Genomic DNA, 115,343 nt, shown 5'->3' with positions numbered 1-115,343 from the left:
CACAAACCACCTCAAGACACACAAGAACGACCACCACTCAAGAAGAGGTCTTCTCAAGATGGTTGGTCACAGACGTAACCTTCTCGGATATCTCAAGAAGAAGGACATCGAGAGATACCGTGCTATCGTTGAGAAGCTCGGTCTCCGTAAGTAATTACAAATGTAAAAGAAGGCAGTGGGGTTCTATGCCCTTCTGCCTTTACGTCTATCAGAGTGCAGGGATTAGAAGTCAGAGGTAAGGGCTATGAAGCTGATATATCGTGCTTTTACCTCTAACTTCTAAAGGCTCTCCTCTGATAAATATTATAAAATTGGAGGCATATTAAAGATGTTTGAAAACTACAGAACCTTTGAAACAACCTATGCAGGCAGACCTCTCGTTGTTGAGACAGGAAAGACCTGCGGACTTGCCAACGGTTCATGCTGGGTAAGATACGGCGAAACTGTTGTAATGGCAAACGTAACTGCAAGTGCAAAGCCAAGAGAGGGCGTTGACTTCTTCCCTCTTTCTGTTGACTATGAGGAAAGACTCTACTCAGTAGGCAGGATCCCAGGCTCTTTCACAAAGCGCGAGGGCAAGCCTTCTGAAAAGGCTATCCTTACTTCACGCTGCGTTGACAGACCTATCCGTCCTCTGTTCCCTAAGGACATGAGAAACGACGTTTCTGTTGTTATGACTGTACTTGCTGTAGAGCCTGACAACTCACCTGAAATTGCAGGTATGATAGCTACTTCTATCGCTATCTCTATTTCCGATATCCCATGGAACGGTCCTATCGCAGGCATCAACGTTGGTCTTGTTGACGGCGAGATCGTTCTCAATCCTACTCTTGAGCAGAGAGCTAAGACAGACCTTACTCTTACAGTTGCAGGTACTGCTGAAAAGATCGTTATGATTGAGGCAGGCGCTAACGAAGTTCCCGAGGACACAATGCTTGAAGCTATCCTCAAGGGACACGAAGAGATCAAGAAAATGGTAGCTTTCATCAGCGATATCCGTGCTCAGATCGGTAAGCCAAAGTTCACATTCGAGTCAATGGAAGTTGACCACGATATGTTCGACGCTATCGAAGCATTTGCTTCTGACCGCGTTAAGTTCGCTCTCGATACAAACGACAAGAATGTACGTGACGAGAGACTTGCACCTATCATTGACGATATCCATGCTAACTTCGACGAAAAGTACCCTGAGCAGATCGCTATGATCGACGAGTGCATCTACAAGCTCCAGAAGAAGATCGTTCGTGCATGGCTCTATGAGGGCAAGCGTGTTGACGGACGTGGTATAGACGAGATACGTCCTCTGGCAGCAGAGGTAGGCGTTCTTCCGAGAGTACACGGTTCTGGTCTCTTCACAAGAGGTCAGACACAGGTTCTCACTATCGCTACACTCGGTCCTGTAAGCGACGCTCAGAAGATAGATGGTCTTGACGAGGAAGACTCAAAGAGATATATGCACCAGTACAACTTCCCAAGCTACTCTGTTGGTGAGACAAAGCCAAGCAGAGGTCCGGGACGCCGCGAGATCGGTCACGGTGCTCTTGCTGAAAGAGCTCTTGCTCCTGTTATCCCTCCTGTTGAGGAATTCCCATATGCACTGAGACTGGTTTCAGAGGTTCTTTCCTCTAACGGTTCTACATCACAGGGCTCTATCTGCGGTTCTACACTTGCTCTTATGGACGCAGGCGTACCGATAAAGGCTCCTGTTGCAGGTATCTCCTGCGGACTTATCACAAAGCCTGACAGCGATGAATTCATGACAATGGTCGATATCCAGGGCCTTGAGGACTTCTTCGGCGATATGGATTTCAAGGTTGGCGGTACTCACAAGGGTATCACAGCTATCCAGGTCGATATCAAGGTTGACGGTCTTACACCTGCTATCATCAAGGAAGCATTTGAAAAGACAAGAAAGGCTCGTATCTATATCCTTGATGAGATCATGCTCAAGGCTATCCCTGAGAGCAGACCTACTGTCAATAAGTACGCTCCTAAGATGCTCCAGACTAAGATTCCAGTTGATAAGATCCGTGAGGTAATCGGTCAGGGGGGCAAGGTTATCCAGAAGATCTCCGCTGACTGCGATGTTAAGATCGACATCAGCGACGACGGTAACGTATTCATCAGCGGCGTTGACGGAGATAACGCAAACAAGGCTCTCCAGATAATCAATACAATCGCTAACGATCCTGAGGTAGGCGCTATCTACAAGGGCAAGGTAGTAAGAATTATGGACTTCGGCGCATTCGTTGAGATTGCTCCAGGTAAAGACGGACTTGTTCATATCTCCAAGCTCGACAAGCAGAGAGTTGAAAAGGTAGAGGATGTTGTTTCTATCGGTGACGAGATCGTTGTTAAGGTAACAGAGATCGACCGTCAGGGCAGAATCAATCTCTCACGCAAGGACGCTCTTGCTGATATTGAAGCTAAGAAGAATAACTAAGATTTATAAAGCTCCATGCGACAGCACATGGAGCTTTTTTATAGAAAAAATCAAGGCGGTCAATATGACCGCCTTTGTTGTATCAGTGAAAATTGTGACTCTGTTTGAGCACCATATCTTTTACTTTCATAAGTGAAGTTGTGGTGCTTCTTTCATTTTCTGAAAGCTTCATGGTGATAAACTTGATAGTTTCCTCATAATCAGGTATCATTATATGCTCCAGTGCATTAACGCGGCGTCGAGTCTTTTCTATCTCGTCAGCCATGAGCTGACAAGCCTTCTCAACCTCGGCAAGTCTTATCATCTTTGGAAAGACACTGCTGAGAGCGCTTACCGCACCGTCAAGGTCGATAGACGTGAACGCCATACCGTATGAGTAGATATCATTGGTATCGCCTGAGCGATACTTTGGCTTGAACTCTGGAATATAAACGCTCATTACGTTTTTCTCGGAAACTTCAAGCTCGACTTCCTGCTTCGGGAGCATAAGGGCTGTTTCAAGCACCTCTCTCTGCATTACAGAACCTGCTACCGCCATATAACGGTTAGCCTCGGATATAGCCGCCTCTACTTCTGTTCTTAGCTGACGGTTTTCCTTAATGAGTATCATGAACTGACGCATGAGCTCGTCACGCTTATCCTTAAGAAGCTTGTGTCCTCTTCGCGCAGAGGAAAGCTTCTTTTTCAGCTTGCTAAGCTCCATACGGGTGGGATTAACATTTAATCTTGCCAATCAGCTCACCTCATTTCTGAGTATCATAGTACTTGACCAGATATTCCTCTCTGATTCGGCGCAGCTCGCTTCTCGGGAGCATTTTCAGAAGCTCCCAGCCAATTGAAAGTGTATCCTCGATGCTTCTGTTGTTTTCAAAGCCCTGAGATACATATTTCTTCTCGAATTCGTCTGCAAATCTTGCATAAATAAGGTCTGTAGGAGTAAGAGCTGCCTCACCAAGTACGACCATGAGCTCCTTAGCGTCCTTGCCTCGTGCATAGGCAGAGAAGAGCTGGTTCATAGTATCAGAGTGATCGGCACGAGTCTTACCCTCGCCGATACCCTTATCTTTAAGACGTGAAAGTGACGGAAGAACGTCTACAGGCGGATTGATTCCCTTTCTGTAGAGCTCACGGGAAAGAATTATCTGTCCCTCCGTGATATATCCTGTAAGGTCGGGGATAGGGTGTGTTTTATCGTCCTCGGGCATGGTAAGGATAGGAATCATTGTGATACTTCCCTCTTTGCCCTCCTGACGGCCTGCACGCTCATAAATAGTAGCAAGGTCAGTGTACATATATCCCGGATAACCACGTCGTCCCGGTACTTCCTTACGTGCGGCAGATACCTCACGAAGAGCGTCTGCATAGTTGGTAATATCAGTAAGGATAACAAGTACGTGCATACCTTTTTCAAATGCAAGGTATTCAGCAGCAGTAAGTGCCATTTTAGGAGTTGCAAGACGCTCGATAGCCGAGTCATTAGCAAGGTTTATGAAAAGAACAGTTCTGTCCAGTGCACCTGTGCTCTTGAAGCTCTGTACAAAGTACTCAGACTCCTCAAATGTAATACCCATAGCCGCGAAAACAACGGCAAACTGCTCGTCTTTTCCACGAACCTTAGCCTGTCTTGCTATCTGTGCAGCAAGCTGTGCATGGGGAAGTCCGCTTGCCGAGAAAATAGGCAGCTTCTGACCTCTTACAAGGGTGTTGAGTCCGTCTATAGCGGATACGCCTGTCTGTATGAACTCCTGCGGATACTTTCTTGCAACAGGATTCATAGGAAGACCGTTTACATCAAGACGCATTTCAGGTATAAGCTCGGGACCGTCATCAATAGGTCTGCCGAGACCGTCAAAAACTCGTCCCAGCATATCCTCGGATACGCCAAGCTCCATCTGGTGACCTGTGAATACTACGCTGCTGTCCTGTAAATTGATACCTGCGGCATTCTCAAAGAGCTGAACAAGAGCATTCGAGCCGTCTATCTCAAGAACGCGGCAGCGCCTTTTCTCGCCGTTTTTAAGTCTTATCTCTGCAAGCTCGCCGTAAGTTACATTCTCAACGTCCTTGACAAGAAGCAGAGGACCTGCCGCTTCTTCAATTGTTCTGTATTCTCTTGGCATTAGTCTTCCTCCTTGTCAAGCAGCTCGTTGAGCTCTGAGGATATCTCCACACTGAGCTTGTCAAATTCTGCGTCTGTTTTATCTTCTTCAATATACTTGAAACGACCTATCTTTTCTCTTACCTCAAGGTTAGCAACTGCTTCTACATCAGCGCCCTTGGCAAGAACATCAGCAGCCTCGTCATTGAAGTTAAGAATAAGCTTCATCATATAAAGCTGCTTTTTAAGGCTGGTATAGGTATCTACCTCATGGAAAGCCAGCTGGTGCAGGAAGTCCTCACGGATAGAACGGGCAGTCTCCATTTTCAGTCTGTCATTAGGCGAAAGAGCGTCCATACCGATGAGCTTTACGATCTCCTTGAGCTCGGCTTCTTCATGGAGTATTTCCATAAATCTTGCACGTGACTTCATCCAGTCCTTGGATACGTTATTGTTATACCAGTCTGCAAGCGAATCAGCATACAGCGAATAGCTGGTCAGCCAGTTTATCGCAGGGAAATGTCTCTGGTAAGCAAGATTTGAATCAAGTCCCCAGAATACCTTTACGATACGAAGCGTTGCCTGTGATACAGGCTCTGAGATATCACCGCCGGGAGGCGATACCGCACCGATTACTGAAAGTGCGCCTTCCCTGCCCTCTGTACCTGTTGAGATAACACGTCCTGCACGCTCATAGAACTGAGCAAGACGGCTTCCGAGGTAAGCAGGATAGCCCTCATCACCTGGCATTTCTTCAAGACGTCCTGACATCTCACGGAGAGCCTCTGCCCAACGTGATGTAGAATCAGCCATAAGAGCTACAGAATAGCCCATATCACGATAATACTCTGCGATAGTGATACCTGTATATACCGAAGCCTCACGGGCTGCAACAGGCATATCCGAGGTATTAGCGATAAGAACTGTACGCTCCATAAGGGATTTTCCTGTATTCGGATCAATAAGCTCAGGGAACTCGTTGAGAACGTCTGTCATCTCGTTTCCGCGCTCACCGCAGCCGATATAGACGATGATGTCAGCCTCTGCCCACTTTGCAAGCTGATGCTGTGTAACTGTTTTACCGCTTCCGAAAGGTCCCGGGATAGCAGCAACTCCGCCCTTTGCTATTGGGAATAGGCAGTCAATTACACGCTGTCCTGTTACAAGCGGCATATTAGGTGAAAGCTTCTTCTGATAAGGTCTGCCCTGACGAACAGGCCATTTCTGTATCAGTGAGAGCTCCTTTTCTCCCTTGGCTGTTTCAATGATACATACAGTATCATCAGCGTGGAATTCACCCTCTGATATTTTCTTGACAGTACCCTTCACGCCGTTTGGCACCATTATTTTATGGAGAACTATATCTGTTTCAGGAACTGTTCCTATAATATCTCCGCCTACGACCTTGTCTCCGACTTTAACTGAGGGAGTAAACTTCCATACGGTCTCTCTTTTAAGTGAAGGGACTTCAACACCTCTTGCAAGGTTGTTTCCGCAGACCTTTCTTATAGCGTCAAGAGGACGCTGGATACCGTCGAAGATACTTCCGATAAGACCCGGACCGAGCTCAACGCTCATAGGCTCGCCTGTAGATTCTACAGCTTCGCCTGTACCAAGTCCTGATGTTTCTTCGTAAACCTGTATTGAAGCACGGTCACCGTGCATTTCGATTATCTCACCGATAAGACGCTTCTCGCTGACGCGGACAACGTCAAACATATTGGCATCTCTCATGCCCTCGGCAACTACAAGCGGTCCTGATATTTTAACTACTGTACCTTTGCTGTTCATTTCTGCTTATCCGCCTCTTTCCTAATTTAATATATCGGAACCAACAGCCTTTTCAACCGCTTCGTGCAGTGCTCTTACACCTTCACCTGTGTTGCCCTCTATGGCAGGTATAAGAACAATGGACGGAAGCTTGCTGCTCCGATATTTGTTTATTGTATCTCTCACAAGCGCAGCCGCAGGCTCGGTTATATATATAACAGCGAACTCATTGGCTGCAAGTCTTGAAATAAGCTTGGTTATCTTTTCAGGCTCAGTCTCACGGAATACAGAAAGCCCAAGAGCCGCAAATCCCGACACGCTTGCGCTGTCGCCTATAACTGCTGCTTTATACATATAGCTTTCTCATCCTTTCCGTGATAGTTTCCTTGTCTGCGCCGAATTCTTTACATACTGAGAGAATGCGAAGATTCTTTATCTCGGCTTCTTTAGCAATAAAATATGCCGCAAGAGGCTCCGAGCCGAATGCCTGCATACGTGCAGTCTCTGCAAGCTCCATGATAACGTCATCGCACCACTTTTCGTACTGCGCCGCAGAGTCTTTCAGAAGTGCCGCTGCGTCACTGTAAGCTGTACCCTCAAGATAACTGAAAAGTGATTCTATGCCGCCAAGCGCAGCTCTTATAAGCTGCTCCTTGTCAAGCTCGCTGCTGCCGCATATGGCGCTTTCCATGAATTGAGCACTTTTGCCGAGAATACTGCATCTGTAAGCAGTCTTGATATCAGCGCATACGGTAAGAAGCTCAGTGTATCTCTGCATAAAGCTGCTGTCGCATTCCTCCGCACTTTTCTGCATAGCCTTAAGTGCAGCCATATCTATAAGCGAATCCGAAAGCTGACCGTCAAGAGTCTGTGTGATGAGCTCATATGCCTCTTCAGCTGTGCTCTGCATATAATTAGGGAGTTCATCATACTCCTTTGAATTTATGGCTTCAACAAGCGTTGAAAGCTCCACGTTTGAAGGTTCGATATAATACTGTTTAGGCTCTCTGTTGGAGATTATAGCTTTCAGCACAGCTTTCAGATTATGAAAATCATTTCTGTATAGCAGTATGGGAAGTTCTTTGCAATCGGGAGCATATGCCCTGAGCATTGCCCATACGTCGGAAAGACTTTCACTGCTGCTTGAACCGCTTCTTGACTGTATAATAGATGATATCTCAGCTTTATTCCTTGAATTTATAAGCTGGTCTATATCGGTTCTGGTAAGCAGTGAATTTTCCATTGCTCTGACAGTGCCCACGGCGTTTGCATATTTTGTATCGTTCATGATATCACCTACCGAAAAGCGCTCTCGCAGCCGTATCTCTTATCTCGTCCTTTTCTGATTCGATAATTGCACGGAAACTGCAATTTTCCGAAATAAGTCCATAGCTTAGTATGAAACCGTCCTCGATATCGGCAGCTTCTTTTGAAAGAGTTATACTTCCGCCTTTTTTATTGATACTCTCGTTAAGCTTGCTTTCAAAATCTGCAGGAACTCTTGCAAGATCCTTGCTGCATAGAGACAGCACTCCTTTTTCAGGCTGGCTGTGACGCTCTGCAAGCTTTATGATAAGCTGAAAATACTCATTATCAGGCAATGCCTTCAACTTAGCAACAGTCTTTTCAATAGCTTCATCAATAAGTCCTACCTTACAGGCAAGAATGCGTCGCTTCATTTCTGCGTCAGCGGAATTGCAGGCATTTTCGTAATCCTTTTCAGTCTGTTCCTTTGACCTGTGCATAAAATCTTCGTAGGCTGTCTGAGCTTTTTTATCGCCCTCAGCCTTTATTGCAGCTGCTTTGCTTTTGGCAGCTTTCAAGATAAGCTCTTCTCCCTGCTGCTGCTGAGTTTCGATGAGGTTAAGAATCTCGTCAAGTCCTGACATATTCCCACCTCCGTCATACTGTGATGTTCAATATCATAAGAACTGATATAAGAAGTGCAAGGATAGCGTATGTCTCTACCATAGCAGCCATGATGATAGCCTTACCGTTGTGGTCTGGCTTCTTAGCTGTGATACTTACACCGGCAGCTGCTGTTCTGCCCTGCATGATACCTGAGATAAGACCAACTACTGCGATAGGAAGTGAAGCTGCAAGGAAACCGAGTCCCTGCTGAACTGTGAGCTCAGCAGCGCCGCCACCGAGAACGCCTGTACGAAGAAGAATGAACATAGCTGCGATGAGTCCGTAAAGTCCCTGTGTACCAGGAAGGAGCTCAAGAACCAGCACCTTACTGAACTTTGAAGGATCAACGGAAACTACTCCCGAAGCAGCCTCACCCACAAGGCTTACGCCCTTTGCAGAACCGATACCTGCTAAAAGTGCTGCAAGAGCAGCTCCTATAATTGCTAATACTAAACCGTTAGTCATTTGAATTTTCCTCCTTGAATTTTATATACTTGGTATTTACAGTGAGCGGTGCAAATTCTCTTCCGCCGCCTGTGTAGAATTTACTGAAAAGCTCAACGAACTGTAGTCTGTCCGTATGAACATACGCACCCAGCAGATTTATCGCAAGGTTTGCTATATGTCCGACAACGAATACGATTATCAGGAGTATGAGCTTGAACACCTTATTTTCGGGCATTGTACCGATAAGATTGATAACGCTGGCGATACTTCCTGTTGCAAGTCCGAGAGCAAGAAGTCTCGAATAAGACAGTATATCTCCGAAGTAGCCTGTGGCTGTATTATACAGTGCATACAGTCCGCCGAAAAACTTGCCGAATATGGACTTTGATGTTCTACCTGCCGTCAGAACAAGTATTATAACGCCTGTAATAAGCATATATATACCTGTTTTGCTGAGCACATCAGGCACTTGTATGAACATTCCCGCACCTAATGGAGCAACTCCGAGAACTATCAGATATATAGGCAGTGCGTCAAATATTGCGTCAAGCTTTTTGCCGCTGTCCCATGTCATCTTGAATGCCACGGCAACGCCGAGGAACAGATGAAGTATTCCCAGTCCGAATGAGACCAGAAGAAGCTTTACAGGATCGGTAAGCGGCTCGAACCAAAGTGCAAGACTGCCTATCTCCTTATCAAAGAAGTTCCTTGCAACTACCTGTGCAATATCTCCGAACCAGCTTCCGAAGAGCGCTCCCCAGAACACTGTGGAGATACCGCAGTTTCGGAACATTGTCAGAGTTTTCTTCATGCTTGTTTCAAGCTTGAACTTCTTCAAGGCTATGGTGGTTCCGATTATCATGAGGATTCCGTAGCCTGCGTCGGATAACATCATTCCAAAGAACAGGTAATAGAAGAACGACATTACAGGCGTAGGATCGACATCGCCCTTGCCCGGCATTGCATACATCTTCGTGATCCCCTCTACAGGTGCGGAGAACTTACTGTTTTCAAGCAAAACAGGAACATCGTCCTCGTCCGTAGGATCGGTAAACGTTATTGCCGCTGTGTATTTTGCTTCGATCTCCTTTTTCAGGGATTCCGCATATTTTTCAGGTATATAGCCTGTAAGTACGAATGTGCTCTCTGTGAAGCCAAGACCACTGAGGGCGTCGTACTTCTCCTTACGCATTTGCAGATAATCAATAACAAACCGAAGCTGTTTTCGATTCTCCGTAAGCTTTTCTATGGAGCTCTTCGCGTCCTCTATCTTCTTTTCAAGCTTTTCTGCTTCTTCTTTATAAGAAGCTATCAACTCGTTTGGAGTCTTGCTTTCAGGCTCGGAGACCGTCGCAAAGGCAAGCTTTCGCAGCTTATCCCCTGCTTCTTCATAGGAATCCTTGCTGCATAGGATAAACAGGTTAGTCTGTTCCTTTGAACCGCTGACAACTTCAACGCTGCAATTATCAGGCAGCTGCTGTTCAAGCTCCTCCGCCGTTATCTGATACGGCAAAGTACCGATATACGCCGATGTTGAAGCTGTTCCCTTAAAGTTCAGCGGAACGTCAAGGGGCGTCCACCTTTCAAGCATATCGCACTTTATCTCAAGCTGAGAAATACTCGCGTTGGATTCTGTAATGATACGCTGATTTTTAATAATTTCATTCGCAGCGGACATCACTTTTTCCATTTGCATGGCTTCTTTTCCGAATTCATGCTTTTCGACCTCAGTCTTGCCGCTGAACATATCGGCTAATCCCACCTTTTCGGGGAAATAGCTGTCGATTATCTCCAGCGCCTGAACCGCGGTGTTTCGGAACTTATCGAATTCTCCCACAACAGCTGTCACATTGGTGTTTTCAAGCTCTTCATCATCATTCTTGGATATCTCTACAACACCTCGCCGCTGAAGCAGCTCGATGATCTTCTTACTGTCCGTGAGCATAGCAATAAGCTCGATTTTTTTCATTCTGAGCTTCGCCATATTTTACATCACACTCCTTTTCAAGAGCAAAATCAAAAGAATCTGCTGATTATCTCATCAACAGCTAACGCCATATTTTTTTCAGCCTTTTGCTTTATACTATCAATGTTTTTTTCGCATTCGCTCTCGGCATTCTTTTCATAAGTCTTGAACTTTTCATCGAAATCAGCCTTTAGCTTTGCGACCTCTAAATGTGCTTCGCTGAGCCTTTTCTGAATAGCAAGCGAAGAACTTCCCGAGGCAGCGTCAATTATCTCGTCACGCTTTTTACGTGCCTCCGCATTTTTCTTATCGGAGAGCGCTTCGGCTTCAAGAATTTTTTTTACAGCTTCTGACGCCATTGTCATACCTCCCTAAAATGACTATTGGTCATTTAATATTAAGATTATAACACCTATTTTTATTGCAGTCAATAGATAAATTATGAATAAATTTATAAATAAACGCAAAGGGAGCTTATCCTACAGACAGCTCCCTTAGATGTTTTTCATGGTACAGTTAATATTATACACCAATTCAATTAAAATGTCAATGCATATTAATAAATTTGTGTATTTTTTAAACACCAAATATTTCATATTCGCCTGCTTTAAGTGTAATTGACCGATAATCTCCTTTTTCAAGTGTATTATCGACATTATCAATGTACGCTTTCAGAATAGCGCGGCTCATATTGGTTATATCAGGTCTTTCCACAGCCTCCTGCGGAGTAAGCAGCAGTACTTCACTGTTTTCATAGCCGTCGGAGTGCGGTTCACCTGAGATATATTTAAGCTTGAATACGATTATCCACTGCTCGGTACGAAACTGAACGGCAAATACCGACTCAGCTTCAGCATTTACGCCTGTTTCCTCAAAGAATTCCCGCTTGACTGCCGAAGTTGGCAGCTCGCCCTCCTTGACATAGCCTCCGGGGATAAGTATACGCTCCTTTGCTGGACCATATGTATGCCTTACAAAAAGTATCTTCCCGTCTATGTCAAGTATACCGCATACTGCGTAAAAACGATTACTCATCTTCTTTTTTTACAACGGTGATGCCGAGAACTTCAAGGCTCTCATCGTCAACAGATGACGGACATTCAGACATAAGCTCGCTTGCGTTCTGAACCTTCGGGAATGCAGTTACATCACGGAGACTATCAGCCTTGCACATTATCATAGCAAGACGGTCAAGTCCGATACCCATACCACCGTGAGGCGGTGCACCGTAACGGTATGCGTCAACGAGGAATCCGAACTTAGCCTGTATCTCCTCGTCAGTCATGCCAAGAGCCTCAAACATCTTCTGCTGGAGCTCATAATCGGTAATACGCATAGAGCCGCTTGAAAGCTCAGTGCCGTTAAGCACAAGGTCCCAAGCCTTTGCACGTACATTAGCAGGATCGGTGTCAAGGTATTCAAGGCACTCCTCCATAGGCATTGTGAATGGGTGATGTGCAGCGACCCATGTATTGTTCTCGTCGTCATGCTCAAAGAACGGCATTTCTGTGATCCAGAGGAAGTTGTACTGATCCTCAGGGATAACTTCCAGTCTCTTGCCGCAGATAAGTCTTATAGCGCCGAGAGTAGCAAGAACAGTCTTGGTCTTATCAGCGCAGATAAGCACAAGGTCACCCTCATGTGCATCTACTGCTGCACATATCTTTTCAAGGTCGCCCTCAGCGAGGAACTTCTTGAATGAGCAGTTAGGTTCGTCAGCCCAGCGGATATAAGCAAGTCCCTTAGCGCCGATACCCTTTGCGTGCTCAACAAGCTTGTCGATCTCCTTACGTGTATATGTAGCCGCGCCATTCTTAACATTGATAGCGCGTACAGAGCCGCCCTCTTCTATAGCGTTCTTGAAAACTACGAAGTCTATATCCTTGACTGTATCGGTGATATCCTGAATCTCAAAACCGAAACGTGTATCAGGCTTATCAGAGCCGTAGCGGTTCATAGCGTCAGCAAAGGTAAGTCTTGGAAGCGGAGTCGGTACGTCAACACCGATAACTTCCTTGAATACGCGCTGGATAAAGCCCTCAACACACTCCTGAATATCATCAGCGTCAACAAATGACATCTCAAGGTCTATCTGTGTGAACTCAGGCTGTCTGTCTGCACGGAGATCCTCATCGCGGAAGCAACGTGCAAGCTGGATATATCTGTCATATCCTGATACCATAAGAAGCTGCTTATATATCTGAGGAGACTGCGGCAGAGCATAGAACTTGCCCTGATGTACTCTTGACGGAATAAGATAGTCTCTTGCTCCCTCAGGAGTAGACTTCATCATCATAGGAGTCTCTATTTCAAGGAATCCATTCTCATAGAAATACTCTCTTGTTACCTTAGCGATCTCATGACGCATGATGATATTCTGCTGGAGCGGTGCGCGTCTTAGGTCAAGATAACGGTATTTAAGACGGAGCTCGTCGTTTACCTTTGTCTCGTTAACTATCTCGAAAGGCGGTGTCTGAGCCTTTGCAAGTATTCTAAGGTCAGTAACGAATATCTCGACATTACCTGTCTTGAGCTTGTCATTTTTGCTCTCACGCTCACGAACTTCGCCCTTAGCCATGAGAACATATTCACTCTTGCAGCTCGCTGCCTTATCAAAGAGCTCACGGTCAGTTTCGTCGTTGAAAAGAAGCTGAACAACACCTGTTCTGTCTCTTAATACGATGAAGATAACTCCGCCCTTGTCTCTTATTCTGTCAACAAATCCGCCTACAACGACTTCCTTGCCTGCTTCGGTAACTTCTCCGCAGTAGTGAGTACGCTTAAGACCTTTCATACTGTCTGCCATTTTACTTATCCTCCCCTGTAAATGCGAACATTGGACCGCCCTCAGCGTCCATTACGTCGAGGACTTTATTGAAGTATTCATTTTCAAAATTTGATGTAAATTTATCGTTAATAAGAATCTCTGTCTCCTTGCCGCTTTCCATTTCCTTAAGCTTAGCCTTGCCGTCTGCGAGCTCGTTGTCGCCAAGAACAACGGTATAAACAGCGCCTATCTTATTAGCGTACTTCATCTGAGCCTTTATGCCCCTGCCCATGAGGTCGTACTCTGCGCAGTAGCCGTACTCACGAAGTCCTCTTGTGAGCTCCATTGCCTTTTCAAGGGCAGCGTCACCCATTGTTGCGAAATAGATGTCGCACTTTTTAGAAGAAAGATAATCGCAATTCTGCTTATCCATAACAAGGAGAAGGCGTTCGATACCCATGCCAAAACCAAGCGCAGGTGTATGCTGACCGCCGAGCTGCTCGATAAGTCCGTCGTATCTTCCGCCGCCGCATACTGTTCCCTGTGCGCCAATTTCAGTTGTAATGAACTCAAAAACTGTTTTTGTGTAGTAATCAAGTCCGCGAACTATCTTTGGATCTACAGTATAGGCAATGCCTGCATTATCGAGGTATTTCTTCAGCTTTGCAAAATGTTCGCTGCACTCTTCGCAGAGATAATCAAGTATAACAGGTGCATCCTTGGCGATCTCGCGATCCTCCGGACTTTTACAATCAAGAAGGCGCATCGGATTCTTGGCAAGTCTTTCCTTACAGGTGTCACAGAGCTCGTCCTTGTGAGGCTCGAAAAACGCCTTGAGAGCTTCATGATATTTAGCACGGCAGGTCGGACAGCCGATAGAATTGATGTGAAGCTCAATATTTTTCAGACCAAGTCTGTCGAGAATATTCTTGGCAAGGCAAATTACCTCTGCGTCTGCTGTAGGAGCAGGGCTTCCTGCCATTTCAAGTCCAAACTGATGGAATTCACGAAGTCTTCCCGCCTGTGGTCTTTCGTGACGGAAACAAGATATGATATAGAATATTTTCTGGGGCAGAGCCTCATTGAGAAGTCCGTTTTGCAGCATTGCACGGATAGCGCCTGCTGTACCCTCGGGACGGAGAGTAAATTCTGTCTCCTTAGCCTTTACTGTATACATTTCTTTCTGAACTACGTCTGTAGTTTCGCCTACAGAGCGCAGAAAAAGGTCTGTATTCTCAAAGGTAGGAAACCTTAATTCCGAAAAACCAAAGCTCTCTGCGGTATCTCTTGTGATCTTCTCAACAGTATGCCATTTATAGACATCCTTCGGAAGAACATCTTCGGTGCCGTTTGGGCGTTTGATATTAATTGCCATAGATTTCAAGCCTTTCCTGTTTGTTTTTACATGAAAATTGTCCCTTTAAAAGGGACAATTAAAGATTTAGATGCTGGGGTTACCGACCTCACGCCAATCAAGATCGCCTCTTTCAAGAGCGAGTATCAGCGCTTCTGCGGTAGCGATATTTGTAGCAACAGGTACGTTATGAACGTCACAGAGTCTGAGAAGATTCATACCGTGAACATCTGCTGCCTTGGGGTTGATAGGATCACGGAAGAAAAGGAGGACATCGACTTCATTACATGAGAGAAGTGCGAGTATCTGCTCTGCTCCGCCCTGACCGCTGAGATATCTCTTGATAGGAAGTCCTGTTGCTTCGCTTACCTGCTTGCCTGTTGTATTTGTAGCGATAAGAGTATGCTTGGATAATATTCCGCAGTAAGCGCTGCAGAACTGCACCATAAGCTCTTTTTTTGCATCATGTGCTATAATTGCTATCTTCATATTTCTGCCCTTTCCCCGCAAAGCGGAATGATTTTTTCATGTTTATACAGTTTTTACTGTAAGCGGAACAAACTCTCCGCCAAGTCTCTTTGAGATAGCATCGAAAGCCTTGAGGGCTTCGCTGTCTGTCGGGATAGGATTTCCCTTTCCTGTTGCAACTGTCATTTTGAAGTCATCAGGGATAACACCGATAAGCTGTACACCTACCTTATCGATTATCTCGTCAAGGTTGGAGATGAGCTCGCTGCCGATGATCTTCTTGCTTATCTTGTTGATGATAAGTCTCTGGCTTTTATTGCCTCTGTTGTAGAACTCGTCTGACATGAGGCTGGCGTCTCTGATACATACAGGATCAGGAGTTGAGATAACGAGTATAAGGTTAGCCTGTTCAACGATATCAAATACATGAGAATTGATACCTGCACCTGTATCGATGATGATATACTCGAAATACTTCTTTACAGAACGGCAGATATCAACGATCTGTTCTGCGTTTACCGCTGTAAGAGTTTTCGGAGCGCACAGGATATTGAGATTTGAAGCCATAGGAATCTGTGCAACAGCGTCGAGAGCACTTTTCTTGCCGCTGAGGACATCGCCGAGATCATATTTGATATTCTCTTCAACACCGAAGATGATATCAAGACATCTCAGACCGAAGTCGAGCTCAATGATAAGAGTCCTGTGTCCCTGCTTTGCAAGAGTATAACCTATACCTGCACATACGGTAGACTTTCCTGTACCGCCTTTTCCTGAAGTAACAGCAATTATTTTAGACATTTTTGTTCCTTTCCGATATCCGCAAGCCAGAGCAGTTTTGCTGCATAAACGGCACGGAAGTCTTATAATTACTTTATAATAATAATCCTACTTTACATTATAACACATAATTAGCTAAATGTCAAAGCACTTTTTCAAATAAAGGATAAAATTGTGCAAAAGCGCTTTTTTTTATGCACCGAATTGTACAACTCTTACAAAGCGCTATCAAGGCTATCCATTATCTTATTGACTGTTTTTTCAATGCTGCAGCCGTTTTCATCTATGATGATATCGGCATATTTCTCATAAAGCGGGGCTCTTTCGCGATAAAGCGAACTTAAAGACTGCCCTTCCCTGATGACAACGCCTCGGTTCTTGATATTATGCAGGCGATATTTCAGCTTATTATAGTCAAGCTTAAGATATATCACAATACCATTGCGTGAAAGATTCTTCATGGCTTCGTCACCGTAAATAACACTGCCGCCTGTAGAAATAACCGAATTTACGGTATCAAGCTTGCTTAAAATACGGTTTTCGGTCTCAATAAAACCGTCTATCCCCTTTTTGGCAATTATATTTTTGAGAAGCTTTCCTTCACTTTTTTGTATCACAAGATCGGTATCAACGAAGCTGTAACCCAGCAATTTCGCCAGAATAACGCCCACTGTGCTTTTTCCTACAGCTGGCATACCGATCAGAATAATATTCTTACCATTCATATGATGACCTCGAAATTTGATTACTATTACATTTTAACTCATTTTGTGCAAAATGTCAATAGACAATTGAACCATATATTGCGATATTTTATTTTTTACACTAAATATTGACAAAACAGAGGCTATATGATAACATATTTTCAAAAGGAGGGGACTATGGGCAACAATCCATTTAAATATTCAAACGATAACAAGCGGTATAATACATTAAATTATTACAACAAGCAGAATTTTGGAAAGAAAATTTACAAAGCCGTAATTGACCTTGGGCTGACCTGTCCTAATATCGACGGTTCAAAGGGTACAGGCGGCTGTATATTCTGCGACGGCGGAAGCGGCTACTTCACTCACGGAGAGGTTGACACAGAAGCTCAGCTCAGACTTGAAAAAAACAGGATATGCTCAAAATACGGAGAAAGTGCTGAGTTTATCGCTTATTTTCAGGCAAATACAAACACATATTCACCTGTTGAGCTTCTCCGCAAGGCTTATTATACTGCACTTGAATTTCCAAATGTGTTCGGTATCTCAATAGGAACTCGGGCAGACTGCCTTCCTGATGATATCATGGTGCTTCTTAAAGAATTAAACAGCAAAACTCATCTAACTGTCGAGCTTGGTATGCAAAGCTGTCATGAAAATACCATTTCTCTCATAAATCGTTGCTGTTCCCACGAGGAGTTCAAAAAGGGCTATTACAAGCTAAAAAATACAGGTATCCGTACCTGTCTGCACGTTATAAACGGACTTCCATATGAAAGCAAAGACGATATGCTTGAAACAGCAAAGGAACTCGCGTTGCTTCGTCCCGATGCCGTAAAGCTTCAAATGCTCCACGTTATAAAAGGCACAAAACTGGCTGATATGTACTCAAATGGAGAATTCAAGCTTCTTGAACGTGACGAGTATATTGATATCATAGCTCATCAGCTTGAGCTTCTTCCTCCCGAAACTGTTATAGAACGCATCACAGGCGACGGAGACAAAAGCAAACTCATTGCACCAATGTGGAGTGCTGATAAAATCGCCGTTCTTGGAGGAATTGACAAGTGTCTTGCCGAGCTTGACACATGGCAGGGCAAACTATATTCAGAAACATAAAAACGGACAAGAATAATTCTTGCCCGTTTTCTTTTTATATATCGTTTCTGATTATGTCATCAAGAGTTTCTCTCTTGACAACAACTCTTGATTTGCCCTCGTTTATGAATACTACCGCAGGCTTCTGGAGCCTGTTATAGTTTGACGACATAGAGTAATTATAAGCACCTGTAGCGCACACAGCAATGATATCGCCTGATTCTGCGTGCTGAAGTGGCATATTCTCGCCGATAAGATCTCCGCTCTCGCAGCATTTACCTGCGATAGTTACCTTTTCTGTGCGTTCTTCATTCGCTTTGTTTGCAACTACAGCGTCATACTCAGAACCGTAAAGGATATATCTCGGATTATCAGCCATTCCGCCGTCTACTGAGATATATGTTCTGATGTTGGGTATCACCTTACGCGCGCCCACTGTGTAAAGAGTTATACCGGCAGGCGCTGCAATAGAACGTCCCGGCTCGATAAACATCTTCGGGAGCTCAATGCCAAGTCTTGCGCACTCGTTCTTGACAACAGAGGATACTCTTTCGAGGTATACTTCAAAAGGCGCAGGATCGTGTTCGTTAAGGTATTTTATACCAAAACCGCCGCCAAGGTTGAGCCCCTCGACAACAAAGCCCAGCTTCGCCTTTATCTCGGCGATAAAGCCAAGCATTACCTTTGCTGCTTCTTCAAAAGGCGCAATATCAAATATCTGAGAACCGATATGGCAGTGTAAGCCTGCAAGATGTACGTTTTTACAGCTTACAGCCTCTTTAACCGCTTCAAAAGCTTCACCTGTTTCAAGGGCAAAGCCGAATTTACTGTCTATCTGTCCTGTCTTTACGAAATCGTGAGTATGAGCGTCGATACCTGGCTTGATCCTGAACATTATGCTCGGCTTTACGTTCATTTCGCCTGCGATAGCTTCAAGTCTGTGAAGCTCGCTGATATTGTCAACGATTATGTGTCCGACCTTATATTCCAGAGCATATCTGAGCTCTTCATCTGTCTTGTTATTGCCGTGAAAACCGACTTTTTCCATCGGGAAGCCTGCCTTATAAGCTGTGTACAGCTCGCCTATGGAAACAGCGTCGAGTCCGTCGCCCTCACTGGCAACCACCCTGCACATCTCCATGCAGGAAAAAGCCTTGCTTGCGTAGTGAACTTCGCCTTTTCCGTCATAATACTTGTTCATACTGTCATGGAATCGGCGCAGGCTGTTTCTTATGACCTGTTCGTCCATGACATATAGCGGAGTGCCGTATTCTTTTGCAAGCTCCACCGTATCAACGCCGCCGATAGCCAGATGCCCAGCGCTGTTGACGCTTAAATTTTCGGATACAAACATTTTTAACAATCCTTTCGGGTATAATTTATTCGTCAGCGACGTCATTGTCGTCTGCGATATCCTCAACTATCTGTCTGAGCTCCTCAATGCCCTCAAATGTCTGTGATGAAAACGGAATTGAGTGGATATCCTCAAAGCACGGTATCTCGTCCTTGAAAGCCTCCATGCGCTTTGCACGTTCTGTCTTGTTCAGCTTATCAGCCTTTGTCAGCACAAGTACAAAAGGCATTTCCGTATCTATAAGATAATTTATCATATGAACATCATCTTTTGTTGGAGCATGACGCATATCAACAAGCATGAATACAAGCCTGATATCTCTGTCAGAGCCGAGATATCCTTCGATAAGTCCTGCCCAGCGGTCTTTTTCGGACTTTGACACCTTAGCATAGCCGTACCCCGGCAGATCGACAAAATAAAGGTTTTCAAGTCCGTAAAAATTGATAGTAGCAGTTTTTCCCGGAACTGAGCTGACTCTCGCAAGATTCTTTCTGTTGAAAAGCTTATTGATAAGAGTGGATTTGCCAACATTTGAGTGCCCTGCAAATGCTATCTCTATCCTTTCGGGAGCAGGTATCTGCGAGAACTTACCATATGCAGCGGTAAATTCCGCTTTGTTGTAATTTAGCTTCACGCTGTTCCCTCCTGTTTACTTTATCAGTGCTGTATCAAGAACATCTTTCAGATTCTCTGCGTATACGAATTCAATTGCGTCCTTTACCACCTGATCTACTTCTTCAAGGTCAGGCTTGTTTGCCACAGGGATAATAACTGTCTTTATGCCAGCCTTATAAGCCGCCATTGTCTTTTCGCGGAGTCCGCCTATGGGCAGAACCTTTCCGTGAAGAGTCACCTCACCTGTCATTGCAACGTCTGAACGAACCTTTAAGCCTGAAAGAGCAGATACAAGCGCGGTAGTCATGGTCACGCCTGCCGACGGGCCGTCCTTGGGGACTGCGCCCTCGGGAGCGTGGATATGCAAATCGTTATCCTTATAAAAATCAGGATCTATCTTGTATTTGTCGGCAATGCTGCGCACATAGCTTACAGCAATTCTGGAGCTTTCCTTCATTACCTCACCGAGTGAGCCTGTTACCTCGATTTTGCCTGTTCCCTTCATTACAAGAACTTCAATTGGCATAAGCACACCGCCGACAGATGTCCATGCGAGACCGTTTACAACACCTACCTGATCCTTCTGTGATGACAGGTCACTGAGGTACTTTCTGATACCAAGGTAGCTATTGATATCCTTAGCCTTTATGCTAACACGCTTTGCCTCGTCAGCAGCTATCTTCTTGGCAGCCTTTCTGCAAAGTGAAGCAATGCTTCTTTCAAGTGAACGAACGCCCGCCTCCTTAGTATAATACTGGATAAGCTCATTGATAGCGTCATCGGTAATTCTCAGCTGTGAAGCCTTCAATCCGTGCTCCTTGAGCTGCTTTGGCACAAGGTGTTCCTTTGCAATATGGAATTTCTCCTCAGCTGTATAGCTCGGGAGCTCTATGACCTCCATACGGTCAAGAAGAGGCGCAGGTATAGCGCTTACGTTATTTGCTGTAGTAATGAATACTGCCTTGCTAAGGTCAAAAGGCACTTCTATAAAGTGATCGCGGAACGCATAGTTCTGCTCTGCGTCAAGAACTTCAAGCATCGCAGAGGACGGATCGCCCTTTATATCACTGCAAAGCTTATCGATCTCATCAAAGAGTATCAGCGGATTTGCAGAGCCTGCCTGTGTAAGTGCAGTGATGACACGTCCCGGCATTGCGCCGACATAGGTCTTTCTGTGACCGCGGATATCAGCTTCATCTCTTACGCCGCCAAGTGAAACTCTTGCATACTTTCGTCCCATAGCCTTTGCTATGGACTTAGCAATAGACGTCTTACCGATACCGGGAGGGCCTGCAAGACAGATAATCTGTCCCTTTATCTCGGGATTGAGCATATGAACAGCAAGGAATTCGAGTATTCTTTCCTTGACCTTCTTGAGACCGTAATGATCCTTTTCGAGGACTGCCTCTGCCTTATCCATTGAGAGCTTAGCCTTTGTGTACTTGCCCCATGGAAGATCAAGCACTGTATCAAGATAATTCTTGATAACAAAGGCTTCCTGTGATGAAGGCGGGAGCTTTGTAAGCTTATCGGCTTCTTTCAAAAGCTTTTCCCTGCTCTTTTCATCTATCTTGAGCTCCATTATATCATTGATGTAGCCGAAAGCCTCTTCGCCCTCATCCTCGCCCAGCTGCTCCTGAATAACACGGAGCTGCTCACGCAGATAGAACTCTCGCTGTCCCTTATCTATGCTGTTTTTTGTCTGCTCATTGATAAGGTTTTCAAGTTCAAGTATCTCTACTTCGGAAGTAAGACAGGCAAAAAGTACTGACAGCTTGTTTATAACATTTGTCTCTTCAAGAAGAGTCTGCTTGTCTCTGTAGTTGAGGTTGCAGTTGAAGGTGACGGTTTCAAAGAGTTTCAGAGGAGAATCCTGTGTCATTATAGACGTAAGAAGCTCCTTTGGCATTTTCGGAAAGAAAGAAGCGTATCTCTCAAAAACGTCCTTGACTGAACGCATAAGCGCCTCAGCCTCTACCTCATCGAACTTTGCACGGGAATATGTAGGCGTGCGCTTTACCTCAGCCTTAAGAACTTCTCCGTCGTCGATAAGACGGACAAGATTTGCCTTGTATACGCCCTCCACAAGCACTTTCATGATATTGTCAGGAAGCTTGAGGACCTGCTTTATCTCTGCAACCACTCCCACCTTGTAAAGGTCGGATGCCTTGGGGTTGTCTATATAAGCCTCATGCTGAGTTACAAGAAAAAGCTTGCCTCCCTCTTTAAGAGAATGCTCTATAGCGGAGATAGACTTCGCTCTTGAAACATCAAAGTGCATTACCATTTTCGGAAACGCAACAAGACCTCTCATCGCAACTGTGTAAAGAATGTTGCTCTCTTCAATATTTTTATCACTTTTAATGGTCTGTTCCATAAAATCACCGCATTTCTGTTGGTATCATATTAATCCTTTCAGCCAAAAATATAGGCTTAGATTTATTATACTATAAAAACGAAACAATTTCAACCCCTCACGGGAAAACATCAACATATTTTATCATCTCATGCAAAACAAAATTAAATCACAATCCTACCAAAATTAAAAATAGATACCAACAATTCTTTATCAACAATAATTAAAGCAGGAAAATAGTTCTTTTGTACGAAAACTTGCGGTAATTTGGTGCGTTACACCAAAAATTGCGAAATTCACAAAATATCCTTTACTTTTTGTTGATTCTATGGTATCATTTACACAAAGGTATAAATAATAGTATACTTATATTTCATTAAACAAAAAGTAAAGCTGCTTTTCAAAAAAATACTTTACTTTTGCGTAATAATGTGTTACAATGTAAAGTATAAAACTGTTTAATTATGCCTTTATGGCAGATTGGAGAATTGTAATGATCGAAAAAATCAAATCAGAAAGTATGGATCTGCTCTTTGAAGCCATCCTTACACTTGAATCCGTCGACGACTGCTATAAGTTTTTTGATGATCTCTGTACAAGCATCGAGCTGAAATCCTTTGCTCAGCGTCTCCACGTTGCAAAGCTCCTCGACGAGCACAGAGTCTACAACAGTATCGTTACCGAGACAGGAGCAAGCACTGCTACAATCAGCAGAGTAAACCGTTCCCTCAAAGACGGAAACGACGGCTATAATATTGTTTTTGACAGACTCAAGGGGAAGAATCTGCTCAAATAAATGTCTTTACTGAGCTATGACGATAAAAAGCTCAGACAATAATCATTCTTGAAAGGAAGATCTTAAATGAAGAGGGCGAAGATATTCAAGAAATCCTTAGCCTGCCTGTCTGCTGCCGCAACTCTCTTATCAAGCGGTATCGCGACAAGCGCAAACGCCGCGGTCATCACCGAGGGCAAAGAAAACAATTACCACAACTACGCTGAAGCACTGCAGCTCGCACTTTGTTTCTACGACGCAAACAAGTGCGGCGACAAGGTAGCAGATGACGGTTACTACTCATGGCGTGCTAACTGTCACGTTATCGACGGTGAGATCCCGCTCAAGCCAATGAATCCTATGCCGACTGTCGGAAAGGGTAAGACCGACGATCAGCTCAAGGAGGATCAGGGACTTGGTCAGGGCGACGAAGGCAAGGCGAAGCCAAATCTCGGCGACGACGATCCGGATCTTTATGTAGGCGTAAATATGTCCGAAAAGTTTATAGAAGCAAACAAGAAGTACCTTGATCCCGACGGAAACGGTACTGTTGACCTCACAGGCGGCTGGCACGACGCAGGTGACCACGTAAAGTTCGGTCTCCCAGGCAGCTATTCAGCTTCTACTGTAGGCTGGGGTTATTATGAGTTCCGCGATTCCTATAAGGACCTCGGTCTTGACAAGCACGTTGAGGACGAGCTCCGCTGGATCAATGATTACTTCATGAAGGCTACATTCCTTGACGGCGACGGAAAAGTAGTTGCATATTGCTATCAGGTCGGTGAAGGTAACAACGACCATAACTACTGGTGTCCTCCTGAGCTCCAGCAGGACAACACAATGGTTGCTTCTTCATCATGTGCAGTTAAGCGTCCTGCTTACTTCGCTACAACAGAGATGCCGGCTTCAGACCAGTGTGCAGGCGCTTCCGCTTCACTGGCTATCAACTACCTAAACTTCAAGGATACCGATCCCGATTACGCTGACGAGTGTCTCAAGTACGCCAAGGCTCTCTACGATTTCGCTGTAGAGACTCATATCGAGGAATGGAAGCCAGGTATGGTTCCAAGCAACTCAAGCCTTGGTTACGACGGCGGCTTCTATACATCAAGCTACGACTACGATGAGCTTGCATGGGCTGCTGTATGGCTCTACTACTGTACTGAAAACTATGATTACATAGATGATATTATCTCAGTTGATACTACTAAGCCAATTTCTGACAGTGGTTCATATGATGAACAGGCTCAGACAGGTCAGCAGCCTTCTTACGCTTACACAGGCTATATGAAGCGTATCATTACTGATACAGGCAACTGCTGGCAGAATATCTGGGTTCACTGCTGGGATACTGTTTGGGGCGGCGTATTCGCAAAGCTTGCTCCTATTACAAATACTGCACGTGACTGGTACATCTTCCGTTACAACCTTGAGTTCTGGTCAGGCTGCTCAAAGACAACTGACTGCTCTGCATGGGGCTATGAGCCGGTTCACGGTCATAAGTATTTCGGCAGAGACGATTATCTCTGGAATATGCCTATGACTTGCGATAAGATCCCTGAACTTCCTGACAGCGAAACAAGCGGCGACTTCATCGCTAAGTCTCCTAACGGCTGGGCAGTTGTTTCAGGCTACGGTTCAGCTCGTTACAATACAGCTGCAGGACTCTGTGCTTGCGTATACGCAAAGACCACAGGCGACGAGACATTCCTCCCATGGGCAAAGGCTCAGATGGAATACATCCTCGGTAAGAACCCAATGGGATACTCTTACGAAGTAGGTTATGAATCCAACTTTGCAAGCCACCCACACCACCGTTCATCACACTGCTCAGCTACACAGAGCATGGACGATCCTATCGTTCAGGTACATACCCTCTGGGGTGCTCTCGTAGGCGGTCCTGACCTCAAGGACGTTCACGTTGACGAGACAAAGGACTACATCTACAACGAAGTTACCGACGACTATAACGCAGGCTTCTGCGGCGACCTTGCAGGTCTTTACCACTACTACGGTGCAAAGGGCAAGGTTGACGAAAAAGAAAACTACGTCATCAAGGACTTTGATATGTCAAGCAACGCTATCGGCTACGATCAGGTAGACGAGAACGGCGATCCGCTTCCTGTTGGATACTTCGTATCAGGCGGTAAGGCTCAGGAAAAGAAAGACGGTATCCAGCTCAAGCTTGTTCTCCACAACAGAACAATCAATCCTCCAAGATTTGAGTGCGATGTAAAGGCAAGATACTACTTCAATATTCAGGAGCTCATCGATCAGGGCTACGGAATCGATTATATCACTGCTCGTATCGACTACGATCAGGAGGCAGGTTATACAAACAACAAGTCTCACGCTGTACTTTCCGATCCTGTCAAGTACGACGACAAGGGTACTTACTACGTTGATGTAACATGGAAGGATTGTAAGTTCTACGGCAGCCGTGTATATCAGTTCGCTCTTACAACAAAGATGGATCCTGAAACAAATATCTATCCTGAGTGGGATTCTTCAAACGACTACAGCTACCCTGACCTCGTAAGCTTCGAGGACGAGAACGCTGCTTCTGCTATCACAGATAAGGTAACACTCTACGCTGATGACAAGCTTATCTGGGGTACAGAGCCAGACGGCACAACAGCAGGCGGCAGCGAGTACGTTGTTGACAAGGATACAACAACTACTACCACAAAGAAGTCTGATTCTTCAAAGACAACAACTACAACAAAGACTGAGGCTTCTAAGACCGACGACACACCAACCAACGTTTCATACGGTGACGCTAACTGCGACGGTAAGGTCGATATGTCAGATGTTGTACTTATAATGCAGGCACTTTCAAACCCAAACAAGTATGGTCTTAAGGGTACCGATAAGAACCACCTTACAGCAGAGGGCCAGAGCAATGCAGACTGTGATCTTTCATCAGCGGGTATGTCTACAGGCGATGCACTGGCTATCCAGAAGTATTTACTTAAAAAGGTTACTTCACTTCCAATTAAGAAGTAATCATCAGTAACTAAAACGGAGAACTTTAAAAGTTCTCCGTTTTTATTTTTATAATACGTAATAAAAAATACAGCCGTTCGCAAGAACGGCTGTACCAATATCCCCCGAAAGGAACGGATAAGCATTTATTAAGCTGACGCAGCAGCCTTTTCCATTGTTTCCTTCTTGAGCTCCTTGCTGTTGAAGGCTTCCGGAGTTGTGAACGTAGGTACCATATCGTGAAGAGCATCTACCGCAACCTTCTCGTTGTTTTCGAGAGCAGCATTTCTCAGCGCATTAAGTCGGAAAGCAAAGTTTCTTTCGTCGATCTCTATCTGTTTACCGATAAATATGAGTTTGTTTGATGTTTTCTGTAAGCCTTCCTCATTCATGAGGAGTTCTTCCTTTATCTTTTCACCGGGGCGAAGTCCTGTGAACTTTATCTCCACATCTTTATACGGCTCCTTGCCATACATACGGATAAGATTCTCTGCAAGAGTTACTATCTTGACGGGCTTTCCCATGTCAAGAACAAATATCTCTCCGCCGTTTGCTATGGCAGCTGCCTCCATAACAAGATTTACAGCCTCAGGAATAGTCATAAAATAACGTATAATATCAGGGTGTGTGACCGTAACAGGTTTCCCCTGCTCTATCTGTCTCTTAAAAAGAGGGATTACAGAACCGTTTGAGCCGAGAACATTTCCGAAACGTGTTGTTACAAACTCTGTTCTGCCTTCATGCTGCTGTGCAAGATACTGAACTATCATCTCGCAGCAGCGCTTTGAAGCTCCCATTACGTTTGTGGGGTTAACTGCCTTGTCGGTTGATATCATTACAAACTTTTCGACGTTATGATACTGTGCCAGAGTCGCAACATTAAATGTACCGATGATGTTGTTCTTGATAGCTTCCATTGGAGATACCTCCATAAGAGGTACGTGCTTATGGGCAGCTGCATGGAATACAACATCGGGCTTGTAAGTATCGAATATCTGATTCATGCGGAAATAATCCCTTACAGAAGCGATCAGAGTTACCAGCGATAATTCATCGCCGTATTCCATTTTAAGCTCCTGCTCAATATCGTAGGCGTTATTCTCGTAAATATCAACAATAATAACTCTCTCGGGATTATACTTGGCTATCTGTCGAACAAGCTCGGAACCTATACTTCCGCCGCCGCCTGTTACCATGCAGACCTTTCCACCGATGAAATCACGGATATCCTTGTTATCAAACTTGATAGGCTCGCGTCCGAGAAGATCTTCGACCTTGATATCGCGTATCTGATTGATAATAGTCTTGTTTTCGCTGTCAAATACAAGATTACCGATAAAGGGCACTATCTTTACGGGTATCTTCGTATCTGAGCATATATCAAGGATACGCTTTCGCTCATCTTCAAGGCACGAAGGGATAGCAAAGAGTATCTGCTCAATTTTCTTCTCTCTGATAAATCTATGTATCTCAGCTGTAGTTCCGACTACCTGAACTCCACCTATCTCAGTGCCTACCTTGTCCCTGTTGTCATCAATAATACATACAGGATCAAAGAGAGTCACCTGCTTGTCTCCTGTATAAGGAGAATTCTGAGCATTGTGAATCTCCTTAAGGATAGTTCTACAGGCTTGTCCGCCGCCTATTACCATAGTACGCTTGCCCTTGAATGGCTCAGCCTTTACAAGGTTGATAAACGTGCATTTGAACATATACCTGAAAAGACATATGCCAAAAGTAAGTATCATAAGATGAAGCATCGTATACAAAGGATAAAGCGTTCTGCTGATTATATACACTATAGAAGCTGAAGCAAAGATACCAACTATAGCTCCGTATACACAGGTCAGATAGTCTTTTCTGTTGAAATAGCGCCATAGCTTACTGTATGCCCCTGTTATCAGCAAACTTCCGATACAGCATATGGAACTGACGGCGATTGAAACAATAATACTTGATTCATCAAGTGCTTTCCCCGCAAATGAAAGAATAAAATTTGCGATAAGCGCCGCCATTGAGATGATAAACGCATCTGCAAAAGCAAGAATAACTTTTCGGCATTTAAAATTCCTGCACATTTCCTTCATAACAATAATCCCTCCGATTCAGCCGCTATGCGACATTTTTAGCCTGATCAGATATAACGATTAAAAGCTAAAAATAATACTAAAAGTTAAAATCAACCTTTAAAAATATTTATAAATATATATAACCTCAACTATGTTAATATGATTTTATTATAATAACTGTTTTCCGAAAAATCAATACTAAATATGAAATCAATAAAAAAGTTCATTGAAATTCGTCAATATTGCCAAAGGAGCCACATAATTTAAGCTTCTCATGCAAAAATATGACTTATCGCCGATTTATCGCCTGTAGAACTCCAAAGTGTATTAACTCTTTGTATATCCTTTTTAATGCTATTTTTCGGCAATATGATCGGTCAGACTTTCGATCTCGCATATCCTGCATATACTTCCGCATGAACAAAGAAGCTCTCTAATCTCTTTTTTCAAAGTCTCTTCAAATTTACCGCCTGCCAAAATTGCAGTCTTAATAAAGCTTAAATCCTTACTGTCAAAACCGCTGCTCTCCGCCATAACCTTGTACATTCTGCTGTCGCCTGCAATTACATTCGGACAGTATCTTATGATAGCCTTGTCGATGTCATTATTATTGAAATTAGGCAGTATGACAGCTGTTCCGCCAACTGAAAAAACAGAATGGATACAGGTGCCTATGCCGAATCCCTGAGATATGGGCACAACTGCAAGAACTCTGTCCGCCTTATCTATATTGCCGCATTCCTCAAGGCAATACAATGCAAAATCATTGAAGTTCTTATTGCTTACTGAAATGCTCTGCGAATCATCTCTCTCACTTATAAAAGCTGCCGCCGTTTCACCTGAGCTGTGAACAACTATGTATCTGTCGGTAGGCGAAGCCTTGGAAATAAAACCGTTCCAGTCCAAAAAAGGACTTTTTCGCTTCTTTTTACCGAAATTCTTGATAATGTGACCTGTTTTCATCACAAGTGGCATTTCGTCGCTGACAGACGCAGTTACAACAAGCTTTATATCAAGGGCATCAACTATGTTTTCAAGCTTAGAGGAAATGCTTTCCAGTGCAAAGATATACCTGCTGCCGCTTTTCACGAGCCCGTCTTTTATATCCATTTCATCGCAGTATGGATCTATCATATCGGCAGCTGCGCCAAGCTTGTTTACCGCATACAAAAGATACACTGCCTGCGGCACATTAGGCAGACAGACTGATACTACGTCTCCCCTGTTTACACCTATAGCAACAAGTGCACAAGCGCACCTGTTTACCTCACGTACCAGTTCACGGTAAGATATCTCCCTGCCAAAATAATCAACAGCACAAAGACTGCCGTATTCTTTGGCGCTTCTTTTAAGATTATCATATACCGATCTCTCGGGAATGATAAGTTGTTTCTTCATTTATATTACTCCATTCCAAACTTTTAAATCAGCTATAATTATATCATCTTTATTATGCTGTTTCAAGCAAAAATAAGCATATCCATATTTTACCACATTTAAAATACTATTTCATAGTGACATTTGTCACTTTTTTAGTGACAAATGTCACTCAAGAAGTGACAGATGACACCTTACATTTCACTAAAAAACGTGTTATCATATAATCACAGCAAAACCAACACAGACATAAAGAAAGGATGATGATTATGTTAAATAATCCTATTATCACCATGCTTATACTGGTTACGCCGATCATTATTCCGCTTGTTATAATCGGAATAGTAAAAGCGTGCAGCAACAAAAAAACAGATCAGAACCCACCTTATATTTATACTATGCAGAACGGCTACTACAGCTGTCCTCAGCCACCATATCCGAACTGTCCTCCGCCTCCGCAGGCATATCAGAATCGACCGGCAGCTCAGCCTCCAAAGGCTGCAAAGAAGCACGACATGACTGTATCAAATATACTCTTCCTTATCGGAACAGCATTCGTAGTCCTTTCAGGTCTTGCATTCGGCGTTGCTAAGTGGGTACACACTTCTCACGAAGGCAGAGTTGCTATCATAATGGCAGCTTCAGCGGTATCATTCTTACTCAGCGCAGTTGTAGGCAAATTCCTCAAGCTCAACGGAACATCAACTTCATTTTACGTTCTCGGCTCAGGCTTTATAGCTACAGCATTCCTGACAGCAGGCTATTATAAACTCATGGGCGAATGGCTCTCATTCGGCGGCGGCGGAATGTATGCGCTTCTCGCTATAGCAACAGGAATATCAGCGGTAATGATGTTTATCGGCGACAAGATATTCAGTAAGCTTCCGCTTATTTACACAGCTCTTTCAGCAACAGCTCTTACAGCGCTTTTCGCAGTATTACAGATAAGCAGCGACCTTATGGTAACAGCTCCCGTGTTCCTTGCACTTCAGGTGCTTATCACAGCAGCTGTCTATGGTGCAGAAATATTCAAGGGTAAGAAAAACGAACTCGCTATAAAGATAATCGGCTCGTGCGCAGCATTTATCTATGGTTGTTTCCCTGTTATCTACGTTTTCCAGTCACTTCGCCGCTCGACTTTCATAAGCTACATCATTCTTGCAGCTATGATAGCTCAGCTTCTCTTCTATGCAAAGAAAACAAAGGAAGACGTTCTTACTTCCATAAGCACTATGGTAACTGTTCTTCTTGCATACATGACATCACTTAATATAGCTCAGGTATCAGAGGCAAGATACGGAATAATTTCATTCTGTGCATTCGCAATAGCTATTTACCTTGCACATTGCTTCGTTCCTTTCCTTAAGAACGCTTTTACAGAATCCATCAGCCTTTTAACAGCAGTTATAAGCGCATTTGTATGCATATACTCAGCAAAGCCGGAAGGTTTCATACCTGAAATGCTTTTCGCAGCAGCAGTTTCAGCTATAATTGCAGCATATATCTTCCATAAAAATGAAATTATCCAGTCTATCGCAGGCTTTACAGCTCCTGTGATACCTGCATTCATCACAGGAATGACTGCATATTACGTATCAAACGCATATGGATTTGATGAAAACACAGCATACTCAGCAGCATGGAGCATATTTGCAGCAGTTCTTATCGCAGCAGCTGTCTTTATAGCATATCTCCCCAAATTCGCATTCAACTTCCACGCAAAGCACCCACGCAGCAACGATGTAGTTCTCTACGTAAACATGGTCGTATCAGGACTTTTACTCATAGTTGTTCCGACAGCAAGAGAACTTATGTTACTTCCTGCGCTAATGTGCTTCATTCACTTCGCAGTATCAAACAAGCTCCGCTGCAACGTTACAGCCCTTCTTTCATCAGCAGCACTTCTCAGCTGTGTATATGCTATACTTGACGAAGGCACACAGGGCAAGCTCGCAACAACTATCGTATTTATGATAGTATTCTGTATCTACATGGCTATTTCCAAGCTCATTTACAACAACGGTATCATCGTAAAGTCAAATGACAGACTTATCTTTGATCCAATGCTTCTCTCAGGCTGGATAGCAATAATTATGATGTATCAGGATACTTCAAGGAACTCTGTATTCTTCTTCCTTATAGCAATAGCAGTCTACTGTGCTTCATTCATAAAGAAAAACACTGCAAAGGAAGCAGCTTCTATACTCCTTACAGTAACAGCTTCACTCACAGCTCTGGCACTTATGTTCAGACCGTTTCTCGTTCCAGAGTCAAAGGAGATCTCATGGAAGATATCCATAGGCATCGTTGCACTGGTAGGACTTGCCTGCCGCTTTATCTGGCGTCAGTTCCCAAGTGTATCAAAGTGCGCTTCAAACAGCATATACCTCACAGCATTCATTGCCCTCCTTGTTGACGCACTCTACTTTGATACAGCAGTAAATACTATCTTCGTAATGTCAGTAATGCTCTTCGTGCTCATAGTATCAATAATGGCAAGATCAAAGACATGGTTCATAGCTTCAGCAGCTTCGCTCTTCACTATCACAGTTTACGCAACAAGAGAGTATCTCATGGCACTTAACTGGTGGATATACCTCTTCTTAGCAGGTATCACACTTATAGCTCTTGCAGCAGGCAATGAATACTGCAAGAAGAATAATCAGACTATAAAGTCCTCAGTCGCTAAGAGATTCAGCGGCTGGACATGGTAAATCCAGCAATGCTCCGCTTAATTGCGGAGCATTTTTATATTTTTACAAAAAAAGGTTGCCGAAAAACTATTAATGTGTTATAATTATTATATATATTATCACTGTAAATGGAGGTGCATTACAACGCCAACCATAACTTCAGCCGTACTCCTTGCGATCGGTCTTTGCGGAATGCTGGGCTCGATAACATGGATACTAAGACGCGGCAATAAAAACAGACTGACTCATTTATTTCTTTTCTGTCAGTCATCTATCGTACTTTGGCTGATATCTGAGCTCCTGATACTTTTTTCGTATACGAAACAGCAGTACTGGATAAGCTACACTATCGGCAATATAGGTATCAGCTGCTTCGGACCTCTGTGGCTGTGGCTGTCGCAGGAATACACCTACAACGGTCAGAAGAAAATGAAGCTTCTCTGGATTCTGCCGCTGATAACCATATCATCTATATGCGTTGTGTGCACAAATCCCATACATCATCTGTACTACTCGGATTTTGTTGACCATAGATTTACATACGGACCGCTTTTCTACGTATATCAGATAATATACTACATCTGCATAATCGCAGGCATTACCATAATATGCCTTAAGCATACCCGAAATTCCGTTCAGATAACCAAGCAGTCGATACTGCTGATACTTTCTGCGGCGATACCGCTTGGAATCAATACCCTGTCGCTTACAGGCATATTCACCTCAAAGGCAACGCTTACTCCGCTGTTCTTCGGCTTATCGAGCCTGCTCATAATAATCGCCCTCGGACGATACGGGCTTCTTAATATCAACAACATCGCTATCCGCGATACTATCAATAACATTAACAGCGGCGTTATCATTTTCGATAACAGCGGCATCATAACCTACAAAAATAAATACGCTGATACTCTGCCGTTCCTCAAAGGCACAACAAGCATAGAAAGCTTTCTGAGTGCTGTTTCAGAGGTCAGCGGCAGTCCTGCGCCTGCAGATTTCACATCTCTGGAATTAAAATGTGACAAGGAATATTACAGTCTCAAACAGACATACTGCGATAACCAAAACGGCAATAAGGTCGCAAGCGTAGTTACCATAAGCAATGTTACGGAATACCATGAGCTTGCCGCGGCTGAAAAAAAGCTCAGTCTTGAACAGGAACGAACCCGAATCGCACAGGAAATGCATGATTCAGCAGGTCACACCTTTACTATGATAAGCTCTCTTGCAAGACTGCTTAAATTTGAAGCTGATAAGGAAACTCCCGATACATCGAAAATGGTGGAAAACATACAGGAGATCGACGGACTTTCAAGAAGCGGCGTAACTCAGCTTCGCTGTACTATCAATAACCTCCGTGACGACGAGTTCATGACCTCGGTCACAAAGGCTGTTCAGACAGTAATTACTGCTGTAAGAGGAGTTGAGATAGAGCTCTGTGTTCAGGGCGAGGAAGATGAACGCTACAGCTTCTGTATAAGAGATATGTACGACAACTGCCGTGAAACCGTCACTAACTCACTGCGCTATTCTGAAGCTTCTAAGATAGATATAATCCTGAAATTTCTCAATGAGCGTATTGAAATGTATATTTTTGACAACGGCAAAGGCTGTGAGACTATTTCCGAGCATAACGGACTCCGCGGTATCCGCGAAAGAACGGAAAAACTCGGTGGAACTGTTAAATTCAGCTCAATACCGGGCGAAGGCTTCAATACTGTTATAAAAATACCATTAGAAGAGGTGCAGATATGATAAACGTTATTTTAGCAGACGACGTTAAGATACTCCGAGCAGGATTAAAGGCAGTCCTCGTAAGCGACGAGGACATAAATGTTGTAGCCGAGGCTTCCGACGGCAAAGAGGCATATGAGATGTGCGTACGCTATAAGCCCGATGTAGTGCTTATGGACATGAGAATGCCTGATTATGACGGCGGATACGGTACAAGAAAGATAAAGGATACTCTCCCAGACATCAAAGTACTCGTACTCACGACCTTTGACGATAAGGAGACAGTGGAAAAAGCTATCTCCAGTGGAGCAGACGGCTATATCCTCAAGGAAATGGACAACGACAAGATAATAAATTCTATAAAAGCAGTTGCAGGCGGTATCAATGTATTCTGCAATAATATTTTCCGTTCTATCAAAAAAGACGTTCTTTTACAGCAGGACGGAAAGAATTTCGACCTCAGCGAGCGCGATGTTAACATTCTGAGACTCATCTGCGACGGACTCGACAACAAGGAAATCGCCTCACAGCTTTTCCTTGCTGAAGGTACTGTAAGAAACAGCGTATCCAAGCTCCTTGAAAAGCTTAATGTAAAGGACCGTACTCAGCTTGCGGTATTTGCAATAAAAAATAACCTTATATAATATTTAAAACGGAAGTTCATACTTCCGTTTTATTTTTTCTATTGCTTTATAGCCGCAAAAGTGGTATAATATAGCTTGATACACAGACTAAAGCATATAAAGGAGCGTTATATGAGTAAACTAAGAAAACAGCATATGGCGATCGAATGGCATGATATCGTAAATACCGAAAGCGATATACCTGCAAAAAATGCTTCATTGCAGGAAAAAGCTTCTCTTGTCGGAAGAGTTGGCTTGATGATGCTTTCTGTTGGTACAGCCGCATGGCGCGTAAGAGCTTCAATGAACAAGATATCACGCGCTCTTGGGATAACCTGCAACGCCGATATAGGTCTGCTGTCTATTGAATATACCTGTATAAGCGGCAGTGAGACCTATACAAACGCTATTTCCATAAATACAACGGGCGTAAACACTGATAAGCTCAATGAGCTGGAGCATTTTGCCGACGGCTTTGCAGATAGAGCCGAGAAATACTCCGTTCAGCAGTTCCACATGATACTTGATAAATTTCAGGATATGAAAGGCAACTATAAAGCCCTGTCTCTCGGACTTGCTTCGGCACTTGCCTGCTGCGCATTCACTTTTCTCCTCGGAGGCGGTATTATCGAGATGATATGCGCTTTTTTCGGTGCGGGAATCGGTAATTTCGTAAGAAAAAAGCTCCTCGAAAGGCATATCACTCTCTTTGCAAATGTTGCAGCAGGAGTTGCCTCGGCTTGCTGTACATACGTCATATTCATTAAGCTTGCTGAGCTTCTAATGGGAGTTTCGGCAATACATCAGGCAGGATACATCTGCTCAATGCTCTTTGTTATCCCGGGATTTCCACTGATAACAGGCGGTATGGACCTTGCCAAGCTCGACCTGCGGTCAGGTCTCGAACGTATCACCTACGCCCTGCTTATCATAATAGTTGCTACACTTACAGGCTGGCTATGTGCGACGCTGTTTCACTTCTATCCGCAGGACTTTGAGGCTTATGAGCTTGATCCCCTGCTCCGCACGGTATTTATTATGATAACAAGCTTCTGCGGAGTATACGGCTTCTCACTCATGTTCAACAGTACAAAAAAAATGGCTGCTACAGCAGGGCTGATCGGAATGTGTGCAAACACTCTCAGATTGGAACTGATAGATCTTGCAGGAGTCCACGTTGGACTTGCCGCATTTATCGGAGCATTATCAGCAGGACTCCTTGCTTCTGCTATACACCACTGGATAGGCTATCCGAGAATAACTCTCACCGTACCGTCTATAGTCATAATGGTTCCGGGAATGTTCATGTATAAGGGTGTTTATTATATCGTCATAAACGACATAACGACAGGCGAAATGTGGCTCACGAAGGCTGTACTGATAGTTACGGCACTTCCACTCGGTCTTATCTTCGCAAGGATACTTACTGACAAAAATTTCCGCAAAAGCAGCTAAACGAAAAGCTCTCCGAAAGGAGAGCTTTTTCTGTTACAGATTTTCGTTTTTCAGTGCGTCTATGGGATTATCTTTCTTTATCTTGCACATTGAATACATCATTGTTGCAAAAACTACAAGGAACACGCTGAGTACTGCAATACCTACAGCTCCCCACGGCATTGTAAAGTAAGTATCTATTCCCCTTCTTATGGAACAATAGATAAGATATGTAACTATTGCCGATACAGGAAGTCCGTAAAGAAGCGCCTTTGTGCCGTAAAGGATACACTCAAAATTGAGCATTTTCTTCATGCCTTTTGCTGTCATGCCTACAGATTTGAGCATTGCAAATTCTCTTCTCCTGAGATTGATGTTAGTGGTAATGGTGTTGAAAACATTTGCAGCTGCTATCAGTGAGATAAGTACGATAAATCCGTATGCAAATACCTTTACAATAACGATAATGCTTCTGCTTGTTTCAGCGAACTCTGCATAATTGTACAGGTCGCCAACGTATTTGTCATTTTCCTTAAACATTTTTTCGAGAGCCTTGTAGCCGCCGAAAACATCATCAGAATTAATGGAATAGTCAACTCCGTTTGCGCCCTCTTCGTCTTCACCGAGAATGCTGTTCATCGAGCTGTACGGATATATTACAGCAGAGCCGTAATAATTAGGGAAGAAAGGAGTATCGTCAATGACCTTTCCTACTTTAAGCGTAACATCTCTTGAACAATCCGCTGCATTCCACTCTTTTTTATCAAGTCCGTCCTGAGAGCTGTATACTACCTTGCCGTCAATATGAGTTTCCGTATAATAGTAGCCTTTGAAGCTCTTGTGTGCTGTGAACTCCATTTCAAAGCTGTCGGTATTGAACAGCTTTTTGCGTACCATTCTGCCTGTTTCTGTATCAAGGTCAAAGGAATCATCAAAAGCTATTCCAAGCGGTGCGTCCTTATCCATGAATTCACTTTCTGAAAGGCTGTATTTTTTCAGAACATCCCTGAAAGTCTCGTCATCAACAAAACAGGCGCTCACATTTATTATTTTGAAGCCGTCTTTTTTCTTCATGTCGTATGCTTCTTCCATAAGTGAGCTGTTTTCTGAAGAAAGCATTTCCTTATTCAGATAGTTTTCATTTATGTATGCAGTTTGAAAGCTGTTTGTATAATAGCTTGCACCTGTAATATGTTCGGTGTTTTTTATATCTCTCAGAAGCTCGTCAACATCTACATTGCTGTCTTTATCAGGTCTCTCGTAAAGAGTATACATATAATCCATGTTGAATGTATCGTATGCATCGCCTACCGATGACACAAGATAAGATGTGAATGCATAAGCCGAAATAAAGAGAACTATACTCATAAAAAGACTGATTATAGTTGCACGGTACTTCTTTTTGCTTCGCTTGAAGTATTTATGTGCAAGCATTCCCGAAAGTCCGAATACCTTGAAAATGATTTTCGGAGTTTTTATGTGCTTTGTCTGCTTTATGTCGGAATTCTGACGGATAGCTTCAACTGCGGTTATCCTTGTTGCTCTGACAGATGGTATCCAGGCAGATATCCTTATAGTCACAAAAGCGATAATACAAGCAGCAATCAGCGCTGTGGGAGATACGCATACACGCATAGGCTCGCTGAATTTTTCTCCAGAAAAAATAGCAAATTTACTGCCGATAGCAAGGAATGTTACCCACATACCAAGGATTCCCAAGCCAATACCCAAGGGAATACCAATGAAGCTGAGTGTCATTGCTTCAAAGCGCACCATTTTGCGGAGCTGCTTCTTTGTAGCACCGATCGATGAAAGAAGTCCGAACTGCTTTGTTCTCTCGGAAACGGATATAGAAAATGCGTTATATATAAGCATTATCGAGCCGAACATGATAAGTACGATAACTACTGCCATAAGACCGTATATCATGCCGTAAAAGCTGGCGTACTTTGAAACGCCTCTGAACATGAGAAGGTCACTGTGAGCTCCGCTGGTAATGCCGTTATCATCAAAGCCGCATTTCTTCATAAAGTCATAGATGTCATCCATATGCTTCATGCGATAGAAAACTGTATAATAAGTATCCTTGGTATATTTATCGGGAACAGTCAATGCTGTATATCCCGGAGCAAAAGTATCCTCAAAATCAGGTCGGGAATAAAATCCGACAACTGTATACTCCCGTGTCTCTCTTATATTGAGCTTTTCGGCATTGATAGTTTTTCCGTCATCACCGTCAACAGCGATATACGGTGTATCCTGTCTGAAAATCTGGCTGTTGATAAGATCAATATTATCATTGATAAGGCTCTGTATATCAATATTCTGTCTGAGAGAATAGTCCATTTTATCGGTATCCAATTTGAGAAGCTCGTCTGTATCTGCAACTCTGTCGCCAATCTCAAGCTTTAAAACATCGCCCTCGTTATAATGTACCTCGCCGTTGTCTGCAAGATGATCGGGGAGCATTATTTCACCGCTGTTCCGGGGCATACGTCCCGATATTACGTGGATAGGAGCTATTCCCTGCTCGTCCTCATGAAATCCTGATATATAGAGGTACGGCTTGTAGCTGTTTGTGCTTCCGATATCGGCATAGCCTATATAGCTGAGTACCGCCTTGTCCTTTACCTCGTCTGCCTCATCTATCTTCTTAAAGCTGTTATTGTCGATATTTTTCTCTATGCCGTGCCATTTGCCCTCGGTATACTCGAAATAACTGATAGCATACTGCCTTACAGACGCAAATGAAGTAGTGACTGCGCAGATAAGAGCGGTAGAGAGCACAATTCCGATTATGGTAACAAATGTCCTCGTGCGGTTCTTTTTCAGCGATTGAAGTGTTACTTTATTGAAGATATTCATTTGCGTATCACCTCGTCACGGGTTATAATTCCGTCCTCTATAGCAAGTATACGGTCTGCCTGCAATGCGATATTCTCATCATGGGTAATGATAATGAGAGTCTGATTGTATTTCTGATTCGATAGCTTTAACAGGTCGACTATCTCCTGACTGTTCTTGCTGTCGAGATTTCCTGTAGGCTCGTCTGCAAGTACTACCGCAGGAGCATTCATCAGTGCTCTGCCGATAGAAACTCTCTGCTGCTGACCTCCTGAAAGCTGATTCGGAAGATGATTCTCTCTGCCTTTGAGCTTAAGCGTTGCGATAAGCTCGTTAAGTCTGTCATCGTTTACCTGCTGACCGTCCATAAGTACGGGAAGCGTAATATTCTCTGTGACATTGAGAACAGGTATAAGATTGTAGAACTGATATATAAGTCCGACCTGTCTGCGGCGGAATACAGCAAGCTGTTCGTCATTCTGCGCATAGACGTCCTTGCCGTCCATGAACACCTTGCCAGATGTAGGCTTGTCAACTCCGCCGAGTATATGAAGCAGAGTGGACTTTCCCGAGCCCGAAGGACCGATTATTGCAATAAACTCGCCCTTTTCAACCGAAAAGCTCACATTGTCAAGTGCGTGAACTTCATTTTCGCCGCTGCCGTATACCTTGCATAAATTTTCAACTCTGAGTATCTCCATGGTAAGTGCTCCTTTTCTTGGTTTATGTACATATTCTATCATGTCAATATGACTGTATGGTGACTTTAAAATAACAAAAATGTCACATAAAACAAGGACGCACGTTGTGCGCCCTAACTACTTCATATTATACGGTAGATTCATAGAATCTCATGGTAAACATAGCTCCGCCGTCGGGAGCATTTTCAGCCTTCAAAGTTCCATTCTGCTCTGTGACTATCATTCTTGCAAGAGCAAGTCCGATACCGAAGCCGCCCTTGTCCTCGGAAGTCCTGCCCTTATAGAATCGCTCGAATATATGAGGCAGATCCTCAGCCGAAATGCCGCTGCCGCTGTCGGAAATGACTATCTCGGAGTAAAGAGGATTTCTCTTGCCGCAGACCTTGATAGTGCCGCTGTCAGGAGTATGCTCCATGCAGTTTTTTACGATGTTGCCGATAGCCTCACAGCTCCATGCCACATCACAGCTAAGCTCGCCCTCGGCTTCGATAACAAGCTCCTGACCGCGGAGCTCAATGGGCACGCGGACAGGCATACAGGCTTTGTCAAGAAGCTCCTGCATACTTATATCCTCGCTGTGAAACCTGATAGTTCCCGCGTCAAGCTTTGACATCTTCAGCAGCGCAGTAATAAGCCAGTCGATACGCGAAAGAAGTCCGTAGAGCTTATGTACGAGCTGCTCGCGCTTTTCGTATGTAAGGTCGGGCTCAGATAACATGGAGACAAGTATATTTATTGATGTGAGCGGAGTTCTTATCTGGTGCGATATATCCGCAAGAAGGTCGGCAAGGCTGACTTTTTCCTCCATAAGCCTGCTCTGCTGCTCACGCAGACGGACCGTCATCTTGTAGACCTCGCTTTGCAGAAGTCCTATATCTCCCTCGGAGTAATTCTCAAACTGTATATCCTCTTCTCCGTGAAGTATCCTGTCAATGTCAGCCGAAAGCTTTGAAATGCGCTTGTAGCGAATATAGATACAGTTCATGTGTATGACTGTGAATACTGTGCAAACGAAAAGAGCCGGCAAAGCAAGCTTTCTGTCGTAAAGATACGCTCCCACAATGGTTATCAATGACAAAACCGTATATATAGTGAAAGAAGACAGTATCTCTGAATTTCTAAGCAGATTTCTCATAAGTCCACCCTGTATCCAAGACCTCTTACAGTCTTTATTATTGTCGGATTTGCAGGATCGTCCTCTATTTTCTCACGGAGGCGCTTGATGTAAACTGTAAGTGTATTGTCGTTGACAAATTCACCTGCAATGTCCCATATGGACTCTAAAAGCTTAGTTCTTGTCATAACAGCTCCCCTGTTATTGATGAAAACCAGCAGAAGTCTGTATTCCAGAGCTGACAGGAACAGGTCCCTGCCGTTTTTGCTGGCTGTTCCCTTTACAGTGTCAACAAGCACATCTCCAAGCTGAGTTACAGAACCTGTACTGCCTGTAAGGCGCAGTACGTTCTTGATACGTGAAACAAGCTCACGGGGACGGAAAGGCTTTGCTATATAGTCATCAGCACCAAGGTCAAAGCCTGTTACCGTACTGAATTCGTCTCCCGAAGCAGTAAGGAAAATAACAGGGATACAGGTGTTAGCCTTTATAGCCGAACAGACTGCAAATCCGTTGCCTTCTGCAAGGGATACATCGAGCAGCACAAGGTCAAAGCTCTCATTCTCAACCATTTCCAGTGCTTTTGTCTGTCCGTTGGCATTTTTGACGCTGAATCCCTCTCCTGTGAGAAATTCGGTGAGATTAGCGATTATTTCTTTATCATCTTCTACAAGTAATATCCTATTCAAGGCGATACAGCTCCGTTCCGAATAATTGTCCATTATATAATAACATATCTGCACAAAAAAATCAACGAAAAAATAAAAGCAGCTATAAAAGCTGCTTTTATCTGAATTATTATTTGTGTTCATGCCTCAGCTGAATTCATTACAGGTGAAACATTTGCCTGCGTCGTACCATCAGCAGGAGATACATAGATTACCGAACCGTTTACTGCTTCGTCCTCATTATCAATTACAGGCTCTGTGCCGCAGCCGCTCATTGAGACAAGGATCCCGCATAATGTAAGAATAAGAAATAGCTTTTTCATTACCGATTCCCCCTCTCCTTGTTGCTTTTATTGTAAAATAGAAACCTTAAATGAATCTTAAATTCAAGTTGATTTTTTGTGAACAGAAATATTAACGATAACGATCCCCAAGGCTACAAGCATCAGTGACGCACACACAATGAGAGGTCCTGCGGCGCTTCTCTCCGAAAGAAGCAGGAAAGAAAGAATAACTCCGAATACAGGGTTCATGAAGCCGAAAACCGATATTGTTGAGACAGGGTTATGCTTCAGAAGCGTTCCCCATATGGAAAAGGCAGCTGCCGACACAAATGCAAGATAGAGCAGCATAAGTACTCCCTCTTTATTTATGACTGTTATCCTGCCGCCGCATATCAAGCCGACAGCTGTCATTACAATACCGCCGAATATGAACTGCCAGCCGCTGAGCATTACAGGATCATGCTTTGATGAGTAACGCTTTATCAGAGCTGCCGAAAAAGCATAGGAAAGTGCCGACAAAAACACAAAGCCCTCGCCTGTAAGCCGAAATCCGCCGCTCATACCGCTGAGATTTATGAGAACAACTCCCGAAAAGCCGACGATACAGCCAAAGATCTTACGGAATGTGAGCTTTTCCGTTCTGAATATAAGTGCCGCCACAAGTATGGACAGGAACACGTTCGACGCTGTTATTACCGAGCTCTTCATGCCTGTGCTTCGGGCAAGTCCGATATAAAAGAATGTATATTGCAGTATGGTCTGAAACAGGGAAAGCTTCATGACCTTCGGTACTTCATCGGCATGAGGGATAAGTAGCTTCCGAGCTATAATACTGCCTATCAGAAGTGCCAGAATACCGGCACCCGTAAATCTCAGCCCTGCATAAAGCATCTGGGAGTATGTATCCTCAGCACCGATACCTGAAAATCCGTAGCCTAACTTTATGCACGGGAAAGCACTGCCCCACAGCAGACAGCACAGCAAGGTCAGCGGCAAAACCACTGTTTTCTTTGTCAATACAGAACCGTCTTTCATAAAAAGCTCCTTAAAACATAATACGTGAATTATTATAGCACAGTTTAGTGCTCTTTCCAATAGTAATATCAAAAATCAGAGCTTTTTACAAAGCAGCTAAGTCTCATGATAATAAATATGTAAAACAGGCTTCTCCGCCTTATTTCAGCATTATTTTTGATATTGAGAACACTTTTGTACACCGCAGATTTATTGACAAATCTGCCAAAAAAGTCTATAATATTATCAACAAATTTCTATCGGAGGATATTAAAATGAAAATCAAAAAGTTTATGGCGGCAGCCCTCTCTGCCTGCCTTATGCTCCCTGCCATGACAGGTCTCTCAACTGCTGCAGGCGGCACTCGTGTCTCTGTCCACGATCCATCTATCGTCAAGGACAAAAGCACTTACTATGTTTTCGGTTCTCATATCGAAGCTGCCAAATCCAACGACCTCCAGAACTGGAAACGCTTCTCAAATGGCTATGCCACTACAAATAATGTGGAGTTCGGCAATCTCTCACAGAATCTGAAAAAAGCCTTTGACTGGGCAGGTGAAAACCTTGAGGACTGCGTCGGCGGCTTTGCAGTATGGGCTCCCGATGTTGTTTGGGACGCCGATTATATAAACAAAGACGGCAGCAAGGGCGCCTACCTCATGTACTTCTGTACATCGTCTACATATATACGCTCGGTAATTGCTTATGCTGCTTCAAAGAATATCGAAGGCCCCTACACTTTTGTAGATACCCTCATCTACTCAGGCTTCACCAACAACGACAGCTATGCTACAAGCAATACAAAGAACGTCAACCGCAAATACACTTCTACAAATGTTGACGAGCTTATTGCTCAGGGACAGGTCACATTCAATAACAACTGGTTCAATAAGAATAACTTCAATAACCAGCTCTTCCCTAATGCAATTGATCCGACTATATATTACGATACCAACGGCAAGATGTATATGTGCTACGGTTCGTGGTCGGGCGGTATCTTTACTCTGGAAATTGATCCTAAGACAGGTCAGTGTATCCACCCGAAAACAGGTCAGACCGCTGACGGAAGAATGGTGGACAGCTATTTTGGTACAAAGATATCAGGCGGTTACGGCAAATCAGGTGAAGGTCCGTTCATTGAGTACAATGCAGAAACAGGCTACTATTATCTGTGGGTGACATTCGGCGGACTTACCTCCACAGGCGGCTATAATATGCGCGTTTTCCGTTCCACATCACCTTTGGGACCGTTCACGGATCCAGCAGGCAGACAGGCTGTACTTCCCACTAATCCCAATCTTGACTCAACAGGTCTGAAAGTCATGGGCAATTACAAATTCAGCTCACTTAGCAAGGCTTATATGGCTTGCGGACACAACTCCGTGCTGAAAGATGATGACGGAAAGTGGTATCTGGTTTATCATACGCGATTTGATGACGGAGCTGAATTCCATGAGGTTCGTGTTCATTCAATGTACTTCAACGAGCAGGGCTGGCCTGTTGTTGCGCCATACGAATACGCAGGAGATGTTATCTCCGAAACAGGCTACAATGATGAGGATATCGTCGGTGATTATGAGTTCATCAATCACGGCAGCTCAACTGACGGAAAAATAATCAATTACAGCAGTATAAAGCTCAACGCTGACGGAACTATCAGCGGCTCTGTTACCGGTAAATGGTCTCAGGCGCAGGATAACTCCGCAGCTGTGATAACTATCGGAAATCAGAGCTACTCAGGTTATTTCCTTGCTGCCAAAGACGAAAACGGCAAAAAGGTAATGTCATTTACAGCTGTTGGCAGCAACAACCAGACAATATGGGGCGTTCAGACCAAGCAGTTCAGCGGCACAGAGCGCTCGGAACTTGTTGATTTTACCGACAAAAACTCACAGCTCATAAATAAGGCTGATACAGTAAGCGGCAGCGGCGCTGCGGTAAAGCTCAGCGGTACAGAGCTTCTCAGTGGTGTTCCCTACTATATCATAAACCAGAACAGCGGCATGGCGATAGACCTGCCCAACGGAAAGCTTGATGAGGGCACTAATATACAGCAGTGGGAGCGCAATGGCAGCTGGGCACAACAATGGCGTATCATAGCTGTTGACAAGGACTACTGCAAGATAGTTTCTGTGGGTGACGAATCCATGTGTATTGCAGTGGCTCAGAGCTCCGCAGACGACGGCGTAAATATAGAGCTCCAGAATTACACAGGCAAGGACAATCAGCTATTCAAAATAAAGAAATGCGGCTCTGATTACGGAATCGTGTCGAAATGCTCCAACGATACAGGCGGACTTGACGTTTATGAATGGTCAAAGGAAAACGGCGGCAATGTAAATCAGTGGAATTACTGGGAGGGAGGCTGCCAGCTGTGGAGCCTTTCCCCTGTTCACCCTCAGGTCACTGACGGTAATTACATGATACGCAGCATTGACAGCGGACAGTTCGTATTCGATATGAAGGGTAATGTTGTGCAGTTCGACGCAAACGGAAAATCCGTTCAGCCTGACAGTACAGGAAAAATGCCGTTTACCCTAAACGATCAGATATGGAGCTTCACAAAGCTCAGCGACGGCAGCTATACTATCAAGAATCAAAAGGGACAGGCACTTGCCGTAAACAGCTCAAACAAACTCGTCGTTGAAGCAGCTTCGGAAACTGATAATCAGAAGTTCAAAGTCATCTGCAATAAGGACGGCAGCTACTCACTGCTTCAAAACGATGTCTGCATTGAGATAGACAAGAACAGCTCAACGGAAGATGCAGGCTTTAATATAAACAGCTTCACAGGAGCAAATACTCAGAAATTCGTTCTTGAGCCTGCTATTCCCGAAGAAATTGTTCTCCCCGTAAAGGGCGATGTGAATGACGACGGTGTTATGAATACCGCAGATCTGGTAATGCTCCAGAAGTATATAATTGGAGCAGGCAAGCTGACAAACAGCTCCAATGCCGACATTAATGAGGACGGCAATATTGATGTATTCGATGTTGTGGGACTCAGAAAACTTCTTATAAAACAATAATATGCAAAAAGAGCAGTCCATCCGGACTGCTCTTGATTTTTAGTCTATAACTATAGGTTCTGACCAGTAGTTCTGATTGTAGATATCAGAGAAACGATAGAGAATATGGCATGAGCCTTTTCCTACGCTTGTGTTGCTTATGGTCAGATTATCGGTAACAGTTACCTGATCTCCGATCATGTAGCTGTCCTGATAATTCATATCATAGTCGTAGTAGTCGCAGATAAAGTCAAGCTTGTCTCCTGCCTTTATCTCGGTGAGATTCTTGGCAACCGCCTCTGTCTCTCCGCCGACATAGTCAGTTGAAGCACCAACGACAGTTCCGTTATCATCATTTACAAACTGAATGATAAGGTTTACTCTTTCACCGTTGAGAAGTGCAGGAACATAGCCTGTTATTATAAGGTCATTTCCGCTCTGCACTGTATCTGTGTGGTAGTAAGCAACTACATTGCCATTGATAGAAAGCCAGTTCTTTTCTGTATCAGCAACAAGCTTTCCGTCGTCATCAAAAGTGAAGATATTGTCAAGTCCAAGGTCTATGTAGCCTGTTCCGTCATCATAGAACATATTAAGGTCAAGACCGTGTACCAGCTCCCACTGAGAATCAGAAAGCGACATAGTATACTTGCCGTTCTTTTCTTCCCATGTAAGCTTTGTTGCGTCGAAATAGTTGTTAGCAAGATACTCGGCTGTATCATTTACATCGGTATCCTTCATGAACTCTGTATTGCTGTCGTCAAGACCTGCAATACTTCTTCCGCCGCCGCCAAGGAAGCTTGAAAGAAGTGAACCTATCATATCTGAGCTGCCTGATGAGCCTGAAGAACCGCCCATACCAAAGAGTGCATCAAGTGGTGAACCTGTGCCGCCTGCTGCTATCTGTCCACCTGTCTCTACCTTAGCAAACTGTCTTATGCAGCGAGCGTACTCGGAATCCATGCCTATCTTGTCGTATGTCTTGCAAGCCTTGTCAACATATGATGAACGCTGATACGGGAAATAAATCGATACACCGAATGCATTTGTCATATTTGAAGAGGTCTTGTTGTACTTTACAGCATTCTTAAGTGAAGAAGCAAGTGCCTTACCCTCGGCAGTTCCTACGTTCTCTGCAAGATTAACAAGGTCTACCTGATCTATACGTGTACCCTGAGCAAACTCGCGTGTGGAGTATCTTGCATTGGAGATCTCCTTATACTCATTCTTTTCGATCTTGCTGCTTATGGACTTGGCAAAGGCAGAAAGATCCTTAGGTACTGTATTTGAGAACTCTGCAAGGTCAATAACAGAAAGTGTAGTCTTCTGTCCTCTGCACTTCTTGCCGCACTCGGATACGAAATCGTCAACGATGTTCTTGCCGATGTCAAGTGTGGGCATTGAAGTATTGCTGCCAAGCTTTGTGAGCCAGTTTGTATAATACCAGCCGATACCGGGCTCTGTTTCCTCAGAAGCTATAAGGTAGTCTGCGTGGTCGTTGAGCATAAGTGCTGTCTCGGCTGTAGCCATGAGGCAAGCGTCAAAGCCTACGAAATCAAACTGAACGCCGCCGCTCTTAAGTGCCTGAGCTACTCCTTCAAGCGTCATAGAGCCGCTGTTCTTGTTCTTTTCGTCATAGCCGTAGCCTGTAACTGATCCGCCGCCGTGATCCCAGAGGATAAGCTCGTTTCTGTTAGCGGGGAAATTCTTTGCACAAAACTGAATGAATGAAGCAAGATTGTTAGGATCGGTCATAGCCTTGCTGCCTGCGTCCTCAACTATCCTGCCGATCTGACCGTTCTTTATCTGGTATATCTGGTTTACCTTATTGCTGATACCGTTTATCTTCCAGCTTGAGCAGCCGCCTGTAAATACGATAACATTTACATTATCACCGTATGAAGCAGCTCTCATCTCCTCCATATCGGAAGAAGCCATGCCGTGCTTTGATTCGAGGTCAGTACCGCACATATAGACCATTATGGTCACAACGTCCTGATTGTTGCCCTTTATAACGGTTCTCTTCTCACGGGAGCCTGCTGCAACTGATGTATCAACGCTGCTGTCGCTTGTAGCGCTGCCTGTCGCGGTATCTTCAGTGCTGAAGCCAAAGCCTGACGGTACTGAACCGATGTCAAGTCCACCGCCTCCGTTTCCGCCGCCTGTAAGTGAACCGAGAAGATCGCCTGCACCGCCGCTGCCGCTCATAAGCTTGAATATAATAAAACCGATTATAATAAGTGTAATGAGACCGCCGCCGCCAGCCGCAGCTCTTTTGGCTCCGCCGCCACCGCCTGTACTGCCGCCTGAATAGCTGCCCGAACCGACAGGACCTGTGCCGAGACCATCGCCTCGTCTATGTGCTCCATTGCCGCCAGAGGTAACGTTCTTACGTCTGCCCTGCGGTCTGTTCTGATTAGGATCCATAATAACCTCCGTAAAAACTCATTATGTGGCTAAATATGCCTACATTAGTATATTTTACACTCTTTCACATAGATTGTCAAGTTAAAAACGGTTACAAATCAATTTTCTCTTAAAAATATCTGTATATCAAGCCGTGCAATTGTAAAAAGATAAAAATAATTATGCTGTTTTTATTTTTACTTGACATTACTCCCCATTTGTAGTATAATATTTATGCTGTCGAGGTGTGGCTCAGTTTGGTAGAGTACTACGTTCGGGACGTAGGGGCCGCAGGTTCAAATCCTGTCACCTCGACCATTAAGCGCGGTATATCACATTATGTGATATACCGTTTATATGCCGCTGTGGTGGAATTGGCAGACACAAGGGACTTAAAATCCCTCGGTAGCAATATCGTACCGGTTCAAGTCCGGTCAGCGGCACTTGCGCCTCGCTTTTCAGCGAGGCGTTATTTTTTACTCCTTTTAAGGACGGTGATACTGTGATAAAGGTTTACAAAATGCAGCTTGACGGCAATATTGATATTACTTGCAATATCTCATGCATTCCTTTCGATATGATGTACTATAAAGAATATCAGAGGATATACAACGATTGTTTCCGCAAAATGAGAACTGCACTTGATATAAAGCCGTACGACTTCCTGAGCGATATATCTCAGATAGCTGATAAGTGCAGCGATATCAGTCTGCTTATAAAAGACGGCAAGCTCATAGGTTCTGTCGCCTGTTACGGAAATGAGATCGACGATCTGATCGTTGCTCCCGAGTATCAGCACAAAGGCTTCGGCAGACAACTGCTGCTTTGGGCGATACATTCGATAAGAAATAAAAATAGCAAGCCTATAACTCTTCACGTAGCCGAGTATAATCACAACGCTGCCAAATTGTATAAAAGCGTTGGTTTTTCTGTCATTGAAACGGAAATTATCAGTTAATCCTAATATGTTAGCAAATCAAAACATTATTTATTCATTTTTTATTAAAAATTTGGAGATTGCCTATTGACAATGTTATTATAATATAGTATAATAAAACTCGGTTATTCACTTTATTCATTTAAAGCTTTACAAGGTTATGACGTAAAATCTTTAAAGCGTAAGAAAGGTCGCGATATCAATGGGCTCACAAGCCGCAACATTCGTCATACTCGCTATCTATGTAGCGATAATGGTAAGTATCGGAATCTATATGTCAAGACGTACCAAGTCCTCTGAGGACTTCATGCTTGGCGGAAGAAGCGTCGGTTCATGGCTGACTGCTTTCTCATATGGTACTACATATTTCTCAGCAGTTGTATTCATCGGATATGCAGGTCAGTTTGGCTGGCTGTACGGTGCTTCAGCAACATGGGTAGGTATAGGAAACGCTATTATCGGAAGCCTTATCCCATTCTTCCTCATAGGCAAGAGAACACGTCTTATGACAAATCATCTTGGCGCTAAGACAATGCCTGAGTACTTCGAGCACAGATTTGACTCAAAGGGACTCAAGACAGCTTCTGCTCTTATCGTATTTATTTTCCTTATACCATATACAGCTTCTGTATACAACGGACTTTCCCGTCTTTTCGGCATGGTATTTGACCTCGGAGAAAACGGCGGTACTATCATAATCATCGCAATGGCTGTTCTTTCAGCTATCTACGTTACACTCGGCGGCTACAAGGCTACAGCTCTCAACGACTTCTTCCAGGGAATCATCATGCTCATCGGTATCGGTACAGTTGTTGCTCTTACCGTTCAGAAGAAGGACGGTCTCTCAGCAGCACTTGACGCTCTCAATACTATTTCCGACAGCAAGACCGAGACAGGAACACTGGGCTCGCTCTTCGGACCTGATCCTATAAACCTCCTCGGAGTTGTTATCCTTACATCACTTGGTACATGGGGACTTCCTCAGATGGTACAGAAATTCTACGCTATCAAGGACGAACAGGCTATCAAGAAGGGTGCGATCATTTCCACATTCTTCGCTATCGTAGTTGCAGGCGGCTCATACTTCATGGGCGGATTCGTAAGACTCTACTGCACACTTGACAGTGCAGACGGCTCAGGCAGAGCATTCATCGAAACTGTTAACGGCAAGCCTGTTTACGATACAATGGTTCCTGCTCTTATTCATCAGGCACTTCCTAATCTCCTTATCGGTCTGGTAGTTGTTCTGGTTCTTTCAGCTTCGCTGTCAACTCTCTCATCACTTGTTCTCACATCGAGCTCAACTCTTACAAACGACCTCATCAAGCCACGTATCAAGAACTTTGATGACAAGCATCAGGTAATGTTCATGAGAATATTCATCGCAGTATTCCTCGTAGTTTCAGTATTCATCGCCTGCCATAAGAACGCTTCTATCTCAACTCTCATGTCTTACTCATGGGGAGCACTTTCAGGCGCGTTCCTCGGACCATTCCTCTATGGTCTGTTCATGAAGAAGGCTTCAAAGGCTGCTGTTGCAGCAAGCCTGATAACAGGTGTAGGTATCAGCGTAACGCATATGCTTTTATTCAGCTTTAACATTGAAGCTTTCAGCGGTATCAAGCAGGCTGTTATCGACCTCAACTGCCCGCTTCAGCTTCTCTCACCTATCAACGCAGGTGCATTTGCAATGATAATCTCGCTTATTATCGTTCCGATAGTAAGTTCATTCACAAAGGCTCCCGACAAGAAGGTAGTAGACAACGCATTCAGCAGTTTATCTGCAAAGTAAAAACTAAGGAGCGCTCAAAGCGCTCCTTTTTCATTCTGTTTATATAAAAAACGCAGCTGATAATAATCAGCTGCGTTTGATATTATACGATAAAATCGTTAAGAGTCTTGCTCTTATCAGCATTTGATGTACTCTGATAAGCATAGTAGCTGAGAACATTTGAAGCGTCAACTGCATTTATCTTGCCGTTGCCGTCAACATCAGCCGCAGCCTCTGCCTCTGCTGAAAGGCCTGTAGGCTTGCTTGTTGCAACGTTTGCATAAGCTGAAAGTATCTCAGAAGCGTCAACTGCATTTATCTTGCCGTCGTTGTTTACATCGCCGAGAAGTCTGTCGGAAACGTTTACACGAAGCTCCTTGCAGTTAAGCTTGTACTTTTCGCTGTCAGGAACGTACTCAGGATTATCGCCTGTACGGTATGTTACATAAGTAAAATCCTGATTCTTGTTATAAATAATTATATCATAGCTGCCTGCAGCTGACTTGTCTACAGCAGCCTCAAATGTAGCCAGCGGATATGAATCGCTCTTCTCACCGGCAAGCTGTAATGGCTTTAATTTACCGTCTGTAGGCACATTAGCGTCACAGTAAAGAGCTGATAATACCTTGACTCCGTCTGACTTTGTCTTTTCGGAAGTAATCGTATCGTTAGTATAGCTCTTATATGGCTTTGTCTGAGGATCCTTTACATTCTGAAGAGTAAGTCCCTGCTTTTCACAAGCCCATTTTACACATACCCAGCCGGCACCTGCATTTTTATCGCTAAGATATACCTCAGCAGGAATAACTGCGCCGTTAGCGTCAGCAGCCTTCTTGTTTACGTATAAATTACCGCTTGAAAGCACCTCTACGCCCTTTGTCTCTTTTGTCTTGAAGTAGACTGTCGGAGCTGAACTGTCAGCAGCATTAGCGCTGAACGAAGCAGCCATACCTACAGTAAGAGCTAATGCAGAAATAATTGATACAACCTTTTTCATATAAAATACTCCTTTCACAGCAGCTCAGCCATGCGCAGAACTATTTCCGCAACACGCTTAGCAGCTATTTTTTCAAATTCGTCAAATGACATTGCTCCCTCGTCGTCTGCATTATCAGATATACAGCGCACACTAACAAACGGAAGCTCATTGAGATAACAGCAGTGTCCAACTGCGGCACTCTCCATATCAACGGCATATGGATCAAACTTTTCCTGAATAGCCTTTTTCACCTCATTGCTTGAGATGAATGCCTCTCCTGAAACGATACGTCCTCTGAAGGACTTCACCTCAAACTCGCCGCAAACCTTCTCTGCTATATCCATAAGCCCGCCATCAGCCTTGAATATTCCGCAGTAGGGCGGATAGTCCTTTAAGAAGTGAAGATCGAGATCGTGAGGAAGCACCTCTGTGGAAATAACAATGTCACAGACCTTTACTGCACTGTTCATTCCGCCTGCGATACCAGTATTTATCACACAGTCAGGGTGAAAATTATCGATCATAACCTGTGTACAAACTGCTGCATTTACCTTTGCGATACCGCAGCAGGCATTGATAACAGTTTTGCCGTTTCTATCATTGATGTAAAAATCAAAGCCCGAGATACGCTTTACCTCGCCCTTGCCGAGAATAGCTCTTATATCAGCCAGCTCAGAAGGCATTGCTCCGATGATAGCGATAGTATTCATAAAATCACTCCATTAAAAATATTACATAGTCATTATATCATATAAATGTTAATAAATCAAGTATAAATAATTGTTATTATTGTTCGCTGCAATAAACATTTATTATATGTATCTTCAGGCGATAATAAATTACCATAAAAAAACAGACCATACCATAATAAACAAATGGCATGGTCTATCTTTTTTTGCGGAATTTCGGCATTATCCTCTTTTTATAAAGATTATGCATGAAGTCAAGGTCTATATCGTACACAAGGAATATCAGATTGGTAATACCAAGCAGTATGTAAGCTCCGTATTTTCCGAAATCGTTGAATTCCTCCAGCATATCTTCAATTCCTAATATATATACCGTCACATAGAAATAGCCTATAATGCAGACGTTGCAGATAAAAAGCTTTATAAGCAGTCTTATAATGCGAAGCGGTATCTTCTGTATATAGAACCTCAATATGGGATAGTGTCCGAACAGCATTATAAATATTAACGCCGCTTCCTTGTCAAAGGTTATAAAAAGCGACAGCAGGCTGACTGCGATATACGTCAGAAAAGCCCATGCTGTGTTTACCTCCACAGCTATTATCATGAGCAGTATGCCTGCTATCCCGGGAAGCAGCAGATAAAGCGCAGGAAGAACTCCCGCAAGGAACATTGTAACGAGACAAAGTGCGGAAACTATGCCTCCCAGCGCTACTCTGTAGCTGATATCTCTCATTATTTAAGAGCCTTTTCCTTTCCGTCAGATGTCTTTTTGGCACTCTGGATATTGTATACTATCGCAGACAGCATCTTTTGCGGAACAAATCTCTGAGCAACAGTTCCAAGCTTTACAAAAAGCCCCGGAACTGCAAAAAGCTTGCCGCTGAACGCCTTATCCAGTGCAAATTCCGCTGCATAATCAGGAGTTATCGGCTTTACTGAAAAGCTTACGCCTGCACGGTTATTGAAATTAGTATCAACAGGTCCCGGGCAGAGCACTGTTATCTTTACATTTGAATGGTCTCTGCGGAGCTCCTCCCAGATAGCGACCGAGAGCTTCAAAACGTAGTTCTTAGAGCCGTAATACGCCGCCATAAGAGGTCCTGCCATAAAGCCTGCGGCAGAAGCAACATTGAGTATGGTTCCGTGGTCTTTTTTCTTGAAATCGCGCAGAAAAAGCTTAGTCAGGATATGAAGCGCCGTGATATTTACGTTTATCATATTTACTTCGTCATCAAGGTCTGTATCCTCGAACTTGCCGAAAAGTCCGTATCCTGCGTTATTTATGAGCATATCCACATCTTTGCCTTTACAAAACTCATAAACCTTGAAAACGTCCTCTTTTTTTGCAAGGTCGGCAGCGATTATCTCGATATTTCCGCCGAGAGATTCCTGTAATTCCTTAAGCCTTTTCTCATTTCTACCCGTCAGGATAAGCGACCAGCCTCTTTTGGCAAGCTTAGCCGCAAAGCTCTGTCCGATACCTGATGTAGCGCCTGTTATCAATGCTTTCATAACTTTCATTTCCTTTCGATGATCTTTTCAAGAGTTTTTCTGTCGCCTAAATTTTCAATGCCGAATAAAAACAATGTCTGTCCATAATCGTTGATGTTGAGATGATCCGAAATGCTGCCTTTCATATCTTTCGGAGAAACAACAGCTATCTCGCTGTAATGCTGAACAAGGAACGGTATGAAGCAGTCTGCATAGCTGTCCTTGATGACAAGAAGCTTCTTATCCGTGTTTGCAGAGGTATATATCCTCATAAAAGGGACTGACTCGCCAAGATACATCGAGTACATATCGTTTGAAGCAAGTCTGCTTCTGTCATAGAGTCTTCCCTCGAATTTACTCCCGTCGTCACGAGTACAAACACAGGTCAGCACCTCCGCGCCCTCGGGATATTCATATATGTCGATGATATCCGCCTCGGGCTTTTTTGAGATAGTCCTGTTATAAAGATTCCCTCTGAACTCATCGGTAACGTGCTCTACTGCGTATTTATCATAGGATATAGGCTGAAAACCAAGCTTCTTAACTACCGTTTTATATACACAGTATGCCCCGTAGCTCGTCCATTTAGTATCATTGCGATAATAAATATAGTTATCCTTGAGCATTTTCAGAATATTATAAGCGTCTATCTTCCTTATATCAGTGTCAAGAAAATCATAAAATGCAGATATCTGCTGGCTGTCGGAGCGATTATCGATATATACAGGGAGAGTATCACCATATATTCCTGAAGAAGTGGGTATAGCTGCAAAATACACAGTTCCGTCGTAATTCTCCGCATACCTGCTGAAAATATCAGCATTTACGGATATAGGAACTCTGTGTGAGGCGTCAACGTCAAGAAGCCTTTCGTTTCCCACATAAACGCCGTTGACTATGCTCTCGGAAAGCTCTGTCTGCATAGCAGTTTTCGCTGAAAGCCACTGGCTTCGTCCCGCAAAATGATCTGTCATATACGTACCGAGTTCTTTTGAAGTGTCACCGTTATAAAGCTTTTCAGCCGTTATCTTCGGAAGCTTTGCCAGTCTCCTGTTTTCGGTATAAGAGACCTCCGACTTATTCCCGAAAACTGTAGCCGCGCCGAAAAAAGTAATGAACGCAAGAGTAACAGCAGCTGTTATCTTATTCGCTATCTTAGGCATATTCTCCCCCCTTACAGTTTCATGATAAGCATTTCAGAGCTGCCGCTGTAGGACAGAAGTGCCGTGCAGATAATAAGTGCAGCAAGCACCACCAGCGTCGAAACAGCATTGATAACAGCCTTTACCTTCTTTTTGCCCGAACGAGTCATAAGATTTCGGAAAAGGTCCGAGGCGGCATATATAGCCGCAAGCAGCATGACTATATATGACTTAAGCAGATAAAATGCCTGTGAATCAGCTATTACTCCGTTTCCGCTAAGCATTGCAAGCAGATATCTTCCCGAATATGAGGGATTGCTGCCTGCAAGGAAAACAGAGCAGATAATTATAACAAAGGCGGTATAAATAATACCCGTGATATTCATTATCTTTCTCTTGGCAATACGGCGCTCAATAATAACGGCTGTTCCTATGAGCAAGCCCCATAAAGCGCCGTTTACGCTGAATGTGTACCAAATACCAAACAGAGTCCAGCCGAATATGAAGATAAGCTCCTTTATCCACCTTTGTCCGCAAACGCCGTATAACGGCTTGGTGACGTATCTTCTCAGCCACTGTATCACCTGAGACTGCCACCTTGCCGCAAAATACTTTATCTTTGTGCTGACAAGAGGATAGTTGAAGCTCTGAGGCATACGATAGCCGAAGCAGTAGGCTATACCTGTGCCCATATCAGCAAAGCCTGAAAGATTAAAATAAAGACACAGCACAAAGCCTGTTATTCCAAGCCATGCGGTAACAGCCGAAAGCTCCTTTACATTCTGGCTCTGAACAGCTGTATAGAGCATATACAGATCATCGGCAACAATGACCTTTTTCGCAAGACCTTTCACAAAAAGAGTCATTCCTATGCCGATATTTGCAGGTGTTTCCCTGCGGTTGTCAAGTATTCTCCTGAAAACTCCGTACCGCAGAAGAGGTCCCATGATAAGCCTTGGAAAGAACATAAAATACAGCGAAAAGCGAACTATGTTCTTTTCAGCTTTTATCCTGCCTTTGTAAATGTCAATGAGAGTGCCTACTGCCGCAAGGCTGAAAAATGATATTCCAACAGGAAAAAAGCCCTCGGGAGCTTTGATCAGCCTGTACAGCCAATCAAAATATTCAGTGCGGAACACTATCAGAGCTGCAAGGTCGATTATAATACCGACCGTAAGCGGTACCGCCGCTGCCTTTTCATTTTTTCTCAGGCGGCTGATAAGATGTGAAAAGCCATAATTCAGCGCAGTAAATGCAAGTATGAATATCAGGAAGTACAGGCTTATCATACCGCAAAAGACTATGCTCAGAAAAAGCAGCGTCAGCTCACGAAGCTTCTTCGGCGTTATATAAAAAAGCAGTACAGAAACGGGCAGAAACCCGTATATGAACAGCAAGCTGCTATATACCATTATTTTCTCCCTTCAATTCACTCATTACCTGCGCAAGCTCTGCGCTGTCCATCATGGTGCAAAGAACTTCAATGAGCGCACCTGCTGAAAGCTGTCTCGGCAGTCCCAGATGAAGCTGTAATTTCTCGCGGAGTTCGCGGCTGTTCTCACCGCCGCTGAGTCCGAGCTCATATAATGTAAGCTTAGTTATATCAGAACGTTTTCCGCTTTTTGAAGCCGTGATACCGGACTTTTCAAAAGCTGCAAGAAGAGTCTGTACGTCGATGCCCTCAACGCCGAGCTTTCCCTCGGCTGAGGGCTTTACTTTGCGTTTTTCCTTGCCGAAAACATCGGGGATATAGACATTGGTTATCTTTCCGCCGCCTACAGCGCCCTTTATATAGCCGCGTATGCGCCTGCCTGCCGCATCGGAGTCCGTAAGAATGATTATTCCCGTTTTTTTAGCGTAGTAACGGATAAGTTCAAGCTTCTCGGTATCCTTGAATATGCCGAAGCCGTTAGTGATTATGATAACAGCGTCAACAATGGAGGAAAGCTTTATCTTGTCATATTTACCTTCAACGATTATAGCTTCATCTATTTTTATCATTATCTCACCCGTTAATTCTTAGTCATCAGCATTTTTGTAACGGTCTGCTCAAGTATGGTCTTTTCGTCTCCGCCGCCTGAATTCAGCGTTATATTAGTGTCACGAAGTATCTTTATGCACTCCCTGAGCCTGCGTATACTCATACGTGAGCTGTCGCGGAACGCATTTTTCACCTTGAACTCCCAGACATAAGCGAAATCCTCTTTAACGTCCATGACCTGCTTTCCGCGCTGTCTCGCGCAGGCGGCGCGGTACATATCTATAAACGAACCCGTAATATTGGCAAGGACAGCTACCCTGTTTTCCTTATCCTGCATGAGCTCGTCAAGAGCCTCGAATGCAGACCTTTTGTTGAAAGCCGCAACAGCGTCGGCAAGCTTGAAAAAGGTAACGTTGCTCTGTCTGTGAACGAGATTTTGCAGTACCTCAGAGGTTATCTCGCCGCTGCCAACATAGGAGCAGAGCTTGTCTATCTCATTTTTGATAGTAAGAGTGTCCGACTGACACATTTCCGCAAGCTCACGGGCTCTGTCAAGGGAGATAAGAGCTCCTCGGGCAGAAACACTTGCTGCTATCTCCTTTGCAAGCTCATTCTCTGACTTTATGGGACACTCAACAAGCTCTCCAACCTTTGCAGCAAGGTCGGAAAGCTTCTTGTTTTTGTCCTTAATGATACTTTTTCCTGTTTTGTAATCGGTTTTTACCGATATCTCAAAGCCTGTGACATTGAATATAACAACAGTCTGCTCAGGTATATCCTTAAGTACTTCTACAAGCTTTTTATTTAGGTCCTCGGCTCGGAGTCCTGCCATATTTTCACGTGGCTTCTCGCAGTTATAGTCGTTTATGAGGATACAGTTGTATTCAGACATCATGGGCATCATCTGTATCATGTCATAAAGCTCCGAAGTATCAAGATAACGCCCGTCAAGCTTATTAAGAGCAAAATCCTCATTGTCACCCACGGCAGCCTTGATTATCTGCTTAGTGAGCTTTTCAACTTCGGGAATGTTCTTTCCGAAGATATAATACAGATTTTTCAGATCGCCTTTTTTAAGCTCCGCCTTTACAGTTTTAGGATCAGTCTGTGGCATTACAGCCTCCTTATATTACAGCCGCCAGAATCTGACAGCACTATCTCAAAATTATTTCCGTCTGCAAGATATATCACAGAATCATTGCTTCTATCGGCATTTTCAGGAACATTTCCGTACATAACAGTAATACTGTCATTCGATATCTCGCCGCCTTTAGCAGAAGTAATGACTGCCTTTTTATCGCCGCTTCTTACAGTCACTGTACCGCCGCTGTACTCAGCAGAAAAGCTGCCCTCATCAATAACGACGCTGTTATCACCAAAATAAGTGATGCCGAAGTCTTCTGAACTTACATCACCGCCAGAAGCAAGCCATTTTCCTGTATCAACGAATTCCAGCTCATACAGATAGCTCGCATAGGAGGACTGGACTTTATTGGTAAGAACAGTGTTCTGCACAGAGCTTATCCCGTTTCGTGCAAGGTACTTCCTCACATATCGAGCAGACTTGTAATGTCCGCTGAGGTCGATGATATCGGTGCTTCCGCCGCCGCATACAACTACAGCCGCATTACTGCCATTTCCAAGGACTGCGATAGTCGTACGACTGTCCCTCTGTATACGAATAATGCCTGCGCCAACAAACATGAATACAACAGCTGCCGCAATAGTGCAGCATATATACTTTCTCTTGCCGAAAAGAACCGCTGTTATTGCAGTAACAACTATAAATAGCAGAAGCCCCAGTACAAGCTCTTTACTGTCGCAGGAAAAATGAGTAAATCTTATTCTTGCGGCAATATCGGATATCCTCAGCACAAATTCGTTGATATACTTTGAAATGAACAGAAGATCAACGATTCCTCCTGTGAGAGCATAGATAAGACCGATTATCATAGATATTGAGCAAAGCGGAATTATGAAAATGTTTGTTATCGGCGAAATAAGAGATGTCTCGTCAAAGAACAGCAGCGAAAACGGAAATACGCACAGAGAAGTACAAAGCATTACAGCGCAGTTCCTGATAAATCTCTGATAAAGATGTTCATCAGGCATATCCTTAGTCATGTACTGTGCAAATACGCCGATACCGAATGTGCCTGCAACAGACAGTATAAAGCCCTCGTCATAGACAGCATATGGCTGAAAAATACATATCAGAAAAACAGCTGCTGCCAGTGAATTGAATGTATCATTCTGCCGTCGGAAAAGTCTTGCGGCGTAGAAAAAGTTCATCATTATGGCTGCTCTTATGGCTGACACGGGATAATTCGCCATGGCAGCAACAAACAAGATAAGGCACTCCATTAACGCAAATGAAGCATATTTATTGACTCGCAGCCGTTTCAGCAGCCACATAAGCACAAACACAGCGACCGAAACATGAAGTCCCGAGACTGCAAGCATGTGACCGATACCGCAGCGATAGACTGACGCTTTAACGTTGTCGTCCATGCCGCGCTTTTCGCCGAATACCATTCCTGCAAGCAGGTCTCCGCTGTCCTTTCCAAGGTTCAGCCGAAACGCTGATATCATGTCCTCTCTGTAACGTTCAATGGCTTTTCCGAGCTTTCTTGCATTTCTGTGTTCAACGCTGATGTCCTTGGCATTTTGCAAGGTCAGAAATATCCCGTCAGACTTGTAATATTTCTCACCGTCGAAAAGATAGTCCGACTTGGGTATCTGAAAAGTACAGCTGCCGATATCAAGGATATCGCCCTTTTCAGCTCCCAGCGAAGCCGAATAATATGTGACTTTAGCTTTTATACTGCCGTTTATCCTGCCGTTGAGCGTATATGAAGCATTCTCTCCGCTGTAATACTGAACGTCAGTGACCTTGCCGACAAAACTGCCCGAACTGCCGTTCATAGCAACAACAGGCTTGTATCTTACAGCCGTATATACGGAGAAAACTCCCCCAGAAGCTGCAAAGAATAATGCCATAAGTGCAATATCTTTCCGCTTAAAGCCAAATCGTATCCCAACTATACAAGCTGCGGCAATAATCAGTAAAAATATTATCAGTATAGCAGGATCTGTAAAAAATGAAGCGAAAAACAATCCCGCCATATACGCTGCCGCAGCTCCAATCATTTTTCGCTTCATAATCTATTCCTTATTTAAAGAAAAGAGGCAGCTTCTCTAAGAAGCAGATATCTTTTCTGTCCGCAGCGTCGCCCTCTGCAAGCACCGCAGATCTGCCCGATATTATACCGCCTGCCGCGTGTACAAGCTCCTCAAGAGCGCGAAGTGACTCGCCTGTGCTGATAACGTCGTCAACGATAAGCACCTTTTTGCCCTTGAGCATTGCTGCTTTTTCCTGTGAGAGGTAAAGCGTCTGCTCAGCAGCAGTTGTTATGGACTTGACGCTTACTGAAATAGGCTCGGTCATATAGAGCTTTACAGACTTTCTTGCAACAACATAGCGCTTGCTGCTCTGTCTTGCCATTTCGTAAGCAAGCGGTATGCCCTTTGACTCGGCAGTGAGGATAATATCGAAATACGGAGACTTTCCAAGAAGCTGTTCAGCAGCCTTTACGGTAAGCTCAACATCTGAGAACATAACGAAAGCCGCAATATCTATCTTATCATTGAGCGGACAGATAGGAAGCTCCCTTTCAAGCCCGGCAATAGTCATTTTATATGTATTAGCCATAGCTGCCTCCTTATTCTGTCTTGCCCAGAGACTCAGGTCCCCAGCCCATTTTTACGCCTGCAAGCATATGGAAGTGCAGGTGCTTAACAGTCTGACCGGCATCATCGCCACAGTTATTTATGATACGGTAGCTCTCGATACCCTCAGCCTTTGCAATTTTTGCAGCAGCCTCGAATACCTTTGCTACAGCATTTGAGTTTTCCTCAGTTATCTCGTTTGCGCAGGAGATATGTACCTTTGGAATGATGAGATAGTGAACGGGTGCGATAGGAGCGATGTCCTTGAATGCGAATACGAATTCGTCCTCGTATACCTTTGTGCTTGGTATCTCGCCGTCGATGATCTTACAGAATAAACAGTCCATATTGATTCTCCTTTATCATTTATTACGTGGGCGGCATAGCCGCCCGTTATATTACTTAATTGTATCGGCAACTACGTCTGCAAACTTAGCCATTGCCTCGTCTATCTTGGCAATGTCGCCTGCACCTGCCATAGCACCGTCGGGCTTTCCGCCGCCCTTACCGCCTGTTACGGCAGCTATCTCGCGGACTATCTTGCCAGCGTTAGCGCCCTTGGCAACAGCGTCCTTTGTACATACGCAGTAGAATGTACCCTTTTCACCAATTGTGCCTGCAAAGAGAGCAATGATCGCCTCTTCCTTGTCCTTTACACTGTCACCCAGCTTTCTGAGTGCGTCTGGAGCAGAGCCGTCCATACGTGCGGAAACTATCTTGATACCGCCGACTTCCTTAGCATTGTCAAAGAGGGCAGCTGTCTTGGAGTTTGCGATCTGCTGTGTAAGGCTCTCTATCTTCTTGTCCTTCTCCTTTGACTCAGCTGCAATAGCTGCGCACTTTTCTGGAAGCTCGCTTACATTTGCAAGCTTGAGAGCCTTTGCAGAGCGGAGGATAGTATCCTTGAAGCCGTTCATAAGCTCAAGAACGCCTGCGCCTGTAACAGCCTCGATACGTCTTACGCCTGCTGCAACAGAGCTCTCGGAAACTATCTTGAAAAGTCCTATCTGTGCTGTATTTGAAAGATGTGTACCTCCGCAGAACTCAATAGAAGGACCTGCGGTAACAACTCTTACTGTATTGCCGTACTTCTCACCGAAGAGAGCCATAGCACCGAGCTTTCGAGCCTCTTCGATAGGCATTTCCTGCATTGTAACAGGCATATTGCTGAAAATATAGCCGTTTACGATATCCTCAACCCTTGCTATCTCCTCGTCGGTCATAGCACTGAAGTGGTTGAAGTCAAAACGGCAAGCCTTTTCGTTTACAAGCTGACCAGCCTGATGAACGTGGTCGCCGAGAACCTGTCTCAGAGCATTCTGGAGAAGATGTGCTGTGGTATGATTGCGCATGATAGACATTCTTCTGTCCTTTTCAATCTGGGCAAGGACCTTGTCACCCTTGGAGATACTTCCCTGCTCAACTGTAGCAACGTGGAGGAAATGTCCCTCAGACTTGATAGTATCGTCAACAGAAGCGATATTAGCTCCGTTGAGCAGCATACCTGTATCGCCTACCTGTCCGCCGCTCTCAGCGTAGAAAGGTGTAACATCGAGAACGATAACAACATCGTCGCCCTCAACAGCAGTCTCTATCTCATTGCCGTTCTTGTAAATAGCAAGGACTTCTGCGCCGTCAGCCTCAAATGAAGTATAACCTGTGAATACAGTTGCAGGAGCGTCTACCTTTATGCTGTTGTCAGCCCATGATGAGCCTGCCTTTGCAGCGTGGTCAGCCTTGGCTCTTGCTCTCTGCTCCTTTGCCAGCTCTGTGAAGCGGTCGCGGTCTACTGTATAGCCCTTTTCCTCACAAATCTCCTCTGTAAGATCAATCGGGAAACCATATGTATCGGAAAGCTTGAATGCGTCGTCGCCTGAGAGGACTTTGCCGCCCTCAGCAGCAAGCTTGTCTGTGAACTGATTGAGGAGCTCTGTACCCTTGTCGATTGTCTTAGCGAAGGCTTCTTCCTCAACGCCGATTATCTTCTTGATGTAGTCGCGCTTTTCACCAAGCTCTGGGTAAGCATTTGCGTTCTCATTGATAACTGTATCGCATACCTCTGTGAGGAATGGTCTTGTAACGCCTAAGAGTCTGCCGTGACGGGCAGCTCTTCTCAGCAGACGGCGGAGAACATATCCGCGTCCTTCGTTTGAAGGAAGGATACCGTCGCCTACCATGAAAGTAGTGCTTCTGATGTGGTCTGTAATAACACGGAGAGAAACGTCCTTCTTGGCGTCCTTCTTGTACTCGATGCCAGCTATCTTTGAGATATGCTTCATTATGTTCTGAACAGTATCTACCTCGAAGATATTGTCAACGCCCTGCATAACACAAGCAAGTCTCTCAAGTCCCATACCTGTGTCGATGTTCTTGTTCTTCATTTCAGCGTAGTGACCTTCGCCGTCGCTGTCGAATTGGCTGAATACGAGGTTCCATATCTCGATGACTCTGTCGCAGTCGCTTGCCTGCTCGAAGCTCTCGAAAGGACCGTAAGCCTCGCCGCGGTCAAAGTGTATCTCTGAACATGGACCGCATGGACCTGAGCCGTGCTCCCAGAAGTTGTCCTTCTTGCCGAGACGGATAATTCTGTCATGAGGGATACCGATGTGGTTCTCCCATATCTGCTCTGCTTCGTCATCGCTCTCGAAAATAGTTATCCAGAGCTTCTCGGCAGGGATAGCAAGAGTCTTTGTAAGGAACTCCCAAGCCCACTCGATAGCCTCAGTCTTGAAGTAATCACCAAATGAGAAGTTACCCAGCATCTCGAAGTATGTACCGTGACGTGCTGTCTTACCAACACTTTCGATATCAGGAGTTCTGATACACTTCTGACAGGTCGTCACTCTCTTGTTTGGAGGAGTAGCCTGTCCCAGGAAGAACTTTTTAAGAGGAGCCATACCTGAATTGATAAGGAGAAGGCTCTTGTCTCCCTGAGGAACGAGAGAGGCGCTTGCCATTCTCGTATGGTTCTTGCTCTCGAAGAACGAAAGATACTTTTCACGTAGATCGTTAAGACCTGTCCACTGCATAAATATATCTCCTTTAATAAAAATATAAAACTTAGCAATACAAAAAAAGCCCCGCCGCCAAATGGGACGAAGGCTCTCGTGGTACCACCCAAATTTGAGAAAACCGCTGTTTTCTCCTCATACATCTTTAACGCAGAATTACGCCCTTGTTTCCAAGGGTAGCTCGGGGGGAGCACCTGCCCTGCGGATAAAGGCTCGCACCAAACGCCTTTTCTCTGAGCTCCGCATACAGACAGTCAATCCCGTCAACGCTATACATTTAATATTATAGCGCTGTTTCCTTAAAAAGTCAATGGGTTTATAAATTTTTCTGAAAAAAAGCCCAATTAAGTGGCTTTTTTACTGTTAAGCTCCTTTATTTTCTCCGCAATTTCGCGAAAAACAGGTGCTGCGGCGTCATTTCCGTAGCCGCCGTCCTCAATGAGAACTGTTACCGCATACTTAGGCTGTCTTGCAGGAAAAAAGCCCGTTATCCACGCATGGCAGAGCTCCTCGCCCTTTTCGTCGTATTTTCCCGTCTGAGCCGTGGAGGTCTTTGCTCCTGCGCTTATCTTTCGGCTTTTTGCCTTTGAACGCTCGTTATCGCGCACTGCAAGTATCATCATCTGCCGAAGCTCTTTAGCAGTTTCCTCACTCATTACCTTTGAAAGCTGAGGATTTTTTTCGTCGCCTATCTCCGTCCCGTCGGCAGTAAGTCCTCTTATAAGTCTCAGTACAGGCATTTCTCCGTTATTTGCAATTGCGCAGGTAAGCTGAGTTATCTGTAACGGAGTTGCCGTAAGCTTGCCCTGTCCGAATGCAAAATTTGCCAGCTCAGCAGGAACGCTGAGCTCCTTTTCTGTGGGCAGTACTCCACCTGAGCCTGTTATGCCTGCGCAGAGGTAGTTTTCCTTGCCGAAGCCAAGATATGTCGCCATTTGCCTGTATTTTTTCATATCAAGACATCGGCTCAGACTGATGAAATATGTGTTGCAGGAGTTTGTCATAGCCTCTGACATATTCTGCAAGCCGTGACCGTCAAGCTTATGGCAGTTGAACAGCTTTCCGTCTACGTCGATACTTCCGCCGCAATCGTACATATATCCGCCGAGCCCCTGCTCCAGCGCGGAAGAAGCCGTTACAAGCTTGAATACCGAGCCAACGCTGTAGGAATACAAGGCACGGTCAATTAGCGGACATCTCTCGTCGCTTAAGGCTTCAGCTATATTATCGGGCTCATAACTTGGAAAGCTCGCCATTGCAAGAATATCACCCGTTTTAATATCTGCGCAGACGATAGCTCCCTTTTCGATATTTCTGCCGCTTTTCTCGCATATCTCCTGTATATCCCTGTCAAGAGTGAGCACAACTCCGCTTTTGTACGCCTTTGTACGGAATACCTCTTTTCCGTCGCCTATCATTATGTTTCCAAAGCCGTCCACAGTATAGGTAACGCTGTTCTCGGAGAATCTGTTCCGCAGTATGGAATCATAGGCGTACTCTATTCCGTCAACGCCTTTATTATCCGATAAATAGCCAATTACATGGCGAGCAGTCTGTTTTTCGGAGTAACGGACAGGGACTTCAAATACTGTCAGTCCCTCGCTTTCAAGAGCATTATCGGTACAGGTAAAAACAAATGGCTCCCCCTTTTCAAAATCACGGTAGAACTGCTCCTTATCCTCGGCATAACGCGCCGTATCCTCACGGTTGAGAGCCGAGGGAACAGCAGCTGCCATATGCTTGGTTTCAGCATTTGTAAGGGGCTTCATATTCCTGTCGTAAATCGTCCCCTGACACTCTCCTACCTCTAAAGTCATCTTGCTGCTGAAATCCGCCGCAGGGATATCCTGTGAATAAAAGGCAAGCCTGTAATAATTGCCCACAAGCAGAGTAAATGATAGAAAAAATATCGCCGTAAGTATCAGAACTCCGTGTTCTCCGCGTTTTCTGACCATAATATCACCTCAAAGGTGAGTATTGTCAGTACACGAAATAATATGCAAAAAGCCGCAGATAAGTATCTGCGGCTTTTAAATTATTCAAGTATTACCGTAAACGGTCCGTCATTAAGGAGTTCAACTTTCATATCAGCGCCGAACTCCCCTGTTTCAACGTGCTTGCCCTTGCTGCGGAGATACTCCACGAAATATTCATACAGTGCATTCGCTTTTTCAGGCTTTGCCGCCTGTATGAAATTCGGTCTGTTGCCCTTGCGGCAGTCCGCATACAGCGTAAACTGCGGAACCACAAGAAGCTGTCCGCCCACGCTGTCAAGGTCAAGGTTTATCTTGTCATTCTCGTCAGAGAAGATACGAAGTCCCGATATCTTGTCCGCAAGTCTGCGGCAGTCATCCTCGGTATCTTCATGTCCAACGCCGAAAAGCAGCAGGAATCCTGTACCTATTTCGCCGATGATATTTCCGTCTACCTTTACACTTGCAGAGGTTACTCGCTGTAAAACTATCCTCATTTATGCCTACTTTCTGACAATATCCATACCGAACGGCTTCAAGGTAAGAGTTTCTCTTTCGCCGCCGTCGATAATGCTGTACATTGCCTTTGGAAGTGTTATATCAGCTTCTTCCTCCGAATTATTGAAGAAAAAGATATAATCGTCAAGTCCGTTTGTCCTTGTAGTTACCTCAACGCCTCTTGGCAGGTCTTTAAGGCGAGGTATACCTGTCTGTTTCATGATATTGCCTGCAAAGCTTTCGTAGAAGTCCATATTGCAGATTGTACCCACGTAGTATGTGACGCCGCTGCAATAGCGGTTCATAGTTACCGCTGCACTGCCTGCATAGAAGCTGTCCTTGTACTCAGCGTAGGCACGGGCTGTAGTGACCTCAAGTATATCGCACCACTGGCGGCAGGTGAACTTATTTCCTGCGAAGTCCGCAATGGTCTGCTCGGTATTGCCGATAGGATCGTACTCCTTGACTTCCGCGCCTATCATCTCGCGGTATACTGTGGGGAGCGGCTCCATAATGCAGTTGTTGCACTGGTCCTTGACGCCGCTGCGGTTTGTCATTATAAGCGTACCGCCCTTTATTACATAACGGTAGATATTCTCGGCAGAAGCCTTGTCGTAAACATACATTGCAGGTGCAACTACTGCCTTGTACTTGGAAAGGTCGGCTGTTGGAGATATGATATCCACATTTGTGCCGTAGCGTGTAAAGGCTGCGTGGAAATATCTCAGCTGTTCAAGATAATTGAAGCCCTCGGTCTGGGGCTGTATCCTGAACGCCCAGTCGTTTTCAGGTGAATAGAGTATGGCAACGTCGGAAACAAGCTCTGTAGTCTCGATAACGCTGAGCTTTGAAGCTTCTCTGCACAGTTCGGCAAATTCTTTAAAGCGCCGTGAAGGCACGTTGCTGTGGTCAAGAAGTCCGTGCCAGAACATCTCCGCGCCCTTATTGGCAGTTCTCCAGCGGAAATGCATGACAGTATCAGCTCCATGAGCCATTGCCTGCATAGCATAGCCCTTTATCTGTCCCGGCTTGGGAGTTGGTCCCATAGGAGCCCAGCTGCCTGTAGCACCGCTGAGCTGCTCCATTACCCAGAAATTACGCTGTTTAAGTCCGCGCATAAAATCAAGCTCAAAAGCATGGGAATTGGGATTATTGTCATCGCCTGATATGCGAACAGGCGGATAATTGTCGTATGATGTAAAATCAAGCATACTGAAAAGCTTGTAAAAATCGGGAGTATTCTCGCAGAAAAAGGTATTAGTTGTGACCTTTGCTCTTGGATTCTCACGCTTTATTATCTGAGCCATATCGCTTACGAACTTTACGGCTGTATCTGATGAAAAACGCGCGAAATCAAGGCAAAGGGCAGGATTCTGCCATGCTCTCGGATATGATGTGGGCGGCTTTATCTGTGCGATATCGCTGTATTCTCCGCTCCATACGCTGTTTCCGAAAGCGGCATTGATGTTTTCAAGAGTATCATACTTGTCTATGAGCCAGTCACGGAACAGTCCGCGGCAGGTCTCGCAGGTGCAGGGATAAGCCTCTATCTCGTTGTCTATCTGCCATGCGGCAATTGCAGGATTATTGGCATACCGCCTTGCAAGCTGCTCTGTGATACGCTTTGCGTAATACAGGAACATAGGCGCATTGAGACATCTGTGTCCTCTGATACCCGTCTGTATTCTTCTGCCGTCAGCGCCTACCTGTACGATATCGGGATAAGTCTCGTACATCCATAACGGCGGACAGCTTGTAGGTGTGCAGAGAACTATTCCTATGGCATGGCGCGAAAAAGTACTTATGGCTTCATCAAGCCACTGAAAGTCGAACTGACCGTCACGCGGTTCAAGCTTTGACCACGCAAACTCTCCGATACGGACAAGCTTTACGCCTATCTTCGCCATAAGGTCTGAGTCAGCCTTCCATAATGCCCTGTCCCACTGCTCGGGATAATAGTCAACGCCTATTTTCATAATATCCTCCTGTCAGTCTATGGAATACTCTATAAGTCCGCAGTTATCCATGAACCAGTTTGCAAACTGCTCTGTAGTCATGTCGTTGAAATATGTCTCAATAACGCGGCAAACTCCGCCGTGGCTTACTACAAGCACATTTTTGCCGCTGTAATTCTTTATGATGTCATCAAGTGCGGAGTAAACTCTGTGAGCAAGCTGCATGAGAGACTCGCCGCTTTTGCCCATACGCACGCCGAACTCGGTCTTATTCTCTGCAAAGCCCTCGGTAAATCTGCTTTTGCCCTCATAATAGCCGTAGTCCCACTCGCGAAGGCGCTCGTCAGTGACTATCTCCAGTCCGCAGCGCTCAGCAACCGCACGGGCTGTACGCTGTGCCCGCTTCATGGGAGAAGCAATGATAATATCAATGCAGTTCATATCGGCTATCTTCTCAGCCAGTATAAGAGCCTGCTTTTCACCTGTTTCATCAAGGTCAATATCCGTTGTCCCCATGATGATCTCCTGTTTGTTATATGAGGTCTGTCCATGCCTCGTTGAGAATATTTTCAATACGATTCCTCCGTTATATTTCAGAAGCCTTTTCTATCTCTGCACGGGCATTGTCCAGCATGAGCTCGCTTGGACTGTCACCGCCCATGATACGAGCTATCTCGGCAACTCTGCCATTCATATCAAGGTGCATTACATGAGTCTCGGTACGCTCTCCAACTATCTGCTTTTCAATGAGAAGGTGGTCGTCAGCCATGACAGCTATCTGTGAAAGATGGGTAACGCAGATGACCTGTCTCACCTTGCCTATCTCACGGAGCTTTATACCTATCTTCTGAGCAGCCTTGCCGCTTACGCCTGTGTCTATCTCGTCGAATATCATAGTCGGGATAGAATCCTTGTCGGCGATAACGCTTTTCAGCGCAAGCATTATACGTGAAAGCTCGCCGCCTGAAGCTATCTTTGATATGGGCTTAGGCTCCTCGCCCTTGTTGGCAGAGATTAGGAACTCAACACTGTCCATACCGTTTACTGTGAGCTTGCCCTTTTCGTGGCGTACTGCGATTATTACGCCCTCCATGTTAAGAAATTCAAGCTCTGCTGTGACGCGCTCGGTAAAACGCTTTGCAACGCTCTCGCGGTAGTCATAAAGCTTCTTTGCCTGCTCCGTAACTTTATGGAGAAGCTCATCGCGTTTCTCTGTAAGTGACTTTATCTCGTCCCCCGAGCTTTCAAGCTGCATGGACTCGCGGCAGGCATCATCGTACATTTTTATGAGTCCCTCGCAGTCGGTGGCATACTTGCGTTTCAGCTTGTTTATACTTCCAAGTCTTGTGCCGAGATATTCCAGACGCTGACCGTCCAGTTCAACTCTTTCGGCAAGTGATTCAAGCTCTGAGGCAATATCTGCAAGCTCTATCTCAGCCGCAGAAAGGCGCTCATACAGTGTATTTAGCTTTTCACTGTTTTCTGTATACTGGGCTATCTCAGTTTCAGCCGAAACAAGCATATCATTGGCAGCTTCTTCGCCTGTTATGGCGTTCACTGCGTTTTTAATGGCAATTATGGTCTTTTCGGAGTTCTTTGCAGTCTCATACTCCTTTTCAAGCTCCTCGTCCTCATTCTCGTGAAGCTCCAGCTCGCCGATATCGCTGATTATATCCTCAAGAAAACGGCTGCGCTCAACACGGGACTGCTCCAGCTTTTTCAGCTCACCGAGACGTCTTGCAGTATGCTGAAGCTCGCGGAAGGTCTCCCTGTACGCATTCAGCAAGGTATCATCGCCGCCGAAGCCGTCAAGTATCTGCAAATGCTTCTCACTGTCGAGAAGTATCTGGTTGTCGTGCTGACCGTGGATATTGATAAGCATTGAGCCTATCTCTTTAAGAAGAGCCGCTGCTGCCGTTCTGTTATTGATGCGTGAAACACTGCCTCCGTCGGCGCTTATCTCCCTTGTGACCGTTATCTCTCGGTCATCATGGGCAATGCCAAGCTCGTCAAGCTTTGTGCACACTTCATCGGAAAGCTCTGTAAAAAGCGCAGTTATAACTGCCTTATCGCAGCCAGTGCGAACTATGTCCTTGGTACAGCGCTGTCCGAGAACAGCATTTATACCGTTGATAAGTATGGACTTACCTGCTCCTGTTTCACCTGTAAAAATGTTCAGCCTGCTGCCCAGCGGTATCACCGCTTCTTTTATGACAGCAAGATTCTGTATGTATATCTCTTTTAACATTCTGAGAGTTTACCTCCTGGGGAAAAGCTCGCTGCGAAACTTCTTGGAAAGCTTCTTTGCGTCGGCTTCGCTCCGCACCAGTATAAAGATAGTATCGTCGCCTGCGATTGTTCCCACAACGCCCTGATGCTCCACGGAGTCTATGGCGGCACAGGTGCCCTGCGCCATGCCTGCACGGCATTTGAGAACAATGGTATTCATGGCGTAATCCACCGATATAACGGCTTCTTCAAAGAGAGACTTTTCCGTGATAGCCGCTGCAGGCATAGTATAGCGGTAAATGCCCTTGTCATCGCGCTGCTTCACTAATGAGAGCTGCTGTATGTCACGGGACAGGGTTGCCTGCGTGGTCTTTATTCCGCGCTCTGCAAGCAGCTCGATAAGCCTCTCCTGAGTTGCGACGGGCTGCTCGGTTATTATTTCAAGAATTGCTTCATGTCTGCGGTTTTTCATAATACCACCGTGCTCCTTATTTTATGGGCTTGCACATTTTTTTGCAAAGAGATTCGTGGAAGGAATTTCCTATAAGGTCTATGAAGTTTATATTGTTCCTTCCGCGGAATATCTCTATTGATTCTTCACGGGCAAGATCTATGAAATGCTCTCCGTCCACGTTTATGACCATGCTGTCCTCTCGGGTAGTCGTTACCTTCATGCGAAGTCTGCGGCTTGGTGAGAACATGGTAGCTCTCGAAAACAGAGAATGAGGACATATAAGCGTCATCTCTATACATTCAAGGTCTGGCTCGATAACGGGACCGCCTGCGGACAGCGCATAGGCAGTTGAGCCTGATGGAGTACTGAAAAGCACACCGTCTGCACGGTATTTTCCCACAAGATATCCTTCGGAATAGACTTCAAAGTCGCATATCCTGAAGCTGCCCGAGCGGGCCGAGACTTCGTTGAGGACAGTTGCCGTAACGTCGCCGTCCTTACCGTGATATAATACATCAAGAGTCATTCGCTGTGATATGTCATACTCACCTGTAGTGAGCAGGCTCAGCTTGTCGAGCTGGTCAGCTTCAAGACCTGCCATGAAGCCGAGAGTTCCCGTATTTATACCGAGAAGCTTGGTATCGCTGCCCATAAGCAGCTTTGCACAGCGAAGGATAGTTCCGTCGCCGCCTATGGCAAGAACTACGTCTGCTGTCTTTACAGCCTCGTTTATATCTTCAAAGCTTACGTGCGGTTTGTCTGAAAAATCATTTCTGAATATTTCGCTGACCGAAACATCAATGCCGCAGTCCGCAAGCACATCACAGGCTTCACGGGCGCAGCTGAGCGCATTGGTCTTCTGGAAATTAGGGTACAACGCTGCCTTCATAAACGCACTCCTTATAGTTTAGTGAATGAACTGTCTGTCAGCTCCTTGAAGTCATGTATCTTAGGCTCTCCTGTGGTTTTTCTGAGTTTCACAAGATACTCTATATTGCCGCTGCCGCCGCGGACGGGCGAATAGGTGTACTGCTCGGTCAAAAAACCGATAGCCTGTGCAAAGCTGTCTATTTCCGACAATACACGGATATGGACTTTTCTGTCCTTGACTATGCCGCGCTTGCCGATATCGCTCCTGCCTGCCTCAAACTGCGGCTTTATGAGCACAGCGGCTGCTGCGCCCTCTTTGAGGAGCTCATAGACCTTGGAAAGTATCTTGGTAAGGGAAATGAACGAAACGTCCACGGATATGATATCAGCCTGTCCGCCAAGGTCATCGACGGTAACGTCACGGATATCAGTGCCCTCCATATTGACAACTCGGTCATCGTCAACAAGTCGCTGTGCAAGCTGACCATGTCCCGTATCGACTGCAAAGACCTTAGCTGCTCCGTTTTGCAGCATAAAATCTGTGAATCCGCCTGTAGAAGCTCCGATATCGAGACAGACCTTATCTTTGAAGTCAAGTCCGAATACCTCGGCTGCCTTTTCAAGCTTCAGAGCGCCGCGTCCGACGTAGCTCTCGCTCTCAGATGACTCGATAACGTCCTCGGCAGTTACTTCATCGGAAGCTTTTTTTGCTGTCTTTCCGTTGACAGTGACATTTCCTGCAAGTATCATTTCCTTGGCACGCTGGCGGCTTCTTGCAAGTCCCCGTAAGACCAGCTCGCTGTCAAGCCTTGCCATTATTATTGCTCCTGTTACGGATATAATCCGCCATTCTGCATCTTGTAAGTCCAAGCTTGTCAAGACATGAGCGCACGGACGCCTGCTTTACAAAGCCGTCTGCGGTAACTCTGCTGTAGTCTCCGCAGTAGCCAAGCTCCGAGAGGATATCACCGACTTTCTCGGAAATACTTCCCTCGCCCATAGACTCCTCAAAGAATACTATCCTCGGGTACTGCTTTATCTCATCGCCCAGCTTGCCGTCAAGCGGGAATATCTTTGTAAGCTTCAATATATCGCAGTTTATGCCGCTCTTTTCAAGCTCTTTCTGAGCCTTGATAGCTTCATTATATAATCTGCCGTATGTAATGATAAGAGTTTTGCTGCCGCTGAGCTGCTTGAAGAGCCATTCTGTTGTGATATCGGACTGGTCGAACTCCATTTTTTCAGAGCCTCTCGGATAGCGCACTGCCGCAAGTCCCTTATCCTCGTATATAGCCTTTCTCATGCACATTTTCATCTCCATGTAGCATGAGGGCGAATAAACTGTTGTATTCGGTATGGAAGTAAGCATAGGCACGTCGAGGAGTCCCTGATGTGTCTCGCCGTCCTCGCCCACAATGCCTGCACGGTCAACGCCGAGGACAACGTGAAGTCCGCCTATAGCAACGTCATGGACGAGCTGGTCGTAGGCTCTCTGTAAAAATGTGGAATATACCGCAAATACAGGAGTCATTCCCATGGAGGCAAGTCCGCCTGCAAAGGTTACTGCGTGCTGCTCGGCAATACCAACATCGAAGAATCTGTCGGGATACTTGAAGTGGAAAAACTGCAAGCCCGTACCGTACTTCATAGCCGCTGTGATAGCGCAGAGCTTCTCGTCCTTATCGGCAAGCTTTACGAGCTCCTTGCCGAAAACGGTGGAGTAGCTGTCTGCGGCGGCTACCTCGGGATTACCCGTAGCTATGTCAAATTTCGAGATACCGTGATACTCACCGGGATTTGCCTCGGCAGGGCTGTAGCCCTTGCCCTTTACGGTCTTGACATGGATAAACACAGGCTGATGATAGGACTTAGCCATGTGGAAAACCTCTTCAAGCTCCGCAAGATTGTGTCCGTTGACAGGTCCGAGATAGATGAAGCCCATATCCTCGAACATGGTGCTCTGCTCAAGAATGTTTGATTTTACTGAGTCCTTAACGTTCTTGATACCCTTGGTAACGCTCTTGCCGACAAGAGGTATCTTTTCAAGTCCGCGCTCAACAGCTCTCTTTGTATGAAGATATCTCTCGGTATTACGCAGAGATGTGAGGTATTTTGAAAGAGCTCCTACGCTCTTGGAAATAGACATATTGTTGTCGTTGAGGACTACTATGAGATTGCACTGACGGTCTCTGCCGCAGTTGTTCATAGCCTCGTAGAACATACCGCCCGACATAGCTCCGTCACCTATTACGGCTACCGCATAGTTGTCCTTACCCTGAAGCTTCATAGCTTCGGATATGCCGCAGGCAACGGAGACAGATGTGCTGCTGTGTCCGCTGATAAACGTATCATGCTCGGACTCGGAGGGCTTGGGAAAGCCTGATATGCCGTTCTCCTGCCTGAGTGTGGAGAATCTGTCAAGTCTGCCTGTAAGTATCTTGTGAGTATAAGCCTGATGACCGACGTCCCAGACTATCTTATCCTCGGGAGAATTGAAATTGCGGTGTAGAGCCATTGTAAGCTCTACAGCTCCCAGATTTGAAGCAAGGTGTCCGCCTGTTTTTGAAACTGTGGAAATAAGTATAGTTCTTATCTCCTTGCAAAGTCCGTTACACTGAGAAATAGTAAGCTTTTTCAGATCCTGAGGCAGCTGGAGCTCCTCCAGCGTCACCTTTTCATTATTACTTATATTTTCTTTCATATTCTATGAAATGCGGATAAGCTCCGCAGCTCCTTTGCGTTAATTCTTTCTTTTCAGAAGCATTTCCGTAAGTTCTGTAAGAAATGCGTCGTTTCCGAATTTTTCAAGGCAGCTGAGAGCCTCTTCGGTTATATTATTTGCGATCTCCTGAGCCTTTTCAACTCCATAGAGAGTAACAAAGGTGGTCTTGTTCTCCTCCTCGTCGCTGCCGACGGGTTTGCCAAGCTCCTCAGTAGTGCTTGTTACGTCAAGTATATCGTCGATTATCTGGAAAGCAAGTCCAAGCTTGAAGCCGTAATCGGCAGCAGCCTGTATCTTCTCCTCGTCAGCACCTGCACAGATACAGCCCATCATACAGGACACAGCGATGAGCTGACCTGTCTTGTGGTGGTACATATTGCGGAGATTAGCCTCGTCAACGTCAGTGCGCTCCTCGTTTTCCATGTCGATGACCTGTCCGCCGCCCATGCCTTCTCTGCCTGAGCCCTTTGCAAGACATGAAACAAGTCTTACCTTCTGTTCGGCAGTGAGCTGCTTGTCATCGGCGATGACCTCGAATGGCAGCATACAAAGCGCGTCACCTGCAAGAATAGCCATTGCCTCGCCGAAAGCCTTGTGACAGGAGGGCTTTCCGCGGCGGAAATCGTCGTTGTCCATAGCAGGAAGGTCGTCGTGGATAAGCGAGAATGTGTGTATCATCTCGATAGCAGCAGCAGGTGCAGCTGCTTTCTTGTAATCAGCTCCGAGAGCATTGCAGAATGCATACACAAGAACGGGACGGATACGCTTTCCGCCTGCTTCAAGAGAATAATTCATGGCGTCGATTAGGTTCTTCTGAGCCGCCATGCTCTCGGAAAAAGCGTTGTACTTTTTGAGATTAGCCTCTGTAAATGTTATGTATTCCTGCATTGTTTCCTTGAAATTACTCATTTTTCCATTCCTCCGTCGTCCTCGGTTATTTTTATCTGAGCTTCGTCAAGCTGCTTTCTGCAAGCCGCCGAGAGCTTAACGCCCTCGCCGTAGAGCTCCACAGCTTTTTCAAGGGGGATATCGCCCTTTTCAAGCTCGGATACTATCTTGCCGAGACGAGTCATATTATCTTCAAATGTAAGCTTTTCTTCCATTTTATCACCATTTATCAGTTATCTCGGCTTCTGCGCCGCCGCTTCCGAAGCCTATCTTTATTTTGTCGCCCTTTTTGAGAGCTTCGGAGCTGCTGAGCAGCTTCTCGCCCTTGTATACCAGCGAATAGCCGCGCGAAAGAACTTTCAGCGGACTGAGACTGTCAAGCCTTGCAGCCTTTTCTTCAAGCTGGCGTTCAAGCCTGTCCATGTACCGCAGAAAGGCTGTATCTCGGCGCTTGTCAAAGGCACTGAGCCTTTCCGCCGTAAGCTTCAGACGATTCTCGGGAGACTGTGCCGTGAGCCGCGCATTCAGCGCTACGAACCTGTCAGTAGACTTGTCCAGAACAGACAAAGCAGAACGCTCCGCTCTGCGCTCCAAAAGGGCTATTTTTTCGTAAAGCAGCGTTATATCGGGAGCTGCAATCTCCGCCGCCGCCGATGGTGTAGGAGCTCGAAGGTCTGCGGCAAGGTCAGCAACAGTAAAGTCGGTCTCATGTCCAACAGCCGATATCACAGGCACCTTGCAGTTGTATATGGCATACGCCACTTTTTCCGTATTGAACGCACTCAGGTCTTCACTGGAACCGCCGCCGCGTCCGACAATGATAACATCGCAGCCTGCCGCCTCGGCTTTGAGTATACCTGCGCATACAGACTCGGGAGCTCCCTCGCCCTGCACCTGAGCATTAACGGCATAGATCTCTCCCAGAGGATAGCGCCTTGAAAGCACATTGATTATATCGCGGACAGCCGCGCCGCTGAGGGACGTAACCGCACCTATCTTCTTTGGCATGGGCGGTATGGGACGCTTGTGCTCCTCAGCAAATATGCCCTCTTTCCGGAGCTTCTTTTTCAGCTGTTCCAGAGCCACATTTGCCTTGCCTGCACCCTCGGGGATTATATCGTTGACGTAGAGCTGATAGGCTCCGTCACGCTCGAAAACTCCAAGACTGCCTGCGGCAATAACGGACATACCGTCCTCGGGCTCGAATTTAAGACGAGCCGCAGCACTTGCAAACATTACTGCTTTTATAGCGCTCTCGCTGTCTTTCAGCGTGAAATAAACATGTCCGCTTCGGAAATGCTTCACGTAGTTGGATATCTCGCCGCGAACCATTATGCCTTGCAGATTGCGGTCGTTTTTCAGTATTGAGCCGATGTATTTATTTATCTGTGTAACTGTGATTACAGGCATTATTTTTCTCCTGTGGTTTTCAAATAACCGTATATAGCCACTCCTGCCGCGTTATCGCAGGAAAACTGCGGCTGTGCGAAGCTTGCCGACGGATATCGGGATATTATCCTGTCGCGGATAATAACGTCCGACATTACTCCGCCTGCAAAAACCAGCGGCAGCTCGCCATATTTATCTATGGCATGGTCTGTCATGGCAAGTATGGTCTCGGCAATAAAATCAAGGCAATACTTTGCGATGTTCTCGGAAGCTTCGCCGCTGTCAAGCATATTTCCACACTTGTTCTCCAGACCTGAAAGACAGCAATTTCCGTCTTTCAGCACAGGCTTTGCCTTGAAGTGCTTGTTGGCGTTCATTGCCAGCTTTTCAAGCTCCGCGCCGCATGGAAAACGCAGTCCAAGCATTACGCCTGTACGGTCAACAGCCTGTCCTGCCTTTAAATCGAGAGAAGTTCCTATCTCCGTTATTCTGAGCACACATTCATTATCGGGCTCACAAAGCAGGCAATCGGTAGTTCCGCCGCTGACATGAAAGGCAATGAAGCGCTCGTTCACAAGGTCAAGCCTGTCCGCAGAATAAAGCGCCGCAAGGATATGACCTATCTGGTGAGACGTGGTGTACAGCTTGGCTCCCGTTACAGCTGCGTAAGAGCGTGCAAAGCCCTCTCCGCAGAGAAAGCAGGGCATATATGAGCCCTCAATGTTGCGCGGTCTGGCTGAAGCCGTTACCGTTTTGGGCATGGCTATGCTGTTTTCACTGAAAAGCTGCTCTATCATCTCGGGAAGCTGCTTGGTGTGGTGGAAAACCGCGTCGCTCTGGCGAAGTCCAAGCTCTCCCTCCTTGACGGGAAGAAGCTTCTTGGTCTGGTATATCCTGTTCTCCTCGCTGACGTATACCGCAGCAGAGGTTGTGTAATTGCTTGTATCGACTCCCAGATACTCAGGCATTTTCGCCCTCCGACTTCTGTGTATCACGGGAGAATGCTCCGAGAACGCCGTTGATGAAAGCAGTGTCCTCCTGATATGTATACATCATGGAAAGCTTTATAGCCTCGCTGATAGCCGCATTCATGGGAGTATTGTCGTCATAGAGTGACTCGAACATGGCAATGCGGAGAATAGCAAGATTAAGCTTGGAGATTCTCGAAATACTTCTTGATTTGCTGTACTTTGAGATTATCTCGTCAAGCTCCGAAGCGTGTTCGAGAGTTCCCTCGACGATCTTCTTTACCTCGTCATTTACGGTTATCTCGTCAATTTCCTCGGCTATCTCATACAGCTCATTTATATCATCATCGCGCAGAAGCTGCTCGAAAACCAGCTTGAATGCGCTGTCTCTTATTTCACGTCTTGTCATTTGAACACTCCTTATTCTTAATGGTGCGATACATGAAAACCATTGTATCGCTGCCCGTAAATCCGTTTTTTATGTAAAATCTCTCGCTTGGATAACCGCGTGTAGTCAGAAGCGCCATTGCAGCGACTCCCTCAGCCGTAAGCTCCCCGCAGGCATGGTCAAGCACAGCTGTACCTATACCGCTTCGCTGAATATCAGGCGACACGCAGAACTCGTCTATGACGTATTCCACACCGTGGAGATATGTGAGCTTTCTTCCGCAGAGTACAGCCTGTATGACGCCGTTCTCCTCGGACACATAGCCTATGGAATGCGGAGCTGACATAAGCTCCTTTATTCTGGTCTCGGCAAGCTCAAGAGACCATTCCTCGTTCCACGGCTCAGCAGCAAAGGCTGCGCGGAATACCTCGGCAGCCATTTTCAGGTCGGACGGTATGTATCGTCTTATCATTCAAATACAACGCCGCTGACGATAACGTTGACTCTTGCTACAGGCACGCCTGTCATGTTCTGGACGTTCTCCTTGACTACAGTCTGGACCTCCTGTGCTACGTTTACAGCCTTTTCGCCGCTCTTGATGACTATCTTCATATCTATGGCAGCTACGTCGCCCATCATGCTTATCCTGATAGGACCGTTTCTTCTGAGCTTGCTCATCTTTCCTATCTCGCCGCCAAGGCTTGCCACGCCCTTGACATCAAGTGCAGCAAGCTTGGCAATGGCGATTATAACGTCGTCTGATATCTTAAGTCTGCTTGAAACCTCAGGCTTCATCTCTTCAACTTCCATAGCGAACCTCCGTGGGCACTTATTTGGGTGTTTGTTTTAACTATAATTATGCTTACACCCCGACCATTGTATTATAACATATAATTTCAAAAAAGGCAAGGAACGCGGCAAAAAACTACAATTTATTTTTCATTTTTACGTGAAAAAGTCACTTTCCACGCTTAAAATATGGATAATTATTCATTTCATTACTTCACTTCAAAAATACGGATATTCTCCGCAGGTATCTCGGTCTCCCCAAGGATTATCTCCTTTATTGAAGCAGCCTGCGCCTTGTCAAGTCCCTCGGTCTTGACTACGACCTTTGCATTCTCACCGTCAAGGTATGCAACGCAGTCCTGAAAGCCCTGAGCTTTCACCAGTGATTCGATAGTTCCCTCGCTTTCGATAAGCTTTGATACCTGTACAGCGTCAAGGGCGTTCACTACCATTTCGTCCTCGGTAACATCTCCGCCGCCTATCATGGTCTGTAAGGTCTGAACCGCCTCATCTCTGTCCTTCATCTTGTCAAGACGCGCCTGTGCGAAGTAGTCCTCTGCGGCAGGCTCCGCAGGAGCATTTACAAACTCAGTCTCGCCGTATTTGATACTGTCGGTATCCTTTCTGAAAGTCATGGAGCTGCTGTCTGGTGCAAGCTTGGGTGAGGCAGCATAGTTTATGTACACCGCAACTGCCAGCATAAGCGTAAGGCAGGTCATGATTATCTGTTTCTTTCCGATTATTATTGATGGTTTTTTCATAGTTATTCTCCTTTATCTGATTTTTGCAACATATATCTTTGCCGTCGGTATCCCAAGAGCAGCCGCAGCCGCCTTGTATATCTGTTCACGTACAGCAGCATCGCCTCCTCCGCCGCAGACTATCACCGCTCCAGTAATTTCGGGAGCTTCAACTGTTTCGATAAGTGCGTTTTTCTCGCTTCCGCCGCCGACTATCACATATTTCTCTTCCTCCTCCGTTTTATTGTCCGAGCGGCTGTGCCGCCCCTCTGTAGCGTACACATAGCGCTGCTCACTGCCAACAGTCAGGTAAACTCTCACCTCTCCTGCCCCGTCTATCTCACTGAGAAAGGCTTCAAGACGCTTTTCCGTGTCTTTGCAGTAAGCTGCACTGTCGCATACGCTCTGCCGCTCCGCATTTACAGCAGGAGCCGCCTTTTTGTCGGGCAAAAGCGACGATATCATTATCAGCAGCAGACCTGCTGTTCCGCATACGGTCATAAATACAGCCCATTTCCTGTTCTTTAGAAGCTCTCTTATTTTTTCAATTACTTCCATTTATGACCTCCGTTTCTTGTCCGATACTGCCGCGGATAACAGCGGCTGACGCCTCAAAGTCCGACGTGCTGATAATGACTCTATTAATACTTATGCTGCCGTCCTCCGAAATATTAACCTCTGTTTTGATTTTTTCAGCTTTTATCCCTGCAGCTGCAAGCTGTTCGCTAAGCACTGCTGAAATATTCTCGGAAAGCTGAGCTCTCAGTTCATTTTCATATATCTCCGCCGAAAAGCTGTAGTCAGTTCTGTCAAAGGCGCTTAGGTCAGGCAGCTCTATGTTGAAAACTCCGCTGACTACAGGAGCTGTAACCGCCACGGCAAAAATCAGCTTCAAGATAAATTCAGCCTGTGCGCGTAGACGAGTGCCCTCGGTAATGCTCCGAACTATGCATATCCCCACGGAAACATAGCAGACTGCACGGACTGCCGTAACAAAGTTTTCCATTTAACCACCTGCCGTATGCATAAGTATTCCCGTACAAAGCACAAACATCACGCCATAGCAAGCAAGCACGCTCTGTGCTATGGCAAGGGCGCTGTCAAAAGAGCTGAGCAGCTTTTTCATGTGCTCTGCGCCGAAAAGCTCCGCAGCCGATGCTCCTATCCACATAACAAAGCGAAAAAGCATAAGCTGTATCACTGGTGGAAATACAATGAAGGTCACCGCTATGCAGCCGACTGTCCCCACTGTTCCGCGGATAAGGTCGAAGCTGCTGCGGACTGCGGCATAGGCGTCGGAGACTGCTCCGCCTACCACAGGAACACTCCCAGATATAACGAATCGAGCGGCTTTTGTGGCTGCGCCGTCAGTCTTGCCTGCAAGACTGCATTTCAGCGTAACAAAGCCGATAAAAACGGTCATAGTTATAGTCATTCCCCATGTTATGACCTTTTTCAGAAGCTGAACAACACCGCTCATGTCATTCTGCGTGAAAACACTACCCGTTATTGAAAGCATAGCGGCTGCACTGAGAACGGGCATGAGAAAGGCAGAAACCAGCTGAACTATGAGCTCCGAAGCCGCCAGGACAGCCACGTCATAGACTGCGGCTGAGGTCATATGTCCCGAAGCGGCAGCAGCTCCCGAAAATACGGGGATAAAAACAGATATAAAACCACCGCTGACGTTAACAGCCTCAGAAGCCCGAGAAAACGCCGCGAAAAGCTGAGGAGATATTACAGTCACCGCCGTAAGCACGCTGACCAGACCGTAAATATCAGCAGAGCCCTTGAACCCAATACTCCCTGCACTTTTCAACAGCGCTGACAGAACTATCACAAGCAGGATAGTTCCGAGAAGCTTGAACGGCGATGTTTCGCTGTCAGTTACCTTAGCAGCGATGGTCCTTGCGAAGCTCCCGAAACTAAGAGCAGATATCTCATCAGAGTTTGTCTCAATGTCATAGTCTGCAAGTATGTCATCAAGCTGCTTGGTGTACTCGCTTTTTGTGTCCTGCTCATCGACTGCACAAGCTGAAACAGGTACAGCAAACAGCAAAAGCAATATAGTTATAATTATTTTTATTCCTATCTTTTTCATAACGCACCTAAATAAGCTTGTCTATCAGCTGTAAAAAAGATTTGAACACGGGAAGTCCAAGAACAAGCACCGCTCCTCTGCCCCATAGCTCCGCCGCAGAGGCAATTGCACCCTCACCGCTGTCACGGCACAGTTCGGCTGTAATATGGGTAATACAGCATATTGCCAGAGTCTTGAAGATAATAGAGATGTAGCTCTCGGCTATGCCTGCCATTTCAAATATGTCTCTTATCTCGTCTATGGCGTCGTCAAAGAGAAGCACAAAAAACGTCATTACTCCCACACATACAGCAATACTTACAGCCATAGAGTGCTCAGAGCAATATTGTTTTAAAATTACGGATATGAGAGCTCCCACAAGGCAAAAAGCTCCCACAGAAAAACAGCTGTCTACCATAGTCCGAACACACTCTTGACCTTGTCGAAAAGGTCGCCTATCTCGTCGATTATTACCACAAGAACTACTATGAGTCCTGCAAGCGTGGTCATCATAGCCTGTTCCTCACGCTCTGCACGTTTCAGCACCAGATTAAGAACGGCAACAATTATACCAGTGCCAGCGATTTTAAATATCAGATCAATTTCCATTTCCTCATATCACCATTATTCCTACCATTACTCCTGCCAGTACTCCAACGCTCCTGTAAAGCTTCGCCTTGCAGTGATATTCCTCGGAGCGCCGCAAATACAGCTCCTGCATAAGTGACCTTACTGCGGCGATACCGTTAAGCTGTCCGTCAATATCGCTTGTTCCGAGAAGCTCACCGAAATCCAGAAGTATCCCCTGTTCTTCCTGCGGTATATCGGGCTCATTCATCAGAAGCTCACGCCACAGACTGTGAAAATCCTTGTCAGCACTGTAATCATCGGGGAGCTTGTTTATAAAGCTCAGCCCAGAGATATTCTCACGCTTTATAACCGAAAAAATGCTGTATATATCCGTTCCGCTGCTCCTTATCATAGTCTCAGTCAGCCTGAAAACCTTATCTGCGTCTGAACAGATGAGAACACGCTTTTTCAGCTTTTCGGAGCGGTTCAAGCCGTAAAATGCTCCGCAAAACGCCGCTAAAACAGCAGCAATTACTCTAATTCCCATTTTTCAGCCTCTTTATTTCACGAATCTTCGATGGAGCTGAAGCTCCCCTAAGAAAGGCAACGACGTCAAAAAGTCCGCTTTCGATGAGATATGCAATCTCTTTACGCTTAATGAGTTCTTCGTAGCAAGTGCCGTGAGCAGTCACTATGAACTTCACGCCGCAGCCAATACCGCTGATTATAGCCTCGGAATCCGACATAGAAGCTATCTCGTCGCATACGATGACCTCGGGAGAAAGAGTTCGGACGGCGGAGATTATACCTGCACTGCGACTGGAATTGCTGATAATATCGGTCATTGCTCCTACGTCATTTTGCGGAACACCGTCATAAAGACAGGAAATCTCGTTACGCTCGTCAATAAGGGCGCACTTTCTGACATTCCCCGTAAGTCTGCATAAATCGCGGAGAATAGTGGTCTTTCCCGAGTTGACTTCGCCGCATATAATGATGTTTTTGTCATAGTTTGAAGCAAAAAACTCATCTGCACAGCCCTCAACACACCTTGATACACGGAAATTAAGGGATGTAAACTCCGTAAGAACAGGCTTATCGGTAGCTGAATATGCTCCTGATACTCCCACACGAACTCCGTTTTTAACGACAAAGTATCCCTGTGAAAGCTGTTTTCCACAGCTGTGCACAGAATAATGGCACAGCCGCTCCACAGTCTCTTTTACGTCAGCTGCGGTCACATTATAGATTTCCTTCTTATTGTAATAGGAAGAAAGTCCGCCGTCACTTCGTATAAAAGATATCTTGTCCGAGTAAACAAGATACATCGCTCCCCCGGCACGAAGCCGAACCTCCATTAAGCCGCTGAGTTTATCCCGTGGGATATTCAGAAGCAGTCGGCGGAGCTTATCGGGGAGATAGCTCGTTATTGTCTCAAAGCTTGTACTGCCTTGCATTTTCATCACTCCTTACACTTAATACTATTCATCTTTCAAAGTGATTAGAACAAAAAAGGACGCCGAAGCGTCCATAAAAAAACAGCACACCGAAGTGTGCTGTGATTTTTTGTGATTATTCCTTTACACCACCAAGAGCAACACCAGCGATGATGAATCTTGAGAGGAATACATAAGCGATTATGATAGGAATAATAGCAAGCGCAATTGCAAGGTAAATAGCACCGTAATCATTGAACTTATCAGATGACTGAAGAGCAGATACCATCATAGGAAGTGTCTTCTGCTTCAGATCAACACTGATGAGGATCATGTTAGGTGTATAGAAGTTGTTCCAGCTTGCGATGAAAGCGAAAATAGCCTGTACAGCAATAGCTGGCTTCATCATTGGGATTGCAATTGAGATGAAAGTTCTGAACTCTCCGCAGCCGTCGATACGAGCAGCTTCAACGATATCCAGCGGGAATGATGACTTCATGTATGATCTCATAAAGTATACAACACCCGGAGCCGCGACCGAAGGGATTATAAGAGGCCAGTATGTATTTGTCAGTTTGAGGTCTGACATAAATGCAATGAATCCGGCAGATGTTACCTGCATAGGTACCATCATAACAAGGAGGATAACTGTATAGGAGATCTCCTTGAGTTTGAAGTCATATACATGGATTCCGTAAGCAGTCAGAGCTGAGAAGAAAACTGTGAGGAAGGTTGAGCATATTGTGATGATCAAGCTGTTCTTGTAACCGTGAAGAGCACTGTAGCAGAGCTTGAATCCTGGATCAGTAAATACCTTGTCCCAGTTTTTCTTCAGATAATTGCTTGGAATAAAGCTGAGTCCGTTTGCTATATCCGTGTGTGAACGTGTTGCGTTGATAACAAGGATATAAATAGGAAGCAGACATATGATTGTAAGGATAATGAACCAAACGACAAGAATACCAGACTTTAATTTGATCTTAAAGCTGTAATTGTCCTTTGCCTTTCCGTAAACATCTTTCATGTTATCACTCATAAACTGATCCCTCCAAACTGCTTGCTTTCTCTCTTAGCCTGCTGAGCGATCTTTTTACGCTGCTTCTTCTTAGCGATCTCGTCCTTGTCTCTTGTAAGATAGAATGCAAGGAGACCGAGAGCAAGAGTAATAAAGAAGAGGAGTACTGATGTAGCACCAGCGTAACCCATCTTATTCTCATCAGCCTGAGCGTGGAAGTATTGGAAGATCATTACCGCCAGAGTCTTGATATGATCCTTAACGTTACCAGTCTTGGTGTAGAGGAAAGGAATATCGAACATCTGGAGACCACCGATCATGGAAGTGATAAGTGTGTATGCCATGATTGGAGTAAGAAGCGGAAGAGTGATCTTTCTGAATACCTGACCTGAGCTTGCACCGTCGATGCTTGCAGCCTCGAACAGTGAAGGGTTGATACCCTGAATACCTGACATGAGCATGATCATGGTATTACCGAACCACATCCATGTCTGGATAAACATGATTACGATACGTGACTGCCAAACGCCCTCAACGAGAGGTACACAGTCGTAAAGTCCCGAAGTAGCGTCTCTGTGAACTATTCCCATCTTATATAAGAGGTAGTTTACAGCGCCGGGGTTTGTTTCTGACTGTCCGCAGAGCTGAAGGAAAAGTACAGCTACTGAGGCAGCAGTGATGATGTTTGGAAGGTACATAACAACCTTAAAGAAACCCTTGCCCGGGATCTTTAACTGTGCTTCTGTAAACCAAACAGCCAGTGAAAGTGAAAGTGCGAGCTGAGGAATAAAGTTACCGACCCAAAGGATAACAGTATTTCTCAGGCACTGGAAAAAGCTCTCGTGGATAACTCGAACTTTTCTGGTTCCGCCAAAAAGAATGTCCTTATAGTTCTGAAGTCCGACCCATGCTTCAACGGACTTACCGTTGCCATGGAAACTTACGATAAAGGTGTTGATCAGCGGCCATAATTGGAAAAAGAAATAAACAAGAAAAAACGGCAAAATAAAGATATAGCCATACTTTGCATAGCTAATAGACTTTATGCGTCTCTGCGCGCCTGATGCCATAACACACACCCTCTCGGTAGAATAATAATATAAATAAATATACACCTACGGAATACATGAGTATTCCGTAGGCATATTTATTACATTGTACTGTTAGACTATTTTACTTAAATTAGTCTTCCCACTCGAGATCAGGTACTGACTCAGCAACCTTGTCCTTGAATGCATCAACAGTTGCATCCCAGTCCTTGCCGCCCTCAAGGTAGTTCTCCTTAACAGCGTCAGCGAAGTTGCCCTTGATTGTTGAATCGAAAGGAGTGATGAGGCCCTTGAAGTCGATGTTCTTAGCGTTGTTAGCGAGCTCTGCGAAGTAGTTCTGCTTGTCAGCGAAGTTGCCGGAGATCTTCTCGTTGAATACTGTGTTAGCAGAGATAAGATCGTCCATAACCTTAGAGTTGTTTACATACTCTGGCTTGCTCTTAGCGTATGCAGACATCTTAGCTTCGTCAGATGTAGCAGCAATGATGAACTCTCTTGCGAGGTCACCGTTATCAGTCTTTGGATTAACAACCATCCAAGTACCGCCCCAGTAGAATGCCTGAGGTCCTTCACATACAGCCCACTTGCCGTACTGAGCGCCGCCTTCTCCGCCTGCAGCATCGAGGAAGAATCCGCCGAAGCCCCAAGTTGAAACGAAGTAACCCATTACATTGCCTGAAACGCCTGCAGCTGTCCACTCATCTGTCCACTGGCTGTTCTTTGTAACACCGCCGCAATCCCAGAGAGCCTTTGCTGTATCAGCAAACTTCTTGCAAGAATCATCGATAACGAGCTTGTTGTCCTTAACCCAAGGCTGTGTACGTCCACAAGCAAATGCCTGCCACAGACCACCGAGTGAATCAGCGAGAGCAACGCTGCCGCTTGACTTCTCAGAAACTGTCTTAGCAGCTGCTACGAAGTTATCCCAGTTGTTGATCTGCTTCTGCATATCAGCAGGTGTCTCAGCACCGAGGTACTCCTTAGCAAGGTCAGCTCTGTAAGCGAAGCCGCCTGCTGCAGCCTGCCATGAGATACCCTTACGAACGCCGTTGGAATCCTTACCGATTTCGTCTGTGTACTTATAGATGTTAGCAAAATCGCTGTCACCAAGACCGAGCTTGCTGAGAGGAAGTGTTCTTGAATCATCGTTGATGTACTTGAGTGCCCAGTCAGCCTCTACGAAGTAAACATCGAGGTCTGTACCGTCATTGAAGAGCTGGTCGTAGTTCTCGGAAGCCTTTCCGCCGCCTACACCGAAGTCGATGAACTTGATGCCCTCTACCTTACCGTCTGCAAGATCCTGAACGATTGTATCTGCGTTAAGGCCCTTCCAAGAAGCGATAAGAGCAGGAACGTCATCGTGGTTCCAAGCTGCAACTGTGAATGTGTCGCCGCCTGTCTTTACTGAAGCATCGATTGTGCCGTCGCCCTCTGGCTCAACTGTTGTTGGCTCTGCGCCTTCTGTTGGTTCTTCCTTAGCAGCAGTTGTTGCCTCTGTTGCCTTGTCGCTTGAAGATGAGCCCTTGTCGCCGCAGCTTGCGAAAGCTGTAGCTGTCATTGCGAGTGTAGCTACTAAAGCTAAAGTTCTCTTAAGTGTGTTCATGAGATTTTTCCTCCTTAAATATCTATATTATACTTGCGTATAATATTTACGTGGTTAATAATATTGTTTGCGGGTAACATCGCGGCTTTATTACTGTCCGATGATTGTGCTCACCGCTGACGTCCTGCAACCGTTCCGTCAACCTTTGCTTCTGTTCCCGTGAAGCTCAGCTTCACATATTTCTTTTTTGCATTGCAGCTGTTTTTATACTTCCTGTCTGTTTCATGCATGGGCGGCGAACAGCTGTGAACGTACTTCACATCTGACGTCACAAGAGCCTGTGCAATCTGCATACATTCCATATCATAATACTGTCGCCGATCAGTTCCGAACGTTTATCTTTCCCTCTCGGACAAGCAGTCATTATGCAACAATTGCTTTTGCATTTACAAATATACCGTATTTTGCGGTCAAAGTCAATACTTTGTATCATTCTTTAACCTTTTTTGGTTGGATTATCCAAGATTACCTTCCCCTCATTGTGCACAATCACATGATTATGTGCGAAAGTTACAAATCGGTAAAAGGTTTTTTGGAAGTCATATTGACATTTATTACCCAATGGGAGCTTATTCTTTTATGGCTATTGCCCAACATATAAAATTTCTTTTGATAAACCTGCTCCGTTTTGAGCGTTTTTATCAAACATATATTCGACTTTGTTAAAATCTGCCAATAGAGTTGAACGCATATATCTCAAGGATAATGGAAGCGTCCACGGCATTTGTGTTCCCGTCGCCGTCCATATCCCCCATTCTTGCCTGTGAATCGGTAAGTTCGCTTGGTCTGTCCGTGGATATCGCCGCATAGTGGCTCAGTACAGCTGAGGCGTCTACAGCGTTCACATGACCGTCAAAGTTCACGTCGCCTGCCTTTGCTCCATACTGTTTCGGGACATATACCGTCCGAGAAGCAAAGGAATTATCAGTCGCGGAATACCTGACATAGCAGCGTGTTTCATATTTTATAATGCTGCCTGCCTTGTATTCGCTCCCGATGACTTTATTGAGAGCCTCTCTTTCAAGACCTGTACGCTTTTCCATAAGCGTCTCGAATTCTTCATAGGTATAGCCGTATTCGCTGGCTATCTCGTCTATTATCATCTCAGAGAAGTATCCCTCATAGGCGATCTCATAAATATCGTCCTCAAATGCGCAGTGATCTGCGTCGTACTGCTTAAGGGAGCCGATATCGGGAACCCATGCAGGAGCATCGGGGATATCATACCTGACGGTCTCGCTTGGGAATATGCCGTTTCCGCCTGAAACTCTGAGCCTGAACGATTCACCCGGGATTATACCTATATAGTATAAGCCGTAATCCTCGGGAGATACATCGGCGCCGCTGATAATTCTTCCCTTTGCTGAGCCGAACTCATTGTCATCTGACTTACCTGTGGCTATTTCAAGCTTTTCGCTCACCTCTCTGCTGAAAGGTCCGAGAGCTTCTGCACGGTAGTTTATCTTAAGCTCGGATATATCCGCTCTGTCGGGAACAGTAACTGGTATCTCTTTGCCGTCCTTAACGGCAGTTAGCGTTTTTCCTGCATATTCCAGTACGTTGGTGCCTACAGAAAGAAGTTTTCCGTCGGGAGCAACTATACTGTCGGCAAGTGAGGTGCTGATGATACCTCTCTGAACATCGAACCGCACCAGAGAGCGGTTTATATGCAGAGTAACTGTATTGTCGATACAATTCTCCCCTGTCAGCTTAAACTCAACATCTGTAAGTCCGTAATCCGCAGACACGGAATCAATCACGCCGTAAGCGCCGTACTTTCTGCCGTTGTATTCAACGTTATTCACAGTTCCGAGAGTGATTGAAATGGAATCAAATTCCTCGGGAATATTGATAGTATATTCGTGGTCGGATATACGGGTTGCGTATCTGAGGTCTCGGTTGTAGACCTCAGAAGCAGACCTGTAGCCTATCCAGTTAAAGGCGGCGTATTTCGGAGCAAAGCTTCTCTCCGAGACAACATTGCCCTTTATGCCTCCGTTTACGGCATAGGCGCTTATTTTTACCGCGTCTGTTATAGCAAGCGGAGCTTCATATCTGCTCTCCGCATTATCGTTTACGGCAAAAAATATATCTCCCTGAGAACTGCCGCAGGAAAGCTCCACCTTTTCATCAGGAGCTACTGCTCCCGCAGGCTGTGAAAACTTAACCTTGCCAACAGGCTCTGCATAGGCTTTTAACGTAACATTGCCGAAATTGGACTTGATATCGCCCATAGCGAACAGTTTTCTGTAATTCTTTTCACCCTGCTGTGCGGCACGCCAGAGTTCGGTATCGCTTTCGTCTATGCCGTCGTAGAGCTGTTCTATAAACGAGTCAAGCATGAACTGCTTTTCCTCTTGGGTATAAGTCACGCTCTCGTCGCAGACGTCTGTCCATGTTTTGCCGTCAGCACTGAAAAAGCTCTCGCCCCTGCCTGTAAGATCGCGCATTTCGCTGTCCGAAACATAAGTGCTTATGTCGGTTATTGAATTATCCTCGCTCTCTACGTAGAGACTGCTCTCCAGTGGGAGAACAAAAGGCGAATCCTCGCAGTAGAGCTTCACAACAACGCTGAACTGCTCATTTTCTGTAAGTATTACGGGCTCGTCAAGGTCGATAGTGAAGAAGCCCGTCATATCGCATTTGCCCTTGGTAACAGCCGAGGGAGTTCCTGACGACGGATCGTTCTTGTCCTTGAGTCCCGAATATACAGTCACTTCGTATTCAGTGCCTGCATTATATATGTAAGTACCCACAGCGCTCAGCTGTATGTCTCCCACCGAAGTAAAAACATCTGCCATATAGGACGAACCGTTTTCCTCGGCAGTTTCATAAGCTGACATTGTCTGTATGGGTATGAAGCTGTCATACTGATAGATGATATCGTGCTCGTCGGTGTTTTCCAGCTGATAGACCGCAAAATCACTCAGCGTGCCGTCATAATAGGAAAGCCAGAAATATCCGTCGTCGCCGTCGTGAGTTCCCCAGCTGTTGCGGCAGAGCCATGCGCCGTTGCCCTTGGGCTTCTTCCTGAAGTGAGAAGCAGGATAGCTGTCGTCCCAGCCGACTATAGTAACAGCATGGTTTGCGAATCTCGGCTTGCGATCGCAGTAGGAGCTGTTGTACTCGCTTGACCAGTTCTTTCCTTTGTCGGACCAGTAAGAAACATCAACTGCCTGTCCGCTGTACAGAAAGTCCTTGACAAGTGCATTTATCTCGTCAAAATTAGATCCGTCGCTGTCATATTCAAAATTATAGGCGTTTTTAAGGTGATAATCCGACTGATAATTCATAAGCTCAGTATCCGTGCGGTTATCAAAGAAGCTTGTATTTTCATATGGTAGCTTCTCCTCGCTGACAGGTCCTATCCACTGTGACCAGAGATTGGTTATCATACGGGCGTTGCCGCCCTCGGAAAGAATATCCGAGGTCTCTGTGGAGGCAGGTCTCAGCTGACCGAAGCCGAAATAATTATAATAAGCCGTGTGGAGCTCCGACAGGTCGATATGCGGAACATAGGACAGCATACTTGATTCTGCGCTTGCTATAGCCGCGTGTACCCAGCAGGTACCGTAAGAGCCCTGACTCTTTACGGAAGCAGTACCGTATACCTTGCGCATATCAAACGCTGAGGGGAGTTCTTCCCTGTCAGCTGCCTTGACAGTATTTGTGCCTATGGGCATATACGGAGCGGAAGGCTCGAACCTCACGCCGTCCTGCGCAGCTACCGAGCGAAGAACAGGCATTGATAAAGTGCCGCTGTGAGCTGATACTACAACTTCTTTGCGGCTTTTTTCCCATATAGTTTTTGACTCCGCGATAACAGACGCAGGCACAGAACAGCAGGCTACTGCCGCCGCTGTAAGAATAGCCGCCAAACCACTGCTGAACCTATTCATTATACCGCCCCCTTCGGTCATATAGGGCTATTATAACACATAATCACAAAAAAAGCAAGAAAAAGCCCGTACTTTCTTCAAATACGGGCTTATATATTTAATATGTACTCGGCTATCAGGCGGTAACGATACTGTCAGCCTTGTGGAGCTTCAGCTTTTCAACTGCCTGCTCTCTCATCTTGTACTTGAGTATCTTTCCTGCGGCATTCATCGGGAATCCGTCAACAAAGTCAACATATCTCGGACACTTGTGCTTTGCCATTCTTGCAAGGCAGAAGTCCTTGATCTCCTGTTCCGTAGCTGTTTCTCCGTCCTGAAGAACGATACAAGCCATTATTTCCTCGCCGTAGTCCTCATCAGGAACGCCTATTACCTGAACGTCCTTTACCTTAGGATATGTGTAAAGGAAGTCCTCTATCTCCTTGGGGTAGATGTTCTCACCGCCGCGGATTATCATATCCTTGATACGTCCTGTTATCTTGAAATATCCGTCAGAAGAGCGGCGTCTTGCAAGGTCGCCTGTGTGGAGCCACCCCTCGCTGTCGATAGCGGCAGCAGTAGCCTCGGGCATCTTATAGTAGCCCTTCATGATGTTGTAGCCTCTTGCTACGAACTCGCCGTCAACGTCATCAGGAACCTCCTGATTTGTCTCGGGATCAACTATACGGCACTCAACGCCGAAGATAGGTCCGCCGACTGTATTGACACGCTGCTCCAATGAGTCAGTTGTCTTGCTCATGGTAGTTGCGGGAGAAGCTTCGGTCTGTCCGTAAGTGATGCATATCTCGCTCATGTGCATCTTCTCGACAACTTCCTCCATTGTCTTGATAGGACAAGGAGAGCCTGCCATGATACCTGTTCTCATGTAAGAGAAGTCTGTCTTCGGGAAGTCCTCGTGTCCAAGCATAGCAATGAACATTGTAGGAACTCCGTGGAAGCAGGTTATCTTTTCCTTGTTGATGCAAGCAAGTCCCTTTCTCGGTGAGAAACGTGTTATAGGAGACATTGTTGTACCGTGAGTCATAGAAGCTGTCATTGCCAGAACCATGCCGAAGCAGTGGAACATAGGCACCTGTATCATCATACGGTCGGCTGTGGAGAGGTCCATGCAGTCTCCGATAGCCTTACCGTTGTTTACAACATTATAATGTGTAAGCATTACTCCCTTAGGGAAGCCTGTGGTTCCCGAGGTGTACTGCATATTTGCAACATCATGGATATCAATAGTCTTTCTTACGCGCTCAACCTCGCTGTAGGGAACATTCTTTGAAAGCTCAACAGCCTGCTCCCATGTAAAGCAGCCCTTGTTCTCTGAGTCAACAGTGATGACGTTCTTGAGGTAAGGAAGCTTTGCAGAATTGAGCTTTCCTGCCTCGCAGGTCTCCAGCTCGGGACAGAGCTCCTTGATGATGTCAACGTAGTTGATGTTCTTGATACCGTCTATCATAACGAGAGTCATAGTATCGGACTGTCTCAGAAGATACTCAGCCTCGTGGATACGGTATTCTGTGTTCATTGTAACAAGAACAGCACCGATCTTTGTGGTTGCCCAGAAAGTGATATACCACTGAGGAACATTCGTAGCCCAGATAGCAACGTGGTCGCCCTTCTTTACGCCCATTGCAAGGAGTGAACGAGCGAAGGTATCAACGTCGTCGCGGAACTCGGGATATGTTCTTGTATAGTCAAGCTCAGTATAGCGGAATGCATACTGATTGGGGAACTGCTCGCAGATACGGTCAAGTATGTCTGGGAATGTATAGTTGAGGATACGCTCCTTTGGCCATGGATACTGACCGTCACCTCTCATGTTTGTCTGGAGAGGATGCTTGTGTTTCTTCTTGTATGGAGCCATATACTCAGCAAACTGAGGAATTACGATACCTGCATCACTGAGGTCGCGAGCCCAGCGCTTTACCCATTCAAGTGAGATATATCCGTTATAGTTGATAGTGTCAAGAGCTTCTATCATAGCCTTTACAGGGATATCGCCAGTGCCCATGATACGGTACTCTACAGTGCCGTCCTCACGCATAACGCTGTCCTTGACCTGTATGTATTTGATATACTCGCCGAGATTTGAAACTGTAGTCTCGGGAGCTTCATTGTTATAACGATAGGGGTGATGCATATCCCAGAGAGCAGCCACCTTGCGGCTCTTTACGCTGTCAAGCACCTTTGCAAGTCTTGCAGTATCGGAATATACGCCGTTTGTCTCAACGAGTAGAGTTACATTGTACTCCTCAGCAATAGGAACGAGCTTCTTTAAAGTCTCTATGATATAGTCATCGTCAACATCACCGCCTGGAGCAGGCTCAAGGTCGCCCAGTATTCTGATATAAGAAGCGCCGAGCTTGCTTGCAAGCTGAGCATAAGCCTTTATCTCGTCCTCTGCCTCCTGATACTTGTCCTTGAATTTAAGGCAGGCACCTGATGATAGACAAGGAATTTCAAGTCCCAGCGACTGTAGCTTGGCAATGGTATTAGGTAGCTGTGCCTCTGTAAAGGGCTGAGCCTTGACGGAGAATATCTCATTGCCGAGACCTCTGATCTCGATACCGTCAAATTTAAAATCCTTTGCCATTGAATAAATGTCTGTCCATGACCATTCAGGACAAGCAAGTGTTGAAAATCCGATTTTCACATTTATCATTCCTTTTAAAAATTAATATCGCTGTCTGTCATATCTATCATATCATCAGCCTGAACCTGAAGTTCTACAGCTGTGTGTATGCCCTTGTCAAAACCAGCTGACGTTATATATGCCTCCGCCTGCTTCTTTGTTTTGAAGCGTCTGGCAAATACATTGCTGTGCACGAATAAACGCCGTGAAACTGCATACAGATCATCAGTACTGCGCTTTATCACCCATTGCACGGCTCATCGCTCCTATCCGAAAAGCTTGTAGTGTACCACGCCGAACCATTCCCTTACCCAGTAGGTAGGAACGATATACCATGAGGTATATCCCGATATATTGTAAGCGCTTATCCCCTGTTTTTCGGCTATCATCTCAGCACGGAGCTGATGAAATCCGTCGGTGATAAGAGTTACTGTTTCGGGCAAGCCGTTTTCGGCTATTATCTTTTTGGAAAAACGAAGATTCTCCTCGGTATTCACAGACTTGTCCTCCATGAATATCCTTTCGGGAGCTATGCCCCGTCCCACAAGCCAGTCCCTCATACACTGAGCCTCGCTCATGGCTTCGTCCTTTCCCTGTCCGCCCGAAACTACGGCGCAAACGCTGTCATGCTCCGAAAGATATTTATATGCGGCTTCAAGCCTTCGTCCCAGCATGAGACTCGGTCTACCGTCCTTTACCTTACAGCCGAGAACTACCACGGTAGTATTTTCGTCCTTGGGAGGATCGTCAGCCGCACGAAGCATGAATACACTGATAACGACAGCAAGCACCACAGAAGCTGCCGTTATCACACTTATTATTATAAGAACTGTTCTGCCGAGAGCTCCTGACCACGATTTTCCGAGGAAAGCAGTGAATCTGCCCCACAGCAGAAATATGGCTGTCAGCATTGCCGAAACTGCCATGCCTGCGCCGTTGCCCAGATTGAATATGCCTGTGAGTACTGGTGCGGCAAACAGCAGAAAGAGCCCGAAGCATATGACCGCAGGTATAACCTTTGCGTCCATTTATGCCTCTTTGCTCCTTGCAGCGGCAAGCTTTAGTATCCTGTCAAGATTTTCCTTTGAAGTTGTTTCGCTTCCGAGGTGAGTCGGTACCTTATTATAAAGTCCGTGGAAGTCTGAGCCGCCTGTCCGGATAAGCTCGTACTTCTCGGCAATGGCTCTGAGGTCGCTTCGGCAGCTTTCATCTGCGGAGAAATGTCCTACCTCAACGCCGTCTATCTTGCCGTTCTTGGCAAGCTCCTCAAGAAGCTCTATATTGTCGTACTGTGCAGGGTGAGCCATAACAGCTACTCCCCTTGCGGTATGTATCAGGTCGATTACAAAATTTACGTCAGGGTACTCACGCTCAACATAGCATGAACCGTTCTTGGGATTGAACAGCTCTCTGTCAAGGTCTCCGTAGAACTCAAGGGCATAGCCGTAGTCTATAAGAGCACGCATGATATGCTGCTTGAATATGCTCTTTGAAGCTGTGGTACGTTTAAGTATGCTCTCCTGCGTTATAGGGAACTTCGCCATGACCTTTTCGATCATTTCCTTGGAGCATTCCTTTCTTATCTCGCAGGATTTCAAACAAAGTCCTTCAAGTCGGTTAGGCTTTGAAGGTGCATAGCAAAGTATGTGTACCTTGCTGTTTCTTTCCTTATCCCATGCCGAAAGCTCTACGCCGTGGAGCATTTTTACTCCTGCGCGTTCGCCAAGAACATCAGCTCTTGAAAAAGAAGCCATTGTATCATGGTCTGTGATAGAGAGCCAGTCGATATTCATGCGCTTCGCCTGTGCAATTACATCTTCAATGCCAAGCGAGCCGTCGGAAAGCGTAGTGTGACAGTGCAGATCGCAAATCATACATAACCTTCTTTCGCCGCATTCTACAGCGGCTGAATTTAATAATATTGTATTTATATGGCGCTTTTTTTAGAACATAATCGCAAATTTTACCGTTACAATATAAATAACGCCTATAATTATATCACAAATCCAGCAAAAGTTCAAGTATTTTATTGCATTTTTCAAATTTTTATAACTTTTACGCAATATCAGCAGTAAAAATTATCACTGAAGCTTCGCGTAAAGCTCGCTTTTTCTGAAGCCCGTTTCCTTTGCCACAGCTTTGCAGGCGTCGGTGGGTTTCTCGCCCATTTCTATGAGCTTCTGCACCTGAGCCATAGCCTGCTCTATGGTTATTTCCTCACCAGTGCCCTCCTGCGCTCCCTCAAGAACGAGAACAAACTCTCCGCGTGGCTCGTTATTATTATAGTACTCAACAGCCTCGGCAAGAGTAAGCCGCAATACTTCCTCATGTATCTTGGTAAGCTCACGGCATAGCGCTATCCTGCGTTCTCCGCCGAAAGCCTGTGCAAGGTCTGCGAGAGTTGTTTTCAGTTTGTGGGGAGCTTCATAGAACACCATGACCGCAGTCTCGCCGCGGAGCTTTTCAAGGCGCTCGGTGCGCTCTTTTTTGGGAACGGGCAGGAACCCCTCAAAGGTAAATCTGCGAGTGCTTAGTCCCGAAACAGCGACCGCAGAAACAACAGCGCTTGGTCCTGGGACTACCTTTATGTCGATACCGCTCTCGGCGCACATCTTCACAAGCACCTCTCCGGGATCGGAAATACAGGGCATACCTGCGTCAGTAACGATACCGCAGCTCTCCCCTGCAAGAAGCCTGTCGATTATCTTCTGCGCGTCAGCCTTGGAGCTATGCTCGTGAAAGCTTACAAGGGGCTTCTTTATCTCGAAGCGATTCAATAATTTCAGCGTAACACGGGTATCCTCGGCGCATATAAAGTCCACAGCTCCGAGAGTATCGAGCTGTCTTATTGTAACGTCGTCAAGATTGCCTATGGGTGTTCCTATAACGTAAAATGTACCGCTCATGGCTGCTCCTTTCCTGTGTCGTATATCCTTTGCAGCTCCTCCGTGAAGCCGTTTTCGCTGCGTATGTATAGCTGAGGCTCCACTTTCATAAAGGGCTTTGAGCCCTTTTTGCCCTCGATAAGGAAAAGCCACGGAGCTTCGTCGGCGTTTTTCGATACGAAGCGAAGCCTTTTTGGCTCGATATCGTGATTTTTCATGGCAAATATAACGTCACTGAGACGCTCGGGACGATTGCAGACGCAGAGCCTGCCGCCGAATTTCAGCAGTTTATGAGCTGCCGCGCAAACGTCGTCAATAGTGCAGAGTATCTCGTGACGGGCTATTTTCTGGGCTGTGATAACGCTCTGAAAGCCTGCATTGTTCACCTTATAAGGCGGATTGCAGGTCACAAGGTCGAGCTGCCCCAGAGGAGCCCCCTCCCAGAGCTCTTTCAGGTCGGCGCATATGGGGACAATGCCCGAAGTTTCGCTCTTTTCAAGTCCGAGACGGAGCTGCTCTATTGCGCCCTCCTGTATGTCCACCGCATATGTGACTTGCGGCGGCATTTTCTTCTGCATGATGAGCGGTATTATGCCGCAGCCCGTGCCTAAATCGCAAGCCTTGTCCTTGGCACGGTACTGAGAAAAATCCGCCAGCAGAAAGGCGTCCGTACCGAAGCGGTGGTCGCTGCTGGCACAGACGTAAATTTTATCGGTAAGCTTTTCGTATTTGTATTCCATAATGTTCCTTTTTCATAAATAAACGATCAGTTTCTCATCATTACAATATATTCTGTAGTTCCTTCTTCCAGCTTCCTGTTGTCTGTAAGATGAAAACCATGAGCTTCATAGAAACGTATAGCATCAGTGTTCTTTTCAATTGTCCAAAGAAAACTTACCTGAGAGTTTTCTTTGGCAAATTCTATTAATTCCGAGCCTATTCCCTGCCCCTGGAAGAAATGATCGACATACAATTCAATGATCTCTTCTTTCTCAATGCGGATAAGACCTTTTATTATTCCGTCATCATACAGGAACATATTGTTAAGAAATCCGTTTTCAATGTACTTTTCAGCCACAGAAAGAACCTGTAGTTCGCCAAATGCGTACACATCGTCCTTAAAAATCGAACGATACTTCATTCGTTTTGCAAAAACAAGTATCTCTGCAATTCTTGAAACATCTTCTTCTGTCGCTCTTCTGATGTTATTTGCCTTTTTAGTATTCCTTTTTTTCGGCTCATATTTGTTATTCTGTATCATTTCAAGAGCTTCCGCAATAGAAACGCAGTTTGCATACCTGTTTTTCCACATGAACTCGTTATAGTAACGGTAGGTCTGCTCCGCTGTCATAAAGTCATTGTCAAATGTAGAATTACAGTACTCGGGCACTATCATCTCGAAGCCGTGCTCAAAGCCGCATTTCACCGTTGCGTCTATGCAGTAATCCGTCTGCAAGCCAGTGACTATCAGCCTTTTCACGGCTTTTTTCCGCAGATATTCAAGCAGTTCACTGTCACGAAAGGGGCTGTTCACCAACTTGTCGAATATCCGCTCGCCTGCTTCGGGAGCAAACTCCCTGCACACATCAAAACCCTCATTACCCTTGGAGAGGGGCTGTCCCTCGCCGTCATCGTGGCGGACATAGATGACTTCTATGCCGTTTTTACGGGATCCTGCTATTAATCGGCGGACATTCTCGATATATTTATCAAAAGCATAGAGACTTTCATTGGTTATGAGCTCCTGCGCGTCTATGACAAGAAGTGCCGTTTTCGTCATTTTATGGTACCTCCGCCGACTACGATATCCCCGTCGTAGAGAACTACCGCCTGACCGCTTGTTACCGCCCTCTGGGGCTCATCGAACTCCACCATGTACTCGCCGTTTCCGAGGTAAGATACTACCGCAGGCTGCTCCTTCTGACTGTAGCGCGTTTTTGCAGTAACGCGCATGGGAGCTTCAAGCTTTTCAACGGAAATAAGGTTGAAATCGTCAGCGATAAGGCTCTTTGTATACAGGTCGGACTCCAGACCGAGAGTGACCGTATTTGCAGCGATATCCTTTTTCACCACGTAGGCAGGGTGCCCGAGAGCGATACCCAGTCCCTTGCGCTGTCCGATAGTGTAGTTGATTATGCCCTTGTGCTCACCAAGGACTTTTCCCTCCATATCAACGAAGTTGCCGCAGGGCGTATCACAGCCCGTTGACCTGCGGATAAATGCGGCGTAATCGCCGTCGGGTACGAAGCATATATCCTGACTGTCAGGCTTGTTGGAGTTCACCAGACCTGCCTGCTCCGCAAGCTCACGTACCTGCGATTTTTCAAGCTCTCCCAGTGGAAAAAGTGTATGTGACAGCTGCTCCTGAGTGAGAGCGTAGAGCACATAGGTCTGGTCTTTGCTGCGGTCTTTGGGGCGTTTCAGCAGCCAGCGTCCACGCTCCTCGTCGTACTCATTCACGGCGTAATGTCCCGTAGCTATGTAGTCGTAGCCAAGCTCCTGAGCACGGCGCAGCATTTTGTCGAACTTCACATGGCGGTTGCACTCAATACATGGATTGGGAGTCCTGCCGCAGAGGTAGCTGTCTGCGAACTGCTTCATTACGTACTCGCGGAAAACGTCCCTGAAATTGAAAACAAGGTGCTCGAAGCCGAGACGGTAAGCCACGCTCCTTGCGTCCTCAACGTCCGAAAGCGCACAGCAGGTCTTTCCCTCTTTTTTCGCCTCGGATATATCCTCATCGGAGAAGAGTTTCAGCGTTACGCCCATGACTTCAAAGCCCCTGTCGCGAAGCAGCATTGCCGCCACGGAGCTGTCAACTCCGCCGCTCATTCCCACCATGACCTTTTTCATTCTATCGCTCCTTTTGAAAACAGCACGGGCGAACATTGTTCGCCCTAAAGTATATTTATTATCTCGTCAAGAGACCTGACGTAATAGTCCGAAAGCTCTATTATTCTCGGCATATCGGCTTCTGCAACGCTGTCGTAGACTCCGCATACGGGAAAGCCTGCCGCCTTTGCAGTCTCAATGCAGTGAAGGGAGTCCTCAACTACAAGGGTTTCCGAAACGGAAGTACCGAGAAGCTCCGCGGCGCCGAGGAAAATATCGGGGAAATTCTTGCCTGTGGGGTATTCCCTGTCCGTAAGCAGGAATCTCATTCTGTCAAAAACACCGCAGCGTTTCAGTGCAGCCTCTGCAAGCCCCTTGTAGGTAGCTGTGGCAACTCCGTAGGGTATGCCGCGGCTGTCAAGGAAGTCAAGAAGCTCCGTAGTATATGGCTTCAGTGGTATCTTCTCCTCATAGCGCTGACGAACCATTTCCTCAATACGCTTGATGACGTACTCCTTTGTACAGCTGAGACCGAAGCGGTCGATGAAGTACTGGGAGGACTGGTCAACGGTCATCTTCTTCACCACGTCCGAGACTTCGGGAGGTGGATCGGTTATGCCGTTCTCTATGAGAAATTCACGATCTATACTGCTCCATACCGTCATGGAGTCCAGCAAAGTGCCGTCAAGATCAAAAATTACACCTTTTATCAAATCATTACTCCATATCTATCATAATTTTGGCTCTGTAGTCCTTTTGTGCCGAAGTTACAGTTTTGAGAGCAAGTCCGTATATGTCAGACGCCCTTATCTCAAGTTCAGCAAAGCGCTCGGCAGTGTCGCTGAGCTGTGAAAGCTTGGCTATTGAGGAGGCAAAGGGTATCTTTGCAGATCCCTTTGCACGGGCAAGTATCTCCCTGCCGCGCTCATTGAATGCAAGTATCCTGCCGTATGGCGGAAGCTGCTTCATGTCCTCTTTTGTTATGCCAATGAGTAGGGAGAGCATAATGCGTCTTATCCTCGCCATAGTATATCGCTTGGTCTTTACTGTGAACAGCAGTTCATCAAGTGAGCCTGCCATTCTTGCTCCGTATATCCTGTGCTCAAGTCCCTGACCTACGTCATATATCTGGGATATCTCGTCAGTTGAACAAGTTCTGAGCTTATACAGCATTACCCTTTCCAGACGGTCAAGTGAAGCTGTTTCGCCCTTTTCTACGGCTCCAGATATCGCCGCAGCCCATTCGGGAGTGGTAAACTCGCCTATATCGGCTCTGTTGTCTATCATTTCACGTATCAGAGAAGCGCTGGCAAAACCGTCCTCGCTCTCTGCGCTGTCATGTGCGGCATTTTTACGCTTTACTGTAAAAGCCGTCATATTGCTGCCGCTCTTTTTCAGCGCCCTTAGATACTCTATGGCAAGGAGATTATTGGGCTCTGATATCATAGCAGCCGCCTCTGCGTCGTATCCGTTGACCACGGAATTCAGCGCACGGGGGTAGGTATAGCCTTTTTCCATGATAGCGCGTATCTCGTCGGCATGAGTAACAGCCGCAAGGTCAACAGTCTCCATTGCTTTAAGGAGACTCTCAACATCGCCGCACTCACTTCCAAAGGATATCTCGTCCACTGCTCCGAGAGCGTCAAGGAGATATACCGCTCCTGCGGCGAAATTCTCCGCCGAGGAGAGACAATACTGCACAGGGAGCTCGATGACAAGGTCTGCACCAGAGCGCACTGCAAGACGAGCTCTTTCAAGCTTGTCCATAACTGCTGTATCGCCCCGCTGTACGAAGTTGCCGCTCATTACCGCGACAATATGCGTCGCGCCGTTTTCACGAGTCTTGTTTATGTGATAAAGATGTCCGTTATGGAACGGATTATACTCGCATACTATACCGCTGACTTTCATTTTACTACCTCTCCTTGTAAATTTCAATGATTTTTCATAATTTTTTATCTACTCTACAGATTATTAAAGTATTACTGACGTGTTTTGGGCGTTTTGCAAAAGGATTTGCCCGTTTTTTACGGTCTGAACAGGCAAAAGTACGCCCTGACCGACTTTAAATGAGCTTTTATTTGAAAAAAGGACTTGCATTTTTCAAAAAATAGTATATAATAATATATGCAAAATTATTTTTGAAAGGAATTACATATATGATCATCTTAGTTGTTAATGCGGGAAGCTCTTCCCTTAAGTATCAGCTCATCGACATGAGCGATGAGAGCGTTATCGCAAAGGGTAACTGCGACCGTATCGGTATCGACGGACATATCAACCACAAGACTGCTGACGGCAGAGTTCTCGACGAGGACTGCGCATTCCCTACCCACACAGAGGCTTTCATGAAGCTGGTAGAGGCTCTCACAACAGGCGCTGCAAAGGTTATCGACAGCATGGACGCTATCTCTGCTGTAGGTCACAGAATAGTACAGGGTGCTGACGTTTTCGACAAGTCTGTTCTCGTAACTGACGAGGTTATCGACAAGATCGACGAGCTCCGCGAGCTTGCTCCTGTTCACAACCACGCACACGCTCTCGCTCTCAGAGCATGTAAGAGCGTTATCCCTGCAAACGTTCCTCAGGTAGTTGTATTCGATACAGCATTCCACCAGACTATGCCTCCAAAGGCATTTATGTTCGGTCTTCCCTATGATGATTATGAGAAGCTCCACGTAAGAAAGTACGGCTTCCACGGCACATCACACCGTTTCGTATCAAAGGCTCTCGCTGACGCTATGGGCAAGGACGTAAAGGACCTCAAGATCGTTTCATGCCACCTCGGCAACGGTTCTTCCATTACAGCTGTTGACGGCGGCAAGTCAGTTGATACATCAATGGGCTTCACTCCTCTTGACGGTGTAGTTATGGGTACAAGAACAGGTTCTGTTGATCCTTCAGCAGTTACTTTTGTTGCTGACAAGCACGGCTTTACTCCTTCACAGATGAGCGAATACATGAACAAGAAGTCAGGTTTCCTCGGCGTATCAGGCGTTGGCTCTGACAACCGTGACATTCAGGAGGCTGCAAATCAGGGCAACCAGAAGGCTCAGCTCGTTTCTGATATGCTCACATACGAGATCCAGAAGTACATAGGCGCTTACGCTGCTGCTATGAACGGCGTTGACGCTATCCTCTTCACAGGCGGTATCGGTGAGAACTCATGGGAAGTACGTGAGGCTGTCTGCCAGAACATGGATTACTTCGGAATCAAGATCGACGAGGCTCTCAACCGCTCTATCAGAGGCAAGCTCACAAAGATCTCCACACCTGATTCAAAGATCGAGGTTTGGATCGTTCCTACAAATGAGGAGCTCCTTATCGCAAGAGATACACTTGCTCTCATTTCCAAGTAATTATATCACAAAAAACAATATAAAGCAACATAAAAACCTCGATGCACTTATCGCACCGAGGTTTTTTAGTTGTCAGTCGAAACTCTCAACTCTTAACTATAGCTTTAGCCGCAGACTATCTTTGTTCTTGTGACGTCTACGTTTTCGTTTTCCATGATTATCTCGCCGATTGATTCAGCTCTGATAAGTCCGCCGGCAGGATTCTTGACGCTTTCTATGCTGCCCTTGATGTCAACGCTGATATTGTCGGAATACTCAAATGCAAGAGTAGTATTTGGCAGCTTGCAGTTCTTGAGCACAAGATTTTCCATGAAGCACATTCCCTGTAAGCTCTCAACGGTGCAGTTCACCAGCATGATGTTGCGTGAATTCCAGCCAAAGCACTTTCCAGTAATGACAGAATCATGTATCGTTACGTTCTGACAGTTCCAGAAGCAGTCGCTTCCGCTGATGACTGACTTGCGGATAGTCGCATTTTTGATACCGTCAAAGGCATTGCTGCCGCTGAGTTCAAGTCCGCATATCTCCATTCCGTCGCAGTCCATAGCGAAATAATCGCCCTTTACCTTGACGCCGTCCATGCGTATATTCGCACATTTCCATAATGTTTCGTCGCCGTTTGTGAATGTTACGTTTTTCAGGCTTATGCCGTTTGAATGTCGGAAGCACTGTGCCGATTCGATAAGCGTGTTGTAAATATTTATCTCTGTCGAATACCAGATGCCTTCCTTTGCTGTCTCGCGGATAGTGCAGTTGTTCAGCTTCACCTTTTCGCTGTACCACACAGGATACTTTGCGTCAAAGGCACAGTCCGAAAGCTCGATGTAGGCATTATGCTTCAGCGGAGATTCTCCCTCGCCGAAAACAGTGCCGCTGATCCTCAGACCATTGCGCTGGAACAGAGCTCTTTCCCCAGAAAAATGCTCGTTAAGTATTTCTTTCATTGATCTCACTCCTCATAAAAAATACAGGTAAAAGTTGCGGTATTTTTTTATAGTATAACATACATTTTTGTAAATTGCAACTGTTTTTCACTAAAGAACGGCTATTTGCATTATTCGCCGAAAGAATATTTTTAATTTATGCAGCGCTTTGCTTCTCACCTCTCAATACAGAATAATCCATTAAAAGCTGCTGTTTTTACAGCAGCTTTTTATTTTCCGCATATTGACAAAAGCGCCTGTTTGGGGTATAATCAAAAATTGATAATATATATCGAAAGAATGATGAATATGAAAAAAATCGTTTCTATACAGGACATTTCCTGCTTCGGAAAATGCTCCCTTACAGTGGCTCTGCCCATTATCTCGGCTATGGGTATCGAGACCGCAGTTATCCCAACGGCTGTGCTTTCAACTCACACGGGAGAGGGCTTCAAGGACTATACATTTCGCGACCTTACAAGCGATATCCCTGCTATTGCAAAGCACTGGAAGAGCATGGACCTGAAGTTCGACGCACTGTACACAGGTTATCTCGGCTCTATGGAGCAGGTACAGATCGTTTCTGACTTCTTTGACGATTTCAGCACCAAGGACAACTATATAATCGTAGATCCCGTTCTCGGAGACGCAGGAAAGCTCTATGCAGGCTTTACTCAGGAGTTCGTATCGGAAATGAAAAGGCTCTGCGCAAAGGCTGATTTCATTATGCCTAATATGACCGAGGTGGCTTTTCTCCTCGGTATCCCCTACACCGAGACCTACGACGAAGCATACGTCAGGGACGTTCTCCGCAGACTTGCCGCTCTCGGCTGCAAGGTTCCTGTTATCACGGGAGTTCACTTTGACGACAAGCAGCAGGGCGCTGCCGCATATGACTCGGTGAACGATAAATACTACTTCTCCTTTGACAAGAACGTGAATATGCGTTTTCACGGTACGGGAGACATTTTCAGCAGCGTTTTCTCAGGAGCCTGCGCTCTCGGCATGGATATACAGCAATGCCTCGATATCGCGGTGAAGTTCACCCTCGACTGCATTGAAGCTACCATACCAAATATGCAGGAAACATGGTACGGAAGCTGCTTTGAGCTCTGTCTCGGAAAGCTGATAGAATACGTAAATAAAAGATGATCTGAGAGCAGCTTCGGCTGCTTTTTCTTTTTATTCCAGTTATTCCCTGTGATTACCTTGTACATAAACGGCAATAATATCCTCGTAATCTTTTACGGAGGATATGGCTCATGGCATACAACAAAGTCGTTATCGCAGGGATAAACACCTCGGAGCTGACAGTGCTCAAAGAAGAGGAAAAAATAGCCCTGCTTAAGGAAATAAGAGCTACAGGCAGCAAGGCTGCACGGGACAAGCTCATAAACGGTAATCTCAGGCTTGTACTCAGCGTGATACAGCGTTTCACAGGGCGCGGTGAGGACATAGACGACCTTTTTCAGATAGGCGTTATCGGGCTTATAAAAGCTATCAACAACTTTGACCTTTCAAAGGAAGTCCGCTTCTCCACTTACTGCGTACCCATGATAAGCGGAGAGCTCCGCCGCTATCTCCGCGACAGCAGTCACGTTAAGGTGAGCCGTTCTCTCCGCGACCTCGCCTACAAGGCTATACAGGCTAAGGAACGGCTGACTATAAAGCTCCAGCGCGAGCCCAAAATGGAGGAAATTGCCGAGGAGATAGGCGAAAAACGTTCAGATGTGGTAATAGCTCTTGAGAGTATAAGCGATCCCGTGTCGCTCTATGAACCTGTTTATTCCGATTCAGAAGACAACCTATACATCATGGATCAGATAAGCGACATGAACGACGTTGAGAGCCGCATGGACGAGCTCACTATCCGCGACGCTATCCACGACCTCGGCGAACGGGAGCGGAATATCCTGTATCTGCGGTTCTTCCGCGGAAAAACACAGGTGGAAGTCGCAGGCGAGATAGGCATATCTCAGGCTCAGGTCTCACGCCTTGAAAAAAACGCTATTGAACGCATAAAAAACAGCGTATGAACTCTGCTCTCCTACAGGAGAGCTTTTTGTTATATTCTGACATTTTTCTATTGATTTCGAGAAGATTATAGTGTATAATTGAATATGTATAAGTTTTATAGAGAAGGATCCAAAAAGTCATTATATTAGAGTTTGAGGTCTGAGAGTATGAAAAGATTTTTCAAAGCCGCAGCTGTTTGCTGCGCACTAACGCTCTCTGCCTGTTCAAGCAGAAAAAACGACACTGTTACGCCTCCCGACGGCAAGCTGGATAAGTGCACACTGCGTTTTTCGTGGTGGGGCGGCGATGACAGACACAAAGCAACTCTGGACGCTATCAGTCTGTGGAACAAGAAGCACCCCGATATCACCATAACCCCCGAATACGGCGGCTGGGACGGGTGGACGGAAAAGGTCTCCGCACAGATCAAAAGCGGCACAGAGCCCGACATCATGCAGATAAACTACGACTGGCTCATTTCCATGTCCGAGAACGGCAGCAGATTCTACGATCTGGAAAACCTTGACAGCTTTCTCGACCTGTCAGGCTATGACGACGAGATACTGTCATTCGGGCGAGCCGACGGCAGACTAAGCGCCCTTACAATATCAGTCAGCGGCAGAAGTCTGTTCTACAATTCCGATGTATTCCGTTCGCTCGGAGCGGAATACCCGAAAACGTGGACAGATCTTGCAGCTCTGGGAAAGAGCTTCGGCGCGGAAGGTCTCTATCCTCTTGACCTCGATATCCAGTCGGGAGGAACTGCATGGTATCTTGCGGTAGTGTACATTCAGCAGAAAACAGGCAAAGAGTTCATAACCCATGACGGAAAGCTTGGTTTTTCCGTCGATGACATCAGTGACGCACTCAAATTTTATAAAAGCCTTGAAGAGGATCATGTTATCAGAACTGTCAGAACAAGGACTGATGAGGATGGGAATGCCGCCCTTTATCAGTCATCTGAGTTCATTGACGGCAGAGTGGCAGGCGTTCTTGAATGGGGAAGCGCCGTTGGCAAATACGAATCCGTTCTGCCTGACGGCGTTCTGGAGGCTGGTCCCCTTCTTGCCGACGAAAGCGGTAATACAGGCGGCTGGCTAATAAAGCCTACCCTGCTTTACGCTGTATCTGGTAATACAAAATATCCCGACGAAGCCGCGGCATTCGTAGATTTTCTCGTTAATGATGAGGAATGTGCGGAGCTTCTCGGCACTACACGCGGCATTCCTGCTTCAAAAAAAGCAGCGGCAACTCTCGAAAAGAGCGGCAAGCTGTCGGGACTCGCCAAGGAATGTGATGATATCCTTTCAGCCGCAGATACATCTACCATAAGTCCTTATATGGAGCTGCCGCGCATGAAGGAATTCTACAATACCGCCATAGAATCAGTATCCTACGGCACTGCCGACACGGATACTGCTGCCCGTCAGATGTATGGCTCTATCACAGACTATCTGGAGAAGATAAGAAAATGAATACCCGTAAATACCGCAATCCCGTGGGCGTCAGCAAGTACACAGGTCTCGCGCTTATATCGCCTTTTATCATAGGCGCCCTGCTGTTTATCGTCTATCCCTTTATTTGCTCATTTGTAGTCGGACTTACCGACAGTGGCCGCTTCGCTGGCTTTGAAAATTTCCGCGAAATGCTCAGCAGCAAGGACTTCGGACAGGCGGCAGGCGTTACTCTGAAATACGCGCTGATACTTGTACCGCTGAAGCTCATAGTGTCACTGCTTGTTGCTCTGCTCCTCAATATGGAGCTGAAACACATAGGCATATTCCGCACAGCATTCTACATACCGTCAATACTGGGTGCTAATCTCGCAGTCATAATCATGTGGCAGTATCTCTTTACATCTGACGGTCTGGTAAATCAGCTTCTTGAAGCTGTGGGACTCTCCCCTGTAAGCTGGTACGGAGAGCCAAACGCAGCCATATTTATAATAGTTCTGCTTAGGCTGTGGGAATTCGGTTCGACTATGGTCATATTTCTTGCGGCTCTCCGTGATATTCCCCGTGAGCTCTATGACGCCGCAAAGGTTGACGGCTGCGGAGGGGTAAGAGCTTTTTTCGCTGTGACTCTCCCACAGATAAAGAATGTAATTTTCGTCAATCTCATATTGCAGACTATCGGGGCTATGCAGGAGTTCAACGCTCCCTATATGCTCACAGGAGGCGGTCCGCTGGGAAAAACAAGAACTATCGGTATGCTCATTTACGAGGAGATGTTCACCTACGGCAGCAAGGGTATGGCAAACGCGGTATCATGGGTGCTTTTCGTGATAATCGCCGCAGTTGTGGCTCTTATGTATAAGCTGACAGACAAGGCAAGGAGGGACGCATAGTGAAAAAGCTGTTTCTCTATCTCCTGCTGACCGCTGTGGGAGCTGCAATGCTCTATCCCCTGCTCTGGCTGGTGGGAGCTTCATTCAAGACCAACGAGGAGATATTTTCCTCTATTTGGTTCATGCCGAAAAGCTTCTGTACGGACTCCTACAAAAACGCTTGGGAGACCGTTACTCCATACAACATGGGGCACTATTTTCTCAATACCTTTGCAATTATTATACCAAAGACCGTGTTCGCCGTCGCTTCCTCAGCGATAGTCGCATACGGCTTTGCAAGGTTTGATTTTCCATTGAAGAAGTTCTTTTTCGCTCTGCTTATATGCGGTATGCTCATGCCCTCTATCGTGACTATAATGCCGCGGTATCTCATGTGGAGCAAGCTCGGACTTCTTGATACATATATACCGCTTACGCTCCCCTCGCTCTTTGCCGAGGAGGGAATGTTCGTATTCATACTGGTGCAGTTTTTCAAAGGCGTACCCCGTGAATTCGACGAGGCGGCAAGGATAGACGGCTGCGGCACGCTGAAAACGCTGTTTTACGTGCTTCTGCCATGCATAAGACCTGCCGTCATATCCATAGCGGTTTTCACATTCTTATGGACAATGAACGATTTCCTTGAGCCGCTGATAATGATACAGTCAGTGGAAAAATACCCTCTCTCTCTTGCCCTCAGACTGTCCGTGGACAGTACGGGACAGGGCTATGAGCAGCGCAAGGTCATTGCCATGTCTGTCATTGGTCTTATACCCTCTGTAGCAGTGTTCGCACTTGCTCAGAAAAAATTTGTCAGCGGTATCACCGCAGGAGGTCTTACAGGATGACTAAAGCTGAAAATATCGTTTCAAAATATATCGATAATTTAATACTCCCCTCAGAGCCTCTTTCTCCCATATGGAATAAGGAGAACGAGCTTCTGGACAAAGCTCCGAAATGGAACTATATCGACAACTGCATGATAACAGCCGTTCTGATGATGTATGAGCTCACAGATGACGAGGATCTTCTGGATTACTCAATAAGATTCATAAACACCTATGTTGCCGAGGACGGCAATATCCCCACCCTGAACTACGCCGACTATAACCTTGACAATATAAACGGAGCTAAAAATCTGTTCAAGCTCTGGCGCATAACAAACGAAGAACGCTACAGGCTGGGCTTTGAGCGCTTCTGGACGGAACAGCTCGTTCGTCAGCCCCGTCTTGACTGCGGAAGCTTCTGGCACAAGAGCATTTACCCAGATCAGATATGGCTGGACGGCTCATACATGGCTCTGCCGTTTCTCATTGAGTACGGTATGCTCCATAAGTCACGGGGTATAATCGATGACGCTATCCGTCAGCTATGGGATATGCGAAGGATACTCCGCGATCCTGATACAGGGCTGTTCCATCACGGCTACGACGACACCAGCACCATGTGCTGGGCTGACAGGATAACGGGACTTTCTCAGGAATTCTGGCTCCGCTCAAACGGCTGGATGTGCGCGGCTCTTGCAGACAGCTGTGAACTGCTCCCCAAAAACGAACTCCTCAAAAGAGAACTGTCAGAGCTGCTCACTGCTCTCTCAAAGTACTGCATGGAGGACGGTATGCTTTTACAGCTTCCGAATCGCTCCGAGCTTGAAAACAACTATCCCGAGACCAGCGGCTCTCTGCTGTTTGCCTACGCCGCACTCAAGGCGGCTCGGCTCGGCATATGCGGAGACGATATGCGTAAGGCAGGTCAGCGCACATTCGATACCGTCACCGAAAAATTCATCGACGACAGCGGTGACGTACCCGTACTGAAAAACATCTGCCTTGTGGGAGGTCTCGGCGGCGAGAATAACCGCGACGGTTCTGCGGAATACTATCTCAGTGAAAAGATAGTCGAAAACGACGCCAAGGGCATAGCTCCCTATATCATGGCATATACAGAAATGAAAAAACTCTCCTGATTATACTCACAGGACAAAAATTCTGTCGAAATATCGCGGTTTATACTTGAAAAGTTCACACTTTCATGTTATAATATTTGCTGTAGGGATTACTACAAATATTTTGTGAAAGGGGGAGCTCGTTTTGAATGTACTGTTCTGGGCAATAGCCGTTATCGCTTTCGTTATAGCTGAGATCGCTACCGTGCAGCTGGTATCTATCTGGTTCGCGGCAGGTTCTTTTATAACGATGATAGCCTGCTATTTCTACGACCTGTCCACTATGGAGCAGCTGGGATTGTTCATTGTATCATCAGTGCTGTTCCTGTTGGTAAGTCTGCCGTTCATCAAGCGGCGAAAACAGCAGGTCAAGGTCGCAACGAACGCCGAGCTTGACGTTGGCAAACACGCCACTGTCATCGAGGACATCGACGCGGACAAAGGTACGGGGCGAGTCGCTTTGAATGGGGTTAACTGGAGTGCCGTTCCCGAAAACGAGAACGAAATAATACCTGCGGGTACTATCGTTATCGTAAAAAAAGTAATGGGCGCCAAGCTTATGGTCGCACCTGAAAATTAATTCTGCAATATTATCTATTACACACCAATATCGGAGGTAAATCATTATGGACACACTTGGAATCATTGTTTTGATCGTAATCATTATTCTTCTTTTCCTTTTCATCAGATGCTTCAGGATAGTTCCTCAGGCACACGTTTTTGTTATCGAGCGTCTTGGTTCTTTCCACGCTCAGTGGGAAACAGGACTTCATATCCTCGTTCCTTTCATCGACAGGATCGCAGGCAAGGTATCACTCAAGGAAAAGGTAGTAGACTTCAAGCCTCAGCCCGTTATCACAAAGGATAACGTTACAATGCAGATAGATACTGTCGTATTCTATCAGGTAACAGACGCCAAGCAGTACATCTACGGCGTTGAAAGACCTCTGGCAGCTATCGAGAACCTGTCGGCTACAACACTTCGTAACATCATCGGTGAGATGGAGCTGGACGCTACTCTCACATCAAGAGACGTTATCAATACAAAGATCACTTCTATCCTCGATCAGGCTACTGACCGCTGGGGTATCAAGGTAAACCGCGTTGAGCTCAAGAACATCCTCCCTCCTCGTGAGATTCAGGACGCTATGGAGAAGCAGATGAAGGCTGAGCGTGAGCGCCGTGAGAAGATACTTCAGGCAGAGGGTGACAAGAAGTCTCAGATACTCGTTGCCGAAGGTGAAAAGGAGTCACAGATACTCCGTGCACAGGCTAAGAAGGAAGCTCAGATACTCGAAGCAGAGGCTCAGAAGCAGGCAATGGTCCTCAGAGCTGACGCTGTAAGAGAGCAGAAGATCCTGGAGGCTACAGGTGAAGCAAAAGCTATCGAAATGGTACAGCAAGCCCTCGCTGAAAGTATCGTAAAGCTCAATAACGCTAACCCGAATGAAAGAGTTATCCAGCTCAAATCACTTGAGTCATTTGCAAAGGCTGCTGACGGCAAGGCTACAAAGATAATTATCCCAAGCGAGATACAGGGACTTGCAGGTCTTGCAACAGGCCTCAAGGCTATCGTTGAAAAGGACACTGCTCCTGCTGCACCTGTTGCTAACAACAGCAATGCAGGCTATCAGGGCTATAACGCAAACTAAAATATCGCAGATACTCCCCGATTTTTCGGGGAGTATTTTTTTGGTGCCAAAAAACTGCGCAGTCAATGCTGATTTTTTGTGTTTTGATACGATTTTAGCAAAAAGCTCCCGAAAAATAAAAATCAGCCGTATTTTTGCTTGCAATTAAGCGCTTTTTGTTGTATAATAAACTATAAAGATTTCAATTACAATGCTTTTTTATTTTATTTTCTCCGTCAGTCTTTAAGCGGTAAAACTACAGATATATAATTCATTCCTGCAAGGCGGTAGAACAATGGTTTTTTCGAGACTTTTCTTTATATATATCTTTCTCCCCGTATGCCTTTTGTGCTATGCACTGGCAAGAGGGACGAAAGCCAAAAATCTGGTGTTGATAGTTTTCTCGCTTATTTTTTACGCTTGGGGCGAACCCGTCTATATTTTCCTCATGCTGACAACTGCCGCTGTAAACTACGGCGCAGGTCTGCTTATCGGAAAATATCAGGGACAAAGGGGCAATACTGCCGCTACTGTCATTGCGGTAACGTATGACCTGCTCATGCTGGGCGTATTCAAATACAGCGGCTTCATTGTTGAAAACATCAACGCCCTTTTTTCATCTTCGATACCCGTTCCCGATATAAGACTTCCTATCGGTATCAGCTTTTACACATTCCAGACTATCTCTTACATCATAGACTGCCACTGGGAAAAAGTCAAGCCTCAGAAAAGCTTCGGAAAGTACCTGCTTTTCCTGACGCTGTTCCCACAGCTTGTAGCAGGACCTATTGTCCGCTACAGCACTATCGAAAAAGAAATAAATGAACGAAAAATTGAACTCAGCGACGTTTCATACGGACTCAACCGCGTGGCTCTCGGTCTTGGCAAAAAGGTGCTCCTTGCAAATCAGCTGAGCATCATCGCTGACAGCTTTCTCGGCAATATAAGCAGCTCCACCATGTTCGGAGCATGGTACGGAGCTATAGCCTACGGCTTGCAGATATACTTTGATTTCTCTGGCTATTCGGATATCGCAATAGGTCTGGGACGTATCTTCGGATTCCATTTCGATGAGAACTTCGACCACCCGTTCATATGCAGGGACATCACCGAATTCTGGCAGCGCTGGCATATCTCCCTCAGCACATTCTTCCGCGACTATGTCCTCTATATCCCTATATTCGGCAAGCGCAGAAAGTACGGCGGACTTTTCCTCGTGTGGCTCTGCACGGGAATATGGCATGGTGCAAGCTGGAACTTCATCATATGGGGACTTTACTATGGTATTTTCGTATTCATCGAAATGCTCATAGGCAAGAAACGCATGAAGAAGATACCTGTTGTAATCCGCCATATCTACAGCAAGCTTGTTATCATCATCGGCTTCGGTATATTCTATTTCGAGAAGCTTGGCAAGCTCGGCACATTCTTCAAGACTGCATTCGGCTTCGGCGAAAACGGATTCCTTGCCGTTCAGGACAGGATTTCCGTCATCAACAATATGTATCTGCTGACTGTAGCCGTTATATGCTGCTTCCCTGTCATCAAACTGGTTAAACAGACAGCGGACAAGCATTTTGTCACAAAAGCCGCAGTTTCCTCAGCAGCTGCTGTTGCAGCGGCTCTGCTGCTCATAGTTACAAGCATTATGCTGGTAGCTTCTACTGCAAATCCATTCCTTTATTTCAGATTCTGACGAGGCAAACCCATGACCGATAACAAAAACAAAAACAGCCTGCCGGAGCCATCTATCTCCATAGAAGCTTCCGACCGCGCAGGCGCTTCCATAGATGTTTCAATAAAACCAAAAAAGCTGAAAAAACAGCAGCGGAAAAAGGCTCTTAACTTCATTTCGCTGGCTAATATAGTAGCTATAAGTGCTATTTTCGCAGGCGGGTTCGTTTATGTAACGCTACTGCCCCACGAGACAAAAGCCGACGACGAGAACCGCTATCTCACAAAATTCCCCGAGTTTTCCGCAAAAAGCTATGCAAGCGGCGAATTTACCGAGGGCGTTGCCGATTACTTCGACGATACTGTCCATGACAGAGCTCATATCAAGGAGTTCATCTCCGACTACATCATGCAGCTGAAGGGCAGAAAATACGGCGCTGACGGCGAAGAAGCCGAGCTTTTCGGCAGCGGCTTCGAGAAAAAAGCAGCTGTAATCACGACAGCTCCTGTAACTACTGCCGCTTCGGTATCCACATCAGTTACAACTGCCGTCCCCGAGGCAACTACTGCTCCTGCGGAAGAAGCTCCTGCTGACGGCGAGCTCACAAACAATATCCTCATCGTCAACAAGCGCGGAGTAACTCTTTACAGCGGCGCTTGGGGCGCAGAACAGGAATACGCTTCATATGTGAGTCTCTACAAGGAAAAGCTCCCCGATGTAAACGTTTACTCAATGGTGCTGCCAACGTCCAGCTCGTTCTATCTTCCCGAAAAATATCAGAATCTCGCTTACAGCGAGAAAGAGGACTTCGACAGGCTCGACGCGGCTCTCCATAACGTGATCCCTATCGACGCCTACAGCATACTCGATGCTCACAAGGACGAGGCTATTTATTCCCGTACCGACCACCACTGGCAGCCTCTCGGCGCTTACTATGCCGCACAGCAGTTCGCTCTCACGGCAGGCGTCCCCTATCCAGAGTTATCGGAATACGAGACAGTTACACTGCCTGGCTACGTCGGCACCCTTTATATGTACACACAGAGCGCAACACTCATGAATAATCCCGAGGACTTCGTTTATTACAAGCCCAAAACACCCGTAACAGTCACACAGTACAACACACGCTTTGAAAACCCTGTTGCCGCAAATCTTCTTCTCGATCCGTCATATATGGCTAATTCAGGCTATTATATGGTTTTCGGAGCTGACGAGAGGATAGTTCACGTCAATACAGAATGCAAAAATGGAAGAACTCTTGTCATATTCAAGGACAGCTACGGAAACGCCCTGCTGCCAATGCTGACAGGCTCTTTTGAAAACATATATCTCTGCGATATACGTTATTTCGACCTTAACGCCGTAGATTTCATAAACAGAGTCGGCGCAACGGATCTCCTTTTTGCCATGTGTTCATTCTCCGCAGTAGGCGGCAACAGAAACTGTATATACAACAATCTGACAAAATAAGGTGATATTATGAGAGAACTCAACTTTCCATTCGATGGCAAGGATATAATCCGCAGACGACTTGCGCTTCGCAAGCAGCTGCTTGCGGACGGCTGCGTCCGCGTAAAGAAGAGGATCGCTGTGCTGGGGGGCTCAACGACCAATCATATTGTATCCGCGCTTGAGCTTTTTCTGCTGAATTTCGGAATCGAGCCCGAATTCTATCTGTCAGAATACAACAAGTTCTATGAAGACGCCGTTTTCGGCAATCCCGAGCTTGACAGCTTTGATCCTGACGTTATCTATATCCATACTACATCGCGCAATCTCACTATGCTCCCGGAGAGCCCTGCCGAGACTGCCGAGACAGTGGAACAGAAGCTCAACGACCAGTTCGCATACTTCAAGCAGGTGTGGGACAGCCTTAAACAGCACTTCTCATGCCCTGTCATACAGAACAACTTCGAGCTGCCGCTGTTCAGACGCACAGGCAGTTACGACGGCTGGAGCACTGCAGGTCATGCTGCGTTCATTCAGCGCATGAACGTCATGCTTTCGGATTACGCCC

Annotated in this window: 103 protein-coding genes, 2 tRNA genes, 1 pseudogene and 1 other annotated feature (2 of these 107 running past the window's edge); of the genes and pseudogenes, 26 read left to right on the top strand and 80 right to left on the bottom strand. The window is 45.7% G+C overall.

Annotation, left to right across the window (positions count from 1 at the left end; genetic code table 11):
- Both rpsO and BT105_RS01740 read left to right on the top strand, forming a co-directional pair.
- A protein-coding gene (rpsO, locus tag BT105_RS01745; RefSeq protein ID WP_072299112.1) for a 30S ribosomal protein S15 crosses the window boundary here: on the top strand, positions 1 to 154 show its 3' portion. The gene continues 113 nt to the left of window position 1, outside the view; the window shows 154 of its 267 coding nt (coding positions 114-267); the start codon falls outside the window, past its left edge; the stop codon is at positions 152 to 154.
- A 174-nt stretch (positions 155 to 328) separates the two neighbouring features.
- Positions 329 to 2,443, top strand: coding sequence for a polyribonucleotide nucleotidyltransferase (locus BT105_RS01740; RefSeq protein ID WP_072299111.1), 2,115 nt, complete (start codon positions 329 to 331; stop codon positions 2,441 to 2,443).
- Between the two features lie 82 nt (positions 2,444 to 2,525).
- Here BT105_RS01740 and BT105_RS01735 read toward each other — a convergent pair whose 3' ends face one another.
- The 15 genes from BT105_RS01735 to BT105_RS01665 form a co-directional block, all read right to left on the bottom strand.
- Positions 2,526 to 3,176 carry a V-type ATP synthase subunit D gene (locus BT105_RS01735; protein ID WP_028514946.1) on the bottom strand — a complete coding sequence of 217 codons (651 nt, stop codon included), beginning with the start codon at positions 3,174 to 3,176 and terminating at the stop codon, positions 2,526 to 2,528.
- Between the two features lie 10 nt (positions 3,177 to 3,186).
- Complete coding sequence (locus BT105_RS01730) at positions 3,187 to 4,563, bottom strand: V-type ATP synthase subunit B (protein ID WP_072299110.1); 1,377 nt, start codon at positions 4,561 to 4,563, stop codon at positions 3,187 to 3,189.
- Entirely contained in the window at positions 4,563 to 6,332 is a 1,770-nt protein-coding gene (locus tag BT105_RS01725; protein ID WP_072299109.1) for a V-type ATP synthase subunit A, read from the bottom strand. Before BT105_RS01725 ends, BT105_RS01730 begins: the two co-directional genes overlap by 1 nt.
- A 21-nt stretch (positions 6,333 to 6,353) precedes the next feature.
- The gene (locus BT105_RS01720; protein ID WP_072299108.1) at positions 6,354 to 6,665 is read right to left on the bottom strand and encodes a V-type ATP synthase subunit F; all 312 of its coding nucleotides are present in this window, start codon (positions 6,663 to 6,665) and stop codon (positions 6,354 to 6,356) included.
- Positions 6,658 to 7,599, bottom strand: a complete 942-nt coding sequence (locus tag BT105_RS01715; RefSeq protein ID WP_072299107.1) for a V0D/AC39 family V-type ATPase subunit — start codon at positions 7,597 to 7,599, stop codon at positions 6,658 to 6,660. Before BT105_RS01715 ends, BT105_RS01720 begins: the two co-directional genes overlap by 8 nt.
- A gap of 4 nt (positions 7,600 to 7,603) precedes the next feature.
- Positions 7,604 to 8,200, bottom strand: a complete 597-nt coding sequence (locus BT105_RS01710) for a V-type ATP synthase subunit E (protein ID WP_072299106.1) — start codon at positions 8,198 to 8,200, stop codon at positions 7,604 to 7,606.
- A 13-nt stretch (positions 8,201 to 8,213) separates the two neighbouring features.
- A complete protein-coding gene (locus tag BT105_RS01705) occupies positions 8,214 to 8,687 on the bottom strand; it encodes a V-type ATP synthase subunit K (RefSeq protein ID WP_072299105.1) in 474 nt (157 codons plus the stop codon).
- Entirely contained in the window at positions 8,680 to 10,653 is a 1,974-nt protein-coding gene (locus BT105_RS01700; protein WP_072299104.1) for a V-type ATP synthase subunit I, read from the bottom strand. Before BT105_RS01700 ends, BT105_RS01705 begins: the two co-directional genes overlap by 8 nt.
- A gap of 32 nt (positions 10,654 to 10,685) precedes the next feature.
- Positions 10,686 to 10,994, bottom strand: a complete 309-nt coding sequence (locus tag BT105_RS01695; protein ID WP_072299103.1) for a hypothetical protein — start codon at positions 10,992 to 10,994, stop codon at positions 10,686 to 10,688.
- Positions 10,995 to 11,211: 217 nt separating this feature from the next.
- Complete coding sequence (locus BT105_RS01690; protein WP_028514937.1) at positions 11,212 to 11,670, bottom strand: NUDIX domain-containing protein; 459 nt, start codon at positions 11,668 to 11,670, stop codon at positions 11,212 to 11,214.
- Positions 11,663 to 13,441, bottom strand: a complete 1,779-nt coding sequence (gene aspS / locus BT105_RS01685) for an aspartate--tRNA ligase (RefSeq protein ID WP_072299102.1) — start codon at positions 13,439 to 13,441, stop codon at positions 11,663 to 11,665. Before aspS ends, BT105_RS01690 begins: the two co-directional genes overlap by 8 nt.
- 1 nt (position 13,442) lies before the next feature.
- Positions 13,443 to 14,777, bottom strand: a complete 1,335-nt coding sequence (hisS, locus tag BT105_RS01680) for a histidine--tRNA ligase (RefSeq protein ID WP_072299101.1) — start codon at positions 14,775 to 14,777, stop codon at positions 13,443 to 13,445.
- A 66-nt stretch (positions 14,778 to 14,843) separates the two neighbouring features.
- Positions 14,844 to 15,245 (bottom strand): methylglyoxal synthase, encoded by a 402-nt coding sequence (locus BT105_RS01675; protein WP_009984662.1) that lies wholly within the window; start codon positions 15,243 to 15,245, stop codon positions 14,844 to 14,846.
- 42 nt (positions 15,246 to 15,287) lie between these two features.
- Positions 15,288 to 16,025 carry a nucleotide-binding protein gene (locus tag BT105_RS01670; protein ID WP_028514934.1) on the bottom strand — a complete coding sequence of 246 codons (738 nt, stop codon included), beginning with the start codon at positions 16,023 to 16,025 and terminating at the stop codon, positions 15,288 to 15,290.
- 194 nt (positions 16,026 to 16,219) lie between these two features.
- Positions 16,220 to 16,729: a shikimate kinase gene (locus BT105_RS01665; RefSeq protein ID WP_072299100.1), complete on the bottom strand. Its 510-nt coding sequence runs from the start codon at positions 16,727 to 16,729 to the stop codon at positions 16,220 to 16,222.
- Between the two features lie 156 nt (positions 16,730 to 16,885).
- Here BT105_RS01665 and BT105_RS01660 point away from each other — a divergent pair, with 156 nt between their 5' ends.
- On the top strand, positions 16,886 to 17,830 hold the full coding sequence (locus BT105_RS01660) for a tRNA modification radical SAM protein MnmL/YtqA (RefSeq protein WP_072299099.1): 945 nt from the start codon (positions 16,886 to 16,888) through the stop codon (positions 17,828 to 17,830).
- A gap of 34 nt (positions 17,831 to 17,864) precedes the next feature.
- Here the strand turns inward: BT105_RS01660 and lysA are convergent, their stop codons facing one another.
- The 3 genes from lysA to lon are packed head-to-tail and all read right to left on the bottom strand — an operon-like array spanning position 17,865 to position 22,155.
- Entirely contained in the window at positions 17,865 to 19,163 is a 1,299-nt protein-coding gene (gene lysA, locus BT105_RS01655) for a diaminopimelate decarboxylase (protein ID WP_072299098.1), read from the bottom strand.
- A gap of 25 nt (positions 19,164 to 19,188) precedes the next feature.
- On the bottom strand, positions 19,189 to 19,797 hold the full coding sequence (gene yihA, locus BT105_RS01650; protein ID WP_072299097.1) for a ribosome biogenesis GTP-binding protein YihA/YsxC: 609 nt from the start codon (positions 19,795 to 19,797) through the stop codon (positions 19,189 to 19,191).
- Between the two features lie 15 nt (positions 19,798 to 19,812).
- Positions 19,813 to 22,155, bottom strand: a complete 2,343-nt coding sequence (gene lon, locus BT105_RS01645) for an endopeptidase La (protein ID WP_072299096.1) — start codon at positions 22,153 to 22,155, stop codon at positions 19,813 to 19,815.
- 472 nt (positions 22,156 to 22,627) lie between these two features.
- Between lon and BT105_RS01640 the strand changes: the two genes are divergently transcribed.
- Both BT105_RS01640 and BT105_RS01635 read left to right on the top strand, forming a co-directional pair.
- Positions 22,628 to 22,930: a YerC/YecD family TrpR-related protein gene (locus tag BT105_RS01640; protein WP_024859699.1), complete on the top strand. Its 303-nt coding sequence runs from the start codon at positions 22,628 to 22,630 to the stop codon at positions 22,928 to 22,930.
- A 66-nt stretch (positions 22,931 to 22,996) separates the two neighbouring features.
- A complete protein-coding gene (locus BT105_RS01635) occupies positions 22,997 to 25,915 on the top strand; it encodes a glycoside hydrolase family 9 protein (RefSeq protein WP_072299095.1) in 2,919 nt (972 codons plus the stop codon).
- A 128-nt stretch (positions 25,916 to 26,043) separates the two neighbouring features.
- Here the strand turns inward: BT105_RS01635 and BT105_RS01630 are convergent, their stop codons facing one another.
- The gene (locus BT105_RS01630; protein WP_242940065.1) at positions 26,044 to 27,972 is read right to left on the bottom strand and encodes a polysaccharide biosynthesis protein; all 1,929 of its coding nucleotides are present in this window, start codon (positions 27,970 to 27,972) and stop codon (positions 26,044 to 26,046) included.
- A gap of 345 nt (positions 27,973 to 28,317) precedes the next feature.
- Positions 28,318 to 29,361 (bottom strand): AMP-binding protein, encoded by a 1,044-nt coding sequence (locus tag BT105_RS01625; RefSeq protein WP_072299093.1) that lies wholly within the window; start codon positions 29,359 to 29,361, stop codon positions 28,318 to 28,320.
- Positions 29,362 to 29,609: 248 nt separating this feature from the next.
- On the opposite strand from BT105_RS01625, the gene BT105_RS01620 reads away from it, so the two are divergent.
- From BT105_RS01620 to BT105_RS01605, 4 genes are all read left to right on the top strand, one after another.
- Entirely contained in the window at positions 29,610 to 32,054 is a 2,445-nt protein-coding gene (locus BT105_RS01620; protein WP_072299092.1) for a hypothetical protein, read from the top strand.
- A gap of 171 nt (positions 32,055 to 32,225) precedes the next feature.
- A complete protein-coding gene (locus BT105_RS01615) occupies positions 32,226 to 33,788 on the top strand; it encodes a sensor histidine kinase (protein WP_242940064.1) in 1,563 nt (520 codons plus the stop codon).
- Positions 33,785 to 34,411, top strand: coding sequence for a response regulator transcription factor (locus BT105_RS01610; protein ID WP_072299090.1), 627 nt, complete (start codon positions 33,785 to 33,787; stop codon positions 34,409 to 34,411). The genes BT105_RS01615 and BT105_RS01610 overlap by 4 nt, the downstream gene beginning before the upstream one ends.
- A gap of 111 nt (positions 34,412 to 34,522) precedes the next feature.
- Complete coding sequence (locus tag BT105_RS01605) at positions 34,523 to 35,845, top strand: threonine/serine exporter family protein (RefSeq protein ID WP_072299089.1); 1,323 nt, start codon at positions 34,523 to 34,525, stop codon at positions 35,843 to 35,845.
- 33 nt (positions 35,846 to 35,878) lie between these two features.
- On the opposite strand, the gene BT105_RS01600 is transcribed toward BT105_RS01605, so the two are convergent.
- The 6 genes from BT105_RS01600 to BT105_RS01575 form a co-directional block, all read right to left on the bottom strand.
- Complete coding sequence (locus BT105_RS01600) at positions 35,879 to 38,689, bottom strand: ABC transporter permease (RefSeq protein WP_072299088.1); 2,811 nt, start codon at positions 38,687 to 38,689, stop codon at positions 35,879 to 35,881.
- Positions 38,686 to 39,369 (bottom strand): ABC transporter ATP-binding protein, encoded by a 684-nt coding sequence (locus tag BT105_RS01595; RefSeq protein WP_072299087.1) that lies wholly within the window; start codon positions 39,367 to 39,369, stop codon positions 38,686 to 38,688. The genes BT105_RS01600 and BT105_RS01595 overlap by 4 nt, the downstream gene beginning before the upstream one ends.
- 127 nt (positions 39,370 to 39,496) lie before the next feature.
- The gene (locus BT105_RS01590; protein ID WP_072299086.1) at positions 39,497 to 40,504 is read right to left on the bottom strand and encodes a sensor histidine kinase; all 1,008 of its coding nucleotides are present in this window, start codon (positions 40,502 to 40,504) and stop codon (positions 39,497 to 39,499) included.
- Complete coding sequence (locus BT105_RS01585; protein WP_072299324.1) at positions 40,501 to 41,172, bottom strand: response regulator transcription factor; 672 nt, start codon at positions 41,170 to 41,172, stop codon at positions 40,501 to 40,503. Before BT105_RS01585 ends, BT105_RS01590 begins: the two co-directional genes overlap by 4 nt.
- A gap of 119 nt (positions 41,173 to 41,291) precedes the next feature.
- Entirely contained in the window at positions 41,292 to 41,474 is a 183-nt protein-coding gene (locus BT105_RS01580; protein ID WP_072299085.1) for a hypothetical protein, read from the bottom strand.
- 63 nt (positions 41,475 to 41,537) lie between these two features.
- Positions 41,538 to 42,470 carry a DMT family transporter gene (locus tag BT105_RS01575; protein ID WP_072299084.1) on the bottom strand — a complete coding sequence of 311 codons (933 nt, stop codon included), beginning with the start codon at positions 42,468 to 42,470 and terminating at the stop codon, positions 41,538 to 41,540.
- A gap of 254 nt (positions 42,471 to 42,724) precedes the next feature.
- On the opposite strand from BT105_RS01575, the gene BT105_RS01570 reads away from it, so the two are divergent.
- A complete protein-coding gene (locus BT105_RS01570) occupies positions 42,725 to 45,478 on the top strand; it encodes an RICIN domain-containing protein (protein WP_072299083.1) in 2,754 nt (917 codons plus the stop codon).
- 39 nt (positions 45,479 to 45,517) lie between these two features.
- Here the strand turns inward: BT105_RS01570 and BT105_RS01565 are convergent, their stop codons facing one another.
- Positions 45,518 to 47,884 (bottom strand): clostripain-related cysteine peptidase, encoded by a 2,367-nt coding sequence (locus BT105_RS01565; RefSeq protein WP_072299082.1) that lies wholly within the window; start codon positions 47,882 to 47,884, stop codon positions 45,518 to 45,520.
- Between the two features lie 220 nt (positions 47,885 to 48,104).
- Here BT105_RS01565 and BT105_RS01560 point away from each other — a divergent pair.
- From BT105_RS01560 to BT105_RS01545, 4 genes are all read left to right on the top strand, one after another.
- Positions 48,105 to 48,181 (top strand) — tRNA-Pro (locus BT105_RS01560).
- Between the two features lie 41 nt (positions 48,182 to 48,222).
- Positions 48,223 to 48,306: transfer RNA gene (locus tag BT105_RS01555), tRNA-Leu, on the top strand.
- A 59-nt stretch (positions 48,307 to 48,365) separates the two neighbouring features.
- On the top strand, positions 48,366 to 48,821 hold the full coding sequence (locus tag BT105_RS01550; protein ID WP_081367758.1) for a GNAT family N-acetyltransferase: 456 nt from the start codon (positions 48,366 to 48,368) through the stop codon (positions 48,819 to 48,821).
- 181 nt (positions 48,822 to 49,002) lie between these two features.
- Positions 49,003 to 50,592 (top strand): sodium:solute symporter family protein, encoded by a 1,590-nt coding sequence (locus tag BT105_RS01545; protein ID WP_072299081.1) that lies wholly within the window; start codon positions 49,003 to 49,005, stop codon positions 50,590 to 50,592.
- Positions 50,593 to 50,674: 82 nt separating this feature from the next.
- Here the strand turns inward: BT105_RS01545 and BT105_RS01540 are convergent, their stop codons facing one another.
- From BT105_RS01540 to BT105_RS01290, 52 genes and pseudogenes are all read right to left on the bottom strand, one after another.
- The gene (locus tag BT105_RS01540; protein WP_072299080.1) at positions 50,675 to 51,568 is read right to left on the bottom strand and encodes a dockerin type I domain-containing protein; all 894 of its coding nucleotides are present in this window, start codon (positions 51,566 to 51,568) and stop codon (positions 50,675 to 50,677) included.
- 14 nt (positions 51,569 to 51,582) lie between these two features.
- Entirely contained in the window at positions 51,583 to 52,260 is a 678-nt protein-coding gene (locus BT105_RS01535; RefSeq protein ID WP_072299079.1) for a 5'-methylthioadenosine/adenosylhomocysteine nucleosidase, read from the bottom strand.
- Positions 52,261 to 52,435: 175 nt separating this feature from the next.
- Positions 52,436 to 52,975 (bottom strand): hypothetical protein, encoded by a 540-nt coding sequence (locus BT105_RS01530; protein ID WP_072299078.1) that lies wholly within the window; start codon positions 52,973 to 52,975, stop codon positions 52,436 to 52,438.
- Positions 52,975 to 53,754: an SDR family NAD(P)-dependent oxidoreductase gene (locus tag BT105_RS01525; RefSeq protein WP_072299077.1), complete on the bottom strand. Its 780-nt coding sequence runs from the start codon at positions 53,752 to 53,754 to the stop codon at positions 52,975 to 52,977. The genes BT105_RS01530 and BT105_RS01525 overlap by 1 nt, the downstream gene beginning before the upstream one ends.
- A 5-nt stretch (positions 53,755 to 53,759) precedes the next feature.
- On the bottom strand, positions 53,760 to 54,896 hold the full coding sequence (locus tag BT105_RS01520) for a DHHW family protein (RefSeq protein WP_072299076.1): 1,137 nt from the start codon (positions 54,894 to 54,896) through the stop codon (positions 53,760 to 53,762).
- An 11-nt stretch (positions 54,897 to 54,907) separates the two neighbouring features.
- The gene (locus BT105_RS01515; protein ID WP_072299075.1) at positions 54,908 to 56,287 is read right to left on the bottom strand and encodes an MBOAT family O-acyltransferase; all 1,380 of its coding nucleotides are present in this window, start codon (positions 56,285 to 56,287) and stop codon (positions 54,908 to 54,910) included.
- A complete protein-coding gene (locus BT105_RS01510; protein ID WP_072299074.1) occupies positions 56,277 to 56,876 on the bottom strand; it encodes a ribonuclease M5 in 600 nt (199 codons plus the stop codon). Before BT105_RS01510 ends, BT105_RS01515 begins: the two co-directional genes overlap by 11 nt.
- A gap of 11 nt (positions 56,877 to 56,887) precedes the next feature.
- Entirely contained in the window at positions 56,888 to 57,970 is a 1,083-nt protein-coding gene (gene holA, locus BT105_RS01505; protein WP_072299073.1) for a DNA polymerase III subunit delta, read from the bottom strand.
- Positions 57,970 to 59,856: a ComEC/Rec2 family competence protein gene (locus tag BT105_RS01500; protein WP_177243904.1), complete on the bottom strand. Its 1,887-nt coding sequence runs from the start codon at positions 59,854 to 59,856 to the stop codon at positions 57,970 to 57,972. Before BT105_RS01500 ends, holA begins: the two co-directional genes overlap by 1 nt.
- Before the next feature lie 172 nt (positions 59,857 to 60,028).
- Positions 60,029 to 60,568 (bottom strand): phosphoribosyltransferase family protein, encoded by a 540-nt coding sequence (locus tag BT105_RS01495; protein WP_072299071.1) that lies wholly within the window; start codon positions 60,566 to 60,568, stop codon positions 60,029 to 60,031.
- A gap of 10 nt (positions 60,569 to 60,578) precedes the next feature.
- Entirely contained in the window at positions 60,579 to 60,932 is a 354-nt protein-coding gene (locus BT105_RS01490) for a histidine triad nucleotide-binding protein (RefSeq protein WP_028514903.1), read from the bottom strand.
- 51 nt (positions 60,933 to 60,983) lie between these two features.
- Positions 60,984 to 63,614 carry an alanine--tRNA ligase gene (alaS, locus tag BT105_RS01485; RefSeq protein WP_072299070.1) on the bottom strand — a complete coding sequence of 877 codons (2,631 nt, stop codon included), beginning with the start codon at positions 63,612 to 63,614 and terminating at the stop codon, positions 60,984 to 60,986.
- Positions 63,615 to 63,673: 59 nt separating this feature from the next.
- Positions 63,674 to 63,872 (bottom strand) — a binding site (T-box leader).
- Positions 63,873 to 63,940: 68 nt separating this feature from the next.
- On the bottom strand, positions 63,941 to 65,551 hold the full coding sequence (locus BT105_RS01480; protein WP_072299069.1) for a peptidoglycan D,D-transpeptidase FtsI family protein: 1,611 nt from the start codon (positions 65,549 to 65,551) through the stop codon (positions 63,941 to 63,943).
- Positions 65,552 to 65,631: 80 nt separating this feature from the next.
- Complete coding sequence (gene dtd / locus BT105_RS01475; protein WP_072299068.1) at positions 65,632 to 66,066, bottom strand: D-aminoacyl-tRNA deacylase; 435 nt, start codon at positions 66,064 to 66,066, stop codon at positions 65,632 to 65,634.
- 6 nt (positions 66,067 to 66,072) lie between these two features.
- A complete protein-coding gene (locus BT105_RS01470; protein ID WP_072299067.1) occupies positions 66,073 to 68,043 on the bottom strand; it encodes a beta-galactosidase in 1,971 nt (656 codons plus the stop codon).
- 12 nt (positions 68,044 to 68,055) lie between these two features.
- Complete coding sequence (locus tag BT105_RS01465; RefSeq protein WP_242940063.1) at positions 68,056 to 68,538, bottom strand: histidine phosphatase family protein; 483 nt, start codon at positions 68,536 to 68,538, stop codon at positions 68,056 to 68,058.
- A gap of 70 nt (positions 68,539 to 68,608) precedes the next feature.
- Positions 68,609 to 70,270, bottom strand: coding sequence for a DNA repair protein RecN (gene recN / locus BT105_RS01460; protein WP_072299065.1), 1,662 nt, complete (start codon positions 70,268 to 70,270; stop codon positions 68,609 to 68,611).
- 9 nt (positions 70,271 to 70,279) lie between these two features.
- Positions 70,280 to 70,723, bottom strand: a complete 444-nt coding sequence (argR, locus tag BT105_RS01455) for an arginine repressor (protein WP_028514896.1) — start codon at positions 70,721 to 70,723, stop codon at positions 70,280 to 70,282.
- A 16-nt stretch (positions 70,724 to 70,739) separates the two neighbouring features.
- Positions 70,740 to 71,594, bottom strand: coding sequence for an NAD(+)/NADH kinase (locus tag BT105_RS01450; protein WP_072299064.1), 855 nt, complete (start codon positions 71,592 to 71,594; stop codon positions 70,740 to 70,742).
- 11 nt (positions 71,595 to 71,605) lie between these two features.
- Positions 71,606 to 72,391 (bottom strand): TlyA family RNA methyltransferase, encoded by a 786-nt coding sequence (locus BT105_RS01445; protein WP_072299063.1) that lies wholly within the window; start codon positions 72,389 to 72,391, stop codon positions 71,606 to 71,608.
- Positions 72,378 to 74,276 carry a 1-deoxy-D-xylulose-5-phosphate synthase gene (gene dxs / locus BT105_RS01440; RefSeq protein ID WP_072299062.1) on the bottom strand — a complete coding sequence of 633 codons (1,899 nt, stop codon included), beginning with the start codon at positions 74,274 to 74,276 and terminating at the stop codon, positions 72,378 to 72,380. The genes BT105_RS01445 and dxs overlap by 14 nt, the downstream gene beginning before the upstream one ends.
- 39 nt (positions 74,277 to 74,315) lie before the next feature.
- Positions 74,316 to 75,206, bottom strand: a complete 891-nt coding sequence (locus tag BT105_RS01435) for a polyprenyl synthetase family protein (protein WP_081367757.1) — start codon at positions 75,204 to 75,206, stop codon at positions 74,316 to 74,318.
- Positions 75,203 to 75,400, bottom strand: a complete 198-nt coding sequence (gene xseB / locus BT105_RS01430; RefSeq protein ID WP_028514891.1) for an exodeoxyribonuclease VII small subunit — start codon at positions 75,398 to 75,400, stop codon at positions 75,203 to 75,205. The genes BT105_RS01435 and xseB overlap by 4 nt, the downstream gene beginning before the upstream one ends.
- Positions 75,401 to 75,404: 4 nt before the next feature.
- Entirely contained in the window at positions 75,405 to 76,595 is a 1,191-nt protein-coding gene (gene xseA, locus BT105_RS01425; protein ID WP_072299061.1) for an exodeoxyribonuclease VII large subunit, read from the bottom strand.
- Positions 76,595 to 77,542, bottom strand: coding sequence for a tRNA (adenosine(37)-N6)-threonylcarbamoyltransferase complex transferase subunit TsaD (locus BT105_RS01420; RefSeq protein ID WP_072299060.1), 948 nt, complete (start codon positions 77,540 to 77,542; stop codon positions 76,595 to 76,597). The genes xseA and BT105_RS01420 overlap by 1 nt, the downstream gene beginning before the upstream one ends.
- Complete coding sequence (gene nusB, locus BT105_RS01415; protein WP_028514888.1) at positions 77,535 to 77,951, bottom strand: transcription antitermination factor NusB; 417 nt, start codon at positions 77,949 to 77,951, stop codon at positions 77,535 to 77,537. Before nusB ends, BT105_RS01420 begins: the two co-directional genes overlap by 8 nt.
- Positions 77,938 to 78,402, bottom strand: coding sequence for a GNAT family N-acetyltransferase (locus BT105_RS01410; protein WP_072299059.1), 465 nt, complete (start codon positions 78,400 to 78,402; stop codon positions 77,938 to 77,940). The genes nusB and BT105_RS01410 overlap by 14 nt, the downstream gene beginning before the upstream one ends.
- The gene (locus tag BT105_RS01405) at positions 78,399 to 78,740 is read right to left on the bottom strand and encodes an Asp23/Gls24 family envelope stress response protein (RefSeq protein WP_081367756.1); all 342 of its coding nucleotides are present in this window, start codon (positions 78,738 to 78,740) and stop codon (positions 78,399 to 78,401) included. The genes BT105_RS01410 and BT105_RS01405 overlap by 4 nt, the downstream gene beginning before the upstream one ends.
- A 188-nt stretch (positions 78,741 to 78,928) precedes the next feature.
- A complete protein-coding gene (locus tag BT105_RS01400) occupies positions 78,929 to 79,480 on the bottom strand; it encodes a SpoIIIAH-like family protein (RefSeq protein WP_072299058.1) in 552 nt (183 codons plus the stop codon).
- Positions 79,481 to 79,492: 12 nt separating this feature from the next.
- Complete coding sequence (locus tag BT105_RS01395; RefSeq protein WP_072299057.1) at positions 79,493 to 80,017, bottom strand: hypothetical protein; 525 nt, start codon at positions 80,015 to 80,017, stop codon at positions 79,493 to 79,495.
- Positions 80,004 to 80,465, bottom strand: coding sequence for a hypothetical protein (locus BT105_RS01390; protein WP_072299056.1), 462 nt, complete (start codon positions 80,463 to 80,465; stop codon positions 80,004 to 80,006). The genes BT105_RS01395 and BT105_RS01390 overlap by 14 nt, the downstream gene beginning before the upstream one ends.
- Positions 80,466 to 81,560: a stage III sporulation protein AE gene (locus BT105_RS01385; protein WP_072299055.1), complete on the bottom strand. Its 1,095-nt coding sequence runs from the start codon at positions 81,558 to 81,560 to the stop codon at positions 80,466 to 80,468.
- A gap of 7 nt (positions 81,561 to 81,567) precedes the next feature.
- Positions 81,568 to 81,957 carry a stage III sporulation AC/AD family protein gene (locus tag BT105_RS01380; protein ID WP_072299054.1) on the bottom strand — a complete coding sequence of 130 codons (390 nt, stop codon included), beginning with the start codon at positions 81,955 to 81,957 and terminating at the stop codon, positions 81,568 to 81,570.
- The gene (gene spoIIIAC, locus BT105_RS01375; protein WP_024859880.1) at positions 81,951 to 82,148 is read right to left on the bottom strand and encodes a stage III sporulation protein AC; all 198 of its coding nucleotides are present in this window, start codon (positions 82,146 to 82,148) and stop codon (positions 81,951 to 81,953) included. The genes BT105_RS01380 and spoIIIAC overlap by 7 nt, the downstream gene beginning before the upstream one ends.
- 4 nt (positions 82,149 to 82,152) lie before the next feature.
- Entirely contained in the window at positions 82,153 to 82,656 is a 504-nt protein-coding gene (locus BT105_RS01370) for a stage III sporulation protein AB (protein ID WP_072299053.1), read from the bottom strand.
- Positions 82,646 to 83,566, bottom strand: coding sequence for a hypothetical protein (locus BT105_RS01365; RefSeq protein WP_072299052.1), 921 nt, complete (start codon positions 83,564 to 83,566; stop codon positions 82,646 to 82,648). Before BT105_RS01365 ends, BT105_RS01370 begins: the two co-directional genes overlap by 11 nt.
- 115 nt (positions 83,567 to 83,681) lie before the next feature.
- Positions 83,682 to 84,581, bottom strand: coding sequence for a carbohydrate ABC transporter permease (locus tag BT105_RS01360; RefSeq protein ID WP_081367755.1), 900 nt, complete (start codon positions 84,579 to 84,581; stop codon positions 83,682 to 83,684).
- Positions 84,578 to 85,630 carry a carbohydrate ABC transporter permease gene (locus BT105_RS01355; RefSeq protein WP_072299051.1) on the bottom strand — a complete coding sequence of 351 codons (1,053 nt, stop codon included), beginning with the start codon at positions 85,628 to 85,630 and terminating at the stop codon, positions 84,578 to 84,580. Before BT105_RS01355 ends, BT105_RS01360 begins: the two co-directional genes overlap by 4 nt.
- Before the next feature lie 112 nt (positions 85,631 to 85,742).
- Entirely contained in the window at positions 85,743 to 87,212 is a 1,470-nt protein-coding gene (locus BT105_RS01350) for an ABC transporter substrate-binding protein (RefSeq protein ID WP_072299050.1), read from the bottom strand.
- A 110-nt stretch (positions 87,213 to 87,322) separates the two neighbouring features.
- Entirely contained in the window at positions 87,323 to 87,514 is a 192-nt protein-coding gene (locus tag BT105_RS01345) for a hypothetical protein (protein ID WP_072299049.1), read from the bottom strand.
- 360 nt (positions 87,515 to 87,874) lie between these two features.
- On the bottom strand, positions 87,875 to 91,111 hold the full coding sequence (locus tag BT105_RS01340) for a lectin like domain-containing protein (protein WP_072299048.1): 3,237 nt from the start codon (positions 91,109 to 91,111) through the stop codon (positions 87,875 to 87,877).
- A gap of 115 nt (positions 91,112 to 91,226) precedes the next feature.
- A complete protein-coding gene (locus BT105_RS01335; RefSeq protein WP_072299047.1) occupies positions 91,227 to 93,755 on the bottom strand; it encodes an AMP-binding protein in 2,529 nt (842 codons plus the stop codon).
- A gap of 14 nt (positions 93,756 to 93,769) precedes the next feature.
- Positions 93,770 to 93,988: a hypothetical protein gene (locus BT105_RS01330; protein WP_028514875.1), complete on the bottom strand. Its 219-nt coding sequence runs from the start codon at positions 93,986 to 93,988 to the stop codon at positions 93,770 to 93,772.
- Between the two features lie 12 nt (positions 93,989 to 94,000).
- A complete protein-coding gene (locus tag BT105_RS01325; protein WP_072299046.1) occupies positions 94,001 to 94,762 on the bottom strand; it encodes a YdcF family protein in 762 nt (253 codons plus the stop codon).
- Complete coding sequence (locus BT105_RS01320; RefSeq protein WP_072299045.1) at positions 94,763 to 95,608, bottom strand: PHP domain-containing protein; 846 nt, start codon at positions 95,606 to 95,608, stop codon at positions 94,763 to 94,765.
- Between the two features lie 207 nt (positions 95,609 to 95,815).
- Positions 95,816 to 96,640: a 16S rRNA (cytidine(1402)-2'-O)-methyltransferase gene (rsmI, locus tag BT105_RS01315; RefSeq protein ID WP_072299044.1), complete on the bottom strand. Its 825-nt coding sequence runs from the start codon at positions 96,638 to 96,640 to the stop codon at positions 95,816 to 95,818.
- The gene (locus BT105_RS01310) at positions 96,637 to 97,359 is read right to left on the bottom strand and encodes a tRNA1(Val) (adenine(37)-N6)-methyltransferase (RefSeq protein WP_072299043.1); all 723 of its coding nucleotides are present in this window, start codon (positions 97,357 to 97,359) and stop codon (positions 96,637 to 96,639) included. Before BT105_RS01310 ends, rsmI begins: the two co-directional genes overlap by 4 nt.
- A gap of 26 nt (positions 97,360 to 97,385) precedes the next feature.
- Positions 97,386 to 97,760: a GNAT family N-acetyltransferase gene (locus tag BT105_RS14925; protein WP_242940075.1), complete on the bottom strand. Its 375-nt coding sequence runs from the start codon at positions 97,758 to 97,760 to the stop codon at positions 97,386 to 97,388.
- 111 nt (positions 97,761 to 97,871) lie between these two features.
- A pseudogene (locus BT105_RS14605) lies at positions 97,872 to 98,399 on the bottom strand (cysteine hydrolase family protein); the annotation flags it as partial.
- A complete protein-coding gene (gene mnmA, locus BT105_RS01300) occupies positions 98,396 to 99,472 on the bottom strand; it encodes a tRNA 2-thiouridine(34) synthase MnmA (RefSeq protein ID WP_072299041.1) in 1,077 nt (358 codons plus the stop codon). The pseudogene BT105_RS14605 and the gene mnmA, both read right to left, overlap by 4 nt.
- Positions 99,473 to 99,516: 44 nt before the next feature.
- Entirely contained in the window at positions 99,517 to 100,164 is a 648-nt protein-coding gene (locus BT105_RS01295) for an HAD family hydrolase (protein WP_242940062.1), read from the bottom strand.
- Positions 100,165 to 100,168: 4 nt separating this feature from the next.
- On the bottom strand, positions 100,169 to 101,362 hold the full coding sequence (locus BT105_RS01290; protein ID WP_072299039.1) for a nucleotidyltransferase: 1,194 nt from the start codon (positions 101,360 to 101,362) through the stop codon (positions 100,169 to 100,171).
- A 248-nt stretch (positions 101,363 to 101,610) separates the two neighbouring features.
- Here BT105_RS01290 and BT105_RS01285 point away from each other — a divergent pair, with 248 nt between their 5' ends.
- The gene (locus BT105_RS01285) at positions 101,611 to 102,810 is read left to right on the top strand and encodes an acetate/propionate family kinase (RefSeq protein WP_072299038.1); all 1,200 of its coding nucleotides are present in this window, start codon (positions 101,611 to 101,613) and stop codon (positions 102,808 to 102,810) included.
- A 104-nt stretch (positions 102,811 to 102,914) separates the two neighbouring features.
- Here BT105_RS01285 and BT105_RS01280 read toward each other — a convergent pair whose 3' ends face one another.
- Entirely contained in the window at positions 102,915 to 103,754 is an 840-nt protein-coding gene (locus tag BT105_RS01280) for a DUF3737 family protein (protein ID WP_072299037.1), read from the bottom strand.
- A gap of 288 nt (positions 103,755 to 104,042) precedes the next feature.
- Here BT105_RS01280 and BT105_RS01275 point away from each other — a divergent pair, with 288 nt between their 5' ends.
- The 11 genes from BT105_RS01275 to BT105_RS01225 form a co-directional block, all read left to right on the top strand.
- Positions 104,043 to 104,885 carry a pyridoxamine kinase gene (locus tag BT105_RS01275; protein WP_081367770.1) on the top strand — a complete coding sequence of 281 codons (843 nt, stop codon included), beginning with the start codon at positions 104,043 to 104,045 and terminating at the stop codon, positions 104,883 to 104,885.
- 110 nt (positions 104,886 to 104,995) lie between these two features.
- Entirely contained in the window at positions 104,996 to 105,769 is a 774-nt protein-coding gene (locus tag BT105_RS01270; RefSeq protein WP_028514836.1) for a SigB/SigF/SigG family RNA polymerase sigma factor, read from the top strand.
- 147 nt (positions 105,770 to 105,916) lie between these two features.
- The gene (locus tag BT105_RS01265) at positions 105,917 to 107,224 is read left to right on the top strand and encodes an ABC transporter substrate-binding protein (RefSeq protein WP_072299036.1); all 1,308 of its coding nucleotides are present in this window, start codon (positions 105,917 to 105,919) and stop codon (positions 107,222 to 107,224) included.
- Positions 107,221 to 108,096, top strand: a complete 876-nt coding sequence (locus BT105_RS01260) for a carbohydrate ABC transporter permease (protein WP_072299035.1) — start codon at positions 107,221 to 107,223, stop codon at positions 108,094 to 108,096. Before BT105_RS01265 ends, BT105_RS01260 begins: the two co-directional genes overlap by 4 nt.
- On the top strand, positions 108,096 to 108,923 hold the full coding sequence (locus tag BT105_RS01255) for a carbohydrate ABC transporter permease (RefSeq protein ID WP_072299034.1): 828 nt from the start codon (positions 108,096 to 108,098) through the stop codon (positions 108,921 to 108,923). The genes BT105_RS01260 and BT105_RS01255 overlap by 1 nt, the downstream gene beginning before the upstream one ends.
- A complete protein-coding gene (locus tag BT105_RS01250) occupies positions 108,920 to 110,041 on the top strand; it encodes a glycoside hydrolase family 88/105 protein (protein WP_072299033.1) in 1,122 nt (373 codons plus the stop codon). The genes BT105_RS01255 and BT105_RS01250 overlap by 4 nt, the downstream gene beginning before the upstream one ends.
- Before the next feature lie 124 nt (positions 110,042 to 110,165).
- Positions 110,166 to 110,600 (top strand): NfeD family protein, encoded by a 435-nt coding sequence (locus tag BT105_RS01245; protein WP_072299032.1) that lies wholly within the window; start codon positions 110,166 to 110,168, stop codon positions 110,598 to 110,600.
- 46 nt (positions 110,601 to 110,646) lie between these two features.
- On the top strand, positions 110,647 to 111,672 hold the full coding sequence (locus tag BT105_RS01240) for an SPFH domain-containing protein (RefSeq protein ID WP_072299031.1): 1,026 nt from the start codon (positions 110,647 to 110,649) through the stop codon (positions 111,670 to 111,672).
- 274 nt (positions 111,673 to 111,946) lie between these two features.
- Positions 111,947 to 113,347 (top strand): MBOAT family O-acyltransferase, encoded by a 1,401-nt coding sequence (locus BT105_RS01235; protein ID WP_072299030.1) that lies wholly within the window; start codon positions 111,947 to 111,949, stop codon positions 113,345 to 113,347.
- 12 nt (positions 113,348 to 113,359) lie between these two features.
- Positions 113,360 to 114,796 (top strand): DHHW family protein, encoded by a 1,437-nt coding sequence (locus BT105_RS01230; protein ID WP_072299029.1) that lies wholly within the window; start codon positions 113,360 to 113,362, stop codon positions 114,794 to 114,796.
- Between the two features lie 9 nt (positions 114,797 to 114,805).
- On the top strand, positions 114,806 to 115,343 hold the beginning of the coding sequence (locus BT105_RS01225; protein ID WP_072299028.1) for an HAD-IIIC family phosphatase. The gene runs 1,259 nt beyond the window's last position; the window shows 538 of its 1,797 coding nt (coding positions 1-538); the start codon lies at positions 114,806 to 114,808; the stop codon falls past the right edge of the window.

The sequence above is a fragment of the Ruminococcus flavefaciens genome, from assembly GCF_900119075.1.
Taxonomy (GTDB): domain Bacteria; phylum Bacillota; class Clostridia; order Oscillospirales; family Ruminococcaceae; genus Ruminococcus; species Ruminococcus flavefaciens_Q.
This window is presented reverse-complemented; position numbering and strand designations above follow the sequence as displayed.

What these genes read in the sequence shown, in the direction of transcription:
- BT105_RS01600 (WP_072299088.1), bottom strand. Translation starts at nt 38,689, where the DNA reads ATGAATATCTTCAATAAAGTAACACTTCAATCGCTGAAAAAGAACCGC.
- BT105_RS01675 (WP_009984662.1), bottom strand. Translation starts at nt 15,245, where the DNA reads ATGAAGATAGCAATTATAGCACATGATGCAAAAAAAGAGCTTATGGTG.
- BT105_RS01405 (WP_081367756.1), bottom strand. Translation starts at nt 78,740, where the DNA reads ATGGAAGTTGAAGAGATGAAGCCTGAGGTTTCAAGCAGACTTAAGATA.
- BT105_RS01670 (WP_028514934.1), bottom strand. Translation starts at nt 16,025, where the DNA reads ATGTCTAAAATAATTGCTGTTACTTCAGGAAAAGGCGGTACAGGAAAG.
- BT105_RS01640 (WP_024859699.1), top strand. Translation starts at nt 22,628, where the DNA reads ATGATCGAAAAAATCAAATCAGAAAGTATGGATCTGCTCTTTGAAGCC.
- dxs (WP_072299062.1), bottom strand. Translation starts at nt 74,276, where the DNA reads ATGAAAGAAAATATAAGTAATAATGAAAAGGTGACGCTGGAGGAGCTC.
- BT105_RS01355 (WP_072299051.1), bottom strand. Translation starts at nt 85,630, where the DNA reads ATGGCATCAGGCGCGCAGAGACGCATAAAGTCTATTAGCTATGCAAAG.
- BT105_RS01320 (WP_072299045.1), bottom strand. Translation starts at nt 95,608, where the DNA reads ATGATTTGCGATCTGCACTGTCACACTACGCTTTCCGACGGCTCGCTT.
- xseB (WP_028514891.1), bottom strand. Translation starts at nt 75,400, where the DNA reads ATGGAAGAAAAGCTTACATTTGAAGATAATATGACTCGTCTCGGCAAG.
- BT105_RS01740 (WP_072299111.1), top strand. Translation starts at nt 329, where the DNA reads ATGTTTGAAAACTACAGAACCTTTGAAACAACCTATGCAGGCAGACCT.
- BT105_RS01310 (WP_072299043.1), bottom strand. Translation starts at nt 97,359, where the DNA reads ATGGAATACAAATACGAAAAGCTTACCGATAAAATTTACGTCTGTGCC.
- BT105_RS01395 (WP_072299057.1), bottom strand. Translation starts at nt 80,017, where the DNA reads ATGGAAGTAATTGAAAAAATAAGAGAGCTTCTAAAGAACAGGAAATGG.
- BT105_RS01420 (WP_072299060.1), bottom strand. Translation starts at nt 77,542, where the DNA reads ATGCCTGAGTATCTGGGAGTCGATACAAGCAATTACACAACCTCTGCT.
- BT105_RS01285 (WP_072299038.1), top strand. Translation starts at nt 101,611, where the DNA reads ATGATCATCTTAGTTGTTAATGCGGGAAGCTCTTCCCTTAAGTATCAG.
- BT105_RS01290 (WP_072299039.1), bottom strand. Translation starts at nt 101,362, where the DNA reads ATGAAAGTCAGCGGTATAGTATGCGAGTATAATCCGTTCCATAACGGA.
- BT105_RS01380 (WP_072299054.1), bottom strand. Translation starts at nt 81,957, where the DNA reads ATGGTAGACAGCTGTTTTTCTGTGGGAGCTTTTTGCCTTGTGGGAGCT.
- lon (WP_072299096.1), bottom strand. Translation starts at nt 22,155, where the DNA reads ATGGAACAGACCATTAAAAGTGATAAAAATATTGAAGAGAGCAACATT.
- BT105_RS01465 (WP_242940063.1), bottom strand. Translation starts at nt 68,538, where the DNA reads ATGGGGACAACGGATATTGACCTTGATGAAACAGGTGAAAAGCAGGCT.
- BT105_RS01620 (WP_072299092.1), top strand. Translation starts at nt 29,610, where the DNA reads ATGTTAAATAATCCTATTATCACCATGCTTATACTGGTTACGCCGATC.
- BT105_RS01345 (WP_072299049.1), bottom strand. Translation starts at nt 87,514, where the DNA reads ATGGAATGTATGCAGATTGCACAGGCTCTTGTGACGTCAGATGTGAAG.
- BT105_RS01240 (WP_072299031.1), top strand. Translation starts at nt 110,647, where the DNA reads ATGGACACACTTGGAATCATTGTTTTGATCGTAATCATTATTCTTCTT.
- BT105_RS01715 (WP_072299107.1), bottom strand. Translation starts at nt 7,599, where the DNA reads ATGAACGATACAAAATATGCAAACGCCGTGGGCACTGTCAGAGCAATG.
- BT105_RS01615 (WP_242940064.1), top strand. Translation starts at nt 32,226, where the DNA reads ATGCTGGGCTCGATAACATGGATACTAAGACGCGGCAATAAAAACAGA.
- BT105_RS01260 (WP_072299035.1), top strand. Translation starts at nt 107,221, where the DNA reads ATGAATACCCGTAAATACCGCAATCCCGTGGGCGTCAGCAAGTACACA.
- BT105_RS01565 (WP_072299082.1), bottom strand. Translation starts at nt 47,884, where the DNA reads ATGGATCCTAATCAGAACAGACCGCAGGGCAGACGTAAGAACGTTACC.
- xseA (WP_072299061.1), bottom strand. Translation starts at nt 76,595, where the DNA reads ATGCCTGTAATCACAGTTACACAGATAAATAAATACATCGGCTCAATA.
- BT105_RS01540 (WP_072299080.1), bottom strand. Translation starts at nt 51,568, where the DNA reads ATGAAAAAGGTTGTATCAATTATTTCTGCATTAGCTCTTACTGTAGGT.
- BT105_RS01400 (WP_072299058.1), bottom strand. Translation starts at nt 79,480, where the DNA reads ATGAAAAAACCATCAATAATAATCGGAAAGAAACAGATAATCATGACC.
- BT105_RS01370 (WP_072299053.1), bottom strand. Translation starts at nt 82,656, where the DNA reads ATGGGAATTAGAGTAATTGCTGCTGTTTTAGCGGCGTTTTGCGGAGCA.
- BT105_RS01325 (WP_072299046.1), bottom strand. Translation starts at nt 94,762, where the DNA reads ATGGACGCAAAGGTTATACCTGCGGTCATATGCTTCGGGCTCTTTCTG.
- BT105_RS01235 (WP_072299030.1), top strand. Translation starts at nt 111,947, where the DNA reads ATGGTTTTTTCGAGACTTTTCTTTATATATATCTTTCTCCCCGTATGC.
- BT105_RS01385 (WP_072299055.1), bottom strand. Translation starts at nt 81,560, where the DNA reads ATGAAAAAGATAGGAATAAAAATAATTATAACTATATTGCTTTTGCTG.
- BT105_RS01365 (WP_072299052.1), bottom strand. Translation starts at nt 83,566, where the DNA reads ATGCAAGGCAGTACAAGCTTTGAGACAATAACGAGCTATCTCCCCGAT.
- BT105_RS01665 (WP_072299100.1), bottom strand. Translation starts at nt 16,729, where the DNA reads ATGAATGGTAAGAATATTATTCTGATCGGTATGCCAGCTGTAGGAAAA.
- BT105_RS01630 (WP_242940065.1), bottom strand. Translation starts at nt 27,972, where the DNA reads ATGTGCAGGAATTTTAAATGCCGAAAAGTTATTCTTGCTTTTGCAGAT.
- BT105_RS01480 (WP_072299069.1), bottom strand. Translation starts at nt 65,551, where the DNA reads ATGGTCAGAAAACGCGGAGAACACGGAGTTCTGATACTTACGGCGATA.
- BT105_RS01265 (WP_072299036.1), top strand. Translation starts at nt 105,917, where the DNA reads ATGAAAAGATTTTTCAAAGCCGCAGCTGTTTGCTGCGCACTAACGCTC.
- BT105_RS01590 (WP_072299086.1), bottom strand. Translation starts at nt 40,504, where the DNA reads ATGAGAAATCTGCTTAGAAATTCAGAGATACTGTCTTCTTTCACTATA.
- BT105_RS01410 (WP_072299059.1), bottom strand. Translation starts at nt 78,402, where the DNA reads ATGATAAGACGATACATACCGTCCGACCTGAAAATGGCTGCCGAGGTA.
- BT105_RS01730 (WP_072299110.1), bottom strand. Translation starts at nt 4,563, where the DNA reads ATGCCAAGAGAATACAGAACAATTGAAGAAGCGGCAGGTCCTCTGCTT.
- hisS (WP_072299101.1), bottom strand. Translation starts at nt 14,777, where the DNA reads ATGGCAATTAATATCAAACGCCCAAACGGCACCGAAGATGTTCTTCCG.
- dtd (WP_072299068.1), bottom strand. Translation starts at nt 66,066, where the DNA reads ATGAGGATAGTTTTACAGCGAGTAACCTCTGCAAGTGTAAAGGTAGAC.
- BT105_RS01695 (WP_072299103.1), bottom strand. Translation starts at nt 10,994, where the DNA reads ATGGCGTCAGAAGCTGTAAAAAAAATTCTTGAAGCCGAAGCGCTCTCC.
- BT105_RS01530 (WP_072299078.1), bottom strand. Translation starts at nt 52,975, where the DNA reads ATGAGAGATATCAGCTACAGAGTAGCGCTGGGAGGCATAGTTTCCGCA.
- BT105_RS01535 (WP_072299079.1), bottom strand. Translation starts at nt 52,260, where the DNA reads ATGAATACTATCGCTATCATCGGAGCAATGCCTTCTGAGCTGGCTGAT.
- BT105_RS01445 (WP_072299063.1), bottom strand. Translation starts at nt 72,391, where the DNA reads ATGGCAAGGCTTGACAGCGAGCTGGTCTTACGGGGACTTGCAAGAAGC.
- BT105_RS01510 (WP_072299074.1), bottom strand. Translation starts at nt 56,876, where the DNA reads ATGATAAAAATAGATGAAGCTATAATCGTTGAAGGTAAATATGACAAG.
- BT105_RS01270 (WP_028514836.1), top strand. Translation starts at nt 104,996, where the DNA reads ATGGCATACAACAAAGTCGTTATCGCAGGGATAAACACCTCGGAGCTG.
- BT105_RS01610 (WP_072299090.1), top strand. Translation starts at nt 33,785, where the DNA reads ATGATAAACGTTATTTTAGCAGACGACGTTAAGATACTCCGAGCAGGA.
- BT105_RS01625 (WP_072299093.1), bottom strand. Translation starts at nt 29,361, where the DNA reads ATGAAGAAACAACTTATCATTCCCGAGAGATCGGTATATGATAATCTT.
- BT105_RS14925 (WP_242940075.1), bottom strand. Translation starts at nt 97,760, where the DNA reads ATGAAGTATCGTTCGATTTTTAAGGACGATGTGTACGCATTTGGCGAA.
- nusB (WP_028514888.1), bottom strand. Translation starts at nt 77,951, where the DNA reads ATGACAAGACGTGAAATAAGAGACAGCGCATTCAAGCTGGTTTTCGAG.
- BT105_RS01635 (WP_072299095.1), top strand. Translation starts at nt 22,997, where the DNA reads ATGAAGAGGGCGAAGATATTCAAGAAATCCTTAGCCTGCCTGTCTGCT.
- argR (WP_028514896.1), bottom strand. Translation starts at nt 70,723, where the DNA reads ATGAAAAACCGCAGACATGAAGCAATTCTTGAAATAATAACCGAGCAG.
- BT105_RS01570 (WP_072299083.1), top strand. Translation starts at nt 42,725, where the DNA reads ATGAAAATCAAAAAGTTTATGGCGGCAGCCCTCTCTGCCTGCCTTATG.
- BT105_RS01660 (WP_072299099.1), top strand. Translation starts at nt 16,886, where the DNA reads ATGGGCAACAATCCATTTAAATATTCAAACGATAACAAGCGGTATAAT.
- BT105_RS01710 (WP_072299106.1), bottom strand. Translation starts at nt 8,200, where the DNA reads ATGTCAGGACTTGACGAGATTCTTAACCTCATCGAAACTCAGCAGCAG.
- BT105_RS01250 (WP_072299033.1), top strand. Translation starts at nt 108,920, where the DNA reads ATGACTAAAGCTGAAAATATCGTTTCAAAATATATCGATAATTTAATA.
- BT105_RS01280 (WP_072299037.1), bottom strand. Translation starts at nt 103,754, where the DNA reads ATGAAAGAAATACTTAACGAGCATTTTTCTGGGGAAAGAGCTCTGTTC.
- BT105_RS01350 (WP_072299050.1), bottom strand. Translation starts at nt 87,212, where the DNA reads ATGAACACACTTAAGAGAACTTTAGCTTTAGTAGCTACACTCGCAATG.
- BT105_RS01595 (WP_072299087.1), bottom strand. Translation starts at nt 39,369, where the DNA reads ATGGAGATACTCAGAGTTGAAAATTTATGCAAGGTATACGGCAGCGGC.
- BT105_RS01435 (WP_081367757.1), bottom strand. Translation starts at nt 75,206, where the DNA reads ATGAGTAATTTCAAGGAAACAATGCAGGAATACATAACATTTACAGAG.
- BT105_RS01340 (WP_072299048.1), bottom strand. Translation starts at nt 91,111, where the DNA reads ATGAATAGGTTCAGCAGTGGTTTGGCGGCTATTCTTACAGCGGCGGCA.
- BT105_RS01700 (WP_072299104.1), bottom strand. Translation starts at nt 10,653, where the DNA reads ATGGCGAAGCTCAGAATGAAAAAAATCGAGCTTATTGCTATGCTCACG.
- BT105_RS01360 (WP_081367755.1), bottom strand. Translation starts at nt 84,581, where the DNA reads ATGAGTGATAACATGAAAGATGTTTACGGAAAGGCAAAGGACAATTAC.
- aspS (WP_072299102.1), bottom strand. Translation starts at nt 13,441, where the DNA reads ATGGCAGACAGTATGAAAGGTCTTAAGCGTACTCACTACTGCGGAGAA.
- lysA (WP_072299098.1), bottom strand. Translation starts at nt 19,163, where the DNA reads ATGTTTGTATCCGAAAATTTAAGCGTCAACAGCGCTGGGCATCTGGCT.
- BT105_RS01470 (WP_072299067.1), bottom strand. Translation starts at nt 68,043, where the DNA reads ATGAAAATAGGCGTTGACTATTATCCCGAGCAGTGGGACAGGGCATTA.
- BT105_RS01605 (WP_072299089.1), top strand. Translation starts at nt 34,523, where the DNA reads ATGAGTAAACTAAGAAAACAGCATATGGCGATCGAATGGCATGATATC.
- recN (WP_072299065.1), bottom strand. Translation starts at nt 70,270, where the DNA reads ATGTTAAAAGAGATATACATACAGAATCTTGCTGTCATAAAAGAAGCG.
- BT105_RS01690 (WP_028514937.1), bottom strand. Translation starts at nt 11,670, where the DNA reads ATGAGTAATCGTTTTTACGCAGTATGCGGTATACTTGACATAGACGGG.
- BT105_RS01500 (WP_177243904.1), bottom strand. Translation starts at nt 59,856, where the DNA reads ATGGCATTATTCTTTGCAGCTTCTGGGGGAGTTTTCTCCGTATATACG.
- BT105_RS01525 (WP_072299077.1), bottom strand. Translation starts at nt 53,754, where the DNA reads ATGAAAGCATTGATAACAGGCGCTACATCAGGTATCGGACAGAGCTTT.
- holA (WP_072299073.1), bottom strand. Translation starts at nt 57,970, where the DNA reads ATGCCACAGACTGATCCTAAAACTGTAAAGGCGGAGCTTAAAAAAGGC.
- BT105_RS01515 (WP_072299075.1), bottom strand. Translation starts at nt 56,287, where the DNA reads ATGGTATATAGCAGCTTGCTGTTCATATACGGGTTTCTGCCCGTTTCT.
- BT105_RS01575 (WP_072299084.1), bottom strand. Translation starts at nt 42,470, where the DNA reads ATGAAAGACGGTTCTGTATTGACAAAGAAAACAGTGGTTTTGCCGCTG.
- mnmA (WP_072299041.1), bottom strand. Translation starts at nt 99,472, where the DNA reads ATGAAAAAGGTCATGGTGGGAATGAGCGGCGGAGTTGACAGCTCCGTG.
- alaS (WP_072299070.1), bottom strand. Translation starts at nt 63,614, where the DNA reads ATGCAGTGGACAGGTCTTAACGATCTACGTGAAAAGTATCTTTCGTTC.
- BT105_RS01580 (WP_072299085.1), bottom strand. Translation starts at nt 41,474, where the DNA reads ATGAAAAAGCTATTTCTTATTCTTACATTATGCGGGATCCTTGTCTCA.
- BT105_RS01545 (WP_072299081.1), top strand. Translation starts at nt 49,003, where the DNA reads ATGGGCTCACAAGCCGCAACATTCGTCATACTCGCTATCTATGTAGCG.
- BT105_RS01450 (WP_072299064.1), bottom strand. Translation starts at nt 71,594, where the DNA reads ATGAAGGCAGCGTTGTACCCTAATTTCCAGAAGACCAATGCGCTCAGC.
- BT105_RS01275 (WP_081367770.1), top strand. Translation starts at nt 104,043, where the DNA reads ATGAAAAAAATCGTTTCTATACAGGACATTTCCTGCTTCGGAAAATGC.
- BT105_RS01720 (WP_072299108.1), bottom strand. Translation starts at nt 6,665, where the DNA reads ATGTATAAAGCAGCAGTTATAGGCGACAGCGCAAGCGTGTCGGGATTT.
- BT105_RS01390 (WP_072299056.1), bottom strand. Translation starts at nt 80,465, where the DNA reads ATGGAAAACTTTGTTACGGCAGTCCGTGCAGTCTGCTATGTTTCCGTG.
- BT105_RS01725 (WP_072299109.1), bottom strand. Translation starts at nt 6,332, where the DNA reads ATGAACAGCAAAGGTACAGTAGTTAAAATATCAGGACCGCTTGTAGTT.
- BT105_RS01490 (WP_028514903.1), bottom strand. Translation starts at nt 60,932, where the DNA reads ATGGACTGTTTATTCTGTAAGATCATCGACGGCGAGATACCAAGCACA.
- BT105_RS01495 (WP_072299071.1), bottom strand. Translation starts at nt 60,568, where the DNA reads ATGGCTAATACATATAAAATGACTATTGCCGGGCTTGAAAGGGAGCTT.
- BT105_RS01705 (WP_072299105.1), bottom strand. Translation starts at nt 8,687, where the DNA reads ATGACTAACGGTTTAGTATTAGCAATTATAGGAGCTGCTCTTGCAGCA.
- spoIIIAC (WP_024859880.1), bottom strand. Translation starts at nt 82,148, where the DNA reads ATGGAAATTGATCTGATATTTAAAATCGCTGGCACTGGTATAATTGTT.
- BT105_RS01520 (WP_072299076.1), bottom strand. Translation starts at nt 54,896, where the DNA reads ATGCCTAAGATAGCGAATAAGATAACAGCTGCTGTTACTCTTGCGTTC.
- rsmI (WP_072299044.1), bottom strand. Translation starts at nt 96,640, where the DNA reads ATGAGCGGTACATTTTACGTTATAGGAACACCCATAGGCAATCTTGAC.
- BT105_RS01230 (WP_072299029.1), top strand. Translation starts at nt 113,360, where the DNA reads ATGACCGATAACAAAAACAAAAACAGCCTGCCGGAGCCATCTATCTCC.